The following is a 111523-nucleotide window of genomic DNA, read 5'->3' as shown; positions in this document are numbered from 1 at the left end:
TCGTAGTAGGCGTCGTCGGTGCGGCTGGCGACGTCCTCGAAGAACAGGTTCGGGCTCTTGCCGCCGAGTTCGAGGGTGACGGGGATGAGGTTCTGCGAGGCGTACTGCATGATCAGGCGGCCGGTCGTCGTCTCACCGGTGAAGGCGATCTTGCGGATGCGCTTGTGCGAGGCGAGTGGGGCGCCGGCTTCGATGCCGAACCCGTTGACGATGTTCACGACTCCCGCGGGCAGCAGGTCGCCGATGATCTCGAAGAGGAACAGGATGGATGCCGGAGTCTGCTCAGCCGGCTTCAACACGACGCAGTTGCCCGCCGCCAGCGCGGGCGCGAGCTTCCACGTGGCCATGAGAATGGGGAAGTTCCAGGGGATGATCTGGCCCACCACTCCGAGCGGCTCGTGGAAGTGGTACGCCACGGTGTCTTCATCGAGTTGGCTGAGGGTGCCCTCCTGGGCACGCAGTACGCCCGCGAAATAGCGGAAGTGATCGGCCGCGAGCGGGATGTCGGCGGCCAGGGTCTCACGGACCGGCTTGCCGTTCTCCCACGTCTCGGCGACGGCGATCTTCTCGAGGTTCTGCTCGATGCGGTCCGCGATCTTGTTGAGGATGACGGCACGCTCGGCGGGCGTGGTCTTACGCCACGACGCGAACGCTTGCCAGGCGACCTCGACGGCGCGGTCGATGTCCTCGACAGTGCCGCGGCCGACCTCGCAGAACGGCTTACCGGTGACGGGGGTGATGTTCTCGAAGTACTGCCCCTTGACGGGCTCGACGAACTCCCCGCCGATGTAGTGGCCGTACCGCGCGCGGTATTCCGCCACGGCTCCTCGCTGGCCGGGTGCGGCGTAGGCGCTCGAGACGCCCTCTTCGACGATGGTCATGCTGTCTCCTTCGACGGACATGGATGCGGCGTCCTCGCCGCAGTCGGCATGCCCGGCACGCTACGCCGCCCGACGTTGCATCGGGTTGCGCCCCGGCATCCCCTCGCCCCCTGTCACAACACGCCGCGCCGCCCCGCCGATGGCGACAGCGGAAGCCGGGTCAGGCGCCGAGCGCCTCGATGCGGGCGACGAGTCCTGCCCGGCGCGGGGAGCGAGCGGGGAGCATCGCCAGGCACAGGCGCAGCACCTCGGCATCCTCCGCGCCCTCGGCTGTGTCGGCGTAGGCGAGCAGGACGTCGACGCCGGCTTCGGCCAGGAGCGTCTCGCGGAGAGCGGCCCGCACGGAGGCCCGCAGTTCCTCGACTCCCGGCGCGACCGATTCGGGCAGCACCGCTCCGGGGTAGGCGGCGAGTGCGACGCGGTGCGCTCCCCGACCGAGCAGCGAGACGACGTGCTGCACATCGGTTTCGAGGTCGGCGGGCAGCCGGTACGGCCGCGACAGCGGCACGAGGTGCGGCGCGCGCTTCTCGAGGATCTTCCGCAGCCGCACCATCTCGGGCCGGAGCGTCTCGACAGCCGCCTCCCCGTAGACGAGCGCGGCGAGCGCCTCCGCCGACAGGCCTTCCCGGTGGGTCGCCAGCATGAGCAGGATCTCGGCGTGCCTCGCGCTGAGCTCGACGACGGATGCCGCGGCATCCCCCGACGTCTCGAGCAGGGCGCGGTCGCGTCCGAGCACGCGCAGAGCCGCGTGCGAGTGCGCCGGCCGACGGGCTGCTCGCCTCGGCGCCGCGGCACGCGAGCGCAGCCGACCGACGAGCAGCTCGCTCTCGACCGCGCGCGCCGTGGCATCGACGAGCAGCTGCGCCTGCGGGGTCACGGCCTCCGACCCGCCGGTCACGTCGATGACGCCGAGCAGCCGTCGGGTCTCGGGGTCGTGGACGGGCGCAGCGGTGCACGACCACGGCTGTACGAATCGGTTGAAGTGCTCGGCCTGCCGAATCTGCACGGCGCGATCGAGAGCGAGGGCGGTGCCGGGTGCTGAGGTGCCGACGGATGCCTCGGCCCAGTCCGCGCCCGCGACGAAGCCCATGTCGCCCGTCAGGGTGCGGATGCCGCGATCTCCCTCGACCCAGAGGAGGCGGCCCGAGGCATCCCCGACCGCGACGACCACCCCGGAGTCCTCGGCCGATCCAGGGAGCAACAGGGATCGCACCATCTCCATCACTGGGGCCAGCGGGTGCGCGCGACGGTAGGCCTCGAGCTCGTCGGCCGTCATGTCGAGTCGGGGAAGCCCTTCGGCGGCGGCGGACGAGGCCAGCGACCGACGCCACGACTCGCGCACGAGCGGGCGGACGTCCGCCAACCGGGGATCCCCGGCGTTGCCGGCGAGCAACTCCTCGTGCGCACGCTCGATGAGCAGGCGCGAGGTGGCGGGTGCGACCTCGGTCCGGACGGACCACGGCGACGTCATGAGGCTCCGATCAGCGTCGAAGGAGCGGTGCCGGTCAGTCTAGGTCGGCCTGCCGGAGAGCGACAGGGCTCAACGCCGGAGGAGGTTGCCCTCTGCCCACTCGCCGAGCTGGTTCAGGATCGGCACGAGACGGCACCCGGCCTCGGTGAGCGCGTACGTGACGGCGACCGGCGGCCCCGGTGCGACCTGACGCGCGATGAGGCCGGCGTCGGAGAGTTCGGTGAGCCGGTCGGAGAGGACGGCGTCGCTGATGCCCGAGACGGCACGGCGCACTCCTGAGAACGAGAGCTCCCCTTCGCCGAGAACGTCGAGGATCATGCCGTTCCAGCGTTTGCCGAGGACCGAGAACGCGTGCGAGACCGCGGCATCGCACTGTCGCGCGTCGTGATCATCGGCCATGCCTCCATCGTAGGCGTGCTAGCGTTCCCGAAGCCGCTATGTTTTCCATAGTCACTCTGATCGGAGAAGCACATGACCCTGTTCCGCCTCGATGCCAGCATCCTGCCCGCCACGTCCGCCAGCCGCGAGCTCGGCGACCTCGTCGAAGCGGAGTGGCTCGCCGCCCACCCGTCGTCGACCGTCGTCCGGCGCGACGTCGCCGCCGACCCGATCGTCGCGACCGCGTGGCGTGACTCGGTGACTTCCGGTTTCACGCCGGCCGACCAGCAGACCGACGGGCAGCGCGAGGCGATCGCGCTGCGCGCGCGTCTCGCCGACGAACTGATCGACGCCGATGCGCTGCTGTTCACCGTGCCGCTCTACAACTACGGCGTCTCGCAGCACGTGAAGACCTGGTTCGACCTCGCGTACACCGACCCGCGCATCGACCCGCAGGGAACGGCGCTCCGCGGGAAGCCGGCGACGCTGGTGACCGTCCTCGGAGGCAACTACGAGCCCGGCAGCCCGCGCGAGGGCTGGGACCACTCGACCGGGTGGCTCCGCCGGGTCTTCGAGGATGTCTGGGGTCTCGACCTCACCGTCGTCCACCGCCCGTTCACCCTGGTCGGGGTCAACCCGGCGCTGGACGCCTTCACGGACGCCGCTGCTGAGCTCAAGGCCGGGGCCGAGCAGGCCGCGATCGACGCCGGGCGCACCCTCGCGGCATCCCGCGCCGCCTGAGTCCCGCTTCGCCCGTCACGACGCGCCGCTCGGGGGTGCAGATCGTGACGGGCGAACCGCCTCTCTGCACCGGCGCTCCCTCATCATGGAGCCATGGCATCCGCGAAGAGCGTCACCGGCACCGTCGTCCACCGCCTGACCCGGTGGGGGACGGCATCCGTGATCATCGGGGGCGCGCTCGCGCTGTTCCCCCGCACCCGCGCGTTCGGCGTGCAGACGCTGATGTGGGGGGCGATCGACGCCGGCCTCGCGGCGTTCACCCGCCGGCAGCAGAACGTTCCGAAGAAGCGGATGCTGCGACGCATCCTCCTGGTGAACTCGGCGCTCGATGTCGGCTACGTCGCGACCGGGGGGCACCTCGCCGCGCGGACGCCCTCATTCGGCGGCCGCTTGAGTCCCGCGGATGCCCGCGGACACGGTCTCGCCATCGTCATCCAGGGCGCCGCGCTCTTCATCATCGACCTCACTGCGGCGCGACGCCTCTGACGTCGCATTTGCGCCGCTCGCCTCGGCTGTGTCAAGGTTGCTTTACAGTAAAGCGACCTTGACACCTGGGAGGGCACCATGACCGACACCGACGGAACCGCGCCGGAACTCGACCGCACCCGGTGGGGTCGCCTCCGCGGCGGCAGCCGTACCCCCGCGATGGCGATCGCGATCCCGGCCGGCCTCGTGCTGGCCGTGGTGGTCGGCGTCATCGCCGCCGCGATGTGGGATGCCCCCACTCCGCCCTTCGTGGTGGGAATCGGCTTCACGGTCGTCACCCTCCCGGCGCTCGTCGGTCTGGTGTGGGTGTTCCTCGTCGATCGAGACACCCTCCGCGGCGCGATCGACCGGCCCGAGGAATCCATCGAGGGCGCCTGGTACGACAAGGCCGCGCAGGGGGCGTTCTCGGACACGCTGCTGATCACGGGACTCGGCACGACCTTCTTCGCCATCACCAACATCCGCATCGACATGCTCATCGCCCTGATCGGCGTGCTCGTCGTCGCGATGGGCAGCTGCGGCATCCGCTATCTGATCGCGCGGCGTCGGGGCTGACCGTGCAGAACTCGCTGTGCGCACTCCGTCAGGATCGCGGCTGGTCGCAGCAACGGCTCGCCGATGAGCTCGGCGTCTCTCGCCAGACGATCATCTCGATCGAACGCGGTCGCTTCGACCCCAGCCTGCCGCTCGCGTTCCGCATCGCCCGCCTGTTCGAGACGACGATCGAGAGCGTGTTCGAGCCCGACGGGGAATGAGCGCTTCGGGGCAGATCAGCCGGCAGGTCAGGCGCGCGACGCCCACCATTCGCGGAGGCGCTGCTCGGCGGCATCCGGTCCGATGACACCCTCGTCGAGACGGATGTCGAGCAGGAACCGGTACGCCTCGCCGACCTCACGGCCGGGACGGATGCCGAGGACCTCCTGGATGCGGTTGCCGTCGAGCTCCGGGCGCATCGACTCGAGCTCCTCCTGCTCGGCGAGCTGCGCGATCCGCGCCTCGATGTCGTCGTACGCGCTGCGGAGCCGGCCGGCCTTGCGCTTGTTCCGCGTCGTCACGTCGGCGCGCGTGAGGATGTGCAGCCGCTCGAGCTGCTCGCCGGCGTCACGCACGTACCGGCGGACGGCGGAGTCGGTCCACGCGCCCTCGGCGTAGCCGAAGAAGCGGAGGTGCTGCTCGATGAGCTGACACACGGCATCCGTCGTCGCGCCGTCGAACTTGAGGGCCTGCAGGCGCTTGCGCGCCATCCGAGCGCCTTTGACGTCGTGGTGGTGGAAGCTCACGGCGCCACCGGGCTCGAGCTTGCGAGTCGCCGGCTTGCCGATGTCGTGCAGGAGCGCCGCGAGGCGGAGCGTGACGTCGGGCGCCTGGCCCGGGTGTCGCTGCTTCTCGAGCTCGATGGCCTGCGCGAGGACCGTGAGCGAGTGCTCGTACACGTCCTTGTGGTGGTGGTGCTCGTCGACTTCGAGCCGCAGAGCGGGGACCTCGGGCAGGAACAGCTCCATGAGACCGGTGTCGACCAGCAGACGGATGCCGCGGTCCGGCGCCTCCGTCGAGAGGAGCTTCACGAGCTCCCCCTGCACCCGCTCGGGACTCACGATCGACAGGCTCGGCGCGAGCCGGCTCATCGCCTCGAGGGTCGCGGGATGGACCTCCACGCGGAGCTGGCTCGCAAATCGGGCGGCGCGCAGCATCCGGAGCGGGTCGTCACCGAAGCTCACGTCGGGATCGGTGGGAGTGCGGAGGGTCATATCGACGAGGTCCTCGACACCGCCGGTCGGGTCGACGAGGGAGGGCCCCGGGATGCGGAGCGCCATCGCGTTCACCGTGAAATCGCGCCGGGCGAGGTCCTGCTCGAGGGTGTCGCCGAACTCGACGGTCGGCTTGCGGGTCGTGCCGTCGTAGCTGTCGGCGCGATAGGTCGTGATCTCGACCTGCTCACCCCGGACCTTGGCGCCGATCGTTCCGAAGGCGCGGCCGATGTCCCACGTCGCCGTCGAGAGCGGCTTCACGATCCGCAGGATGTCGTCGGGGCGCGCGTTCGTCGTGTAGTCGAGGTCGTTCACCGTGCGGCCGAGCAGCGCGTCGCGGACGGGGCCCCCGACGATCGCGAGTTCGAACCCGGCATCCGAGAAGGCGCGGGCGAGCGCGGCCGACACGGGGGCCTCCGCGAGCGCGCCCAGGCGCGCGAGACCCTCGGCCATGTTCAGCATGACAACGAGCCTACCGACGTGCGCCGGGGGCTTCGGCGGGGGCCCCGCACCCTATGCGGATGCAGTGGATGCCGCGCGATACCCCGCGCCCCGGCATCCGTCATCGGCGTGTCGCCGCCGATCCCTGGCCTCGGCGCACGCCCCCGAACGCCGGCCGGTCAGCCCAGGCGCAGGAACCCGGTGAACACGAGCTCACGGACGCGCGGGAGCAGGTCGGCGCGCAGCGGGACCGCGTCGACCTCGAGCAGGTCGGCGATCGCGTCGATGAGCACGCCGAGCGGCAGGTCGCCGTCGCACGCGCCGACGAGGGCCGCGAGCGCCGGGTCGACGTTCAGCACGCGACCGAAGCCGCCGCCCTGGTGCAGCTCGATGACCGAGGGCTCCTCGGCGCCCGGACGGTGGTGCCGGGCCTCGGTGACATCCGCGCTCACGACGGCGGTCACTTCGGCGAGCGCGTCGTCGTCGAGCAGCCCGAGCCGGTCCCAGGCGGCGAGCGCCGAGGCGAGGTGCGTGCCGAGGGTGCCGCCCACCGGCTGGGAGATCTTCTCGTAGCGGGCGAGGGGCGGCATCCCGATCGGAGTGCGGCGCAGCAGCAGGTACCCGAACCCGACGGCCGTCACCCCGCGGGCGTCGAAATCGGCGAGCCATGCGTCGATGAGCCGCGCGTAGTCGGGGCTCCCGGGGGTCGTGCCGCCGTCGCGGACCCACAGCTCCGCGTAGGCGAGCGGGTCGAGCCGCTCGCGTTCCACGATCCACGCGTCGAGAGGCTGAGCGGATGCCGCGACCCAGTCGCGCACGCGGTCGAGACCGTCACGGTCGTTCCGGTACTCCCAGTTCCCGAGCAGCTGCGCCGTGCCGCCGGGGGCCAGCACGTCGCCCACGCCCGACACGAAGGCCGCGACGAGGTCGTCGCCCGCGAATCCCGCGTCGCGGTACTCGTACTCGGGAACGCCGGCGACGCGCGGCGTGATGACGAACGGCGGGTTGGAGACGACACGGTCGAACTCCTCACCCGCGACGGGCTCGAAGAGGCTGCCATGGCGCACCTCGATCCCGTCGACGTCGTTGAGGGCGGCGTTCAGCACGGTCAGCTCCAGAGCACGCTCCGACACGTCCGTCGCGACGACGTGGGGGGCGCTCCGGCGCGCACGCAGGGCCTGGATGCCGCATCCCGTTCCCAGGTCCAGGACGCGCTGCGCCGGAGTGTCGAGCTGCAGACCCGCGAGGGTGAGCGAAGCGCCACCCACCCCGAGGACGTGACCGGTCGGGAGCGGGCCGCCCAGAGCCGCCTCGTCGAGGTCGCTCACGATCCACCAGTGGCCCGAGCCGGCGGCATCCGTGTAGTCCTGCGGCCGGACGAGGACGGTCGGGGTCGCGGTGTCGCCGTCGATGCGGGCGAGCCCCAGGGCGGCCAGGCCCGCCGCGCCCGCGGTCGGCAGCGCGGCGTCGAGGTCGGCGACCCCGGCGGCGTCGCCGAGGAACAGGGTGCGACTCAGGAGGGCGAGCGGATCGGTTCGCCCGCCGAGCGCGCGACGGGCGGGAGCGAGCAGGCCCCGACCGATCGCATCGTCCGCCAGCCCACCCCACGCGGCGCGCACGGCACCGGCGGTGTACCCCGCCGCGGCCAGGTCGGCGCGGAGCGCGGCAACGGTTGACGGGTCGGGATGCCGGGAGTCGCTCACCCCTCCATTCAACCGGCCCTCGCGCCCAATCAGGGGCTCCGCAGGGCGGTGACCCTAGAATCGCTCCCGATGGTGCGGTCATGGATCGCACAGGAATCGACCTCTTCATGACCTTCATCTCGCCTGTTCCGGGCCGACGTCCGCCGCGCCGATCCCGTTGGCTGTGTGCGGCGACGGCGGCGAGCGCTGTCCTCGCGCTGGCCTCCCCGGTGCCGGCCGCCTTCGCTGCGGTCGACGATCCGGCTGACGGTGAGGCGGCCACCGCCGTCCTCGCGCCGGCGAACGACGGGGTACTCTCGGCATCCGCCCCGCTGACGCTGACCCTGTCCGCTGACAACCCCACCGCCACCGCCCTCGCCGCGGGTGAGGCGACCTTCGAGTTCGGCACGCGCGCCCTGACGACGCGCGGCTCACTCGACTCCTGGCTCGACAGCGGCGCTGCGGCCGTCCCGTTCGATGCGGTCGGCGAGAGCGACGTCCCCGAAGTCGCAGGTCAGCAGTCGGCATCCGTCTCGGTCTCGGTCGCCCCCGACGACGCCGCGCTCGAAGACCTCGAGCCGGGGATCTACCCCGTACGCGTCGCGTACACGACGGGTGACGAGACCCTTCGTGCGCGGACGGTCGTCGTCGTGCCCCGGACGGGGGAACCCACGCAGCGCGTCGGTGTCATCGTTCCGATCACTGCCGGGCCTCAGACGACCGGGGCGCTGGGAGCAGATGTCCTCCGAGAGCTGACGGCCGACGGAGGTGCGCTCCGCGAACAGCTCGACGCGGTGAGTGGCACCGACGCGATCCTCGCGGTCGATCCGGCGATCGCCGCGTCGATCCGTGCCTTGGGCAAGAGCGCGCCGGCCGACGCCGTCGCGTGGCTCGACGAGCTCATGTCCCTTCCGAACGAGCGCTTCGCGCTGCAGTACGGCGACGCCGATCTCGCCGCGCAGGTCGGCGCGGGAGCGGCATCCCCCGGCCGGATGACCTCGTTCTCGGCCTACCTCGACGCCGCGAACTTCGAGGTGACGACGGATGCTGCCGGCGCGACCCCGGCCCCGAGCCCCACTCCGGGCCAGGTGGCGCTCCCGTCACTCGACGCGCTGTTCGACGTCGGCGCTGACCGCGATGCCGTGTACTGGCCCGCGACGGGCACCGCCGGTGCCGAGACCGCGACCGCACTCAGCGCCGTGACCGGCACGCAGGACACCCCGGTCACCCTGTTGCCGAGTTCCCTCGCCCGATCGGATGCCGCGGCCCACGCGACCGCGGGCGATGCCGACCTGCTCGTCTACAACGAGGACCTCTCCGGTCTCCTCGCCCAGGCCTCGACCACGGGCGACGCGACCGAACGCGCCAGCGCCCTCGCGGAGGCCACCGCGCGGGCCACCTTGATCGATCCGGCCGGCCCCCTCCTCGTCACCGTCGATCGGGCGAACGGGCGGTCCGAGGCGGAGCTCCGTGATGCGATCCGGGGGGCAACGGCGCTGCCTGGGTGGACCACCACCGGCCTCGACGGGCTGCTCGCCGCCGACCCCGCCTCGGTCCGGCCGGTGTCTGTGACGCCGGATGCCGACCGCGTCGCGGTGCTCAAAGAGTTCCGCGCGGCGCAGCCCGGCCTCTCCCGCATCGCCGGGGTTCTCGATGACCCGTCGCAGCTGGCCTCGTCCGAGCGCGCGACGGAACTGCAGCTGCTCGGCAACGGCTGGCTCGGCGACCCCGACGGATGGGATGCCGCGGTCCAGACACAGCGCGAACGCATCGCCACCTGGACCGACGGCGTCGCCCTCGTCCCGGGCGGGCCGATCACCCTCGCCGGCACGTCCGCGCCGCTTGTCTTCACGGTACGCAACGACCTCCCCTGGCCTGCACGCGTGGACCTCCTCGCCGCGCCGAACGACGCCCGCCTCGTGATCGAATCCACCACCGAGGTCGAGATCGGCGCCCAGCAGACGAGCCGCGTCGCCATCCCGGTCTCGGCTCTGGTCGGCAGCGGGGAATCCTCCGTCGACCTGAAGCTGCGGACCCCCGCCGGCGTCGAGATCGGCCCGACCGAGACCATCAACGTCTCGGTGCGTGCCGAGTGGGAGGCGGTCTCGATCATCATCCTCAGCGTCCTCGTGAGCGTTCTTCTCGTGTTCGGTGTCGTCCGCACAGTCCGGCGACGCCGACGGATGCCGGTGGACGCCTGATGGCCGGGCTCGACCGCGCCAGCGCCACCGTCGCCGTCGGCACCATGGCGTCCCGCATCACGGGGTTGATCCGCAACATCGTGCTGACGGTCGCGATCGGCACCGTCGGAGCGAGGGCCGCCGACTCGTTCGCCGTCGCGAACCAGCTTCCGAACTCGGTCTTCGCCCTCATCTCCTCGGGCCTCCTCGCCGGCGTGATCGTCCCTCAGATCGTCAAGGCGGTGAAGACCCACGACGATCGCGGCAGCGCATTCGTCTCCAAGCTCCTCACGCTCGGCGTCCTTGCGTTGCTCGTCGTCACGGCGGTGGCGGTCGTCGCGGCCCCGCTGCTTGTCGAGATCTACGCGGGGAAGTTCACCGAAGAGGCCAAGACCCTCACTCTCGCACTTGCGTACTGGTGCCTCCCGCAGCTGCTGTTCTACGGTCTTTATGCGCTCGTGGGCGAGGTCCTCAATGCGAATCGAATCTTCGGTCCGTTCGCCTGGTCGCCCATCGTGAACAACGTCATCTCGATCACAGGATTCGGTGTTTTCATCGCTCTGTTCGGGACGTACAAGGCAGCGACTGGCTGGACCGCCGGGATGATCGCACTGATGGGCGGCACCGCGACCCTGGGCATCGTCGTTCAAGCCGGCATCCTGTTCCTCTTCTGGCGGCGCGCAGGCCTGCACGTGCGACCCGATTTCCACTGGCGGGGCATCGGCCTCCGGCACATCGGTCGCCTGGCCGGCTGGACGTTCCTCATGGTCGTCGCGGGGCAGATCGCCGGCGCCGTCCAGGTCAACATCGTTGGCGCTGCCTCCGGCACCGACGCTGCGGGCGCGACCCTGCAGAACGCCTGGCTCCTGTTCATGCTGCCGTTCTCCGTGATCGTCCTATCGCTGGGAACGCCGTACTACACGCGGCTCAGCGAGCACGTGGCCGAAGGACGGACGGATGCCGTCACCGCCGACCTGTCTTCCCTCACCCGGACCGTCGGCATCTTCATGGTCGGCGTCCTCGCTGCGATGATCGTGGCGGCAGTGCCGTTGGCCCGCCTGTTCACCACCGATCCGAGTGAGGCAGTCGCCTTCGCGTGGGTGCTCGTCGCCTACCTCGTCGCCCTGCTGCCGCTGTCATTCCAGTTCGGCCTCCAGCGGACGTTCTACGCCCTCAAGGACACCCGCACCCCCTTCGTGTACACGCTCGTACAGGCGGCGATCGTGATCGCCACCGCGCTCACGGCATCCGCTCTCCTGGGCGCGGGGGTCCTCTCCAGAGAGTGGTTGGCCGTGGCGATCGCCCTCGGGCAGTCCGTCGCCAACATCGTGCAGTTCGCTCTCGCGATCACGCTCCTGCGCCGCAAGATCGGGCCTCTCGGGCTCAGCGGCGCGTTCCGCGGCATCCTTCGCTTCCTCCTCGCGGCCATCCCCGCCGCTGTCGCCGGATGGGGAGTCTTCGCCCTCTTCGGCGGCGTGGACGGGTGGGCGGTGTCCGAGCGCCTGCTCGGCTTCGCCGGCGCTGCACTCATCGGCGGTACCACACTCGTCGTCTACGCCGCGATCCTCGCCGTATTCCGGACTCCTGAGCTGACGATGGCCGGGCGGGCGCTTCGCCGCTTCCTCCCCGGTCGCTGAGACATCCGCCCCGCCCAGGCGGCGTGGAATGCCACACGGCTAGCATTGGTTGGACGTGTCGGGGCGAGGGTATTCGCCCCGGTTGAGAAGGGATTCATCGTGCGCAAGGTCATCATCATCGGCTCGGGCCCCGCGGGGTACACCGCGGCCATCTACGCTGCCCGCGCGAACCTGTCGCCCCTCGTGGTGGCGAGTTCGGTCGAGGCCGGCGGTGAGCTGATGAACACCACCGAGGTCGAGAACTTCCCCGGTTTCCCCGAGGGCGTCATGGGTCCCGACCTCATGGCCAAGATGCAGGAGCAGGCCGAGAAGTTCGGCGCGGAGGTCGTCTACGACGACGTCGTGTCGCTCGACGTCTCCGGCGACGTCAAGACCGTCACGCTCGGCCGCGGCGTGACCCACGAGGCCGAGGCCATCGTGTTCGCCACCGGTTCCGCTCCCCGCAAGATCGGCATCGAGGGTGAGACCCGCCTCTCCGGCCGTGGCGTCTCCTACTGCGCGACCTGCGACGGGTTCTTCTTCCGCGAGAAGGTCATCGCCGTCGTCGGTGGCGGCGACTCCGCCATGGAAGAGGCGACGTTCCTCACCAAGTTCGCCTCGAAGGTCTACGTGATCCATCGCCGCGACGAGCTCCGCGCCTCCAAGATCATGCAGGACCGCGCGCAGGCCAACGAGAAGATCGAATTCGTCTGGAACAGCGAGGTCATCGACGTGCTGGGTGAGGATGCCGTGACCGGCGTCCGTCTCCGCGACACCGTCGACGGCTCCGAGCGCGACCTGGCACTCGACGGCGTCTTCGTCGCGATCGGCTATGACCCCCGCACCCACCTGGTGCACAACGTGCTCGACATCACGGAGCACGGCACCGTCTGGGTCGACGGCCGCACCTCCAAGACGTCGGTCGAGGGCGTCTTCGCCGCAGGAGACGTCATCGACCCGACCTACCGCCAGGCGGTCACCGCCGCCGGCAGCGGCACGGTCGCGGCCCTCGACCTCGAGCACTACCTCGCCGCTCGTGGCGACGCGGGTGCTCCTGCGCAAGACGCCGCCGTCATCGACGATCGTCACGACGCCGAAGCTGACGCCGCCTGACCGCGGAACAATTCCGGCATCCGCCGCGTTTTCCCCTCACAGACACGATCGTGTCGACCACTAAGGAGACAGACATATGACCGCCAAGGCAACGAGCGAGAGCACCTGGCAGCAGGACGTCATCGACGCCGAAGGCCCCGTTCTGGTGGACTTCTGGGCCGAGTGGTGCGGACCCTGTCGCATGGTCGGCCCCATCCTCGACGAGATCCAGACCGAGAACCCCGAGAAGATCACGGTTCTGAAGCTCAACGTCGACGAGAACCCGCAGCTCGCCATGCAGTACCAGATCACCTCCATCCCCGCGATGAAGGTGTTCAACAAGGGTGAGGTCGAGAAGACGATCATCGGTGCGAAGCCGAAGTTCGCCCTCCAGCAGGACCTCGCCGACTACATCGGCTGAGACCCGTACTTCACGAAGGACCCGCGCGACCCCGGTCGCCGGGTCCTTCGTCGTTTCTTATGCTTCATCTGGGAAAAAAGCGGCGCCACCACCCTTTTGGTGTCTCGTCCCGACGAATCTGTTTCCACACGATCCGACCCGCCGCGGTTCGCTCGACGTGTTCCGAACCCGGCAGATCGTCGACGGTCATCGTCCCCTGGACGAGCTCGACCACCTCTCGCGGTAGACCCAGGGTGGCGGCCACGGCATCCACGAGTCCTTCGTGGTTGGGCCGATCCAAGAGCACGTCTACGGCGTTCAGGTCCGTGCCGAGCTCAGCGAGCGCGATCCGGCTCTGATCCTCGCCGCCCACGAGCGTGGTCGGCGTCAGCTGGCCGCGCGCCAGCATCCGCTGCACCCGACCCACCTCCCCCTCTTCTGCGAGCACCGCACGCCACCACGTCGGCCACGAAAGCGTGAGGTCCGGGATGCCGCGCATCACCGCCCTTTCACCCGACGCACCCAAAGCCGCCCGGCTGTACACCTCGACGGTGAGCGCGTCGTCGCGGAGGGTCACCGCGACGACCGGTCGCTGTGCGGGCGGCCAGTACTCCTGGACGTCGCCCCGAGCCTGCAGGAGAAGACAATCGCCCGCCGGGACCACACTGATCGACGCTTCCAGCTGAGCAGAGAGGTTCTGCCGGTGCCCGGGATCGATCGCGGTTGATCCTCCGATGACGTACACCCGCCGTGCCGCCGGCTGCGGCATCGGTCCTTCCGGTTCGGACTCTTCACGAGCGGATGCCGAGACGAAGAAGTCTGCGCTGTCGAGGGTGACGTCCGCATCCCATTCCGTGGCCAGCGACGCCAGAACGGGCTGAGGTGCGGTCGCGATGAGCGATCCATCGTCCCGCGCCAGAATCAGCTCGCCCGAGGCGTCGAGTGCGACGCGAACGATGGGCCGCCCGTTCGCCATCCCGACCATCGCCGGGACGTTGCGCCTCTTCATCGCGTCGGCGACAACCTCGCGAGTCGGACCGACAGACGAGCGGATGACAAGAGACGCGCCCTGAACCGATCGGTGCATGCCTTGACCGTAACCCCGTCCGGTGAACGCGGATGTTTCACGTGGAACGGTCAGGACGCGCGGACCGACACATCCCAGGTCCGGTGCGGCTCGCTGCCGAGAAGTCGCCAGACAGCCGCGCTCAGTGGGGGATAGTCGAGGGAGATCTGGCGCAGCACTCGATAGTTCCGCGCCTCGTTAGGCTGCTGACCGCCGTCAGCGGCGATGTTCTCCGCGCGCAACGTCAGGACCACGAGTTCGTCGACCGTCGGCAGGTCCTCCATGAATGCCCATGGGTCTTCGCCTTGGAGCACACGCTCCTCGACGATCACGGAGAGCTCATCCGATGCCTCAGCCCGCAGCACCTCAAGGCTGGCACGACGCGGAAGATGGGGGCGATCACTCACCCGACAAGCCTACGCGCGCACCCTGGGTTCAAGGTCGGAGCGACCGGGATTCACGACGCGCCGAACTCGGTCTCACCCAGCTCACCGAGGATCCGGTTGAGATCCTGAATTGTAGCGAAATCGATGCTGATCTGGCCTTTACGGGCGGTCAAAGCGATCTTGACCTTGGTGTTCAGGCGGTCCCCCAGACGCTCCGCGACGTCGTCGAGGTGTGCTCGGCGAGTGCCCGCCTTCGGCAGCGGACGTACCCGGTTGCCGATCGTCTTGGCCGCTGCCTCCGCCGCCCTCACGGACAGATCCTCGTTCACGATCTTGTCAGCGAGACGCTGCATGGTGTCGACATCTTCTACCGAGAGGATCGCTCTCGCGTGCCCGGCGCTGAGAACGCCGGCGGCCACGCGCTGCTGCACGGGCACCGGGAGCTTCAAGAGACGGATGGTGTTGCTGATCTGGGGACGCGAGCGGCCGATCCGAGTCGCGAGCTCCTCCTGCGTGATACCGAAGTCCTCGAGAAGCTGTTGATAGGCCGACGCCTCTTCGAGCGGGTTCAGCTGAGAGCGGTGGAGGTTCTCGAGCAGCGCGTCACGGAGGAGGTGTTCGTCCTCCGTCTCACGCAGGACGGCGGGTATCGCGGTAAGACCCGCTTCGCGCGCGGCGCGCGTGCGGCGCTCGCCCATGATGAGCTCGAACTCGCCCTCGTCGTTGCGACGCACGACGACGGGCTGCAGGACACCGAACTCGCGCACGCTGTGCACGAGTTCCGCCAGATCGTCCGCGTCGAAGTTCGAGCGCGGCTGGCGAGGGTTCGGGACGATCGAATTCGGATCGATCTCGATCAGTCGGGTCCCTGGAACAGCGACCAGATCATCCTGCGCCGAGGTGGACTCGGCCGCGGCAGCGGCATCCGCCGACTCCATGGCGTCCATGGACCCCTCAGCCAGGGATGCGCCGGGGAAGAAGACGTCGACAGGACGCGCCTCCGACGGGTCCTGCGTGGGGATGAGGGCACCGATGCCCCGGCCCAGTCCGGTTCGCTTAGCCATCAACGGGCTCCTTCGTGTGATTTCTGCTCGTGACCGCGTCGAACGATCTCCACCGCCGCTTCGCGGTAGGCGACCGCGCCCGCGGACTGCCCGTCGTAGGCGATGACCGTCTGCCCGAAGCTCGGCGCCTCGGAAACTCGAACCGAACGCGGGATGACCGTCGTCAACACGCGTTCAGGGAAGTGAGTTCGCACCTCATCGGCGACCTGCTGCGCCAATCGCGTGCGTCCGTCGTACATCGTCAGCAGGATCGTCGACAAGTGCAACGACGTGTTCAGGTGCTTCTGGATCATGGTGACACTGCCGAGAAGCTGGCTCAGTCCTTCCAGCGCGTAGTACTCGCACTGGATGGGGATGAGAACCTCTGTTGCGGCAGTGAAGGCGTTGATGGTGAGCAGTCCCAGCGAGGGTGGGCAGTCGATGAACACGAAATCGACGTGATTCTCGCTCAGGTATGTGTCCAGAGCGGTCCTGAGACGATGCTCACGGGCAACCTGCGACACCAACTCGATCTCCGCGCCGGCCAGATGGATCGTGGAGGGCGCACAGAGCAGGTTCTCCGACTCCGGGCTCGTCTGAATGACGTCCGCCAGCGGTTCCTCGTCGATCAAGACGTCGTAGATGCTCGCGACGTCCGCACTGTGCGGGATACCGAGTGCCGTAGACGCGTTTCCCTGGGGATCCAAGTCGATGACGAGGACGCGAGCGCCGATCGACGCGAGTCCTGCGGCGAGGTTGACCGTCGTGGTCGTCTTCCCCACACCGCCCTTCTGGTTCGACACCGTCACCACTCGCGTTGTGCCGTCGAATTCGACCTGCACCCCCGCCAGTGCTTTTCGACGCGACGTCAGATCGGCCAATTCGCGGGCGATCGGACTGTCGTCGAATGAGAAGGGTGCGGGAGAGGTTGTGTTCTCCGAATCCGGCACCTGTTACTCCTGTCGTGTCGAGGACCATCTCACTGTAGTCGAGGCATCCCCCAGCCCCGAGTCGTCGGCGTGTTTCACGTGAAACGGGCGCCGTCGGGCACGGCGTTTCACGTGAAACGCCGATCGACCGAACCTATACGGCGCTGCGTTTCACGTGAAACAGCGTCAGCGCTATCGAACGATCGCGCGAATCACGCGGGTTGGCTCGCCAATGACACCCTCGCCGACAGGTTCGACGCGAACCTTCGTCAATCGGAAGGTGCGGATGACCTTCTGGGCAGCCGTGATCTCGTTCGCGGCGTTCGCTCCCTTGAGAAGGACCAACTCACCGCCGTTGCGCACCAACGGCGCGGTGATCGGGATCAAGGTCCGGAACGCGCTGACGGCGCGAGCTGTCACGGCATCCAATACCGCTCCCTCGGCCCACTCCTCGCCGCGGGCACGCACGATCTCGACATTGTCGAGGCCGAGTTCGTCCGTCTGTTCCGTCAGCCACGCGACGCGACGTTCCATCGGCTCGATGAGCACCCACCGCACATCCGGCCGAGCAATGGCGAGCACCAGACCCGGCAGACCCGCACCCGATCCGATGTCGCCAACCCGGGACCCCGAGGTGAACAGAGGAGCCGCAACGGCGCTGTTCAGAACATGACGTGTCCAGATGCGGGGGAGCTCGAGTGGGCCGATGAGGCCCCGCTCCTCTCCCTGTGAGATCAGGGCGTCGGTGAAGCGACGGGCGAGATCGATCCGAGCGCCGAAGACGGATACCGCGGCAGCCGGTTCCGCCTCGGGTGTTTCACGTGAAACGTCAGCCACGTCGGAGAACCGTGTGGCGGTCCGCACCCTCACCGTACGACTCCGACACGAGGCCGTGCTCGGCCGCGATATCGTGGATGAGCTTGCGCTCGTAGCTGGACATCGGGGGGAGCGATGCCTGCGATGCGCCGTCGTCGAGGCGCTCGACTGCGCGCTCGACGAGCTTCTGCAGCTGGCCTCTTCGCGCGTCACGCGATCCACCGACGTCGAGGATCAGACGGGAGAAACGCCCCGTCTTGGTCTGAACCGCGATGCGCGTCAGCTCCTGCAGTGCCTGCACGGTATCCGGGTCGGCGAGCAGCGCAAGCGCAGCGGGCTGCTCATTCTCGACGGAGACGTACGCGCGGCCGGCGCGCACGTCGAGCGTGAGGTCGCCATCGATGTCGGCGATGTCGAGGATGCCCTCGACGAAATCCGCGGCGATGTCGCCTTCCTGCTCGAGCTCGTCGACCGTCGGCGTCGGGCGTGCGCTGGGGTTCTGTTCAGTCGTGGTCATGAGTGAATCCTTCGGTCCTCGTCAGGACGTTCCGTCCTGCTTGCCCTTCTGAGCCTGCTTCTTCGCGCGGTTCTTCCCCACGGGCTGCTGCCGTTTCGGGGCCTCAGCTTTGGCACGCTCGGCCTCTTCGAGCAGACGCTGCTGCTCGGCCTCGTACTTCGCCATCGGGATGACCTTGCCGCTGGAATCGAGCGCCTTGCCCTTCTTCGCCAGTCGCTCCTCGCGGGCCTTGGCCGCCTCGGAGCCGGGCGTGGGCAGATTCCGGATCACGATGAACTGCTGAACCATGGTCCAGATGTTCGACGTGAACCAGTACATGACGACGCCGAGCGGGAAGAAGACACCCGAGAAGATGAAGGCGAGCGGGAGGACGTAGAGCATGATGCGCTGCATCTGGTACGCCTGGCCGGTCTTGGCCTCGGGGGAGAGGTTCTTCGAGATGATCTGCAGCTGTGTGAAGAACTGCGACAGGATCATGAGGATCACGAGGATCACCAGGATCACGACTGTGGCGGTCTGATTCGTGTTGATCGCGTCGATCATGTTGACGTGCAGCGGTGCCACGCCGAAGAGTTCGGCGTTGTAGAACTCGCGAGTCAGGACCGGATTGAGCAGCCCGGTGCCGCCGACGCCCCATTCCGCGTGGCGTTTGACTTCACTGAGCGTGTAGAACATGCCGAGGAGGATCGGCATCTGCACGAGCAGGGGAAGACAGCTCGACAGCGGTGATGTGCCGTGCTTCTTGTACATCGCCATGGTCTCGCGGCTCATAGCCTCGCGAGAGAGCTGATCGCGCTTGCCGCGGTAGCGCTCCTGGATCTTGCGCATCTCGGGCGCCAGTTCCATCATCTTGCGCTGGCTCTTGATCTGCCGCACGAACAGCGGAATCAGGGCAGCGCGGACCACGATGACAAGTCCGACGATGGACAAAACCCAGGTCAGACCGGCATCCGGCTGCAGACCGATCGAAGTGAAGACCCAGTGCCAGAAGACCAGGATCGCCTCGACGACGAACTTGAACGGCCAGAGGATCGTGCTGAAGAAGTCCAGCCCTCCCGGACGAGGAGTCGTCGGGTTGGGGAGCGGCTCGAGAGTCGCGGCGGCGAAGAGATCCAACAAGGATCAGTCCTTTCTGCGGGGCACGACGAAGCCGTGCGAAGTCAGGTCGTGCCGGAAGTGCGTGTGTGCGGGGACATCGTCGATCCCGCCCGCTGCCCACGGGTGGCATCGAGCGAGACGGGCGGCCGCGAGGGCCGAACCCTTGATGACACCGTGCTGCTGCACTGCGCCGAGCGCATACGCCGAACACGAGGGATAGTACTTGCACACGTCGCCGTACACCTGGGAGATGGTGGCCCGATATCCGTGCAGGAGACCGATGGCGGCATTGCGGGGGAGAAGGGCGACCGCTGTCGGCAGTGACGCAGCATCCATCACGGCGTCTCCCCGTGTGTACGAGGGAAGCGGTGCGGAACTCATGCGGCGGCCTTCCGCTCGAGACAGCGGACGACTTCCGCACGCAGCGTCGCGAAATCAGCGGATGCCGCGGCCGGCAACGCGCGGATGACCACATCGGCCCCGGTGCGGACGTCCGGGAGGGCCTCGGCGCAGATGGCCTTCAGCCGGCGACGTACGGTGTTACGCACAACAGCGCCCCCCACTTGTTTGCTCACGATGAAGCCGAAGCGTGGGGGGCGCTGCTCAGACGTGCTGACCACATGGGTCACACTGTGCGCTGCGGCGCAACGAGAACCTCCGCGGACGACGGAACGGTAGTCCGCCCCGCGCGTGATTCGGTTCCCGCGCGCCAGCACCGTGTGGTGTCAGGCCGAGAGCTCGGTGCGCCCCTTGGCGCGGCGAGCCGAAAGGATGGCGCGGCCAGCGCGGGTGTGCATACGAGCACGGAAGCCGTGCTTCTTGGCGCGGCGGCGGTTGTTGGGCTGGAACGTGCGCTTGCTCATGAAGATCACTCCGGATGGGCGGGGTCACCCGAATGCTCGGACCGGGGACACAGGTACATGGGGGACTCGCACCGGAAGGCACAAGTCAACCGACCTAGGATACGTCGAGATCTCCGAGATCCCAAACTGAGACACCGACCGGCCATTATCCACCGGCCTCGGAACCGTGCTGGCGACGACACGCGGGCCGGTTCTACAGTGGGTTTTGCCTTGTGCAGCCCTGATGGCTAGCGTGATCCGGACACTTATCCACAGGTTGTGCACAGGCCCATACACACCCACGCCCGTACACACCATTGTCCACACCCCGGGAGGGTCATGTCCGAGCACGAACTTCCAGATGTCCCCGTCTGGAGCGCTGTGCTCGACGTGCTGGCCCAGGACGACCGGGTCACTCCGCAGCTGCACGGCTTCGTGAACCTGGCCGTCGCCCAGGGCGTGATGAGCGGGACCCTGTACCTCGACGTCCCGAACGACCTCACGGCAGGTCAGTTCAACAAGCGGCTCCGCGGTCCCATCATGGAAGCCCTCGCGCAGGTCGACGCCGAGCCCGCCGCGAGCACGTTCCGCGTCGTCGTCAACCCCGAACTCGGCGACGCCCACCTGACGGCGCCGGTCCCCGTGCAGTCCGCGCTGGCACCGACCTCGTCGGCGCCGACCCGACCGGGCGCCGACGACTACGCGGAGCAGGCGGCCCCGGCATCCCGCAACGACACCCGGCTGAACCCGAAGTACACGTTCGACAGCTTCGTCATCGGCCAGTCCAACCGGTTCGCGCACGCGGCAGCGGTGGCCGTCGCCGAAGCACCGGCCAAGGCCTACAACCCGCTCTTCATCTACGGCGACTCCGGCCTGGGCAAGACCCACCTTCTCCACGCCATCGGCGATTACGCGATCAACCTCTACACGGGCATCAAGGTCCGCTACGTCTCGAGTGAGGAGTTCACGAACGACTTCATCAACTCGATCGTGAACAACCGCGCGTCCGCCTTCCAAGCTCGGTACCGCGACGTCGACATCCTCCTCATCGACGACATTCAGTTCCTGCAGGGTCGCGCCGAGACGCAGGAAGCGTTCTTCCACACGTTCAACCAGCTGCACGACCACGACAAGCAGGTCGTGATCACGAGCGATGTGCCGCCTCGTCACCTGACCGGGTTCGAAGACCGGATGCGGAGCCGCTTCGAGTGGGGGCTCATCACCGACGTCCAGGCGCCCGACCTCGAGACGCGCATCGCGATCCTTCGGAAGAAGGCTCAGTCCGAGCGGCTGCAGGTTCCCGACGAGGTGCTGGAGTACATCGCCACGAAGGTGTCGAGCAATATCCGCGAACTCGAGGGCGCTCTCATCCGGGTGTCCGCCTTCGCGAGCCTGAACCGGTCGAATCTCGACATCTCGCTCGCGCAGACGGTCCTTCGCGACATCGTCGACCAGGACGACGCCAATGTGATCTCTCCGACGGACATCATCTCCGCCACAGCGCAGTATTTCCGGCTGACCGTCGACGACCTCTACGGATCCAGCCGCTCGCAGTCCGTCGCCACGGCACGACAGATCGCCATGTACCTCTGCCGTGAGCGCACGAGCCTGTCGCTGCCGAAGATCGGTCAACTCTTCGGCAATCGCGACCACACGACCGTCATGTACGCGTACAAGAAGATCAGCGAGCTCATGAAGGAACGTCGCTCGATCTATAACCAGGTCTCCGAGATCACGTCGCAATTGGGCCGTTCCGCACGCTGACGGCCGCACACGCCCGAGCCGTCGGGCGTACTTGACAGCCGTCCGGGCCCACCCTCACAATGCGGTTTCCCACAGTGTGGAAAGCCTGTGGATAACTGTGCGGCGATGGCCTCGAAATGTGAACGAATGACGACAACCTGTGGATGACGCTCTGAACCGCCGTTCCACGGGATCGACGTTGTCACGCGTGTTTCCGCAACCCGTGCACAAGTTACACGGATGTGGTTCCGGCTCCGCGACTGGGATCGGCCGACTTATCCACAGTTTCCACACCTGTTAACAAGAAGACAGAGAACTATCTAATGAGAAGCCGATCCGATCACACCCACGGGGTGCGGGCCGGCTCGAGCGATCGATCGGCTCTGCTTCCGGAGCCGCTCGTCGTGGGCACTAGCATGAGAGGGCCCATCTCGCCGTCAAGGGAGCATCAGTGAAGTTCCACGTCAACCGCGATGTATTCAGCGAAGCCGTGTCGTTCGTCGTGAAACTGCTCCCGCAGCGGAACCCGCAGCCGATCCTCGCCGGTGTCCTCATCGAAGCCGGGGACGAGGGTCTGTCCCTCGCCGCGTTCGACTACGAGGCATCCGCTCGTACGCGCATCGAAGCCACCGTCGACGAACCGGGCACGATCCTCGTCCACGGCCGGCTCCTCTCCGAGATCGCCAGCCGTCTGCCGAACGCACCGATCCAGATCACGCAGGACGCCGATGGCGAGATCGTGCTGACGTGCGGATCCGCGCGGTTCACCCTCGCTGCGATGCCGGTGGCCGAGTACCCGGCGATTCCTGAGGTCTCCGGCGATTCCGGCCTCGTTCCGGGCGACGACTTCTCGACGGCCATCGCACAGGTCGCCTTCGCGGCATCCCGCGATGACGTCACCCCCGTCCTCACCGGAGTTCAGCTCGAGGTCACCGGAAATGACCTGAGCCTCGTCGCCACCGACCGCTACCGCGTCGCGCTCCGTGAGATCAACTTCGACAGCGGCGCCGTCGCCCGCGAAGAATCCACCACTGCTCTGGTCCCCGCCCGCACCCTCACCGAGGTCGGCAAGACGTTCGCCCACTCCGGTGACATCCAGGTGTCGTTCTCGGGGTCGGGCGACCGCGAGATCATCGCGTTCACGGCGGGCAACAAGACGGTCACGTCGCTCCTGATCAAGGGGAACTTCCCCCCGGTCCGCCGCCTGTTCCCCGCGCAGACCGAGCACTACGCGGTGGTCAACACCGCCGAGCTCGCCGAAGCGGTCCGCCGCGTGTCGCTCGTGCTCGACCGGTCCGCCCCGCTGCGGTTCACCTTCTCGGACGAGGGCGTGTCGATGGATGCCGCCGGCACCGAGCAGGCTCGCGCCACCGAGTCGGTCGACGCGACGCTCGCCGGTGACGAGGTCACCCTCGGGCTCAACCCGCAGTACCTCCTCGAGGCGCTCGGAGCGGTGAAGAGCGAGTTCACGCGCGTGACGTTCACCTCGAGCGAGAACGCGAACAAGCTCAGCCCGGTTCTCATCACCCCGCAGACCTCGGGCACACCCGAGACCTTCAAGTACCTGCTGCAGCCGAACCTCCTGCTGCGCTGACCCCGGCGTCCGTCCACATCGAGGCGTGTCGGTGCCTCGAAGGAGGGTGATCTGGTGATCGTGGAGCATCTGAGTCTCGTCGACTTCCGCAACTATGCGGCGGCCGAGGTGAGTCTGGTCTCGGGACCGAACGTGTTCGTCGGGCGCAACGGCCAGGGGAAGACGAACCTCGCCGAGGCGATCGGCTACTTCGCGACTCTCGGCTCGCACCGTGTGTCGCAGGACGCTCCGATGGTCAGGTATGGAGCGGATGCCGCTTTCGTCCGCGCCCGCTTGGGCTACGGAGAGCGTCGCATCCAGCTCGAAGCGCAACTCAACCGCACCGGCTCGAATAAGGCCCGGGTCAACGGATCGCCCGTTCGCACGTCGGAACTCCCCCGCTACGCGCAGGTCGTGCTCTTCGCTCCCGAAGATCTGCAGATCGTCCGGGGCGACCCCTCCTCACGGCGACGATTCGCCGACCAGCTGCTCGTCCAGCGTGCGCCGCGGATGACAGGGGTGCTCGGCGACTACGACCGCGTGCTCAAGCAGCGGACCGCGCTCTTGAAGTCAGCGCGGGCCCGGGGCCTGAAAGCCGATCAGCTCACGACCCTCGACGTGTGGGACGACAAGCTCATCTCGCTCGGCACCGAGATCATCCTGGCGCGCCTCCGGTTGGCGGAGGATCTGGCTCAGCCCATGCGCGACGCATACGAGGCGATCGCCGGCGCGGATCACGACCCGCAGCTCGAGTGGCTGCTGACGGTCGACGGCGCCGATCCCGAAGACGATTCATCCGCCGTGGCCGAGACCGGTTCGTCCGTCGGAGCCGAGGCGATCTCGGCATCTTTTCGCGCCGGACTCACCGCCAAGCGCGCGCAGGAACTCGAGCGGGGCGTGACCCTCGTCGGTCCGCACCGCGATGATCTGCTGCTTCGGCTCCGTGGACTGCCGGTCAAGGGCTACGCATCGCACGGCGAATCGTGGTCGACCGCGCTGTCGCTCCGCCTGTCGTCGGCGCAGCTGCTCCGCGACCAGCTGCGCCTCGGCGACCCGATCGTCATCCTCGACGACGTGTTCGCCGAACTCGACGCCGAGCGCCGGGCTCGCCTGGCCGGCGTCGTCGCAGATTTCGAACAGGTCATCGTGACCGCTGCGGTCGAGGGCGATGTGCCCGAGGCACTGCGCGTGCGGACGGTGCGGGTCGAGGCGGGCGCGATCGTGACGGATGCCGATGTCTGACTCCGCCGGCATCCCCGAGACGGTCGCGACGTACATGCGACTGCGCGGACTCGAGCCTTCGGCCGCGAAGAAGCGCCGGAAGAAGCGCCGGAACGACGACGACGAGAACCAGCCGTTCACGGCTGGCCGCGATCCGAAGGGGATGGGCGACCTGCTCGCCGACCTCACCCGTCAGTCGGGGTGGGACGTCCAGCTGGCCAAAGAGGACCTCGTCCTCCAGTGGGCGCAGGTCGCCGGCGAGGAGACGGCGCGCCACGCGGATCCCGTCGCGCTCAGCGACGGCGTCCTGACGGTCCAGTGCGACTCGACCGCGTGGGCGAAGAATCTGCATCTGATGCGAGCGACGATCGTGACCGAGCTCATCCGACGCTTTCCCGAGGCGGGTGTCGAATCCGTCCGTTTTGTGGGACCGGACGTCCCCTCGTGGAAATGGGGCCCCAGAGCCGTTCCAGGGCGGGGCCCTCGCGATACCTACGGGTGAGGCACGTCCGGGACCCTCCGGGGAGCTTTCACGGGCTCACAGCGCCGTTCAGCCGCTATTGACGGCTCCTTTCCGATAGACTGGGAAGAAGGCCTGAACGATGGATGTGGAGCGCACGAAACCGATGACGTCAGAAACCCCCGACACCGTTCCCGAAGAACCCGAAACCCCCACCGAAGCCCGGATTCCCGCCGAATACGGCGCGTCTGAGATCCAGGTTCTCGAGGGTCTCGAAGCGGTTCGCAAGCGTCCCGGCATGTACATCGGCTCGACCGGTGAGCGCGGCCTCCACCACCTCGTCTACGAAATCGTCGACAATTCGGTCGATGAGGCCCTCGCGGGGTACTGCGACACGATCAATGTCACGATCCTCGCCGACGGCGGTCTCCGCGTCGTCGACAACGGTCGCGGCATCCCCGTCGACCCGCACTCGTCCGACCCGAGCAAGTCGACCGTCGAGGTCGTGCTCACGGTTCTCCATGCCGGCGGAAAGTTCGGCGGCGGCGGATACGCGGTCTCCGGCGGTCTCCATGGAGTCGGTTCGTCGGTCGTCAACGCGCTCTCGACGCGATTCGAGGTAGAGATCGCCCGCCAGGGCCACATCTGGCGCCAGACGTTCTCCGGCGGCGGTAAGCCCGAAGCACCGCTCGCCAAGGGCGAAGAGAGCGACAAGACGGGCACGACGATCACGTTCTGGCCGGACGGCACGATCTTCGAGGCCACCGACTTCGACTACAACACGCTCCGCACCCGCTTCCAGCAGACGGCGTTCCTCAACAAGGGTCTGCGCATCACCCTGACCGACGAGCGGGCCGAGGCCCTCGATGTGGTGGATCTGCCCGAGGGCGGCTCCGACACGGTGCAGCGTCACGACGACTTCCTCTATGAGCGCGGTCTCGTCGACTACGTCGAATACCTGAACAAGGTGCGCAAGGCCGAGGTCATCAACGAGGAGATCATCGAGATCGAATCCGAGGACACCGTCCGCCACATCTCCCTCGAGCTCGCGATGCAGTGGACCTCCGGGTACACGGAGAACGTCTTCACCTTCGCGAACACGATCAACACGCACGAGGGCGGTACCCACGAAGAGGGCTTCCGTGCGGCGATGACGATGTACATCAACCGCTACGCGAAGGAGAAGGGTCTTCTCAAGGAGAAGGACGAGAACCTCGCCGGTGAGGACATCCGCGAGGGTCTCACCGCCGTCATCTCCGTGAAGCTCGCCGAACCGCAGTTCGAGGGTCAGACCAAGACCAAGCTCGGCAACACCGAGGCCAAGGCGTTCGTGCAGAAGGTCGTCGGCGACCAGCTCATCGACTGGCTCGACCGTCACCCCGCACAGGCGAAGCTCATCATCACGAAGGCCATCGAGGCCGCGACGGCTCGCATGGCCGCCCGCAAGGCGCGCGAGACCGCACGTCGAAAGAGCGTCTTCGAGTCGGCATCCATGCCCGAGAAGCTCAAGGACTGCACGAGCAAGGACCCTTCGATCAGCGAGATCTTCCTCGTCGAGGGTGACTCCGCCGGCGGTTCGGCGGTGTCGGGTCGTGACCCGGAGCGCCAGGCGATCCTGTCGCTGCGCGGCAAGATCCTCAACGTCGAGAAGGCACGCCTCGACCGGGCGCTCGGCAACGCCGAGATCCAGGCGATGATCCAGGCCTTCGGCGCCGGCATCGGACCCGACTTCGACGTCTCGAAGGCTCGGTACCACAAGGTCGTCCTGATGGCCGATGCGGATGTCGACGGGCAGCACATCACGACGCTTCTGCTGACGCTGTTGTTCCGATACATGCGCGGACTCGTCGAAGCGGGGTTCGTCTACCTCGCGCAGCCGCCGCTCTACCGCCTCAAGTGGTCGAACGCGCCGCACGAGTACGTCTACAGCGACGCCGAGCGTGACGCGCTGATGCGCGATGGGCTGGCTGCGGGCCGCCGCATCCCGAAGGACAACGGCGTGCAGCGCTACAAGGGTCTCGGCGAGATGAACGCCAAGGAGCTGTGGGAGACGACGATGGACCCCGAGACGCGCACGCTGCGTCAGGTCACCATCGACGATGCCGCGGCGGCCGATGAGATCTTCTCCGTGCTCATGGGCGAGGACGTCGAGGCGCGACGCGGGTTCATCCAGCGCAACGCCAAGGACGTGCGGTTCCTGGACATCTGAGTCCACCCGCATCCCGCCCCAGCATTCCGACGACGAACGAAGACTGAGAGAACATGGCTGACGAAGAGCGTCCGGACCCGAACGCCGGCTACCAGCACGGCAACATCGACCAGGTCGACCTCCAGGTCGAGATGCAGCGGAGCTACCTCGACTACGCGATGAGCGTCATCGTGGGTCGCGCGCTCCCGCGGGTCGAAGACGGCCTGAAGCCCGTGCACCGTCGTGTCATCTACGGCATGTACGACGGCGGATACCGTCCCGACAAGAGCTACTCGAAGTGCGCCCGTGTCGTCGGCGAGGTCATGGGTCAGTACCACCCGCACGGCGACAGTGCGATCTACGACGCGCTCGTCCGCCTCGTGCAGCCGTGGTCGCTGCGCTACCCGCTCGCCGACGGCCAGGGCAACTTCGGCTCCCCCGGCAACATGGGCGCCGCAGCTCCCCGGTACACCGAGACCAAGATGGCGCAGCTCGCCCTCGAGATGGTCCGCGACATCGACGAGGACACCGTCGATTTCGAGGACAACTACGACGGTCGCACGCGCGAGCCCGTCGTCCTCCCCTCGCGGTTCCCGAACCTCCTCGTCAACGGCTCGGTGGGTATCGCGGTCGGTATGGCCACGAACATCCCGCCGCACAACCTCCGTGAGGTCGCGAACGGCGTGATGTGGGCTCTGGAGAATCCGGATGCCTCCCGTGAGGAGCTGCTCGAGGCACTTCTCGAGCGCATCCCCGGTCCCGACTTCCCCACCGGCGCGCAGATCCTCGGCACCAAGGGCATCCGCGAGGCGTACCGCACCGGTCGCGGCTCGATCACGATGCGCGCCGTCGTCAACGTCGAAGAGATCCAGAACCGCACCTGCCTGGTGATCACGGAGCTCCCCTACCAGGTGAACCCCGACAACGTCGCGGCGAAGATCACCGCACTCGTCCGCGAGGGCAAGCTCAACGGCATCGCCGACATCCGCGACGAGACGAGCGATCGCACCGGGCAGCGCCTGGTCATCGTCCTCAAGCGCGACGCCGTCGCGAAGGTCGTGCTGAACAACCTCTACAAGCACACCCAGCTGCAGGAGAACTTCGGCGCCAACATGCTGGCGATCGTCGACGGGGTGCCCCGCACACTCCCGATCGACGGATTCATCAGCTACTGGCTGACGCACCAGTTCGAGGTCATCGTCCGGCGCACGCAGTACCGTCTGCGCGAGGCCGAGAAGCGCATGCACATCCTGCGTGGATACCTGAAGGCGCTCGACGCGCTCGACGAGGTCATCGCGCTCATCCGCCGCTCGCCCACCGTCGACGAGGCCCGCGACGGCCTGAAGACGCTGCTCGAGATCGACGACGCCCAGGCCGACGCGATCCTCTCGATGCAGCTGCGTCGCCTCGCCGCCCTCGAGCGCCAGAAGATCGTCGAAGAGGCCACCGAGCTCGAACTCAAGATCGCCGACCTCAACGAGATCCTCGCGTCGCGTGATCGTCAGAGCACGATCATCGCCACCGAGCTGGGCGACATCGTCGCGAAGTTCGGCGACGAGCGTCGTACGCACATCCTGCACGGGTACGACGGCGACATGTCGATGGAAGACCTGATCCCCGAAGAGGAGATCGTCGTCACCGTCACTCGCAACGGATACGTCAAGCGCACCCGGAGCGACAACTACCGGTCGCAGCACCGCGGTGGCAAGGGCGTCAAGGGTGCGCAGTTGCGCGCCGACGATGTGGTCGAGCACTTCTTCGTCTCGACGACCCACCATTGGCTCCTGTTCTTCACGACCAAGGGCCGTGTGTACCGGGCGAAGGGGTACGAACTCCCCGAGGCCGGCCGCGACGCCAAGGGTCAGCACGTCGCGAACCTCTTGGCCCTGCAGCCGGGCGAGGACGTGGCGCAGATCCTCGATATCCGCGACTACACGACGGCCGAGTACCTGGTCCTCGCCACGCGTGACGGCAAGATCAAGAAGACCGCGCTCACCGAGTACGACACCAACCGCCAGGGCGGCATCATCGCGATCCGTCTGCGCGGTCAGGAGGAGGAGAACGGTGACGAGCTGGTCAGCGCGATGCTGGTCGACTCCACCGACGACCTCCTCCTCGTCTCCCGCCTCGGCATGTCGCTGCGCTTTACAGCGAACGACGACTCGCTGCGTCCGATGGGACGCTCGACCGAGGGAGTGAAGGGCATGTCGTTCCGCGACGGCGACAGCCTGCTGTCGGCATCCGTCGTCCGGGATGACAGCTTCGTCTTCGTGGTGACCGAGGGGGGCTTCGCGAAGCGGACCTCGGTCGACCAGTACCGTGTTCAGGGACGCGGTGGTCTGGGCATCAAGGTGGCCAAGTTGCACGACGATCGCGGCGAACTGGCGGGCGGTCTGATCGTCAACGCGGACGACGAGGTCCTGGTGGTCCTTGCCAGCGGCAAGGTGGTACGCTCGGCCGTTGCTGAGGTGCCCGCCAAGGGCCGCGACACGATGGGCGTGGTCTTCGCCCGGCCTGACGACGACGACCGGATCCTCGCCATCGCCCGTAACGGCGAACGGGGACTGGCTGAGAGTGCAGAGGCTGCGGAGGCCGCCGAGGCTCCCGAGACCACCGAAGAGAGTGACGCATGAGCTCCGTAGCCGACAAACTGGCCAAGAAGTCCTCGAGCCGGACGACCGCGAAGCAGGTCCGTCTCCGCCTGGTCTACCTCGACTTCTGGTCGGCCGTGAAGCTGTCGTTCCTCGCAGCGGTCGCCCTCGCGATCGTCACCGTCGTGTCGACGCTGCTGATCTACCTCGTGATCAGCTCGACGGGACTCATCGGACAGGTCGACCAGCTCCTGGGCGCCGTGAACGGGGAGAGCACCTTCACGCTCGCGTCGGTCATCAACCTCCCGCAGGTGATGGCGTTCGCCGCCGTGGTCGCGATCCTCAACCTCATCGTCGTGACCGTGCTGGGCGCCGTCATGGCTGGCATCTACAACCTCATGGTCAAGGTCACCGGCGGCCTGCTCGTCGGTTTCACCTCCAACTGAGTCGGATGCCGCGGCATCCGGTCACAAGACCGAGGTGCCGAGCAGCAATCCCAACGCCCAGGTGACGGCAAGGGCGAGTGCCCCACCGACCACGAGGCGCAGGACGGCGCGGCGTCGACCCGCGCCGCCGAGCCGGGCGGAGATCGTCCCGGTGAGCACGAGGGCGATGAGGACGGCGACGAAGGTCGTCGGCACGCGCCATTCGGCCGGCGGCAGGATGATCGCCAGGAACGGCAACAGCGCTCCGAGGGTGAACGAGATCGCAGATGACACCGCGGCCTGCCACGGGCTCGTCAGGTCGTCCTGGTCGATGCCGAGCTCTGCGGAGAGATGGGCGCCCAGCGCGTCGTGCGCGGTGAGCTCTTTCGCGACCGTGAGGGCGGTCTCCTCCGACAGCCCCTTCGCGCGGTAGAGCTCGGCGAGTTCGGCGAGCTCCTCTTCGGGCATCTCGGCGAGTTCGCGCTTCTCCTTCTCGATGAGGGCGCGCTCGGTGTCGCGCTGGCTGCTGACCGACACGTACTCGCCCAGCGCCATCGAGATCGCCCCACCGACGAGCGCGGCCGAGGATGCCGTGAGGATCGGGCCGAGGTCCGTCGTCGCTCCGGCGACACCCACCGCGACGGCGGCGACGGACACGATGCCGTCGTTCGCCCCGAGCACTCCCGCTCGTAGCCAATTCAGTCGCTGCCCGATGTTCGAGGCGTGCGGTTCGGTGTGGGTGGTCGCGCTCATGAGGCAAGTGAACCAGAACGAAAGGATGCCGCGGTTCTCCTCCCGTCTCGATTCGTCAAACGGCGCCATCGTCGGGTAAAGTCTTGGAGGTTGCAGGCGCAAGCCGGCAGCGACGGGGCTATAGCTCAGGCGGTTAGAGCGCTTCACTGATAATGAAGAGGTCCCAGGTTCAAGTCCTGGTAGCCCCACCGTCACCGCACCGGGGGCCTTAGCTCAGTTGGTAGAGCGCCTGCTTTGCAAGCAGGATGTCAGGAGTTCGAATCTCCTAGGCTCCACAGTCAGGAAGAACGCCGGATCCCAGAGGATCCGGCGTTCTCTTCGTCCACGAGGTCTCGGCGAGGGCTGCGGAGAGAGATTCAGCCTCTCGTGATCGTTTCGTTGCCCGATCTTGCGTGTTTCTTGCGGTTGGCTTGCGCTTTCGTTGTGCTGAGGGCGGAACGATATCTCTGTCGCCAACGGAGACGATCACCCGAAACTCGCCTCCCGCGATGAGCACCGGTTCCGCGAGGGCAGCGGAACCCTCTGGGGGCGTGCTCGCGACATTGGCCTGGGGCGCGCGGTTGGGGAACCCGCGTCCCAGGCAGTCTCCTCGCCCTCTCGCCGGGACGACCTCCCGCTAGGGTGAACCCGTGGATATCCGCGTCGCTGCGTATGCCGTCATCACCGACGGAGATCGCATTCTGCTCGCCCATTGGAACAGCCCCACCCGACCGGCGTGGACGATGCCCGGCGGCGGGCTCGACCCCGGAGAGGATCCGATGGATGCTGCGGTCCGGGAGGTCCTGGAAGAGACGGGGTTCCACGTGGAACTCGACGGCATCCTCGGCACGGACTCCCAGGTCATTGCTGCGAAGGACCGTATCCACGGTGTCGGACCGATCCAGGCACTCCGCATCATCTACCGGGCTCATGTCGTCGGCGGCGAACTCCGAAACGAAGAGGAGGGATCGACGGACGAGGCCGCGTGGTTCCGGATCGACGAGGTGGCGTCGTTGACGCGCGTGGGTCTCGTCGACACCTCGATGAGGATGGCGGGGCTCGCCACCGCGTGAGCTGACACCCTCACCCCGCCGCATCCTCGCGCGTGCGTCAGCGACGCTCCGGCATCGGCTGCGAGATGTCCGCCACGGTGGCGTCGTAGGAACGGATGAGAGCGTCGGCGTCGACGAACAGACTGAACCCGTGCGCGCCGGCACCCATGGCGATCCGCCGTCCGACGATCGACGCGTCGGCGTAGACAGGCCAATCGGTCGTGCTGCCGATCGGTGTGATCGTGCCCCGCTCGAATCCCGTCGCGGCGAGGGCGAGCTCCGGTTCGGGAAGTCGCAGCTTGTTGACCCCCACGACAGCGCGCAGTTTCGGCCACGAGATCGCCCGGTCCCCCGGGATCAGCGCGAAGAGGTAGGTGTCGTCGCTGCGCTTCACGACGAGAGTCTTGACGATGTCGGATGCCGCCAGCCCGAGCAGGGTCGCAGCCTCGTCGAGACTGGCCGCCGCCGGGCGGGCGACGAACTCCACCGGCAAAGACCGGGAGCGCGCCGCTTCCGCGACGCGCTCCGATGGTTCAGGCGTGGATTCAGGCATCCGGTGCGCGCAGCGGGTCGTCCGCCACCCACAGCTCATCGTCTGCCCGCAGCGTCTGCCACGCGGCATAGAGGACACCAGCGGTGGCGGCGACGCCGAAGATGATGGCGAGGACGCCGCCGGCGCCCAGCCCCTTCTTCTTCTGCGGAACCGACAGCTTCTTGGTCGCCTTCTTGCCGGCCTTGGCCGCGTTCTTGCGGAACGAGTCGGCATCGAACCCGCCGAGGCCCTTTCCGTGCGACAGGCGGTGCCGCTGGTCGTTCGCGACATCCCACACCGACATCGCGGTGCCGACGACGGCGCCTGCGGCGGGAACGACGGCGCCGTTCAGCACCTTGCGTCCCGTCTCGACGCCGCGGTCCACGTAGGGTGCGGCGTACTTCTCGTACGAGTGCTTCGCGGTCGGCACGATGTGGTCCTGGTTGTACTTGCCGAGCTGGCGACCCGCCTCGCGGGCGACGTCACCGGCCTGACCGACGAGGACCTGCTGTGACTCCCACAGGTTCGCGGCCTGCTTCTGCAGTTTGCGGAGTTCCTTCTTGGTCTTGCGGTTGAGGCTCACGGGGCCCTCCCTTTTCGGGGTTCATCCGGGGACGTAGTGGGTCCATACTGCCAGACGCATTCAGGCTGCGCGGGGGGTTGCAAGTGAGAGGATGATGAGTATGCCGATTCACTCCGCTGTCGCGACACTGCACACCAACCACGGCGACATCGTCGTCAACCTGTTCGGCGACCAGGCGCCCCGCACCGTCAAGAACTTCGTCGGTCTGGCCGACGGTTCCCAGGCCTGGACGCACCCCGCCACAGGCAAGCCGGGCGAGGGCCCCCTCTACACCGACGTCATCTTCCATCGCATCATCCCCGGCTTCATGATCCAGGGCGGCGACCCGCTCGGTCAGGGTGTCGGCGGACCGGGCTACAACTTCGACGACGAGATCAGCCCCGAGCTGACCTTCGGCACGCCCTACCTCCTCGCCATGGCGAACGCGGGCCTGCGCCGCAACGCGATCACCGGCAAGGCCGAGGGCACCAACGGCTCGCAGTTCTTCATCACCACCGACCCGACTCCGTGGCTCAACGGCAAGCACACCATCTTCGGTGAGGTCGCCGACGACGCTTCGCGCGCCGTGGTCGACGCCATCGCCGCGGTTCCCACCGGTGCCCAGGACCGTCCGGTCGAGCCCGTCGTGATCTCGTCGATCGACATCACCGAGGCCTGACCTCTTCGTGACCTCAGCCGACCCCCGCACCAACCCGGACAACTTCTGCTACCGGCATCCTGACCGTCAGAGCTTCGTGCTCTGCCAGCGGTGCCTGCGCACAATCTGCCCGGCCTGCCAGACCCCGCTCCCAGTGGGTGTCATCTGCCCGGAGTGCCTGGCAGAGCAGCAGAAGGGTGCGCGGTCGGCTGAGGTGAAGCGGATGCCGGGGCGGTTCGCACGGAAGCTCCGCAGCGACCGCCCTGTCGTCACCTACGCGATCGTCATCGTCACGATCGCGGTGTACCTGTTGCAACTCATCCCTGTCGTGGGCGGCACGATCACCAGCGCGCTTGCGTTCGCGCCCGCGTACGTCGTGCCCGGGTCGGGTGCTCCGTTTGAACCGTGGCGGATGCTGACCGTCGCCTTCGTGCACTCGACACCGCTGCCCTTCCACGTCGCCCTCAACATGCTGGCGCTGTGGGCGCTCGGGCGCAGTCTCGAGCCCTCGCTCGGCAAAGTGCGCTTCCTTGCCCTATATGTACTGAGCGCCATCGGCGGCTCCGCGCTGGTCGCGCTGATCGCCCCCGGAAGCGCCGTCGTCGGCGCATCGGGCGCGGTGTGGGGTCTGCTTACCTCGATGATCATCATCGGGCGCCACCTCGGCGTGAACATCCTGCCGATCGCGATCCTGCTCGGGATCAACCTGGTGTTCTCGTTCGTCGGCTCCGGAGTCTCGTGGCAGTCCCACATCGGCGGTGGCCTGGTCGGGCTCCTGGTGGGCTACATCTTCTCCAAGACACGCGCACAGAAACGCCAAGGCCTACAGGCGGCGCTCCTCGTAGCGGTCGGTGTCGGCATCATCGCCGTGACCGTCATCGTGCCGGGACTGCTGTACCTCTGAGTTATCCACAGATTCATCCCCAGCCTGGGGATGAATCACACCGGTGTAATTCCGTTCGGGGGGATGCCTCGGCTCAGCGCCAGCGCGTGGTCATCAAGAACCCGACGAAGGCGATGCCGAAACCGATCGCGAGGTTCCAGGGGCCGATGTCGGGAATCGGGAAAGCCTGGCCGCTCAGGTAGAACACGATGATCCAGACGAGTCCGATGAGCATCAGACCGATCATGATCGGCTTGAACCAGACCGGGTTCGGGGCGGCTTCGCCCTCGGGCTGAACCAGACGGTCCTCGTCGTTGTCTCCGCGTGCCATGCGGAGAAGTCTACCTGCCAGCCTCGATTCAGCCTTCGCTGGCTAAACTCCGATCGTGACCGACTCCTCGCGCACGGAGCAGCAGACTCGACGCTCGCGTCGACCCCGCCCTCGTCGCCGCGCCACCGTCCTCAGTGTGATGGGCGAGATCCTGCTGACCGTCGGGGTGGTGATGCTCCTCTACGTGTCCTGGCACACGTGGATCGGCGACGCCATCGTGCAGGGCGAGCAGCACGCCGCGGCTCAGGCGTTGGCCGATCAGTGGGCGAATGAGAACGACGACCAGCCCGAAGCATCCCCTCCGGCGACCCCGGCTCCGAACGACGAGCCCGTCATCCCCGTCTTGGGTGATCAGAAGCACGCGGCCGTCTTCGGAATCATGAAGGTGCCCCGCTTCGGCGCGGACTGGCAGTTCAAGATCGCCTCCGGCATCTCCCGCCCCGACATCCTCGATCGCGGCGAGATCGGGCACTACCCCGACACCAGCATGCCCGGCGCGGTCGGCAACACCGTGTATGCGGCGCACCGCTGGACGTCGGGCGCCCCCTTCGACCCCATCGACCGCCTGGTAATCGGCGACGCCATCGTCATCCAGACGAAGGCCGGCTGGTACACCTACCGCTTCCGTTCGCTCGAGTACGTGCAGGACACCCAGATCCAGGTGCTGCTTCCCGTACCCAACGAGGAGGGCGTCGCCGCGAACGGCCGCTACCTGACTCTGACGAGCTGCGCGCCGAAGCTGAACTCCCTGGAGCGCATCATCGCTTACGCCGTGTTCGACGAGTTCACCCCGACCGCCGATGGTCCGCCCGCGTCGTTGACCGGCGGGGTGGGCGCCTGATGTACGCAGCACTCTGGCGGGTGCTCCCGGGACCGTGGTGGGTCCGCGTCCTGATCCTCCTCGTCCTCGCGGCCGTCATCCTGTACCTCTTGTACTTCTACGCCTTCCCGTGGGTCTTCCAGACGGTATGGCCGAGTGAGGAGTCCACTATCGGCGGCGGCGGGTGACCGACGGCATCCGTGTCCTCGTCGTCGACAATCACGACAGCTTCGTCCACACCCTGATCGGCTACCTCGTCGAGCTCGGTGCGCAGGTCGACATGGTCGAATCGGATGCCGCTGACGCGCTCGACCGCATCGGTTCCGTCGACGCTGTGCTCGTCTCCCCGGGGCCAGGGACGCCGGAGGACGCCGGCGCGTCGATCGAGATCGTGCGGAGGTGCGCGGCATCGGCGACGCCCCTCCTCGGTGTGTGCCTCGGACACCAGGCGATCGCGGTGGCCTTCGGCGGGGTGGTGTCGCACGCCGCGGATCTCATGCACGGGCGGACGTCGCCCGTCCATCACGACGGTGAGGGTGTCTTCGCCGGGCTGCCGCGGCCGTTCACCGCCACGCGCTATCACTCGCTCGCGGTGTCGCGGGAGTCGATCCCGCCGGAGCTCGCGGTGACCGCGTGGACCGAGTCGGGAACCGTGATGGGACTCGCGCACCGGTCGCTGCCGATCGAGGGTGTGCAGTTCCACCCCGAGAGCGTCCTCACCGAGGGCGGCTATCTCCTGCTCGGCACCTGGCTGCAGGGCATCGGAATGACGGATGCCGCGACGCGAGGCGCGGAACTGTCACCCCACCGCTCGGTCGGCTGACTCCGGAGGATCAGCCGCTGCACGTGGTCAGAGTGATGTCGGAACCGACCGGCACCTCACCGATCGAAGACTGCACCTTCACCATGCGCGGATCCGTGGCGGGGCACGACGGGTCCTCCTCGACGACCGGGTTGAGGCCGTACTCGTCCGACTTCAGGATCTCGACCGCCTTGTCGACCGTGTAGTTCAGAGCGAAGTCCTCGACCGTGACGGTACCCGTCGCGACGACGAGGTCGATCGACGTGCCCTTCGGGAGTTCTTCCCCATCGGTCACCGGCGCACCGTTGACGGAGCCACTGATCACGACATCGGCGGCGAGCTTCGGGTCGTTCCGCCGTGTGACCGAACCGAGTGTCAGACCCGCCTGGTCGAGCGCGGTCGTCACCTCTGCCACGGTGAGGTTCGCGAGGGTTGGAACCGTCGCCTTCTCGACGCCCTTCGAGACGTAAACGGTCACCTGGTCGCCAGGCGCGACCGTGGTCCCCGCGGCGGGGTCGGTGCGGACGACGGCGCCCTCGGGAACGTCGGCGCTCGTCTCGTCGACCTCCTGAGCCTGCAGCTTGGACGTGCCGAGGACCTGTTCGGCGCGATCCCAGGTCATGGTGACGACGTCGGGGACGGTGAGCGCGTTGGGAGTGACCGAGCCTTCCTCCGGACGGATGGTGTTCACCCAGATGAAGACCGAGACCAGCAGGACCGCGAGCATGGCGATTCCCGCCCAGACCCAGGCGACCGGCGGACCGGCCTGGGTGCGGCGCATGGTGTCGTCGCTCGTGAGCTGGCGGAGCGATCGAGCGGTCTCGGCAGCAGCCTTGGGGTCGGGTCCGTACAGCTCATTGCTGAGCGACTCGACCCGGCGTTTGCTCGGGGCCTTCCGACCGGTCGTGGCGGCGAGGGCGTCGCGGAAGGCGACAGCCGTCTGCGGGCGCTGGAACGGGTCCTTCGCCAGGGCGCGCAGGACCAGGGCGTCGAGCGAACGCGGCGAGGTTTCGACGACCTCGGACGGCGGAACCGGCGCCTCGGACACGTGCTGGTAGGCGACGGCGATCGGGTTCTCGCCGCGGAACGGCGGCTGTCCGGTGAGGAGCTCGTACATCACGATGCCCGCCGAGTAGATGTCGGCGCGCGCGTCGACCGGGTCACCCTTGGCCATCTCGGGCGAGAAGTACGAGGCGGTACCGATGATCGCGGTGGTCTCGGCGACCGTCGACGACGAATCGGACACCGCGCGGGCGATGCCGAAGTCCATGACCTTCACCTGACCGGCATCCGTCACCATGACGTTGCCGGGCTTGATGTCGCGGTGCACGACACCGGCGCGGTGCGAGTACTCGAGAGCCTCGAGGATGCCGTCGGTGTACCGCAGCGCGTCTTCGAGCGGAACTGGGCCCTCGCCGATGATGTCCTTAAGCAGGCGCCCGGTGACGAGCTCCATGACGATGTACGGCTCGGGGTGCGGGTTGCCCGCGGCATCCGTCCGGGTCTCCTCGCCGGCGTCGTACACCCGGACGATCGCGGGGTGCGACATGCGCGACGCCGACTGCGCCTCGAGGCGGAATCGGGTGCGGAACGCACCGTCGGCGGCCAGATCGGCCTCGAGGATCTTGATCGCGACCGGGCGGTTGAGTGTCAGGTCCTGCCCGCGGTACACCGAAGCCATGCCGCCCCGGCCGATGAGGTCATCGACACGGTAGCGGCCCGATAGCACGCGTGACTGAACGGACACATTACTCCCCGGAGTGGAACCCGGACAGCCTAACCGACCGCGCTCGAAAGCCTGCTGAAAGCCCCTGCGATCAGCCCTGGGTGCCGTCGCCCCCGCCGTTGTCGGAGCCCCCGTCGTCGGTGCCGCCGTCAGCCGGAGGCGTCTCTTCCTGCGCCGGGGTGATGGATGCCGCAGCCTCGGCCGACTCTCCCGAGACGCGCTCGGTGTTGTCGCCGTTGCAGGTCACCGTGTAGGTCACCGACAGCGCCTGGCTCTCCTCGATGGGATCGACGAGGACATTCTGCGGGCGTTCGTTGATGCCGAAGCTCGCCGTGGTCTCGCCGTTTCCTTCAAAACGTCCACCGGACAAGGTCATCGTGTAACTGGTCGCCTGGGGCGCACCGGCGGGGCAGGTGTAGCTGTCCCACATGATCCGAACGGTCGAGCCCGCCGTCACGGTTCCGTCGGCGTTGCCACCCTGGATGGAGGGTGCTGCGGGCGTCGCCATGGGCGCGGTCTCGGTGTACACGGTGAGCGTGACCGGGCTGGTGAATTCGACGTTGCCGGTCGGATTCACCCGGTAGACCGTGCCGACCTGGTCGTCCGTCGGCGCAGCGTCCCCGTCGGAGCACACGACGTTCTCGAAGTCGTTGTCGTTCAGGATCTTCGTCGCCTCGTCGCAGGTCTTGCCCTCGAGCTTGAGCGAAGCGGGGTTGCCCCGGGTCTCGGCGGGAGGCGTACTCGGAGTCGGCGCGGCCGAGGAGGCCGGCGGCGCGCTCGAGCTGGGCGGCGGGCTGCTCGCGGTCGGCGGGGTCGTGTTGCCGGCGTCCTTCGGCAGGACCAGAGCGATCACGGCGCCGATGAGGACGATCGCGAGCAGCGCGATGAGCGCCACCAGCGGCCACGTCCACGGGCTCCGCTTCTTCTTGGCGGGCTGATCGCCCACCGCCTGCTCGGTCGACAGGGCAGCGGTACCGGTGCCGACACCGACGCCCGCTCCAGCCCCGGCCGCAGCGGCGGCACCGGAGGGGAGGAGCCGCGTCGTGGCATCCGACCCCGTGTTCGAGGTGAGCAGCTGCGTGAACGCGTCGGACGACGCGGCCCCGGCGATCGCCGGAACGATCGCAGCCGCCCCTGCCACGTCACCGCGGCGGAGGGCGCCGGCGGCGCGAGCCACGGCAGAGGTCGACGCGGGCCGGTCGTCGGGCTTCTTCGCGATCATGCTCATCACGAGGCGCTGCACCGGCTCCGACACGGTGTCGGGAAGCGGCGGAGGCGTGTCGTTGATCTGCGCCATCGCGATCGCTACCTGCGATTCGCCCGTGAAGGGGCGACGTCCTGCGAGCAGCTCGTACGCGACGATGCCGAGCGAGTAGATGTCGGTCGAGGGGGATGCCGCGTGTCCCGAGGCCTGCTCAGGCGAGAGGTACTGGACCGTTCCCATCACCTGGCCGGTCGCCGTCAGGGGCACCTGGTCGGCGATGCGGGCGATGCCGAAGTCGGTGATCTTCACGCGACCGTCGGGCGTGATCAGCAGGTTGCCGGGTTTGATGTCGCGGTGGACGAGACCGGCAGCGTGCGCCGCCTGCAGAGCAGACGCCGTCTGCGCCACGATGTCGAGCGTCTTGTCGGTCGACAGAGCGCCCTCGCGCTCGAGGACCGTCGACAGGGCTTCACCGGGAACGAGTTCCATGACGAGGAAGGCGGAGCCGTTCTCCTCGCCGTAATCGAAGACGCTGGCGATTCCCTCGTGGTTGACGAGTGCGGCGTGACGGGCCTCGGCGCGGAAGCGCTCGAGGAACCCGGGGTCGCCCATGTACTCGTCTTTGAGGATCTTGATCGCGACCGTACGGCCGATGACGTGGTCGGTGGCCTCCCAGACCTCGCCCATACCGCCGATGGCGATCCGCGAGTCCAGTTCGTACCGTCCGCCGAAGCTCACACCCTGCGTCGGTCTCATTCGCTCAGCACCGCCTCAATCACTTTCTTCGCGATCGGGGCCGCGATCCCGTTGCTCGTTCCGTTCTGGCCGAGCCCACCACCGTTCTCCACCATCACCGTGACGACCACCTTGGGGTCTTCAGCGGGCGCGAACCCGGTGAACCACAGCGTGTACGGGTCGCCCGGGTTGTGCTCCGCCGTTCCGGTCTTCCCGGCGACGTCGACGCCATCTATTCTCGCACCCGAGGCGGCGCCGTTTTTGACATTGCCCGTCATCATCTTGGTCATCGTCTCGGCGACCTCGGGGGTGACCGCGCGGCCGAACTCGGTGTCGGCCGGCTCGTCCTGCACCGTCAGATTCGGCGAGACGACCCGGTCCACCATGCGAGGGTTCATGACGACGCCGTCGTTCGCGATGCCCGCCGCGACCATCGCCATCTGCAGGGGCGTCGCGCGCACATCGGTCTGCCCGATGCCGCTCAGTGCGGTCTGGGGCGCGTCGAAGCCCTCGGGGTAGCTGGATGCGGTCACGTCGAGAGGGATCTCGAAGCCCGAGTTGAACCCGAACTTCTGCGCCTGCTCGCGGATCGCGTCGGTGCCGAGTTCGAGTGCGAGCTCGGCCATCGGGATGTTGCAGCTCAGTCGTAGCGCGGTCTCGAGCGTCGTCTTCTCGCCCGGTCCGCAGGTGCCGCGGTCGAAGTTGTGCAACACGTTGTCGGTACCGGGGAGTGTGAATGTCGCGGGGTTGTCGAAAGTCGACTCGGGCGTGTACTTGCCCGAGGACAGGGCTGCCGAGGCGACGACCAGCTTGAAGGTCGACCCCGGAGGTTCGGTCTCGCGTGTCGCCCGGTTGGTGAGGGGACGCAGCGGGTCGTCCTGCAGCTTCTGGTCGGCTTCCTTGACCGCCGAACTGTTGTGCGACGCGAGCAGATTCGTGTCGTAGCTCGGGCTCGTGGCCATTGCAAGGATGCGGCCGGTGTCGGGCTCCATAGCGACCACGGAGCCTTCGAGACCGTCGAGCGCGTCGTAGGCGACCTTCTGCAGCTTCGGATCGAGCGAGAGGAGGACGTTCGATCCGCGCGGCGGCTGGCCGCTGACGATCTGGTCGAGGCGCGTGAGGAACTGCTGGCTGCCGGTTCCGGCGAGAGCGGCGTTCATCGCGTACTCGAGTCCGGTCGAAGAGCGGAGCACGGGGTTGATGAACCCGGTCACGGGCGCCCACATCTCGGCATCCGGATACGTGCGGATCCAGCTGTAGACGTCGTCACTCGGCTCCGACGAGGCGATCGCCGTGCTGCCGGCGTAGACCGTGCCGCGCTGCACCTCGTACGAGTCGTACAGAGTGCGACGGTTTTCGGGATTCTCGTTCAGCTGACCGGCGAGTGCGACCTGGATCACGCTCGTCGCAGCGAACAGACTGAGGAACATCAGGAGCACGACGACGCTCAGTCGGCGGAGTTGCTTGGTCATCCGATCACCACCCGGGGCCTGGAGCGAACCGCGTCGGAGATCCGAAGCAGGATCGCGATGATGAGGAAGTTCGCGATGAGCGAGGACCCTCCTGCTGCGAGGAACGGCATCGTCAGACCGGTGAGCGGGATGACGCGGGTCACACCGCCGACCATGATGAACACCTGCAGAGCGAGCGTGAACGACAGGCCGGTTGCGAGGAGCTTGCCGAAGTCGTCCTGACCGGCGATGCCGATGCGGATGCCGCGGCTGACGAACACCATGTACAGCGCGAGGACCGCGAAGACACCGACGAGGCCGAGTTCCTCGCCGAGGCTGGGCAGGATGTAATCGTTCTGCGCGAGCGGGGTGAGGTCGGGTCGGCCGAGGCCCCACCCGGTGCCGATGAGTCCCCCATGGGCGAGACCGAAGATGCCGGAGACGAGCTGGTAGCTGCTGCCGTTCATGTACTCGGGGTTGAACGCGTCGAGCCAGTTGGCGAAGCGGGAGCCGACGTAGGGCAGGATCTGCGACGCGACGAGGGCACCCGCGGCGGCCAGGAGCACGCCGAGAATCGCCCAGCTCGCCTTGCCCGTCGCCACGTAGAGCATCGCGATGAACATGCCGAAGATGAGGATGCCGGTACCCAGGTCGCGCTGCAGCACGATGATGCCGAGTGAAACGCCCCAGATGATCAGGAGCGGACCGAGCTGGCGGGCCTTCGGCCAGGTGATCCCGAGGAATCGGGTGCCGACTGAACTGAGCGCTTCTCGGGTGCGGACGAGGTAGCCGGCGAAGAAGACGGCGAGGCAGATCTTCGCGAGCTCACCGGGCTGGAACGAGAACACGCCGCCGATCGACACCCACACGTCGGCGCCCGCCTTGATGCCGAGACCCGGCACGAAGGGCAGCAGGAGCAACAGGATGCCGCTGAGTCCGAAGACGTAGGTGTAGCGGAACAGCACACGGTAGTTGCGAAGGAAGATGACGATGAGGATCGCCCCCGTGATGGCGATCGCGGCCCAGACGAGCTGGCGGGAACCGAGCGATCCCCACCCGATGCGGTCCTTCGCGATGTCCAACCGGTAGATCATCGCGATGCCGAGGCCGGTGAGGAGGGTGGCGATCGGCAGGACGAACGGGTCGGCGTCCCGGGCGCAGATGCGGGTCACGATGTGGAGGGCGAGGGCGAGGCCGGCGAGCCCGCCGCAGTACGACAGGAACGTCGGGTCGATCTCGCCGCGCGTACCGAGCTGGACCAGCATGACCGCGACGGTCGTGACGACGGTGGCGAACAGAAGCAGTCCGAGCTCGCGGTTGCGCTGCGTGGCCGGCATCCGCAGTTTGCGAAGCGCCTTGATGACCGTGGTGTCGGTCTCTACCGAGGCTGTCATGGGGTCCCCTGGCGGAGGTTGTCGACGATCGCTTCCGCATCTGACAGCGATCGGGCGGAGATGGTCTGCTCGACCGCCTGCCGCTGGTAGGCGGGGAGGTCGGCGAGGAGGATGTTCGTGTCCTCGAAGGGCGTCGACAGCGAGATCGGGCCGATGTCCTGCTGGATGCCGCGGTAGATCACGACGCTGTCGTCGTCGGGACCGACGAAGTAGCGGGTCTGCGTCCACGCGTAGCCGGCGAACACACCCGCCGCGATGACCGCGACGATCGTGATGAAGCCGACGATCCACCACACACGGCGGCGACGCGCCCGCCGGCGGTCCTCTTCGATGAGTTCCTCGAGGTACTCGGCCGCAGGCTCGAAGTGGCTCGGCTCGTTCGCCGCCTGGCGTCCGGTCTGGAACCAGCCGGTGCGCGCCGGCCGTGCCACGGGGACCTCGATGCCCTTCGGTGTCGCGGCGGAGCCGACGATGGTCGCGGTTCCGCTGTACATCGGATGCCGGCCGCCCACGTCGACGAGCACGATCGTCACGTTGTCGGGGGCCCCGGCATCCAGCGCCAGCTTCAGCAGCATGTCGGCCGTGCGGCCGGGGGCGAGGTCCTGGCGGAGCACCTTGGCGCTCTGCGCATCGTCGACGACGCCGCAGAGACCGTCGGAGCAGATCAGCCAGCGGTCACCCGGCTGGGTCTGCATGATGAACGCGTCGACCTCGGGATCGGTGCCCATGTCGCCGAGCACGCGCATGAGGACGGAGCGACGCGGGTGATAGCGCGCCTCTTCGGGCGTGATGCGGCCTGAGTCGACGAGGCGCTGGACGAAGGTGTGATCGGTCGTGATCTGCGTGAAGACACCGTCGCGGAAGAGGTAGACCCGCGAGTCGCCGATGTGGGCGATGACGGCGTAGTCGTCGACCATGAGGACGGCGCTGACCGTCGTTCCCATGCCTGCCAGCTCCGGACGCTCGGCGACGGTGTCGACGAGGACGTGCGCGGCATCCACGATCGCTTCACGCAGTTCGCGCTCCGCCTCGGCGGGCGTCGGGAACGAATGGTCGAGCCCTTCGAGGTGGTGGACGGCGATGCTCGAGGCGATGTCACCGCCGGCGTGACCGCCCATGCCGTCCGCGACGACGAACAGGTTCGAGCCCGAGAAGCCCGAGTCCTGGTTGTTGGAGCGGACCTTCCCGGTATGGGAGATCGCGGCGCTCGAGCCTTCGAAGACCATCGGTGCGGGCCGTTACTTCCGCAGCTCGAACGTCGTGGCGCCGACCTTGATGGGCGCGCCGACGATCACGGGGACGGGGGAAGCGACGCGCTCGCCGTCGTGCCAGGTGCCGTTCGTCGAATCCAGGTCCTGGACCATCCACTGCTCGCCCCAGAGGACGAGACGGGCGTGGTGGCTCGAGGTGTAATCGTCACGGATGACGAGTCCCGATTCGCTCGAGCGCCCGATCGTCAGCGGCTCGTCGCCGAGGGGGAGCTCGAGCCCCGCCTTGGGACCGCTCGTGATCACGATGCGTGAGACGGTGTGGGTCGTCGCCTTCTGCGGACCGGTGGGGGCGGCGGGCCGGCTGATGATGGGCGAGACGATCGAGGTCTCGGCATTCGCCGACGCCGTGGCGATCGGACCGGGCGCTGCCGCCGCCGGCTCGGGCATCTTCCGCACCTTGACGCCGAACAGGTCGGCGCGCAGCGAATAGACAACTGCGAAGACGAAGAACCACAGCAGGATCAGGAACCCGATCTGCAGCAGCAGAAGAGTCAGTTCACTCATGCCTGGCCTCCCAGGTCGAACAAGCGGGTCGCGGGATCCTGCGGCCGCGGAGGGATGCGGGATGCCTGGGCGACGACACGGAACGTGATGCGCGTGCGGCCGATGGTGACGACGGAGTCGGGCTCGAGAGCCGCCTCCGAGACCTTCTGGCCGTTCAGCTGCGTGCCGTTGGTGGAGCCCAGATCGCGGACCATCGCGCGACGCCCGTCCCACAGGATCTCGACGTGCCGGCGGCTGGTGCCGGCGTCGGAGATCGTGATGTCGGCATCCGTTCCTCGTCCGATGATCGTGCGGCTGGAAGCGAGGGGGTGCTGGTGGCCGTCGATCTCGACGACGCCGTGCCACGACACGTCTTCGGTGCCGGCCGACTGCGAGTCGACCCGGACGGTACCCGTCGTCAGGGACTCGTCGGAGTTGATGGCGAGCGACACCGGGCCGGCGAAGCTGTACTGCTGCGCCTTGGCGTGACCCTCGACCAGCTGCACGAGCTCGTCGTGCAGAGTTCGGCCGAGAGCACCCATCCGCTCGTGGTCGGCCGGAGCCAGCCGGACGACAAGTGTGTTGGGCACGAGGATGCGGTCGCGCGAGACGACGGCTGCTTTCGTGTCGAGTTCGGATCGCAGTGCAGAGGCGATTTCGACAGGCTGCACACCGCTGCGGAAGGTTTTAGCGAACGCACCGTTCACGGCGCGCTCGATCCCCTTCTCGAAGCTGTCAAGTAGTCCCACGGGGCTCCTTAGGCAGTCTGGACCGGTGCTCACATGCTAGTTGTCGACCCTGGCAGGGTCTGGGGAACAAGGCTGCGGCCGTTTCTCCGGCAGGCTCGCGCCATGATATCCTCGGAAAGTTGATCCCGTGGCGACACGGGTTCGCGCGAGTGGCGGAATAGGCAGACGCGCTGGCTTCAGGTGCCAGTGCCCGAAAGGGCGTGGGGGTTCAACTCCCCCCTCGCGCACAGACAGTGCGAATCGAAGCCGGTCGGTGGTGAAAACCCCCGACCGGCTTCGTCGTTTGCGCGAGCGAGGGCGACATTTCGGGCACTGGTTCGCGACGTGCGGCTGGCTGTACCCTTGCACAGATCACCAGGAGGCGTCTCATGTCCGCGACCCATCGCCTCCGTCACGGCGCCGTTCGAGTCGGCGCTTGCGTGCTGCTCGTCGTTGCCCTTGTCATTCCGACATCCGCTGCCCAGGCCGCGGCTCCCACCGCGGCAACTCTCGCGGCCACTGCCCCCGCCCGGCCTCAAGCCATGTCTGTGGTCAGCGTCGTCGGCGGTACGTGGACATCGGCCGGCTCCACGGTGACACTTTCGTGGCCGAAGGTGGCCGGAGCATCGCGGTACGAGGTGTTCGCCTCGCGCGAGTGGGATGCGATCCCGACGATGACGACGCCCACCAAGACGGTGACGGCAGCGACTGCCACGGTGAGCGGCTTGGCTGCAGGCAAGGAGTACACGTTCCGCGTCGTACCCGTGAACAGCGCCGGACGCGGGGTCGGGTCTGCTCGCATCCGACAGATCACACTTGCGCAGGGCGAGCGGTGGTACACCTCCGCCCCCGCCGCCACTGGCCAGGTCACTGTCGTCGGCGCCTCGTGGACGCCGTCCGGTTCGACGATGAAGCTCGACTGGGCCGACGTCGCTCGCGCCAACTCCTACGACGTGTTCGTGTCCACCAGCTTCGATGGTGTCTTCACGATGACGACCCCCACGAAGCAGGTCAGTCGCTCGACGGCCGAGATCACAGGCCTCAAGCCCGGCGTGAAGTACACGATCCGTGTCGCCGCTCGGAACAACCTCGGCCGCGGTCAGAGCGCCAACCGCATCCCGCACACCACTCGTACACAGTCGGACATGAAATACCCCTGGTACACCTCCCGGCCGGAGGCGACCGGGCTCGTGACCTTCGTCGGAGCGTCCCTCGAGAAATCCGGCGCGACGCTGACCATCGACTGGGGCGACGTGAAACGCGCCACCGGGTACAACGTCTTCGCCGCCACGTCCTTCGACGCTGCCGGGAAGATGACCACGCCGACCATGACGGTCCGCTCCTCCAAAGCCACCCTCACGAAGCTCCGCAAGGGGCAGGACTATTTCGTCCGCGTCGTCCCGACCAACAACGTCGGTCCCGGTGTCGGGTCCGCCCGTGTCGCGCACCGGACGATCGCTGCGGAGACGAGCCCCGGCAAGGCGAAGGCGTACTCAGTGATGACGTGGAACGTCTGCTCGAACGCATGCTCCGGAATCGCGAAGCGGAAGCCGATCATCGACTCGCGCATCCGGGAGCTCGCTCCCGGCATCGTCGGACTTCAGGAGGCATCGAAGTACACGAAGGCGCCGGCCGGCTACTCTTTCGCCCTCAACGGGCAGAACGACATCCTGGTCCGAAACGGCACGTTCGCGAAGGTCCCTGTGAGAGCGAAGGTGCAAACCACGGGCACCAAGAAGTTCGCCAGCAGGTACGCCTCGTCGGGCAAGGGCGTCGCGTGGGCAGCCCTCCGGCACAGCTCAGGTCAGTACGTCGTCGTGTTCAACACGCACCTCGTGGTCGGCACCTCGAAGGCGTCGACGAAGCAGCGTCAGTATGAGGCGGACCAGCTCGCAACGTTCGTCAATCAGACGATGAACCAGCTCGGGAAGTCCAACCCTGCGCTTCGAGGCGCCTCGCCGGTGCTGCTCGGTGACTTCAATGTCAGCAAGGGCCGAGAGGGCGACGCGACGGCATCCGTCCTTCTCAAGCGGGGATGGGCGGACGCGTTCGACCAGGCGCGCAGCCTCACCGGTCAGCACTACAACTCCGCCAACCCCAAAATGAGCGCGAAGCCGGTCGTCTCGGTGACGTGGGGCGCTCACGTCGACAAAGTCATGGTGAAGCCGTCGCGGACCATCGTGACGTCGTGGGAGCAGGCCGGGAAGATGAAGAACGGCCGATTCGTCACGCCGCTCGGGTCGGACCACCATCCGATCCTCATCAAGGGCATCTTCCGCTGAGATCGCTTCCTTCGCGGTCACGCCTCGGTGTTGGCGGCCCAGGCGTCGATAAGGCTCACCCACACTTCGAGTTTCAGGTCTCCGAACCGGTCGTTCCAATCGCTCAACACCCGGTCGCAGAGGGTGTCGAATCGAGGTTGTAGGTCCCGATCGCTGGTCGCGAACGTCAGGACGACATCGGGCGCAACCGCAGCATCTACGGCCGATCGGTTGAAAGCGACCGTGGTGCATCGGGTCAACTCGAGAATGATGTCGCTGTCCGGGATCTGCAGGATCTCTTTCACGGCGAGGAACAGCAAGTCCATGGCGGCATCGCAGTCCTCGGTCATCCGCGACTGAGCGTGCTCGTTCTTGGGCAGGATCATGACGTAGGTCATGCGGGGATCCGCCTTCGGCTGGTGTCGTCATCTGGCGTTGACTGATGGGTATCGGTGTAGTGAAGCAGATTCACTATCCACTCGGCAACGGTTGTTCGTCCGTAACGACGACGGTGCACACCCTCGTAGTCTCGAGGAGTGAACACCTCGCGCGGCCGGATCTGGACCGGGGTCATCCGCGTGGGACCGTACGACCGTGATCACACGGTGGCGATCCGCGCCGCGATCAGTGTCGGGGTTCCGCTGCTCATCCTGTGGTCGATCGGCCGTCTTGACCTGAGCATCTACGCCAGCTTCGGCGCATTCGCCGCCCTGTACGGCCGCACGGATCCGATCGGCGACCGGATCAGGATGCAACTGGCCGCCGGGGCCGTGATGGTCGCCTCGATGCTCATCGGGACCGCAGTCTCGGTCGCCCACCTGCCGTCGGTGTGGGCCGTGGTCGTCGTGGCCGCTGTCGCCTCGGCGGTGACTCTGCTCGCCTACGCGGCGCAATGGCATCCACCGGGCGGGCTGTTCGCCGTGTTTGCGGCAGGCGCGACGGCATCCATTCCCGCGGACGCATCCCGTCTCGGCAGCGTGCTCGGCGTCGGACTGGCGGCCGTCGTGTTCTCCCTGATCGTCACCTTCGTCTACGAATCCGTGACGGCCCGAGCCCTCCCGCGTCTGTCCCGGTCGAAGAACCGCATTCCCGTGGGGGCGGTGGCCGCGGAGATGGCGATCACCGTCGCGGCGGCGACGATCCTGGCCGGCATCGCCGGTCTGCTCCTCCTCGACTCGCACTGGTACTGGGCGATGGTCGGCGCCGTCGCTGCCGTGAGCGGACCCCACGTGAAGGCGCGTGTCATCCGCGGCCTTCAGCGACTGGTCGGGACGGTCTTGGGCGTCCTGGTCGCGGCCGCTGTGCTGGCGCTGGGCGTCCCCCCGCTTGCCGTCATCCTCATCGCCGTGGCGCTGCAGGTGGGCGCCGAACTGTTCGTCGGCCGCAACTACGCGATCGCCATGATCTTCATCACACCGCTCGCCCTCCTGATGGTCCAGCTCGCGGCTCCGACCACCGTCGCGGTCCTTTTGACCGATCGGTTGTGGGAGACCCTCCTCGGGATCGTTGCGGGCACCGTCGTCGCCGTGGTTTCGGCGATCGTGCGGCGGGGTGGGCGCTCCCCCAGCAGCTAGCCGCTCCCGGCGCTCGCGCGCGTTTCGCTTGCAGAGCTACGGTCGGGAAACGTCGAAACCCTGGGCATCGTTCCGCTGCTGAGCTGCCGTGCGAGGTCGAGTCCCGCCGGATTCAGCCCCCGCGGTCCGCTCGCGGGAGCGAAGGATCGACCGGACTCGTGAGGGTCGCCGTGGCGTAGAACCACGTCGCCATCCCCTCGTCGAGAACCACGAACGCACCGCCCTTCGCGAGGGGGACCGGATCGTCCTCCGACATCTGCCACCGGAAGAAGACGGTGTTGTCGACGGCTTCCGGCTCGCCGCGCAGGGACACCCGCATTCGCGGTGTCATCGGCGCCACCAGCTCATTCACCCGGAGCTCGAATGCCTCTCGTCCGTGCACGAGCCGGTCGAAACTCATGTGACGGATGTCGGGGTGGATGAGGCGATGGATCGCGGCACGGCGGCGGGCGGCATCGCGCGCGTTGATGATCTCCGCGAGGTACGCATCGGCGAAGAGGCTCCCCATCTGCATGAGCACACACCATCGGCAGATCAGCCGTACGTCAAGATCTTCCGCGATGCGTTCTGCACCGATAGGGGCGCGGTGTCAAAGCCTGCCTCGATGCCGAGGTGCTGCCGGTACCAGGCCGCGCGAGCCTGAGGATCACGACTGCGGAAGAACACTCCGCCGATTCCGAGGACGGTCACGCGGCCGAGCCTCACCAGTCACCCGACGTGGCCGATGAGCCAGGTCACGCCGAACCGGTCGACCACCGTGCCGTCGTGGTCGCCCCATGGGCGCAGCTGGAGCGGGTCGACGACCTGACCCCCCTCGGCCAGCGCGGTGAACCAGCTATCGAGCTCGGCGGGCTCGGCGGTGCCGAGCAGTGAGAAGAGGATGCCGCGCAGCTCCAAAGACGGGTCGTCCGGCCCGGCATCCGCTGCGAACAGCTGCACGCGTCCCGTCAGCTCACCGTGGGCGATGCCGTCCGCGGGACCGTCCGTGCGTCCGAAGTCCGCAAGGGTGTGCAGCGTCAGATCACCTCCGAACACCCCGTGATAGAAGGTCAGCGCCTCTCGCGCCGAGCCGGGAAAGTGCAGGTACGGGGTGAGACCGGTCATCCGCCCACGGTAGACCCCGAAACCACCCCTGAACAGGGCGGATGCCGCCTCTCGCCCGTCAGCTCAGCGAGAGGAACAGCTTCTCGAGCTCCGCCATGCGCACGCGTCCCTCGTCGCCGTCGTCCTCGGCAAGGCACTCCTGCATGGCCGTCGCGATGACCGCGAACCCGGCCCTGTCTATCGCGCTCGACACGGCCGCCAACTGCGTGACGACCGCTCGGCAGTCGCCGCCGTCCTCGACAGCGGCGATCACCGCGGCGAGCTGACCATGCGCGCGCTTCAGGCGGTTCGCGACCCGGCGGGTGACATCCGCGTCGTGCACTGCGTCCGGCATCCCCGTCATCCCTTCTCTCGCAGGTCGGCGTCGACGCCGTCGGACCACGTGAGCCACCCGCCGTCGAGATTGCGGACGTCGTGACCGAGCTGCTGCAGGATGCGGCTGGCCGTGTGCCCGCGCTGACCCACCTTGCAGTGGACGATGAGCGGCGCATCCGGCAGTTCTCCGTGGCGCTCGCGCAGGTCGTCGAGCGGCAGGAGGATCGATCCGGGAATCGCGCCCGCCTCATGCTCGCCGTTCGTCCGCACGTCGACGACGACCGCGCCGGCCACCCGTGCAGCATCCACTTCGTGCCACTGGATGGTCCGGTCCGTTCCGGTCGCCAGGTTCTCGGCGACGTACCCCGCCATGTTGATCGCGTCCTTCGCCGAACCGTACTGAGGCGCATACGCCAGCTCGAGCTGGGAAAGAGCGGATGCCGTGAGCCCCGCCGCCATCGCGACGGCCAAGACGTCGAGCCGCTTGTCCACGCCGGCCCGCCCCACGAGCTGCGCACCGAGGAGGAGGTCGGTCTCCGGGTCGACCAGCAGCTTCATCGCCATCTGCTCGGCACCCGGGTAATACGTGGCATGCGAGAACGGATGCGTGTGCACGACGCGGTGGGCGTGTCCCGCCGCGACGAGGCGACGTTCGCTCCAACCGACGAGGCCCACCGTGACACCGAGCACTCCGACGATCGAGGTGCCCAAGGCGGGAGTCGCGGGGATGGTCGCGACTCCGGCGATGTCATCGGCCACCGCGCGTCCGTGGCGGTTCGCGAGCCCCGCCATCGTGACCAGAGTCGCTTGGCCGTCGAGGTGGTCGGTCTTCTCGACCGCGTCACCCGCGGCCCAGATCCCCGGCACGTCGGTGCGGTGCCGATCGTCGACCGCGATCCCGCCGGTCGGACCGAGACCGACGCCGGCCGCAGCTGCGATGCGGACGTCGGGACGCACCCCGCGCGCGTCGACGACGAGATCGGCGGCCACCTCCGTGCCGTCGGACAGCGTGACCCTTCCCGCATCGACCCGCTCGATCGTCGTACGTGCGCGGAAGTCGACCCCCGCATCCGTCAACGCTCGGTGCACCGGCGACGCCATCTCGGGATCGAGCGGGCTCAGCACCTGCGCTCCCCGCTGCACGAGGGTCATGTGTGCGCCTCGCGTCACGAGATTCTCGACGGCCTCAACCCCGATGAACCCGCCGCCCGCGACGACTGCACGCGGAGCGGTGGCCCCTGCGAGAACCTCAGTGATCGCGTCGACGTCTTCGACGCTCCGCAGACTGATGACGGGAACACCTTCACCCGGGATGCCGTCGGTGACCGTCGCCCCCATGGCCAGCACCAGGTCGTCGAATTCCTCGACCCGCTCCGCGCCCGAGGCCAGGTCGCGAACCGTGACGGTCTTGGCGGCTGAGTCGATCGCGACGACCTCGTGTTGTACGTGCACCTCGAGGGCGAAGCGCGCAGCGAGGGATGCCGGGGTCTGCAGCAGCAACGCAGATCGATCCTCGATCACGCCGCCGACGTAATAAGGGAGACCGCAGTTCGCGAAAGAGACGTAGCAACCTCGCTCGAAGACGACGATCTCGCGCTGTTCGTCGAGCCTGCGGAGGCGCGTGGCCGCGGACATCCCGGCAGCCACGCCGCCGATGATGATGGTGCGCACACATCCGAAGATACCCCCAGGGGTATCGCAACGTGTCTTCTGCTTGTCATATTGACTACCGGGACGGGGCCTGCGGGCAACGTTTGTGTCACCTTAGGTCACAGGGGGAGACAGCAGGCGCCATGACGGCTAGGTTGGGGAAGGACCGGCGCACGTGTCGTCGGCATCAACGAGGTAAGGCAGTTCATGAGCGTCAGCGGTACCGTCAAGTGGTTCAACTCGGAAAAGGGCTTCGGGTTCATCGCCCCCGATGAAGGCGGCGCCGACGTCTTCGCCCACTACTCAGCCATCGAATCTTCGGGCTACCGCTCGCTGGAAGAGAACCAGCGAGTCGAGTTCGACATCGCCCAGGGCCCCAAGGGCCTGCAGGCGGAGAACATTCGCCCCGTCTGAGGTTTCACACCTCAGCTGTGAGGAGCAGGCGGCGGAGCTCGACCATCGTGTCGACCGCCGCCTGCGCACCTTCACTCTCGTGGGGCCAACTAAAGCCCCACCGTACGAAAATGACGGGGACGCCGTTCGCGGCGGCCCCGTCTACGTCGTGGTGGCGGTCGCCGATGAGAATCGGACGGCTGATGTCCGCACCCGCCGCCTTCAGTCGGCGCAGCGCTTCCGCCACGATGTCGGCCTTCGTGGCCAGGGTCATCTCGTCGGGCGTCGCGCCGGCCATCGCCTGCATGTGCTCCGACAGCCCGAAATGTTCCATGAGCGCGACGACCTGAACTTCGGGCTTCGAGCTCGCCGTCGCCTGTGGGATTCCCGCTGCGGCAATATCCGCGATGAGTTCCCCGACGCCCGGGTAGAGCTCGACGTTCGCGGTGTACCCGTCGGCCTTGCCGAGAGCGCGGTAGTACGACACTGCCTCGGTCGCCTGTTCCGGCGTCATCCCGACGTTCTTCTGGAACGAGTCGTACATCGGCGGCCCGATCCAGTGAACCAGTTCGCCGCGCGTCGGCGCCGCGTAACCGAAGTGAGTCAGGCAGCGGTCGAGGCGGCTCAGAATGCCGACGGACGCGTCGACGATGGTGCCGTCCACGTCCCAGAGGATGCAGGACCAGGGGGAGCGTGTCGTCATGCGTCCAGCCTAGGGGGACGGATGCCGCGGGTAGGCTCGTCGCCGTGCGTCTCGTCATCGCCCGCTGCTCCGTCGACTACACCGGTCGCCTGAACACGCATCTGCCCCCCGCCACCCGCCTGATCATGGTCAAGGCGGACGGCACTGTCGCGTTCCATCGCGACATCCAGCACCAGCCGTTGAACTGGATGAGCCCGCCCTGCACCCTCACGGTGATCGAACCCGGTGAGGACGACATCGACGTGGTCGAGAAGTGGCGCGTCACGCACGCGAAGACCGGCGACGAGCTCACCATCCGCATCTACGAGGTGATGCACGACTCCTCGCACGAGCTCGGGGTCGACCCGGGCCTCGTCAAGGACGGGGTCGAGGCGGATCTGCAGCGACTGCTCGCCGAGCAGGTCGGGGTGATCGGCGAGAACCTCACGCTCGTCCGCCGTGAGTTCCCGACGGCGATCGGTCCGGTCGACCTGCTGCTGCGCAACCCCGAGGGCGGCACGATCGCCGTCGAGGTCAAGCGTCGCGGCGACATCGACGGCGTCGAGCAGCTCACCCGGTACCTCGAGCTCCTGGGCCGCGACCCGCATCTCGCCCCCGTCACGGGAGTCTTCGCTGCTCAGGAGATCAAGCCGCAGGCGAAGGTGCTCGCGACCGACCGCGGCATCCGTTGCGTGACCCTGGACTACGACGAGATGAAGGGCATCGAGTCGGGGGCGCCCCGCCTCTTCTGATTCGCGCCTCTCGCCCCCGGGTTCAGTGGCTGGTGCCGCGGGTGCCCGGCAGGGGCTTCGCGGCGCCGGAGGCGAAACCGGATGCCGCGACCAGCGCCGCGATGATGAACAGCGTCGGCAGCAGGCCGATGTGGGTGCTGATGAGGCCGAGGACCGGCGGTCCGCAGAGGAACGCGACGTAGCCGATCGTCGCCGCTGCGCTCACCCGCGCGGCCGCCCGCGCGGGATCGTCCGCCGCGGCCGACATCCCCAGGGGGAAGCCGAGTGAGGCGCCGATGCCCCACAGCGCCGCGCCCACGAAGACGAGCGGCAGGTTCGGCGCCAGGATGAACAGCAGGATGCCGACCACGGCCGTCGCGGCAAGGACCCGCAGCGTCGCGACCCGGCCGAAGCGGTCGACGAGCGGTCCGCCGAAGACGCGGACGACGGTCATCGCGATCGAGAACACCGTGAGCGCGGCTGCGCCGAGCGCGAATCCCCCCTCGTGGTCTTCGCTGACGCCGAGAGCCAGCCAGTCGTTGGCGCCGCCTTCGGCGAACGCCATACCGAGCATGACGATGCCGAGCACGTAGGTGCGGGGCTCTCGCCACGCGGACAGCGCCGTCGAGAGTCGGGCGCGCCAGCCGGTGGGCACATCATCCGGAGAGGTGAACTCCCGCCGCGGGACGTAGCGGTACGCGACGACGGCGAGCACCACGATCGCGATCGCGATGACCGCGGTGTGCGGGAAGACGGCGATCTTCGCGCCCGCCGCGAAGACGCCGATGCCGGCGCCGATGACGGTGCCCAGGCTGAAGAACGCGTGGAACAGCGGCAGGATCGTCTTCTTCACCTCGACCTCGATCGCCGCGCCGTCGACGTTCATCAGCACGTCGAGCGTGCCGTTCCCGAAGCCGAAGAGCGCCAGCCCGATCAGGACGAGGGGGAGGGAGGGGGTGACATCGGTGCCGATGCCGATGAAGAAGAGGCCCACGGACAAGACGACCATCATCAGCAGCATCCCGAGGCGCGTGCCCAGTCGGGCCGCGATGAGGGAGGCCACGGACAACCCGACGATCGATGCGGCGCCCATGCCGAGCAGCAGGAGGCCGATCGTGGCGTTGTCGATGTCGAGCGCGGCCTTGATCGAAGGCACGCGAGACGCCCACGTGGCGATGCTCAAACCGCTCGCGGTGAAGATCGCGAACACGGCGAGACGCCATGTCCACAGGCGGGAGGCGGTGAGCTCGAGGGTCATGACGGTCACTCTAGCGGGATCTCCGAATCGATTCGACAATCGAATCCGGGCGGCTACGATCGAGGCATGAGCAGCCGCCGAGCGACGATCTCCGACGTCGCGCGCCAAGCCGGAGTGTCGGCGTCGACGGCATCCGTCGTCTTCAGCGGCAAGGTCGCCGTCTCTGACGCCACCCGCGCGAAGGTCATGGCGGCGGCGGATGCCCTCGGCTACACGGGCCCGGATCCTCGCGCCGCCTCCCTTCGCACCGGACGCGCCGGCGTCGTCGCCGTACTGTTTCGCGAACGCCTCGGCACCGCGTTCCGCGACCCTGTGACGACCGCCATGATGGACGGCTTGAGCGATGCGATCGGTCCGATCGGAGCCGGCATCCTGCTCCTGAATGAAGACGGACCGGCCGAGACCGCACCCACTCTGACCACAGCCCCGCTCGACGCGGCGATCCTGTTGGGTTGCAACGAGATCCTGCAGTCGTCCATCGACATCCTCCGGCGACGCGGCATCCCGGTCGTCGTGATCGAGGGCGATGCCGGCCCCGACGTCCCGCGCGTTCTCCTCGACAACGTCGAAGCGCAACGGACCGCCGCCGAGCACCTCCGATCCCTCGGCCACGAGGACGTCGCGCTCGTGACGCTGACGAAGGATGCCGCTCGCCCGCGCGGCTTCATCGACGACCCCGCGCAGATCACCGTCGAGGTCACGCGCGATCGAGTGCGCGGCGCGCGAGAGGTCTTCCCCGACGCGCCCGCCTACGCCGTCGGAGCGAGCTCGATCGACGAGGGGCTCGCCGCCGGGCGCGTGTTGCTGTCGGGGCGCCGACCGACGGCGATCATCGCGCAGAGCGACCTGCTCGCCGCGGGGGTCATCCGCGCGGCCGAGGAGGCAGGGCTGCGCGTGCCCGAGGACCTCAGCGTGACCGGGTTCGACGGGATCACGGTCGACGGGCTCGCCCCTTACGCCCTCACGACGCTCGCGCAGGATGCGATCGCGAAGGGACGCGCGGCGGGCGAAGCGGTCGTCGCGATGCTGGAGGGGCGGGAACCGGCATCCCTCACCCTCACCTGCACATTCCGACGAGGGAACACGACGGCACCGGTATCGGTCTGACCTGGGAGGTGGCCGGGCGCCGCCTTTGTCTCAGCCGGTAGACTGAACATCTCGACCCCCGCGATTGCACAGAGGAGGCCAGGTTGCTGTTCCTCCTCGCGGCGTTCGCGCTCGTGCCTCTCCTGTTGCCGACGCTGGTCGCGCGCCTGGGCTCTCGAACCTTCCTGGTCGCAGCCCTCGTGCCGATCGCCGCGTTCGTGCACACAGCGCTCCAGGCTCCGCGCGTGCTGGCGGGGGATATCCCGTTCGAGACATACGTCTGGATCCCCGACCTCAAGGTTCAGCTGTCGATGCGGATGGACGTCCTGGGGTGGGTGATGGCGCTCATCGTCACGGGTGTCGGCGCGCTCGTCATGCTCTACTGCCGCTGGTACTTCGCCGGCAAGCGCGAGGGCCTCGCGACCTTCTCGGCCGTACTGCTCGCCTTCGCCGGAGCGATGTACGGTCTCGTTCTCACCGATGACATCGTCGTGCTCATCATGCTGTGGGAGGTCACGAGCGTCCTCTCGTACCTGCTCATCGGCTTCTATCACCGACGCGGTGCGAGCCGACGCGCAGCGCTGCAGGCTCTCCTCGTGACGACGCTCGGCGGCCTCGTCATGCTGATCGGCGTCGTCATGCTGGTCGTCCTCTACGGCACGACGAGCATCACCACCATGATCGAGACCGGCCCGGTCTTCCAGGGAGGCGAGGCCGTCGCGCTGAATGCCGCGATCGTCATGCTCCTCGTCGGTGCGCTCAGCAAGTCCGCCATCTTCCCCTTCCACTTCTGGCTGCCCGGCGCCATGGCCGCTCCCACCCCGGTGAGCGCGTACCTCCACGCCGCCGCCATGGTGAAGGCCGGCATCTACCTCATCGCGCGGTTCGCCCCCGCCTTCGCCGAAACGGACCCGTGGCGACCGATAGTCATCGGGCTCGGGATCTTCACGATGCTGCTCGGCGGCTACCAGGCCCTCCGGGAGTCCGACCTCAAGCGCATCCTCGCGTTCGGCACGGTCAGCCAGCTCGGCATGCTGACGGTCGTCCTCGGATACGGCGAACGCAACAGTGCGCTCGCGGGCCTCGCCCTTCTCGTCGGCCACGCCCTCTTCAAGTCCGCTCTCTTCCTCGTGGTCGGCGTCATCGACCGCCAGCTCAGCACGCGTGACATCAACGAGCTGTCGGGGGTGGGCCGGCAGGCTCCGACCCTCGCCACCTTCTCGATCATCGCGATCGCCTCGATGGCGGGCGTCGCCCCGACGGTCGGCTTCGTCGCCAAAGAGGCGGCCCTCACGTCGTTCCTCGAAGGCGGTGCTTCGCCGGCGGCGCTCATCCCGCTGATCGGCATCCTGCTCGGATCGGCTCTGACCGCGGCCTACGGCATCCGGTTCGTGTGGGGTGCGTACTGGACGAAGAAGGATGCCGCCGGAGTCCCCCGCGAGCGCACCGAATGGCCCGACCCGCCGATCGGCTTCCTCGTGGCCCCGGTCGTCCTCAGTGGGCTCACGATGGTCGCGGGTCTCACGGCGCCGTTCCTCGACTCGGGTCTCGCGGGCTACGCCGACGGCATCCCGCTCGACGAGGGCGGCAAGGCGTACCACTTGGCGCTCTGGCACGGGTGGGAGCCGGCACTGTTCCTCTCCCTCGGGTCGATCGCTCTGGGTGCCGCGCTGTTCTGGATCACCCAGCGCCGTCCCGTCGCGCAGCGAATGCTCCCGTTCACGGCGAACGACGTCTACAACCTGACCCTCCGCGGCATCGCCCGCCTCTCGGTCTGGACGACGTCGCTCACCCAGCGCGGTTCGCTGCCGTTCTACGTCGGGACGATCTTCGTCGTCTTCATCGCCGCTGAAGCCACCGCTCTGCTGGCCTCGACCGAGTGGCGGATCGCCGTCGACGCCTGGCAGAGTCCCGCGCAGCTGCTCGCGGCGCCCGTGATGATCCTCGCCGGCTTCGTCGCGATCCGCGCGCGCAAGCGTTACACGGGTGTCGTGCTCGTGTCGGTCACCGGGCTCGGCATGGTTCTGCTGTTCGCCACGAGCGGCGCCCCGGACCTCGCCCTCACGCAGATCCTCGTCGAGACCGTCACCCTCATCGCCTTCGCCCTCGTCCTCCGCCGCATCCCCGCACGCCTCGGCGACCACAATGCCTCCGTACTGCCGATCGTCCGGGCCGTCCTCGGCATCGGTGTCGGCGTCACGATGGCGGCCATCGCCCTCATCGCGACCGGTGCCCGCGTCGCCGACCCGGTCTCCGGTCCGTTCCCCGAGCTCGCCTACGAGATCGGTCACGGTATGAACGTCGTCAACGTGACCCTCGTCGACCTGCGCGGGTGGGACACGATGGGCGAGCTGTCGGTCCTCATCCTCGCGGCGACCGGCGTGGCATCCCTCGTGTTCGTGACGAACCGCTCCGACAGCCGCGTCCTGCCGTCGCTTCCGACCAGCACCGGCCGCAGCCGTCGCCCGCTCGTCGAGACGGCCGACGGTCCGCGGCCCCGCTCGACAGCGCCGGGATCCACGCGCCAGGCATGGCTCGTCGGGGGTTTGAAGGTCAAGCCCGAGAACCGTTCGCTGCTGCTCGAGGTCATCGTCCGCGTCCTCTTCCACTCGATCATCGTGGTGTCGGTCTACCTGCTGTTCTCCGGACACAACCTGCCCGGTGGCGGCTTCGCCGGCGGCCTCGTCGCCGGCATGGCCCTCGTCATGCGTTACGTCGCGGGCGGACGGTACGAGCTGGGTGCCGCTGCGCCGACGGATGCCGGTCGGCTTCTGGGCGCGGGCATGGTCCTCGCCCTCTCGTGCGCGATCGTTCCCCTCTTCTTCGGTGTCGACCCGCTGACCAGCACATTTTGGGAGGCGGACATCCCCGTCATCGGCCACGTCGAGTTCGTCACGTCGACGATCTTCGACGTCGGCGTGTACCTCGTCGTCATCGGGCTCGTCCTCGATGTGCTGCGCTCGCTCGGCGCCGAGGTCGACCGGCAGACGCAGGCGCTGCGGGATCGGGTGAGCGCATGACCGTCTCGCTCGTCCTCGTCATCATCATGGGTGCGCTCTTCGCGGCCGGCGTCTACGCGATGCTCGAACGCAGCCTCACTCGCGTCCTCATCGGGTTCCTCCTGCTCGGCAACGCGGCGAACCTCTTCCTGCTCGTCGTGATGGGCGCCCCCGGCATCGCGCCCTTCTCCGGCAGCGCTGAGGACGGCGAGCGTTTCAGCGACCCTCTGCCGCAGGCTCTCTCGCTCACGGCGATCGTCATCACCTTCGCGATCTCTTCGTTCCTCCTCGCGCTCATCTACCGCTCCTGGCAGCTCGGTCAGGCAGACACGGTCGCCGACGACGAGGCCGACCGCGAGGTCCGCGAGCGCGGCGCGCGCGACGAGGAGACGATGGACGACGAGATCACCGACGAGGATGACGACGCCACGACCGACTTCATCGGGACGGAGACCTCGCCCATCGTGATCCTCCACGCGCAGGACATCGCCGAACTGCGCGACGACGCGGGCCTCGACCGGCCGGGGGGTCAGCGATGAACGCGCTCGTCCCCCTTCTGGTGACCCTGCCTCTGCTGGGCGCGGGGATCGCCCTGATCTTCGGCCGCCGCCGTCGGGTGCAGGTCGGCGTCTCGATCGTGACGCTCACCGTTGCGGCCGCGATCGCCGCCGTGTTGCTCTACTACGTCGACCTCAGCGGAGCGCCGCTGGCGGTCTCGGTGGGCGGATGGCCGATCCCGTTCGGCATCGTCCTCTACGTCGACCGGCTCGCCGCCCTGCTCGTCCTCGTCTCGAGCATCGTGCTTCTCGCCGTCCTGCTGTTCTCGGTCGGGCAGGGTGCGGCCGACGGGGATGAGGAGACGCCGGTCTCGATCTTCCACCCGTCGTACCTGATCCTCGCCGCGGGCATCTTCAACGCGTTCATCGCCGGTGACCTCTTCAACCTGTACGTCGGGTTCGAGATCCTGCTGGTCGCCTCGTACGTCCTCATCACGTTGGGTTCGACGGAGTCCCGTATCCGCACCGGCGTCGTCTACATCGTCGTGTCGCTGGTGTCGTCGATCCTCTTCCTTGCGGCAATCGCGGCGATCTACGGCGCTCTCGGCACCGTCAACATGGCGCAGCTCGCCGACCGGATGGGGGAGCTCCCCGATGAGGTGCAGCTCGTCCTCCACCTCATGCTGCTGCTCGCCTTCAGCATCAAGGCCGCCGTTTTCCCGCTGTCGTTCTGGCTCCCGGACTCCTATCCGACCGCGCCGGCACCCGTGACGGCGGTGTTCGCGGGCCTGCTGACCAAGGTCGGCGTCTACGCGATGATCCGCACCGAGACGCAGATCTTCCGCGACAATGACGTCAACCAACTGCTCCTCATCGTCGCGCTGGCCACGATGGTGGTCGGGATCCTCGGCGCCGTCGCGCAGGCCGAGCTGAAACGCATCCTGTCGTTCACCCTCGTGAGCCACATCGGATACATGGTGTTCGGGCTCGCGATCGCGACCCCCGCATCTCTCGGCGCCACGATCTACTACATGGTCCACCACATCGTGGTGCAGACGACCCTGTTCCTCGCCGTCGGACTGGTCGAGCGCCGAGCGGGTTCGACGTCGATCCTCAAGGTGAAGGGTCTGATGAGGGCGGCGCCGCTGCTGGCGGTGCTGTACTTCATCCCCGCGATCAACCTCGGTGGCTTGCCGCCGTTCTCCGGGTTCATCGGCAAGTACGCCCTCTTCGATGCTGCTGCCGCCGTCGGCACGCCGATCATGTACGCGCTGATCGTCGCCGGAATCGTGACGTCTCTTCTCACCCTGTATGCACTCATGCGCGCGTGGAACCTCTCGTTCTGGCGAGAGGAGGAAGACCACGCCGAGGAGTCCGGTGTCGTCGACCGAATCTCGTATCTCGACGACGCTCCGGCGGCCGGCGTGCAGACCGAGCGTCGCGTCATCCCGCGCATCATGACCGCCTCGACGACCGGCATGGTTGCCGTCACGATCGCCCTCACCGTCTTCGCGGGACCGCTGTACCACCTGTGTGCGAGCATCGGCGCGGCGCTGCCCTACCCCGTGAGCCTCACCCAGCTGCAGGACGAGGTGAACGATGGGAACTGACACGCAGCGCAGCGCGCTGACCGGCATCTGGCGGCAGCTGCCGTTCTTCCTGTGGCTCATCGCGCTCTGGATGCTGCTGTGGGGACAGTTCACGGTGCTCTCCTTCCTCACGGGCACCGTCGTCGCAGTCTTCGTCACGAGTGTGTTCCGACTGCCGCCCGTCGAGCTCTCGGGGCGGTTGAACCCTTGGTGGCTGCTCGTCTTCCTCGTCCAGTTCCTCGGCGCCGTCATCAAGGGATCGCTCGTGGTGGCGTGGCAGGTCGTCTCGCCGCGCGGTCAGCCAGGCGTCTCGGTCGTCGCGGTGCCGTTGGTGACCGACGACGACCTGATCATGGCTCACGTCGGAGTGACGGCATCCCTCATTCCGGGGTCACTGGTCCTCGAGACCGACCGTGACCGTCGGATCCTGTACCTGCACGTCCTCGGCGCCTCGACGACGGCTGAGGTCGAGACGCAGCGGCAGATGGTGCAGCGCTGGGAGGCGCGCCTCGTCCGCGCCGTCGGCTCGAGCGCGCAGCTCGAGGCGGTCCGCAAGGCCCGCACCGGCGCGGTGGATGTCCGGACCACCGTGAAGGGGGAGCGATCGTGACCACTGTCCTCATCATCGTGATCAGCGCGGTCTTCGGCGTGTCGGCGCTGCTCACCGTCTGGCGGATCATCATCGGCCCGTCTATCCTCGACCGCGCGGTCGCCTCGGACGTCCTCCTGACTCTTCTCATCTGCGCCCTCGGCGCCGAGATGGCGATCAACCACCACACTCGCTCACTGCCGGTGCTGCTCATCGTGGCCGCAGTCGGGGTGTTCGGGTCGGTGTCGATTGCGCGCTTCGTCGCCCGTCGAGACGGGGGAGCCGAGCGATGACCGAGTTCCTCCACGTCGTGGCCCTCGTGCTGATCCTCGCCGGGTCGCTCCTCTGCCTGACCGCGGCGATCGGTCTGTTGCGTTTTCGCGACGTCCCGACCCGGCTGCACGCCGCGACCAAGCCGCAGGTGCTCGGTCTTCTGCTGATCGCGATCGCCGTCGGGCTCGAGCTGCAGTCGTGGGCCGTCGTGGCCTTCCTCGTCCCGGTGCTGCTCATCCAGTTCGCGACCGCGCCGCTGTCCGCGCACATGGTGGGGCGGCAGGCGTACCGCAACGGCACGATCGACCGCCGTCACCTGCACGTCGACGAGCTGGCCGATGCCAAGGAGACCCCGCCGGGAGCCGGCGGCTGACTCTCAGCCGATGAGGCTCGGCTGGAGGTCGCGCATCGTCCGGCGGAACGTCATGCGCGTCACGCCCACGATGGCGACCAGCAGTGCGCCGACCAACCACGTCGCGAGCACCGCGGCATCCGTCCACGCCCGGCCGGCGACACCGCCGTACATGACCTGCCGCATCGCGTCGACGACGTAGCCCATCGGCAGCACGTGGTGGAGCGCCGCGAGCGGTGCCGGCAGCGTCTGCCACGGGAAGGTGCCGCCCGCCGTGACGAGCTGGAGGACCATCAGCACGAGGCCGACGAACTGGCCCACGGAACCCAGCCACACGTTGAGCGCGAGGATGATCGCGGCGAACGTCGCCGAAGCCAGCAGCAGGATGCCGAGGGTCGGCAGCGGATGCGTGAACGAGAAGCCGAGCGTGATGGAGAGCACGCCGAACAGCGAGATCATCTGCACCGCGCCGAGGGCGGCGGGCGTGAGCCAGCCGGCGATCGCCACGCGGATGGGGGAGCGGAGCGCCGTGACGGCGCGGCGCGAGATCGGCTTGACGATGAGGAACAGCGCGTAGATGCCGATCCAGCCGGCGAGGGCGGCGAAGAACGGGGCGAGACCGGCGCCGTAGTTCTGGGCCTCGGTGACCGAGTCTGCCGTGATCCCGACGGGGTCCGCGAGCGTCGAGGCCTGCGCAGCACGTGTCTTCGCGCTGTCATCGGGCAGCTTCGCCGCTCCCTCGCGGAGGCCGTCGCGGAGCTTCGCGGCACCATCGTCGAGCTTGTGGATGCCGGAGGCCAGGGTGTGAGCGCCGTTGTCGAGCTTGTGAGCACCGGCGTCGGCGCTCTTCACGCCATCGGCGAGAGTGTGCGCGCCGGTCGCGGCGGTGGCCGCACCCGTCGCGAGCTTCGCGCTGCCGCTGGCGACCTGAGCGGCGCCGTCGTCGAGCTTGTCGATCTGCGCGACGGCCTGCTGCACTCGGGAGTCGAGCTTCTCGACGCGGGCGCCGATCGGGTCGATGACCTCGAGGACATCGGCGATCTGGGTCGCGTCGAGCCCCTGCTTCGTGAGGGCGGCGGTGAGGTCCTTGCGCAGGGTCGGGACGGCCGTCGAGACGCGGTCCGAAGCCGATCCCACACGGTCGGCGACGCTGCGGAGCTTCGCCGTTCCACCGGAGACCTGCTCGGCGCCGGAGGTCAGCGAGCGGAGCCCGCCCGCCAGGGTGTCGACGCCGGAGGCGAGCGAGTTCGCGCCCGTCGTGAGCTTCGTCGTTCCCGTCGCCAGGGTGGTTGCGCCGTCGGCGAGGGTGTCGGCGCCGTCGCCGGCGGAGCCGAGCCCATCGGTCAGAGTGCTGGCTCCGTCAGCAGCGTCGATCAGCTTGACGCGCACGGTGTTGAGCGCGTCGAGCATCGTCAGGCCGGCTTCACGCACGACCTTCTCCGTCACCGTCGTCCGGATGCGCTGGACCGCCTGGGTCCCGATGGTCGAGGCGAGGTAGTTGTTGGCGTCGTTCGTCGTCAGGTCGATCTCGGCCTGACGCGGGGTGGACGATGAGATCGAGGCGACCGCTGACGTGAAATCGCCGGGTAGAGTCACGGCGAAGTCGAATGCGCCGTCATCGAGGCCCGTGCGGGCACCGGCGGCATCCACCACATGCCAGTCGAAGCTGCCGTCGTCGAGGAGCGAGTCGGCGACCTCGTCGCCGAGGTTCCGGTCGGTCCCGTTCAGCGTCGCGCCCTTGTCCTGCACGACGAGGGCGACGGGCACCTCGGAGAGGTTGCCGTACGGGTCCTGGTTGGCCCACAGGTACAGCCCGCCGTAGAGGACGGGAACCAGGATGAGCGCGATCAGGGCGATGACCCGCATCCGGGTCGAGGTGAGGCGGCGCAGCTCCGCTGCGAACAGGGCGGGGATCTTCACGAGAGGATGCCTCCGGTCGGGGAAGGAGGGGTGCCGAGTGGCGCCGCGCTCGCAGGCCGCGCGCGGCGGACCGTGGCACTGCGCCGGATCCGGGGGCGACCGATACGGGCGCGAGGGGTCGGCGCGTGCCCGTCGAGGGCTGTCGAGGCGGCGGTGCCGGCGATGACCAGGACGGCGAAGCCGCGGGCCGCAAAGCCGTCGGCGATGCGTCGCCAGTGACGCGGGTCGCCACCGTGGCGGTCCGGCGAGACGAGGACGAGAGCTTCGATACCGCGGCGGAGGGCGGCGAGTTCGAGCAGCATGCGAATGCGGTCGTCGGCTTCGAGCTGGCCGAACGGGGTGCGGGCGAGCCGGCGCCAACCGTGCTCATCGAGCCAGCGGCGGGCGGAGAGCGGGTCGGCGCGACGCCCGGCGAACATGAGCTCCTCTTCGACGACGCCGACGACGGTCACGTCGGGGGCGGGGTCGTTGACGTCGGGAGCGTCGACCAGGGCTGCGACCTTCCGCAGTCGGCGGGAGCTGCGCGCGCCGTCGATCGTCACGGTGCCGGAGTCCGGACGCATGCGGCCCACGGCGATGAGGCCGAGGACCGAGGGGCGCTGCTCGGTCTCCGCCGTGGTGATTGTGACGCGACCGGACTCGATGACGAGGTCGGTCAGCGGGACGATGCCGCCGGCGCGGCCCTTCGAGACGGCGGTGAGTGCGATCTTCATGCGGCGGCCTCGTCCAGGATCTTGTCCGCTTCGCGCCAGCTGAGGCCGGCGACACCGAGGATCGCGCGGACCGCCACCGAGGCGGCTTCGGGGCGGCTGGTGTCGAGACGGGTGATGACGGTGCGAGCGGCCTCTTCGATGAGGCGCGCGACGGTGACGGCGGGCATGTCGGTGCGGATCGTGCCCTCCTCGCGCCCCCGTGTGACGAGCGCGAGGACCCGCTGACGGACGGGTGTGAGTACGGCGGCGGTTTCGGCGATGTGCGAATCGTCGAGCGCGACGGCCGCGGCGAACTGCACGCCCGCAGCGCCGTCCCACAGGGTCGAGGCGAGTCGAGCGAGCGCGACGGGTGCGGGACCGGCGTCCTCGACGCCGTCCGCGAGGGCGTTGAAGCGCTCCGCGCCGCCGAGGATCATGGCGCGCAGGAGCGCATCGCGGTCATCGAAGTGCCCGTACAGCGCGCGGCGGCTGAGGCCGGCGGCGCGCGCGATGGCGTCGATCGATGCGTGGGGGTCGCGGGCGATGGTGGCCGCTGCCGCCGCGAGGATGTCGACGCGGTTCGACGCGGCATCCTTTCGCGGACGACGCGGCGATGCGGTCGTGGTCACCTCACGATCATACGAAGTTGCACATCGGTGTGCAACTTAATTCAGCGAGCTCTCAGTCGGCGCCGAAGTCGAAGGATGCCGAGTCGCTCGACTCGTCGATGGCACCCGCCAGCTCGTCGACATCACCAGAGCCTCCCGTGATGGCCGCAGCGCCGCCCTGCTCGAGTTCGCCCACGAGCTCGGCCGTCGCGCCGCCGATCATGCCGAGCGACACGAAGTGCTCGAGGCGGGCGCGCGAGTCCGCGATGTCGAGGTTCCGCATCGTCAGCTGACCGATGCGGTCGGTGGGGCCGAAGGCGGCGTCGCCGACGCGCTCCATCGAGAGCTTCTCGGGGGAGTACGACAGGTTGCGGCTCTCGGTGTTCAGGATCGTGTAGTCCTCGCCGCGGCGCAGGCGCAACGTCACGGTGCCGCTGATGGCGGAGCCGACCCAGCGCTGGATCGACTCGCGCAGCATGAACGACTGCGGCTCGAGCCAGCGGCCCTCGTACATGAGGCGCCCGAGGCGCCGGCCCTGCTCGTGATACGTGGCGAGGGTGTCCTCGTTGAGGATGCCGTTGAGCAGGCGCTCGTAGGCGATGAACAACAGCGCCATACCGGGCGCTTCGTAGATGCCGCGTGACTTCGCCTCGATGATGCGGTTCTCGATCTGGTCGCTCATTCCGAGGCCGTGGCGCCCGCCGACCGCGTTCGCCTCCATGACGAGGGCCACGGCATCCGAGTACTCGACGCCGTTGATCGCGACGGGGCGTCCCGCCTCGAAGGTGACCGAGACGTCTTCGGTCTCGATCTCGACTGCGGGGTCCCAGAACCGGACGCCCATGATCGGCTCGACGATCTCGAGTGACACCTCGAGGTGCTCGAGGGTCTTCGCCTCGTGGGTCGCGCCCCAGATGTTCGCGTCGGTCGAGTACGCCTTTTCGACCGAGTCGCGGTACGGGAAGCCGTGCGCGACGAGCCACTCGCTCATCTCGGTGCGGCCGCCGAGCTCGGTGACGAAGTCGGCATCCAGCCACGGCTTGTAGATCCGCAGCGACGGGTTGGCGAGCAGGCCGTAACGGTAGAACCGCTCGATGTCGTTGCCCTTGTAGGTGGAGCCGTCGCCCCAGATGTCGACGCCGTCCTCCTTCATGGCCCGAACGAGCATCGTGCCGGTGACGGCGCGGCCGATCGGCGTCGTGTTGAAGTAGGTGCGTCCGCCCGAGCGGATGTGGAAGGCGCCGCACGAGAGGGCGACGAGGCCCTCCTCGACCATCATCGGCTTGCAGTCGATGAGGCGGGATCCCTCGGCGCCGTACTGCAGGGCGCGGCCGGGGATCGACGCGATGTCGTCCTCGTCGTACTGGCCGAGATCGCCGGTATAGGTGAACGGGACGGCGCCCTTATCGCGCATCCAGGCGACCGCGACGGAGGTGTCGAGACCCCCCGAGAAGGCGATGCCGACGCGCTCGCCGACGGGCAGGGACTGAAGGACCTTCGACATGCGCCCAATCCTATCGACCGGCCCACGCCGATCCCCGCCCGGTTACACCGTGCGGGAGATGTGAATGCTCACATCGCTGCGGCTGCCCGGCGAGCCGCGTGAGTTCCGATCGCCTCCGACGAGCCCGCGTTACGGAAATGTTATCGCTCACAACCTGGTGCTGAGAGAAATGTGAAGGCTAACATTCGAGCAACCGATCGCCATGGCGGCGACGGTCACCGGCCCTCGGCCGGACCCGAACGAGGAGGTTTAGGGATGAAGAAGAGCATTTTCGCGGCAGCCGCCATGCTGGGAGCGCTGGCCATGGTCGCGACAGGTTGTGCCGGCGGTGGCGCACCCGGCGCCGGTGGCAACGGCGGTGGCAGCGATCTGATCACGGTCGGTTTCGCGCAGACGGGCTCCGAGTCCGGATGGCGCGCAGCGAACACCGAGTCGATGAAGAAGGCCTTCTCTGAGGAGAACGGTTTCAAGCTGACCTTCAACGCCGCCGACAACAAGCAGGAGGCGCAGATCTCCGCGGTCCGCAACTTCATCAACCAGGGAGTGGACGCCATCGTCATCGCCCCCATCACGGTCGATGGCTGGGACGACGTCCTCAAGGAAGCAAAGGATGCCGGCATCCCCGTCATCCTCGAAGACCGCACGGTCTCGGCGAGCGACGACCTGTACGCCTCGTGGGTCGGCCTCGACTTCGAGCAGGAGGGTCGCACTGCCGGCGAGTGGGTCAAGGAGAACTTCGACGGTAAGGGCGCGAACCTCGTCGTCCTCGAGGGCACGACGGGTTCGTCGGCCGCCCTCGACCGCGCCACCGGCTTCGATGAGGCCATCAAGGGCACGGACGTGAAGGTGATGGACTCGCAGACGGGTGACTTCACCCGTGACGGTGGCAAGAAGGTCATGGAGGGCTACCTCCAGAAGTACGGCAAGGACATCAACGTCCTCTTCGCTCACAACGACGACATGGGCCTGGGCGCTCTCGATGCCATCAAGGCAGCGGGTCTGACCCCCGGCAAGGACATCCAGATCGTCACGATCGACGCGGTCAAGGACGGTATGACGGCTCTGGCCAACGGCGAGTTCAACTTCATCGTGGAGTGCAACCCGCTGCTCGGTGAGAAGGCTGCGGCCCTCGTCAAGGACGTCGTCGACGGCAAGACGGTCGAGAAGCGCACCATCGTCGAGGACCAGTCGTTCACGCAGGAGCAGGCCGCCGAGGTTCTGGACTCCCGTCCGTACTGATCGACAGACCCTCCCGATCCCTCTCCGCTGAGTGAGGGGTCACCGAACACCGCCGGGGACCGGACTCCGGTCCCCGGCGGTCATCACGGAAAGGCGCGCCTCATGGTCGATGTCGCAGCCACGCCGGAGTCCCCGGCCACCGCCCCGCAGCATGACGAGGTCGTGCGGATGCGGGACGTCACGATCCGCTTCCCCGGGGTCCTCGCCCTGGACCGGGTCGACCTCACGCTCCGCGCTGGTGAGGTCCACACCCTCATGGGTGAGAACGGAGCGGGCAAGTCCACGCTCATCAAAGCGCTGACGGGTGTCTACTCGATCGACGGCGGGACGATCGAGGTGGCTGGTGAGCAGCGGGTCTTCCGCTCGACGGCCGATGCCGAGGCATCCGGAATCTCCACCGTGTATCAAGAGGTCAACCTCTGCACGAACCTGTCGGTCGGCGAGAACGTCATGCTCGGCCGCGAGGTGCGGCGAGCCGGCTTCATCGACTGGCGGGCCACCCACCGGGAGGCGACGCGCTACCTTGCGGCCCTCGGCCTCGACATCGATCCGCGCTCTGCGCTGTCGTCTCACTCCATCGCGGTGCAGCAGCTCGTGGCGATCAGCCGCGCCACCGTCGCCGATGCCCGCGTGCTCGTCCTCGACGAGCCGACCTCGAGCCTCGACCGCAGCGAGGTCGAGCAGCTGTTCACCGTCGTCCGCGGACTCCGCGACCGCGGTGTCGCCATCCTCTTCGTCACCCACTTCCTCGACCAGGTATACGAGATCTCCGACCGGCTCACCGTTCTTCGCAACGGTCAGCTGGTGGGGGAGTACCTGCCGGCCGAGCTGCCCCGCGGCGAACTCATCGCGAAGATGATCGGTCGCCAGCTCGACGAGCTCGAGGCGCTCGCCCGGACGTCCGAGCGCGAGATCGACCGCACCGCGACACCGGTGCTCCGCATCGACGGCCTCGGCCGCAAGAACGTCATCGAACCCGTCGACATGGAGGTCTACGAGGGCGAGATCGTCGGTATCGCGGGCCTCCTGGGCTCGGGACGCAGCGAACTCGTGCGCCTCGTCTACGGCGCCGACCGCGCCGACACCGGCACGCACGCCGTGCGAGGGGATGCCGCCCGCATCACGAACCCGCGCCACGCGATCGACAAGCGCATCGCCTTCTCGAGCGAGGACCGCCGCGCCGAGGGGATCATCGCCGACCTCACCGTGGCGGAGAACATCGTCCTCGGCATCCAGGCCAAGCGCGGCGCGATGCGCCCGATCGGCCGCGCCGAGCGCGATGCGATCGTCTCGGAGTACATCACCGCCCTCGGAGTCCGTCCTGCGGACCCGAACGCGCTCGTGCGCAACCTCTCCGGCGGCAACCAGCAGAAGGTCCTGCTCGCGCGATGGCTCGCCACGGCGCCGCAGTTGATCATCCTCGATGAGCCCACGCGCGGCATCGACGTCGGTGCGAAGGCCGACATCCAGCGCAAGGTCGCCGAGCTGTCGGCGGAGGGCCTGTCGGTCGTCTTCATCTCCTCGGAGTTGGAGGAGGTCGTCCGCATCGCCCAGCGCATCGTGGTGCTCCGCGACCGTTCTAAGATCGGCGAACTGGACGCCACCGACGTGACGGTCGACGATCTGGTCGCCCTCATCGCGCAAGAGTCCGGCGAGACGACGTCGTCTCGCCTCAACCCGGAGACAGCGGCATGAACCCGACCCTGAAGCGCTTCCTGGCGCACCGCCTCGTCTGGCCGATCGCCGCACTCCTCGTGCTCGTGATCGTCAACACGATCGCGCGACCATCCTTCATCTCGATCACGGTGCAGAACGGCCAGCTGTACGGCCCGCTGATGGACATCCTTCGCAACAGTGCGCCGCTGATGCTCGTCGCCCTGGGCATGACGCTCGTGATCGCGACGCGCGGCATCGACCTCTCGGTGGGCGCCATCATGGCGGTCTCGGGCGCGGTCGCCCTGACCTACATCTCCGCGTCGCCCGCTCCGGAGGACCTGTCCACGGTGCTCATCGCGATCGCGCTCGCCGTCTTCGTCGCGCTGCTGCTGGGCATCTGGAACGGGTTCCTCGTCGCCGTCGTCGGGGTACAGCCGATCATCGCGACCCTCGTGCTCATGCTCGCCGGCCGCGGCGTCGCCCTCCTCATCACAGGCGGCTTCATCACGACCATCACGAGCGCTCCCTACCGCTTCATGGCGCAGGGATACCTCGTCGGCCTGCCATTCGCCTTCTACATGTCGGTCGTCGCGATCGTCATCGTCGCGGTCCTGCAGCGCCGGACGGCGCTGGGTGTGCTCACCGAGGCCGTCGGCATCAACCCCGAGGCCAGCCGCCTCGCCGGAGTGCGTTCGCGCGGCATCATCTGGGGTGCGTATGCGGCGAGCGGCCTGCTCGCCGGGTTCGCCGGCATCCTTTACTCGTCGAACATCATGGCTGCCGACGCCAACGCCTCCGGCCTCTACATCGAGCTCGATGCGATCCTCGCGGTCGTGCTCGGCGGCACGAGCCTCATGGGCGGCAAGTTCACGATCGCGGGCACCGTCGTCGGTGTCTTCACGATCCAGACCCTCAAGTCCACGATCACCTTCCTCGGGGTCCCGCCGGCGGTCAGCCCCCTGTTCCTCGCGATCGTCGTCGTCATCGTGGTGCTCGTGCAGTCGCCGCGCACCCGCTCGCTGTTCGCCAAGGCGGTTGAGGCCGTCCGAGGCGGCGGCCGTCGCACCGTGGAGGTCGCCTCGTGAGCGCTGTAACCGCAGATGTCAGCCGGACCGGCGGTTTCGCCGAAACCATCCAGCGCTTCCGCAGCCGGCACGCCTCGTGGGTGCCCGTCTTCGCGGCCGTCGTCATCCTGGTCGCGATGCTGATCGGGGCGCAGGCCTACTTCGGCAACTTCGTCACGCCGCGCGTGCTGTCGGCGCTTCTGCTCGACAACGCGTACCTGCTGATCCTCGCGGTCGGCATGACCTTCGTCATCCTCACCGGCGGCATCGACCTGTCGGTCGGCGCGGTCATGGCGTTCACCGGGATGCTGGGGGCCAGCATGCTGAGTCAGGGCACACCGGTCGCTATCGTCATCCCGGTCATGCTCGTCCTCGGTGCGCTGATGGGTCTGTTCGTCGGAGTCCTGGTGCAGTACTTCGGGGTGCAGCCGTTCATCGCGTCGCTCGCGGCGATGTTCGCGGCCCGCGGGCTCGCATTCATGGTGAGCCTGTCGTCGATCCGCGTCGAGGAGCCCGCGATCCTCTGGCTGCAGTCGACGCGCATGCAGGGCGGGCCGGGCAGCTTCTACCTGACGCCGACCGGCATCCTCGCCCTCGTCGTGGTGGTCGTCGGCATCCTGATCCTGCAGTTCACCCGATTCGGACGCACGATCTACGCGATCGGCGGCAACGAGCAGTCGGCGCGGCTCATGGGTCTGCCGGTGGTCCGCACCAAGCTGCTGGCCTACGTCATCAGCGGGGTGTGCGCGGGGCTCGCCGGTGTCGTCTTCACGGCGTATACCGGGGCGTCCTACCCGCTGAACGGCATCGGGACCGAGCTCGACACCATCGCCGCCGTGGTGATCGGCGGCACGCTGCTCACGGGCGGCAGCGGGTTCGTCCTCGGCTCGATGATCGGCGTGTTCGTTTACGGCACCATCAAGACGGCGATCTCGTTCCTCGGCGTCGACCAGTCCTGGACGCGCATCACGATCGGCACGCTGCTGCTCGTCTTCGTGGTCGTGCAGCGCCTGCTGGTCGCGCGGACGGCGCGAACGTCACGGTGAACCTCGGGGGAGGCTCACCGCGGGCATGATGGTCCGTATGGATGCGCGCGAAGCAGCGGTCGCGCCGGTCGTGGAAGTGACCGGCGCGACCGTTCGCTTCGGCGCCGAGACGGTGCTCGACGCCGTCGACTTCCGCCTGCTGCCGGGTGAGGTCCACTCGCTCATGGGCGAGAACGGCGCCGGCAAGTCCACGCTCATCAAGGCGATCACCGGTGCGCTGCGACCGGATGCCGGCGCGATCCGCGTCGGCGGCGAACCGGTGCACTTCGCCTCGCCGGCCGATGCGCTCGCCGCGGGGATCAGCGCGGTCTACCAGGAGATCGATCTCCTGCCGAACCTCTCGGTCGGCGAAAACGTCCTGCTCGGACGCGAGAGCCACCGCCTCGGCGGGATCGACTGGCGCGAGACGCACCGCCGAGCCGCCGTGATCCTCGACTCGCTCGGCCTCGACATCGATCCGCGCACGCGGCTGTCGGGGCATTCGCTCGCGGTGCAGCAGCTCGTCGCGATCGCCCGCGCGATCTCGGTCGACGCGCGCGTCGTCGTGCTCGACGAACCGACCTCCAGCCTCGACCTCGACGAGGTCGCCGAGCTGTTCCGCGTCATCCGCGAGCTGACGGCGCGCGGCGTCGCCGTGCTGTTCGTGTCGCACTTCCTCGATCAGGTCTACGAGATCTGCGACCGCATCACCGTCCTCCGCGGCGGCCGGCTCATCGGCGAGTACGTGCCGGCCGAGCTCCTGCGCATCGACCTCGTCGAGAAGATGCTCGGCCGTGGTGCCGACGAGATGGAGGTTCACCCGCGAGAGGATGCCGCGGCATCCGTTCCGGTCGCACTCGCCGGACGCGATCTCGCCTCGGGTAGGGGGCTCACCGAGGCGAACCTCGAGATCGGCGAGGGCGAGGTCGTCGGCCTTGCGGGGCTCCTCGGCTCGGGTCGGAGCGAGCTGGCGCGCGCGCTCACCGGCGTCGACCGACCGGATGCCGGGGTGCTCGAGATCGGCGGTGCGCCCGCGAATCTCCCGTCGCCGCGTCGCGCGATCGGCCAGGGCATCGTCTACTCGTCCGAGAACCGTCGCACCGAGGGCATCATCGGCGACCTCAGCGTGCAGGACAACATCACGCTGGCGCTTCAGGCGGACCGCGGCATCCTGCACCGACTCACGAACACGCGACGTCGCGAGTTGGCGATGAGCTGGATCGAGGCTCTCGACATCCGGCCCGCCGATCCGGACCGTCCCGCGGGCACCCTTTCGGGCGGCAACCAGCAGAAGGTCCTCCTCGCCCGCCTTCTCGCGCTCTCGCCGCGTGTGCTCGTCCTCGACGAACCGACCCGTGGCATCGATGTCGGGGCGAAGGTCGAGATCCAGCGGCTCGTCGCCGACCTCGCCGACAACGGTTTGTCGGTCCTTTTCATCTCGGCGGAACTCGAAGAGGTGCTGCGTGTCTCGAACCGCATCGCCGTGATGCGCGCCGGGCGACTCGTCGAGACGATCGCGGCGGACGCGCTCACCGTCGACTCGCTGCTCGCCCTGGTGGCGCGGCCGGAGGATGATTCGTGAGCGAGGAGCGCGGCGCGAAGTCCGCCAATATCTTCGACGTCGCCCGTCTCGCGGGTGTCTCCCACCAGACGGTGTCGCGAGTACTCAACGACCTTCCGAACGTCCGGCCCGCGACGCGCGCACGCGTGCAGCAGGCCATGGCGCAGCTGCGGTACAGCCCGTCGCCGGCCGCTCGTGCGCTCGTCACGAAGCGCACTCGGACGATCGGTCTCATCACGCCCGGGACGGCGGACTTCGGGCCCACGTCGATCGCGATGCACTTCAACGTCGCGGCCCGCGCGGAGCGATACTCCGTCGATTCGGTGACGGCGCCCGACACGGATGCGGCCAGCATCCGCTCGGTCGTCGAGGGCCTGCTCCGTCAGCGCGTCGATGCGATCGTGCTCGTCGTCACGGACCTCGGCGTCCTGGAAGCCGTCCGCGGCCTCGACCTGGGCGTGCCGATGGTCGCCGCGGCCGCGACTCAGCGCCGCAACCCCCAGCTCGTGTCGATCGACCAGTACCGGGGCGCCCGATCGGCGGTGCGCCATCTCGCGGAGTCGGGGCACCGCCGCATCCTCCACATCGCCGGTCCGCCGCGGAACCCGGATGCCATCGAGCGCATCCGCGGGTGGCGCGACGAGCTCGCGTCGCACCAGCTGGCGGTCGTGGAGCCCCATCACGGCGACTGGACCGCGGCGAGCGGTGCCGAGATCGGGCGGACGCTCGAGCTGGCACCGGGGGACGCCGTCTTCGCGGGCAACGACCACATGGCGATCGGCCTGCTCTCCGCGCTTCGCGCCCGCGGCCTGCAGGTGCCGAGCGACATCGCCGTCGTGGGGTTCGACGATGTGCCCGAAGCGGCCTATCTGTCGCCGCCGTTGACGACCGTGCGGCAGGACTTCCGCGCCCTCGGTGAGCTGATGATGCAGAAGGTGCTGCTCGCCGTCGAGGAGCCCGACGGACTCACGGAGGACACCCCCCTGCCGACTCACCTCATCGTGCGGGAATCGTCCCGGAGCTGAGTGCGAGGACGCGCCGACGACCGACCCACACGACGATCGAGGCGACGATCGCGAACGTGAGGGCGATTCCGATCACATAGGCGATCACGCCACCCCAGCCGTTGACTCCGTTCGGGTTGAGGAAGGGGTACGGGTACCAGAAGGCCACGCCCGTCGTCGGGTTGACTACGAGCGGCCCGCGCAGCAGCGTGTAGGCGATCCAGATGATCGGGACGGCGAGGATGACGAGAGCCGACCGCCGGGGCAAGGCGCGGCGCGTCGGGGCGACGAACAGATCGATCAGCAGGAACAGCGGAGCGACGACGTGGACGATCTCATTGGCCCAGGCGACGTGGTCGTCGGCGGTCGGATACCCGCGCAGCAGCAGGTTGTAGACGACGCCGGTGATGAAGAGGTACGTCGTGGCTGCGGCCAGGGCGACCGCGACCCCCGCGGGTTCGCGGGTCTCGTGAGAAGGCCGCATGAAGAACCAGATGACCGCGGCGAGGAGCGCGAGGGCTCCCGCCAGGTTCGACAGGATCGTGAAGAAGCTGAAGAAGTTGGCGATCGTGGTGGGGATGTCGCGGTCGTTCGCGATCGCCGTGCGGATGGTGGTGATGAACTGTCCCACGACCGCGGTCGTGATCACGGCGGCGGCGACGAGCCTGATGACCGACCACACCGTCGGCCACGTTCGGGTACGCATGACCGAACCCTAGCGCGCGGCGGGCGCGACGAGGGATGCCGCCTATCGGGCCGCGCGGACCCGGCCCGATAGGATGGGGTGTAACCGTCCGATAAACGGGGGAGAGCCCATGCCAGGCATCGTGATCGTCGGAGTTCAATGGGGAGACGAGGGCAAGGGCAAAGCCACCGACCTCCTGGGTGAGCGCACCGACTGGGTCGTCAAGTTCAACGGCGGTAACAACGCCGGCCACACCGTGGTGATCGGCGACGAGAAGTACGCCCTGCACCTGCTGCCCAGCGGCATCCTGTCGCCGGGTGTCAACGCCGTCATCGGCAACGGCGTCGTCGTCGACCTCGAGGTGCTCTTCGCCGAGCTCGGTGCTCTGCAGGCCCGTGGTCTCGACGTCTCACGGCTCAAGGTCAGCGCGAGCGCGCACATCATCACGCAGTACCACCGCACGCTCGACAAGGTGACCGAGCGGTTCCTCGGCAAGAAGATGATCGGCACGACCGGTCGCGGCATCGGCCCGACCTACGCCGACAAGATCAACCGCACCGGCATCCGCGTGCAGGACCTGTTCGACGAGAACATCCTGCGCCAGAAGGTCGAAGGCGCCCTCGATCAGAAGAACCACCTGTTGGTGAAGGTCTTCAACCGCCGCGCCATCACCGTCGACGAGGTCGTCGAGGACCTGCTGTCGTACGCCGAGCGACTGCGTCCGATGGTCGCGGACACCGGACTGATGCTCAGCAACGCGCTGGATGCCGGCGATGTCGTCGTTTTCGAGGGCGGCCAGGCCACGATGCTCGACATCGACCACGGCACGTACCCGTTCGTCACGTCGTCGTCCGCGACGGCGGGCGGCGCCTCGACCGGCTCGGGCGTCGGTCCGAACCGCCTCGACCGCATCGTCGGCATCGTGAAGGCCTACACGACGCGTGTCGGGTCGGGTCCGTTCCCGACGGAACTGTTCGACGAGAGCGGTGACTTCCTGCGGTCGCGCGGCTTCGAGTTCGGCACGACGACCGGCCGTCCGCGCCGCGTCGGCTGGTACGACGCCCCCATCACGCGGTACGCGACGCGCATCAACGGCATCACCGACCTCGTGCTCACGAAGCTCGACATCCTCACCGGTCTCAAGGAGATCCCCGTCTGCGTCGCCTACGACGTCGACGGCGACCGGTTCGACGAGGTGCCGGTCAACCAGACCGACTTCCATCACGCGACGCCGATCCTCGAGAACTTCCCGGGCTGGGACGAGGACATCTCGACCGCTCGCACGTTCGAGGACCTGCCTCAGACCGCGCAGGCCTACGTGCTCGCCCTCGAGAAGATGAGCGGCACGCGTATCTCGGTGATCGGTGTCGGCCCGGCGCGCGACGCGGTCATCGTCCGCCACGACCTGCTCGACTGATCCGTGCGGTTCCTGCTCGGCGGGTACTCCCCGGACATGGGCGGGTCGGCGACGGGCATCGGACTGCTGGATGCCGGTGGCCCCGACTCCCCGCTCGCGAGCGGTCCGCTCGGGGTCGGCCGTGACGTCGTCGCGGCGGAATCGCCGTCGTGGATCGCGCGGCATCCGACCCTCGACGTCGTCTACGCGGCGCTCGAAGGTCGGGGAAGCGTGCGTGCCTACCGGCGGACCGGCGAGACCGCGTTCGTTCCGCTCGGCGCGGAGGTCGCCGTCGGCGACGGCCCATGCAATGTGCTCGCCCTCGAGGATGCGCTGATCGTCTCGTGCCACGGCGACGGCGGCGTCGTCCACGTGGGTCTCGCGGCCGACGGCAGGCCCGGGGCCGCACGCCGGTGGGCGGCCGTCGTCGAGGGGGCACCGGCATCCGATCTCGCATCGGCTGCGCGGGCACTCCGGGCGATCGTCGGGGACGAGTACGCGGACTTCGTGCCGCACGCCGAAGCCGAAGAGGCGGATGCCGCCACCGAGGCCGCTCCCTCGACCCGCCCGTCGCGTGCGCATCAGGCGGCCTCACTCCCGGGCGGGCTCATCGTCACGACCGACGTCGGCCTCGACCTCCTCCGGTTCTGGCGTGGGGGGCGAGAGATCCAGCGGTTCGAGCTGCCGGCCGGAACCGGTCCGCGGCACGTGCGATCGCATCCGAGCGGACACCTCTACGTCGTGACCGAGTACTCCGGCGAGGTTTTCGCCCTGGCGCCCGACGTGTCGGGCGAGTGGCGGCTCGTCGGCGGCGCGCAGTTGGGCGCCTATCCGGGGGATGCCGGGGCTGAGCTCGCGATGTCGCGTGATGGCGTCTTCCTGTACGCCGGCCTTCGCGGCAGCGACACGATCGCGACCGTCAAGGTCCGCGGCGGCGGTGAGACGCTGAACCCGATCGCGCTCGCCGAATCGGGTACCGTCTGGCCCCGCCACCACGTCGTCGAGCGCGACACCGTCCTGGTCGCAGGGCAGCGCGCCGACGAGGTCGTGTCATTGGCGATCGACGAGCGGACGGGCGTTCCCGGTCGCGTGCGGCACCGGACAATAGCACCGTCGCCGACCGCGCTCCTAGCCTTCCCGGGCTGACCTCGGCGCCCGGTAACGTGGCCCGGCGGAGGGGGAACATGAGCGCGGGCGGACGGACGACGTCGAGACGATCCACGGGACCGAACATCGACGGCTTCACCGGCCTTGTGTGGATCATCGGCCTCGTGATCGCGGGAATCACCTGCGCCATCTACGCGGACGACGGCACGTTCGAAGTGGGCGCCGTCGGGCGCAGCGACGACTATTCGATCTCGCCGTGGACGAGCGATGATCCCGTCGTGGCCGAGGAGAGCGGCGGGGGCGTCTACGAGGGATCCGATGGCGCCGTCATCCGGCTCAGCGGCGTCGACGTCACCCAGCCCCTCGTGGTGAGCCCGGAGGGGGAGTCGTACATCAGCAGCGTGCGGGTGACCGGCCCCCAGGGACGCATCGTGACGCCCGGCGAGTACGAAGGCGATCCGCCGCGGTTCAGACCCTTGGCCGATGGTCGTGTGGCGATCTTCGTGGAGCAGCCCGATGTCGAATTGTGGGTCGATGGATCCCGCGACGAGAACTGGAGAGCGCGAGTGTCGTCCGGCGGCCTCAACCGCGCGAACGACGTGGTCACCGCCTTCTCCTCCGCAGACTTCCTCCACATCGGCGAGGCATCGACGGCGCGCGTGACCGTGCGCGGCAAGGGCAGCGTCGACATCCAGATCGTGACGCCTCAGGGCACGGACTCGGTTCTCTCGGGCGACGCCCCGATCGACCAGTCCGTCGCCTGGCGCGACGCACCGCTCGTTCTTTTCTCGGTCACGGCGTGGGACGACGCCGGGTGGCGGATCGAGTTCCCACCGTCTCCCACGCCGTCCGCGTCGCCCTCGCCGGAGGTGACACCGTGAGCACAGCGGATGCCCGGATCCGGCGCTTCTCGACGATCACCTGGCTGGGCGGGTCGGCCGTCGCCGTCGTGCTCGCCTTCGTCATCTTCCCGTTCGTCGGGATCAATCCCGCCACGGGCGAACTCCTGCTGCACAACCCGAACGACTACGAGTACCGCCCCTGGACCGACCCCGACGCGCAGGAGGTTCGGGTGGAGGGCGGCGAGGTCATCGGCACGGCGGCGAGCGGCTACCTCGACCTGTCGGCCGGAGACGATGTGTGGGTCGTCGGGCCACTGCGCGGGGGCGAGGAACGCTCGGTGGGCGTCTACCATCAGCGAGACACGAGATCGACCGAGGGCGACGCTCGGCCTGCCTACCTCGGCAGCATCAGTGGACGCTCGAGCGAGGTGCTCGTCGCGGGAGAGACCGACGGGCGCGTCTGGTTCGCCCCGCGACTGAACGGCTGGCGAGCGGACCTCACCCGCGAGACGCCGATCTCCATCGAGGACGGCGTCGCCACCGGCGAGGGCAGCGCGCTGCTGTCGTACACGGGTGATGCGCTGAGCGCACGATTCACCTTCGAGGGCGAGGGCTTCTTCATCGTCGACGCGCTCTTCCCCGGCGAGGTCGCTCGCCTCGTGCGCATCGTCGACAGTGTCGACGTCCGCCAATCCTGGCCGGCCAAGGGTCGGGTGATCTTCCGAGTCGAGGCGGACGAAGGCTCCGGCCCCTGGAAGATCACGCTCGACGAACCGGCAACCGGAACACCATGACCACCTCACGAAAGGGAACCGACGTGACCTTCGACGCCACGCTGGATGCGGCTTTCAAAGCTCGCCTGCCGCTGCTGTACCTCGAGACCGCCGAGGAGGTGCGCGCGGTCGCCGCGATCACGGATGCCGCTCACGCGCAGCGCAACCGTCGCGCGGTCTGGTCGTGGACGTCGGCGCTCGGCCTCATCGATCCCGACGGCAAGAGCATCTCGAACACGACGAACCCGGCGCGGGCCCTGCAGCACGCCGCCGGGGTCACCGACCCGAGCGTCTTCATCTTCTGCGACCTGCACGCCTACTTCGGCGGCGAGCACCGACCGGGGGACCCCGCAATCGTCCGCACGGTCCGGGAGACGGCGCTCGAGTTCCGCCACGGCGACGTGTCGCGGACGCTCGTCGTGACGGCGCCGGTGCGGGTGATCCCGCCCGAGCTCGACGAGTTGACGCACCTGTTCGACTTCCCCCTGCCGACCGCGGCGGAGATCCGCGACCTGCTCGACACGATGATCGAGAACAATGCGGGAGACATCCGCGTCGTCGCAGACGATGCCGACCGCGAATCGCTCGTGCAGGCGGCCCTCGGCCTCACGATGGCCGAGGCCGAGAACGCCTTCGCGCAGGCGATGGTGAACGACGGGAAGTTGACGGGCGACGACATCCGCGTCGTCCTGCACGAGAAGCGCCAGGTGGTGCGCAAGTCCGGCGTCCTCGAGTTCGTCACGGGCGACCTCGACCTCGACGACGTCGGCGGGCTCAATAACCTGAAGCGCTGGCTCGCGCGTCGCAACGGATCGTGGCTCCCGAGCGCGCACGAGTACGGCCTGCCGTCGCCGAAGGGCGTGCTCATCACGGGAGTCCCGGGCTGCGGAAAGTCGATGACGGCGAAGGCGACGGCGGCGTCGTGGGGGCTGCCGCTGCTCCGCCTCGACATCGGTCGGATCTTCTCCGGCCTCGTCGGCTCGAGTGAGCAGAACCTCCGGACCGCCATCGCGACCGCCGAGGCGGTGGCACCCTGCATCCTCTGGGTCGATGAGATCGAGAAGGGCTTCTCGAACACCACGGGCCAGGGCGACTCGGGGACGACGGCACGCGTGTTCGGGACGTTCCTCACCTGGATGCAGGAGAAGAAGCATCCCGTCTTCGTCGTCGCGACCGCGAACAACATCGACGCCCTGCCGCCCGAGTTCATGCGCAAGGGGCGCTTCGACGAGATCTTCTTCGTCGACCTGCCCACGACCGTCGAACGCGAGGTCATCTGGTCGCTGCAGCTCGCCGCCCACGCGACCCCGGCCAACGGACTCGACGCGATCGCGAACGACGTGGCGGCCGTCGCCGCGCTCGTCGCCGCGAGCGAGAACCACTCCGGCGCCGAGATCGAGCAGGCCGTCGTGGCCGCGCTGTACGAGGGATTCAGTGGTCGTCAGACCATCACGGCGGATGTCGTGAACCGCGTCGTCGCGACGATGATCCCCCTTGCGGTCACCCAGGCCGAAGAGGTCCAGCGCATCCGCGCGTGGGCGGCTCAGCGCGCCGTCGGCGCGACTGGCGCCGAAGACCTCGACGCACACGACGTCGCCGCTAACGGCACGGAGACCCACGGGGCGCTGTCGTCGCGTCGCGGCGGTCGTACCGTGGACTACTGATCGACCGGCACACAGGAACGGGAATCGACGATGAAGAAGCTCGTGGTGCAGTTGCGACCGGACGGATCGGTTGCCGCGGAGACGTTCGGGATGACGGGGGCCGAGTGCCTCGACTACATCGAGCAGCTCGAAGCGCTGCTCGACGCCGAGACGACCTCGTCGCAGTTCACCGAGGACTACACGCGCGTCGCGTCGGCGGCATCCGATTCGCTTCTGCAGGAGGACCGGGACCGGTGATCGTCACCGAGTCGCGCGGTGTCGGCGGGGAGGCGAGCCTCCTCGGCACGACGCCGCCTCCCCGCGCCGACGCGGCCCTGCGCTGGTCACGGTTCGTGCCGGCGACGGGCGCCGAGGGGCCCGGAGTCCGCGCGGCGATCTGGGTGCAGGGGTGCGCGGTCCGGTGCCCCGGGTGCTTCAACCCGCAGATGTGGGCCGCGCGCGGTGCGCACCTCGACGACCCCGCGGACCTCGCTTCGAGATGGATCGCCGACGCGCGCGCCGCCGGAGCAGAGGGCGTGACGCTGCTCGGCGGCGAGCCCTTCGACCAGGCGGCCGCGCTCGCCGTCGTCGCGGAAGCGTTCCGGGATGCGGGGCTCGGTGTCATGGCGTTCTCCGGCTACACCCTCGAACGGCTGCAGGTCTGGGCAGAGGAGCGCGCCGACATCGCCCGCCTCCTCGCCGCGACCGACCTGCTCTGCGACGGTCCGTACCTCGCCGACCTCCCCGACACGCGCCGACCCTGGATCGGGTCGCGCAATCAATCGATCCGTGCGCTCACCCCGCGGTACGCCGCCGAGGTCGACCGCATCGCCCGCGACGGCGGCCGCGACGCCCTCGAGGTGCGCATCAGCGCCGACGGAGTCGTCGCCGTCAACGGATGGGCGACGGATGCCGCCCTCGCAGAACTTCTGGACGATCTGGGTTTGCGCGCAGACCGCGCCGCATCCCTCACGAAGGGAACACCCCGATGAGCATTTCGCTGATCCTCGTCCCCGCGGCGCTCGCCGCCGCAGCCGCCCTCGGCGGGACCGGCGTCGTCGGGGCTCTGTCGCTGAACACGGGCGCGAAGACCGACCGCGGCAGCAGCGGGTCCGAGGCCGTTCCGGTCGCCGTGCAGACGCGGATGAAGAACCCCGACCTGCTCGCCGCAGCGCTCGCCGATCTGGGCGCGACACATGCCTCGCTCGACGAAGGCGTGCTGACGGCGACGCTCGACGGCCTCGAGGTGGTGATGTCGCGCACCGAGGAGGGCGTCTGGGGTGCGCACCTGTCGCGACTCGACGGGCACGAGGTGACCGAGGCCGAGGCGACTGCCGTGATGACGGAGCTGGATGCCGCCTACGCCCGTCACGTGCAGCGCGCCGTCGCCGACCGCATCCGCGCCCGCGCCGACCAGGCCGGGTTCGAGCTCGTGTCGGAGACCCGGGACGAGGACGACACGGTGACGATGGTGCTGAACGTGCGGGACCAGGCGTGAGTTCGTCCGCGCGTCTGGCCGCTCCGGGATGGGGCTGGCTGATCGGCGTCAGCTCATGGCTCGTCGCCGTCTTCATCGGTCCGGCGACCGCGTGGATCGGCTTCTTCATCGTCGGCGCGGTGTCGCGGCGTCGGGCGGCGTACATCGCGGGGGCCGCCAGCGGCATCCTCGGGATCACCGTCGCGACCGAGGTGTGGGGCGGCTTCAGCGACCTCGTCGGCGCCATCGTCCATCTCGGCGGCATCATCGTGGGTCTGGCACTCAACCCCGGGTGGCTGCGAACGCTGTGGGAGCGCCGCGTCGCGGCGGCGGACAAGCGCGGTTCGTCGCGCACCGCGTCGACGAGCCAGGCCGCGCGGGCGACGACGGCGGCACCGAAGCGTCGCCGTCGGGGGTCGCGCGCGAAGCCCGCGTCGCAGCCGGCTGCTGCGACGTCTGCAGCTGAGCCCGAGGCGCGCCGGATGGCGGAGACCGTCGGGGCGTCGTCATCCGATCTCTTACAGACCGCCGAGCCGGTCGAGCCGGTCGACGTGCAGACCGCGACCGCGGACGAGCTCGCCGACCTGCCGGGGCTCAATCGCACCAAGGCTCGTCGCGCCGTGAAGGTGCGCACCAAGAACGGCGGCTTCTTCTCGGTCGAGGACTTCGGAGAGGCGGCGGGACTGCAGCCTCACGAGATCGTCCGGCTGCGCTCGGCGGCGACCTGCTCGCCGCGCCCGCGAAGCCCGCGGAGCTTCGGCCGTCGCGTGGATCTCTGAGCGGGTCGCTGGAAGCCGGTATTTCCAACGTTGCAATCCCGCCGGACGAGGGACAGGATCAATGGCATGCCCGACTCCCCCCTCGAGCCCCTCGACCCGGCATCCCTCCCTCCCCGCGTCGACGTCAGCGACAATTCCGCCGCTCTCGCGGCGGTGCAGGCCGTCATCGACGCCGGTCCGTTCTCGTCGACGTGGGACTCCCTCCGCGAGTATGAGGTGCCCCTCTGGTACCGCGACGCGAAGTTCGGGATCTTCATCCACTGGGGAATCCCCTCGGTGCCTGCGCAGGGTGAGTGGTACTCGCGGACGATGTACCTCGAAGCCGATCGGGCGTTCGAGCACCACCGCGAGACCTACGGTCCGCACAACGAGTTCGGGTACAAGGACTTCATCCCGTCGTTCACGATGGACAGGTTCGACCCGGCCGAGTGGGCCGAGGTGTTCCGCCGCGCAGGCGCGCAGTTCATCGTGCCCGTCGCGGAGCATCACGACGGGTTCGCGATGTACGACACCGCCCGCTCGCGGTGGAGCGCGGCGCAGATGGGTCCCCGCAAGGACGTGTTCGGTGAACTGATGACGGCCGTCGACGGCGCGTGGATGGTGCGCGGGGCCTCGTCGCACCGAGCCGAGCACTGGTTCTTCATGAACGGCGGGATGCGGTTCGACTCCGACGTCCGCGATGCGCGCTTCTCGGACTTCTACGGTCCCGCCCAGCGTGAGGAGACGGCACCGAACGAGCTGTTCCTCGAGGACTGGCTGCTTCGGACGGTCGAGATCATCGACCAGTACCGACCGCAGGTGCTGTGGTTCGACTGGTGGCTCGAGCAGCCGGCGTTCGAGCCCTACATCCGAAAGCTCGCGGCGTACTACTACAACCGCGCGCACGAATGGGGTCGCGGCGTCGTCATCAACTACAAATGGACGGCGTTCGCCGAGGGGAGCGCGGTCTACGACATCGAGCGCGGGGCAATGCCCGGCATCCGTCCCGACGTCTGGCAGAACGACAGCTCGGTCGGCAAGACCTCGTGGGGCTGGATCGAGGATCACGACTACAAGAGCCTCGACGATCTGATCGGTGAACTCGTCGACGTCGTCGCAAAGAACGGCAACCTGCTGCTCAACATCGGGCCGACGGCAGACGGCACGATCGCCCCCGCCGAGCGCGAGCTGCTCGAGGGGATCGGCGACTGGCTTACGGTCAACGGTGAGGCGATCTTCGGGTCGCGACCGTGGCTCATCCCCGGCGAGGGGCCCACCGAGGTCGTCGCCGGCTCGATGATCGATGACGCGTTCGCGCCGTACACGTCAGAGGACGTCCGCTTCACGACCCGCCCCGACGTCACCGGCGACTACGTCTACGCGACGCTCCTGCGCTGGCCGGACGACGGCGTGGCCCGCATCCGTTCGTGGGGAACGGCGAGCGGACTGCTCGGTCGCCGCATCGCGGAGCTGACCGTGCTGGGACACGGCGCTGCCGAGTGGACACAGGATGCCGACGCCCTCCGCGTCACTTTGCCCGAGACGCCGCCGTCCGCCGTCGGCGTCGTCGTGAAGCTCTTTCTCGAGCCCGTGCACGAGCCGGCACGCAAGGACTTCCTGCACGGCTGAGACTCATCACGGACCGCGCTACGCTCATCGCCGGAGGAACCATGACCGACCCGAACGCCCAGCTGCAGATCCTGCGATCCAGCATCGACAACATCGACGCCGCCCTCGTCTTCATGCTCGCCGAACGCTTCCGCTGCACGAAGCAGGTCGGCGTCCTCAAGGCGGAGCACGGGATGCCGGCATCCGATCCGTCCCGTGAGGAGCAGCAGACCGCGCGACTGCGTCGGCTGGCCGAAGAGGCCGACCTCGACCCCGAGTTCGCCGAGAAGTGGTTCAACTTCGTCGTCGCCGAGGTCATCCGTCACCACACCGAGGCGGCCGGCGAACTCTGAGGTGAGTCGCGAGGTCCGCGCGTCAGCGGATGCAAGGGATCCTCGGCGACACGCCGGGGGCACGACGGATGCCGCGGCGCGCCGCGCGGCATCCCTTGCATAGCGTGACGGGCCGGGGCCTCAGACGTCGATCGGCCAGCCCGTGTAGGCCTCGGCGAGGTAGGTGCTGCCGGCGCGGGACTCGACGACCGAGCGCAGCTCGCCGACCTGGCGGCGACGGTCGAAGTCGGTGGCGTTCTCGTCGGCGTGCAGCATGCTCGTCATCCACCACGAGAAGTGCTGCGCCTTCCAGATGCGGCGGAGCACGGTCTCGGGGAACTGCTCGATGAGACGCTCGTCGTTCTCCAGAAGGAGCGCGCGGAGGGCCCGCTCGAGGACGATGACATCGGCGATCGCGAGGTTCATGCCCTTCGCGCCGGTGGGAGGCACGGTGTGCGCGGCGTCGCCAATCAGGGCGACCCGGTTCTTCCGCACCTCGTCGGCCACGAAGCTCCGGAAGCGCAGCACGTCGCGCTGGAAGATCGGACCCTCGGTCAGCGTCGTCCCGGGGACGCGCAGCTGAAGCGCGTCCCACAGCTGGGCCTCGCTGTACGACTGGGGATCGGTGTCGGGAGCGCACTGGAAATACATCCGCTGCACGGTCGCGCTTCGCTGGCTGATGAGCGCGAACCCATCCGGCGAGTTGCTGTAGATCAGTTCGTCGGCGCTCGGCGGCGCCTCGCACAGGATGCCGAACCAGGCGAACGGGTACTCGCGGAAGAAGCCCGAGTGGGTGCCCGACACGGCCTTGCGCACAACGCTCCGCGAGCCGTCCGCGCCCACCACGACGTCCGCGACGATCTCGAGGGGTTCGCCGTCGGCATCCTCGGCGATGATGCGGGGCTGATCGGATGCCTCGTCCTCGACGCGCAGCGCCGTCACCCCGAAGCGCAGATCCTGACCTTGTTCGAGGCGCACCGCGATGAGGTCCTTCAGCGCCTCGTGCTGCGGGTAGAGCCACACGCTCCGGCCGACGAGGTCGGCGAAGTCGATGCGGTGGCCCTCGCCGTCGAAGCGGAGCTCGATGCCGTCGTGCTGGTTGCCGACCGTTTTCACGCGGGTCGACGCGCCGGTCGCCTCGAAGGCGGCGACGGTGCCGTGCTCCAGGATGCCGGCGCGGATCGTGGTCTCGATCTGCTCGCGGGAGCGCTGGTCGATGACGACCGATTCGATGCCGGAGAGGTGCAGCAGGTGCGAGAGGAAGAGGCCGGCGGGGCCCGCTCCGACGATCGCGACGCGGGTGCGGACGGTGGTCATGTCGTCTCCTTCGACGGGCACGGCGGGGGGTGTGGGATCAGTGTGTTCCCGGTTCCGTGCGTCGACGGCAAGTTCCCATTGAATGGGACTACGGGACTCAGCCCCGCAGGTCCGCCTCGATGCGCGCCGCGGCATCCTGCAGGGCGCGGACCGCCGCCGCCGGGTCCGTCTCTCGCGGCAGCACGACCGACAGCGCGGCCGCGACGACACCGGCGTCCCGGATGCCGACAGCCACCCCGGTCGACACGGTTTCGATCGAGCCGGGCGCGATCACGACGCCGGTCCGCCGAATCTCGGCGAGCAGGCGGCGGAGGACCACGGCATCCGTCACCGTCTCGGGAGCCAGCGCGCGGAGCGGGCCCGCAAGCACCCGCTCGCGCACGGGCGCCGCGGCGTGGGCGAGCAGGAGCAGCCCCGACGACGACGCGTGCAGGGGGAGGCGGCCCGCGATGCGCGTGATGTTGGCGCCCGCGTCGGGGTGGGAGAGCCGCTCGATGAACAGGGCCTCATCGTTCTCGAGCACGGCGAGCTGCGTGTGCTGGCGGATCGTCGCCTGCACATCCTCCATGTGCGGGAGCGCCGCCTGACGCAGCCGCAGCGCGAACGAGCCGCGGAGGGCGAGTTCCCACAGGCGCATGCCGAGATGGATGCGGCGGTCCTCGTCGCGCTCCAGGAGTCCTGCCTCGACGAGCTCCTCGACGATCCGGTGCGCTGTCGACGGCGGCAACCCGGCACGGCGGCCGATCTCGGCGGCGGACTGCATCGACCGCTCCGCCGTGAAGGTCTCCAAGACCCGCACGATGCGGTCCGTGAGGGACTCGCCGGAGGGGGAGTTGGCCATAGGGACAGGATGGCACGCGTCCCGCGGCGGTACCCTCGGTCCATGCCCGAGCCCCTGCTGATCGCGTCGTGGCCCGAGGCGCCGCTGTCGGTGCAGGCCGCGGCCGATCTCCTCGCCGGCGTGGGCGTGCGGTGGTGGCTGTCGGGCGGAGCCGCGCTCGACCACTGGCTCGGCGCACCGATCCGGGGCCGCGCGAACACTGACGTCAGCATCCTCCCCGGAGACGTCGCCCGGCTGGTCGACGCGCTGCCCGAGGGCTACTCGGTGTGGGCTCCCGAGGGCGAGGACTCCGTGATCGCGCTCGCCGACGCGGTGCCGGATGCCGACCTGCAACCGCTCCGCATCCGGGACGACCGTGCGGGCACCTGGGTGCTGCAGGTGAACATCGAGGACGGCACCGAGAAGGTGTGGATGTATCGCCGCGACCCGCGGCTGCAGCTGCCCTGGGACCGCGCGGTCCTCGACGTCGGCGGCATCCCGACCGGCGCGCCCGAAGTGCAGCTGACGTGGAAAGCCCTCCGCCCCCGGCCCGAGGACGACGCCGACAAGGCCGCGGCGCTGCCCGCGCTGATCGACGATGCCCGCGCGTGGTTCGAGCGCGCCATCCTGACCGTCCACCCGCACTCGACGTGGTCGATCCACGTCCGCAGTCCGTTCGCGCCGGCGAAGGCGAGCTGGAACCGTCGCACGTCCTAACGGTCCCGGTACTCGCCTGCCGCGACCGCGGTGAAGACGAGCTCGCGGAACCAGCGCTGCGCGGGCGACAGGCCCGCTTCGGTGCGGGAGTAGATCGAGACGGGCGTGCTTGTTGCCGGCCACGGGAGTTCGGCGATGCGCAGTCGCGGGAACCAGCCGCAGAACACCTCGGCGACGTGACGTGGCAGCAGGACCACGAGGTCGGTCGTCTCGAGCACGGCGGGCACCGTCGCGTACTCCTCGACGGTCAGAGTCACCTGCGGGAGCAGACCGCGCTCGATCATCGCCTGCAGCGGGTACACGTGACCCCCGCGTGCGGACACCCGCACGAACCGGCGCCCGGTGAACATGTCGTCGGCCGTCGGCGGCAGCGGGTGGTCGTTCGAGGCGAGGGCGACGTACTCGACGCTGCGGATCGGCGTCCGCCACAGCCGCTGCGAGTCGACGAGCGACACGGTCACGGCCAGGTCGACGGTGCCGCGCAAGAGCCCTTCTTCGACCTGGTCGGCGTCGAGGCGCTCGACCTTGAGGTGCAGGCGCGGGGCCTCGCGCTCGAGCAGCGGCATGATCGGCGGCAGGAACGTCTGCTCACCGATCGAGGTCAGCGCGAGCGAGAGCTCGCCCTCGAACGACGAGGCGTCGAACGCCTCGGGGGCGGTCACCGTCGCGTCGATCTGAGCGAGCGCCTCGTGGATCGGACCGAACAGCTGCTGCGCCCGCGGGGTCGGCACCATGACGTGTCCGTGGCGGTGGAAGAGATCGTCGCTGAAGCGCTGGCGGAGCGATCGCAGGGTGTAGCTCACGGTCGGCTGGGTCACGTGCAGGCGTTCCGCCGCCGCGGTGAGGCTCCGCAGTTCGTAGAGCACCACGAACGTCCGCAACTGGTTCAGATCGGCGAACGGCATCCATAGATCCCATCTATCGGGAAGCGCTGTCGAATCTATTGGACCACGGACTACCGCCGATCTACAGTCAACGAAACGGCACCATCCGGCCGCGCTCCCCGACGACGAGGACTCCCGCGTTGATCATCGACATCCACGGCCACTACACGACCGCCCCCGCGCAGCTCGGTGCCTGGCGAGACCGCCAGATCGCGTTCACGGAGGGTGCGGGCGAGGCCCCGGATGTCGCCGACCTGCACATCAGCGATGACGAGATCCGCGAGACGATCGAGGCCAACCAGCTGTCGCTGATGGATGCCCGGGACATCGACCTCACCGTCTTCAGCCCGCGGGCGTCGTTCATGGCGCACCACATCGGCGATCTCGAGGTGAGCGCGACCTGGGCCCGGATCTGCAACGACCTGGTCGCCCGCGTCGCGCGGCTGTTCCCCGACCGGTTCCTGCCGGGCGCGATGCTGCCGCAGTCGCCGGGAGTCGACCCGAAGACGACCCTCGCCGAACTCGATCGAGCCGTCGACGAACTCGGCGTCGTGACGGTGAACATCAACCCCGACCCGTCGGGTGGGCTCTGGACCGCGCCCGCGCTGACCGACAAGAGCTGGTACCCGCTGTACGAGAAGCTCGTGGAATACGAGTTGCCCGCGATGATCCACGTCAGCACGTCGTGCAAGCCGGTCTTCCACACGACCGGCGACCACTACCTGAACGCCGACACGACCGCCTTCATGCAGCTGCTCAAGGGCGACCTGTTCCGCGACTTCCCCGACCTGAAGTTCGTGGTTCCGCACGGCGGCGGCGCGGTCCCGTACCACTGGGGGCGTTTCCGCGGACTCGCGATGGCGCTCGGCAAGCCCGAGATCGAGGAGCACCTGCTCGGCAACGTGTTCTTCGACACGTGCGTCTACCATCAGCCCGGGATCGACCTGCTGACCGCGGTCGTGCCGACCGACAACGTGCTCTTCGCCAGCGAGATGATCGGCGCCGTCCGCGACATCGATCCGCGCACGGGCCACTACTTCGACGACACCCGCCGGTACGTCGACGCCACCGACAACCTGTCCGCCGACGAGCGCACCGCGGTGTTCGAGGGGAACGCGCGTCGCGTGTACCCCCGACTCGAGCGTGCGCTCGCGTCCCGCGGGCTCTGAGACACCCGGGAGCACCCATGACCCAGCGACTCAACGATCTCGGGATCGTCCGCACGAACATCACCCGCCCGCATCCTGACGACGTGGCGAAGCTGTCGGAGTTCGGCGTCGCCACCGTCCACGAAGCCATGGGGCGGGTCGGACTCCTCCGCCCCTACGTCCGGCCCGCGTACTCCGGTGCCCGGATGTGCGGCCCCGCCGTCACCGTGCTGCTGCAGCCCGGGGACAACTGGATGATGCACGTCGCCGCCGAGCAGGTGCAGGAGGGCGACGTCCTTGTCGCCGGCTGCACGACCGAGAGCGAGGACGGCTTCTTCGGAGAGCTCCTCGCCACGTCGCTCGCCTCGCGCGGCTGCGCCGGTCTCGTGATCGACGGCGGCGTCCGCGACGTGGCCGACCTCGAGAAGATGGACTTCCCCGTCTTCTCCCGTGCGATCAACGCGAAGGGCACCGTGAAGGCGACCCTCGGCTCGGTCAACATCCCCGTCGTCGTCGCCAACGCCCTCGTCACCCCCGGCGATGTCGTCGTCGCCGACGTCGACGGCGTGGTCGTCGTGCCGCAGGCCATCGTCGGTGCAGTCGCCGGCGCGTGCGCCGCCCGCGAGGCGAACGAGGAGTCGAAGCGCCAGAAGTTCCGCGCCGGCGTCCTCGGCCTCGACCTGTACAAGATGCGCGAACCGCTCGCGGCGGCTGGCCTGACCTACGTGGAGGACGGACGATGACGCTCACCGACAGCGCTCCCCACGGCGCGACCAGCGGCGGCTTTGAGAAGACCGCCGGATGGCTCGACTGGTACGACGGTCCGAGCACGCCGACGTTCCGCCTCCCGGCCGGGGCGGTGGACGCGCACTGCCACGTGTTCGGCCCGGGCGCGGAGTTCCCGTACTCCCCGGCCCGCAAATACACGCCGTGCGACGCCTCCGCCGACCAGCTCTTCGCGCTTCGCGACCACCTCGGGTTCGAACGGAACGTCATCGTCCAGGCGACGTGCCACGGCGCCGACAACAGCGCGCTCGTCGATGCGCTCCGCCGCAGCGACGGCCGTGCGCGGGGAGTCGCGACGGTCCGCGCCGACATCACGGATGCCGAACTCGACGAGCTCCATGCGGCAGGCGTTCGCGGGGTGCGTTTCAACTTCGTGAAGCGACTCGTCGATCGCGTCCCCACCGACTCGCTCGAGGCGATCGTCGCGAAGATCGCCCCCCGCGGCTGGCACGTCGTCATCTACTTCGAGGCCGAGGACCTGCCCGGCCTGTACGACTTCTTCTCGGCGATCCCGACCGACGTCGTCATCGACCACATGGGGCGCCCCGATGTGACCAAGGCGGTGGACGGACCGGATTTCGCGCTGTTCCTCCGCTTCCTGCGCGAGAACCCGAATGCGTGGACCAAGGTGAGCTGCCCCGAGCGGCTCAGCACCAGTGGTCCCCGCGCCCTCGACGGCGAGCAGCACGCGTACGTCGACGTCGTGCCGTTCGCCCGTCGCGTCGTCGAGGAGTTCCCCGACCGCGTGCTGTGGGGCACCGATTGGCCACACCCCAACCTCAAGGACCACATGCCCGACGACGGGCTCCTGGTCGATTTCATCCCGCAGATCGCGACGACGGCCGAGCTGCAGCAGAAGCTGCTCGTCGACAACCCGCAACGGCTGTACTGGCCCGAAGGAGCATGACATGACGCTCGATAAGCCCTACAAGAACGTTCCGGGAACGACGATCTTCGACGCGGATCAGGCCCGCAAGGGGTACCACCTGAACCAGTTCTCGATGTCGCTGATGAAGCCCGAGAACCGCGAGCGGTACCTCGCCGACCGCGAGGCGTACCTCGACGAGTGGCCGCTCACCCCCGCTCAGCGCCAGGGTGTGCTCGACCTCGATCTGAACGCGTGCATCCGCGAGGGCGGGAACATCTACTTCCTCAGCAAGATCGGGGCGACCCACGGGCTGAGCTTCCAGCAGATGGCCGGGTCGATGACCGGGATGTCGGAGGCCGCGTACCGCGACATGATGATCGGCGGCGGGCGTCGCCCCGAGGGCAACCGGCTGAAGGACCTCGACGGATGGGCTCCGCCTGCGACGGAGAAGTCCGAGGTCATGCGCCCCGACGCTCCGGCGAAGTTCACGTCTGCGCTGTTCACGTCGCACGTGCCCGCGATCGGCGCGGCGATGGACCTCGGCAAGACCGAGGAGCCGTACTGGAAGAAGGTCTTCGACGGCTACGAGTGGACTCGCAGATGGGCGAAGGAGAACACGCCGGACGTCGTCATCCTCGTCTACAACGACCACGCCACGGCGTTCGACTCCAACATCATCCCGACGTTCGTCCTCGGCACGGGTGCGCACTACCCGGTCGCCGACGAGGGCTACGGACCCCGTCCGGTGCCCGACGTGAAGGGGTACCCGGAACTCGCCGCGCACATCGCCCAGTCGGTCATCCAGGACGACTTCGACCTGACCCTCGTCAACGAGATGGTCGTCGACCACGGCCTGACGGTGCCCCTCTCTCTCGTCTTCGGCGACGTCGACGAGTGGCCGTGCCGCGTCATCCCGCTCCCGGTCAACGTGGTCCAGTACCCCGTGCCATCGGGGCGGCGTTGCTACGAGCTCGGCCGGGCGATCCGCCGGGCGCTCGACAAATGGGATGGCCCGAAGCTGAACGTGCAGATCTGGGGTACCGGCGGCATGAGTCACCAGCTGCAGGGACCGCGCGCCGGCCTCATCAACGAGGAGTGGGACAACGCGTTCCTCGACCACCTCATCGCCGACCCGCTGGGCCTCACCGAGTGGCCGCACATGGAGTACGTCGATGAGGCCGGGTCCGAGGGCATCGAGCTCGTCGATTGGCTCATCGCCCGCGGTGCGATGGATGATCAGTTCGGTGGCGAGACCCCCGAGATGAACCACCGTTTCTATCACGTGCCCGCATCGAACACGGCTGTCGGACACTTGGTGATGACCAACCCCACCGCATCCCAGGAGGACCCTTCGTGACAGCCGGAAAAGTCCGCATCGCCGTCGTCGGCGCCGCCGGCGCGTTCGGGATGAAGCATCTCGACGGGCTCCGCAACATCGCCGAGGCCGAGGTGACCGTTGTCAGCGGTACCCGGCCGGAGTCCGTGCAGGCCGTCGCCGAGCAGTACGGCATCCCGAACGCAGTCGTCGGACTGGATGCCGTCCTGGCACGCGACGACGTCGACGCCGTGATCCTTGCGACCCCGACCCAGCAGCATGCCGCGCAGACACAGGCGGTCCTCGCCGCCCGAAAGCACGTGCAGGTCGAGATCCCCCTCGCCGATTCGCTCGCAGACGCCGAGGCGACGCTGGCCGCGGCGGAGGCATCCGGCCGCATCGCCATGGTCGGTCACACTCGCCGGTTCAACCCGTCGCATCAGCTCATCCACAACCGCATCGCGGCGGGCGAGTTCGCCGTACAACAGATGGACGTGCAGACGTACTTCTTCCGCCGTTCGAACACCAACGCCAAGGGTGAGGCGCGGTCGTGGACCGACCACCTGCTCTGGCACCACGCCGCGCACACGGTCGACCTGTTCGCCTACCAGGCGGGGCGCATCGTGCAGGCGAACGCGATCCAGGGTCCGATCCACCCCGAGCTCGGCATTGCGATGGACATGTCCATCCAGCTGAAGGCGGAGTCCGGAGCGATCTGCACGCTGTCGCTGTCGTTCAACAACAACGGACCGTTCGGATCATTCTTCCGTTACATCGGTGACAGCGAGACCTACATCGCGCGCTACGACGACCTGGTGAACGGCCGCGAGGAGCACATCGACGTCTCGGACGTCGCGGTCAGCACGAACGGCATCGAACTGCAGGACCGCGAGTTCGTCGCCGCGATCCTCGAGGGCCGGGAGCCGAACTCCTCCATCCGCCAGGTCATCGATTGCTACCGCGTGCTCGGTGCGCTCGAGGAGCAGCTCTCATGACGCTGCCCCGCATGGGCCTCGGCTGCATGCCGCTGAGCCACGCCTATGGCATCCCTCCCGCCGCCGATGCGGGTGTCTCGATGCTCCAGGAGGTCATCGACCGGGGCGTCACTTTCCTCGACACCGCCACGCTCTACGGCGCGGGCAGTAACGAGCAGATCGTCGGTCGGGCGCTCGCCGGCGGTCGTCGCGATCAGGTCGTGCTGGCGAGCAAGGGCGGTATGGCGATCGTCGACGGCGTGAAGGTCATCGACGGTCGTCCCGAGACCCTGCGCGCGCAGGTCGATGCGTCCCTCGGTCGTCTCGGCGTCGACCACATCGACATCTACTACCTGCACCGGTGGGACAAGCGCGTCCCCATCGGCGAGAGCGTCGCCGCGCTCGCCGAGCTGGTCGCGGTCGGCAAGATCGGCGGCGTCGGGCTGTCCGAGGTGTCGGTCGTGCGACTCCGTGAGGCGCACGCCGTCGCGCCGATCGCGGCGGTGCAGAACGAGTACTCGCTGTGGAGCCGCAACCCCGAACTCGGCATCCTCGAGGCCACGCGCGACCTCGGAGTTCCGCTCGTCGCGTTCTCGCCCGTCGCGCGCGGGTTCCTCTCCGACGGAGTCGCCTCGCCCGACGACCTCCCCGAGAAGGACATCCGACGCGGGATGCCGCGGTTCCAGCCGCCCCACTGGTCGACGAACGCGCAACTGCTGCCCGCCTGGCGCCAGCTCGCCGGCGAGGCCGGCTGCACCCCGGCGCAGCTCGCACTGGTGTGGCTGCTGTCCCGCGGCCCGCACGTCGTGCCGATCCCGGGCACGACGAGCGCCGCGCACGCGCTCGAGAACGAGGCCGCGACCGAGCTCACCGTCGCGCGCGAACTGCTCGACCGCGCGGGCGCGCTCATCGACACCGCGACGGTGTCGGGACCTCGCTACAACGAGACGAACGCCGCCGAGGTGGATGCCGAGTCTTTCGGCGACGCGGCATGAAAGCGATCTCGTCGATGGCGACGAAAGCGGTTCTGGGTGCGCTCGCCGAGGAGGCGGCCCGATCCGGTCATCCGCGGCTCGACATCGAGTCCATCGGGGGAGTGGATGCCGCGGAGCGAGTGCGCGCGGGTGAAGACGTCGACCTCGTGTTCCTCGCCGACAGCGCGTTGCGCCGCCTGGCCGAGGAGAGGCACGTGGAGCCCGAGACCGTGACCCCGCTCGTCCTGTCGCAGGTCGCGGTCGCCGTCCCCGGGGAGAGTGCCGCCGCCGCCGTTCCCGCCGGCCCGGCGTTTCCGGATGCAGAGAGCCTGCGCGCGGCCGTGACCGCCGCGACGCGCATCGGCTACTCGACCGGTCCCAGTGGAACCGCGTTCCTCGAGATGCTGACAGCGTGGGGCGTGATCGACGACGTCCGCGACCGTCTCGTGCAGGCGCGGCCCGGTCTGCCGGTGGCCCAGCTGCTCCGAGACCGGGAGGTCGATCTGGGGCTCCAGCAGCTGAGCGAACTCGCGGGGGCACCCGGCATCCGGATCCTCGGAACGTTGCCTCCGGACTGCGCGATCGACACGGTGTTCTCAGGCGCGGTCAGCCGGTCGTCACAGCACCCGGACGACGCGCTCGGCGTCCTGCAGTCGTTCGCGTCGGCCGCGTCACGCCCGACGATCGAACGGCTCCACTTCGCTCAGGCCGGCTGAACGCGCAGCCAGCGGAAGCCGTGGGCCGCAAGCTCGAGCCCCCCGGATAGGTCGGCCGTCGTGCCGTCTACCACGTCGGTCGCTGAGCCGCGGAACCCCGACAGGGTGACCGCATCGATCGTCACCGCGTCGTCGCCGACATTCGCCAGCACGAGCACCGAGCTCGCCGTGCCGGGGCGCTGGAATCCGACGACCGACGGATGCGGCGTGTGGAACGGCGTGAGCGGGATGTCGGCGAAGTCGGGCGTGCGCCGACGCGCTTCGATCAGCGCCGTCAACCGGGCGTGGATGCGGCCCGCGACCGTTGTGGTGTCGTGCCGCGCGGCGAACGCCTCGGCATCCGCTGCGGGTCGATGCACCCACCGGCTGTCGTCGGCGTGGGCGGGGTCGTCGCGGTACGTGTAGTCGTTCAGCTGACCGAGCTCGTCACCGAGGTAGAGCAGCGGGATGCCGCCGGTCGACAGCGCGAGCGCATGCGCCAGGATGACGCGGTCCTCACCGCCCGGGTCACCCGCTTCGACGCCGGCGAGGGACGCTGTGGTCCCCGCAATGCGTGCGTCTCCGGTCTTCGGGTTCTCTTGGAAGGGGACGCCGCGCGAGAACGTGCCGTCGAAGCGGCCGACGTAGAAGTCGTTGAGGAACCGGCGATGGGAGTATCCGTCGATGCCGAGGGTCGCGGCATCCTCATCGGCGAAGGTCCAGCCGATGTCGTCGTGGCTGCGGACGTAGTTCACCCAGGCGGTGCCGGCGGGCAGGGCGTGGCGCTCGTCGAGCGCCTTCTGCAGCAGGCGGCCGTCACGCGTCGCGAGAGCCTCCCAGCCGAGCGCCATCTGCAGCGGGTTGTAGGAGAGCTGGCACTCCTCGGGGGAGATGTAGGTGATGACCTCGTCGGGGTGGACGATCGCCTCGGACTTGAACAGCACCGACGGCGCGCCGAGCGTGAGCACCTGGTTGAACGCGCGCAGCAGGAGGTGCGCCTCGGGAAGTGACTCGCAGGCGGTGCCGAGGCGCTTCCAGATGAAGGCGACGGCGTCCATGCGGAGCACCTCGACGCCCTGGTTGGCTAGGAAGAGCATCTCGCCCGCCATGGCGGCGAACACCGCGGGGTTCGCATAGTTCAGGTCCCACTGGAAGTGGTAGAACGTCGCCCAGATCCACCGGCCGTCGGGCAGCTGCACGAACGAGCCCGGGTGGTCGTCGGGGAAGATCTCGCGGACGGTCTCCTCGTAGCGATCGGGCATCGTGCGGTCGGGGAAGATCAGGTAGAAGTCTTCGTAGCCCGGCTCGCCGGCGATCGCCTTCTGCGCCCACTCGTGCTCGTTGCTCGTGTGATTGAAGATGAAGTCCACGACGAGCGAGATGCCCGCCTCGCGCAGGTCCGCCGACAGAGCGGCGAGGTCTTCCATCGTGCCGAGGCGGTCGTCGACCGCGCGGTAGCTCGACACCGCGTACCCGCCGTCGTTGTTGCCCTCGGGCGCGGCGAACAGCGGCATCAGGTGCAGGTAGGTGAGGCCGAGCTCCTGGAAGTAGGGGATGCGATCCCGGATGCCGCGGAGCGACCCCGCGTACCGGTCGACGTAACAGACACCCCCGAGCATCTTCTCCGACAGGTACCAGCCGGGGTCGGCGCTGCGCTCCTCGTCGAGACGCTTCAGGTCGGCGGGTCGCTCGCGCCAGCTCGCCGCCGCGGCGGTGACGACCGCCGCGAACGCCTCCTGTCCGTCCTCGCGCTCGCCGTAGAGCTGGGTGAAGAGGTCGTGCAGCACGGGCAGCACCTCCGCCGCACGCGCGCGGAAGCCGGCATCCGTTCCGGCGAGCGCCGCCTCGGCGGCGGCGGTGGCGACGTCCAGGTCGACGGTCGAGTGCGTGGTCAGACGGGCCATGGTGCTCCCCAGCGTCGGGTCGGGTGGAGCAGATCGTATCGCGACAGTGCCGCTCCGCGGAGACGCGGAGCGGCACTGGGGCTCTGAGCGATCAGGCGCGCGGTGCGATCAGGCGATCGCGCGGCGGAGGATCCCGTACGAGACCGCGGCCAGCGCGGCGCTGGCGAGCACGAGCGCCGCCGTCAGTGCGATCGGGGTGAGCGCGCCGAACCAGGCGAACACCGAGCCCCAGGCCTGCATTTGACCGATGAGCCACATCGTGGCGATGAGCAGCAGGCCCAGCCCGATGAAGACGACCGTCAGCACCAGGTTGCCCCACCGCTTGTAGACGGTCGCGAAACAGAACCCGACGATGAAGAAGAGAAGGGCGAGGGCGAAGAAGAACAGCCCGGCGACAAGCGGGCCCTGCGACCAGATCCACGTGAGGCGGAACATGAAGGCGTTCATGCCCCACCCGCCGGTCGCCTCCTCGATGAGCCCGCCGATCACGAAGATCACGGCGAGGCCAGCCGAGGTCAGTGCCGCGGTGACGAGCGTGCCGAGGTAGAACTCCCGTCGGGTCACGCTCATCGCCTGCGAGAAGGGGAAGGTGAGCGTGAGCGCCTGGACGCCCACGGCGAGGAAGTACCAGAGGGGCGCCTGCGCGCCGCCCCCGAACATCGTCGCGCTTGCTCCGGCGCTCGAGATGAGGCCGAAGATCGCGAGACTGATCACGACGGTGCCGGCCAGCACGATCAACGGCACCCAGACGAACGTGGCGCGGTTGACGAGCTGCATGCGCACGACGTTGAGGGTGCGGTTCATCGGAGTGCTCCTTCGTCGGTGGTGGTGGTGGCGGCACGCTGCGTCTGCCGCACGATGAGCTGTTGCAGCGACACCGGGGTGGCGTCGAGGTGGGATGCCGCGAGTTCGGCACGGTCGGCCGCGCTCAGCGCGCCGAGCACGGTGGCGCTCGTGACGCGCCCGAGGCTCTCGCGGTGGATCACCTCGCGCCCGGTGACGAACGCCTCGACGGCGGTGCTCTCGCCGGTGACGGTGGCGGCGCGGTCGCGGATCGACTCGGTGTCCTCGTCCATGATGATCCGGCCGCCGTCGATGACGATGACCTTCTCGAGCAGGTTCGAGACCTCGTCGATGAGGTGGCTGGAGAGGATGATCGTGCGCGGGTGCTCGGCGTAGTCCTCGAGAAGGCGGTCGTAGAAGATCTGGCGGGCGACGGCATCCAGACCCAGGTACGGCTCGTCGAAGAAGGTGACCTCGGCGCGTGCGGCGATGCCGATGATGACGCCGACGGCGGAGAGCTGCCCGCGCGAGAGCTTCTTGATGCGGGTCTTCACCGGCAGGCGGAACTCGGCGATCAACCGGTCGGCGAGGGCTTGGTCCCACTGGGGGTAGAAGAGGCGCGCGATGCGGAACGCGTGCAGCGGCGTCGCATCGTCGGGGTACTTCTGGCTCTCGCGGACGAAGCACATGCGGCTGAGCACGGCGGCGTTCTCGTAGGGCGACTCCCCGAAGACGCGGATGTCGCCGGCGGTGGGGAAGTTCTGTGCCGTGAGGATCGACATGACGGTCGTCTTGCCGGCGCCGTTGCGGCCGAGGAGGCCGTAGATGGCGTCGCGTTCGATCGTGAACGAGATGTCGTCGACAGCGGTGGTGTCGCGGTAACGCTTGGTGAGGTTCTTCACCTCGATGACGGCGGTCATCGTGTCGTTCCCTTCGTGGTCGTGGTGGTGGCGCGCTCCGTCAGCAGACGGGCGAGGTCATCGGGGCCGAGGCCAAGCTTTCGGGCTTCGGCGATCAGGGGGTCGAGGTAGCGGTCGGCGAACGCCGAGCGCCGTTCGGTGAGCAGGAGCTCGCGGGCGCCGTCGGCGACGAACATGCCGATGCCGCGGCGTTTGACGAGCACGCCTTTGTCGGTGAGCATCGCGATTCCCTTCGCCGCGGTGGCCGGATTGATGCGGTGGAAAGCCGCCAGTTCGTTCGTCGAGGGCGCCTGTTCCTGTTCGGACAGGGTGCCGTCGATGATCGCGTCCTCGACGCTCTCTGCGATCTGCAGGAAGAGCGGGCGTCCTTCGTCGACCATTCCGACTCCGCGTTCTCGTTAGTGGGTTAGTTACATGAGTAGGTAACCACCGAACCTCGTTCGTGTCAACGACGATTTTTCGGATGCCCGCGCCGCCCGCGCGCGAAATACCGAGGGATGCGCGATGCGTCAAGGGGCTAGGTCGATTTGATCGGGGTCAACCACCTCGTTACCGTCGAAGGTGGGCCTCGTGCCCTCGACGACCAGTCCGCGGCCGTTCGACCCGGCGCCTCACGGTGCGGCGACGAGCAGACGTATGGTCGGCGGTCTGGGCGATGAACCCGATGTTCGTCGCCGGAGCAGCGCACTCGAGTGACACTTCGCTCGTGCGGATGCCGGTGATCGCCACCCGGGCGCTACCGATGCGGACGCGTGCGCGCCCGCCGAGGGAAGCACGTGACAACTGCCGCTGTCGAAGCGAAGAATTTGTTCAAGGTCTTCGGGCGAAATCCCGGCCAGGCGGTCAAACGCCTCGAGGCCGGGGAAACCCGAGACCAGGTTCGCGACTCCGGAACCGCTGCCGTCATCGACGCGAGCTTCCGCGTCGAACGGGGCGAGATCTTCGTGATCATGGGCCTGTCGGGCTCGGGGAAGTCCACCATCATCCGCATGCTGAACGGGCTGCACGACGCGACGGGTGGCGAGGTCCTCGTCCACGGCGAGCCGATCACCGGCATCCCCGCCGCCAAACTCCGCGGCATCCGTCGTGAGCGCATCGCCATGGTGTTCCAGCACTTCGCTCTGCTGCCGCACCGCACAGTCGCCGCGAACGTCGCCTACCCGCTCGAACTGCAGGGCGTCGGCAAGGCCGAGCGCCTCGCGAAGGCCGAGGAGATCCTCGGGCTCGTCGGGCTCGAGGGCTGGGGCGACAAGCTGCCTTCGGCTCTCTCGGGCGGCATGCAGCAGCGCGTCGGCATCGCCCGCGCGCTCGCCGCCGACACCGACATCCTCCTGATGGACGAGGCGTTCAGCGCTCTCGACCCGCTCATCCGCCGCGAGATGCAGGAGCAGCTGCTCGAGCTGCAGCAGAAGCTGCAGAAGACGATCATCTTCATCACGCACGACCTCAACGAGGCGATGTTCCTCGGCGACCGGATCGCGGTCATGCGCGACGGCCGCATCGTGCAGATCGGCACTCCCGAGGACATCCTCACCGACCCGGCGAACGACTACGTCGAGCAGTTCGTGCAGGACGTCGATCGCGCCCGCGTCCTCACGGCCGCGAACGTCATGGAGCGTCCCAGCTCGGTGGCGGTGACGGATGCCGCCGGTCCCCGCACCGCGCTTCGCACCATGCGCGACGCTCGGATGGCGGCCGTCTACGTGACCGACCGCAGCCGCAAGCTGCTCGGCATGATCAGCGACCGCGATGCGCTCAAGCTCGTCCGCCGCGGGTCGACCACGATCTCGACGCTGATCCGCCCGGTCCCGCAGGCCGTGGGTCGCGACGATGTGCTCATCGACCTGTTCGTCCCTGCCGCCGAGTCGCCGCTGCCGCTCGCCGTGACGGATGACGAGGGTCGACTCGTCGGCGTCATCCCGCGCATCACGTTGCTCACCGCGCTCGGGCCCGTGACGACCGAGACGACGGAGATCCCCGTCATCCTCGACCCCGTCCCGGGTGCCGAGATCGATGCGGCCCTCGCTACTGAGGGCCGGGCCGGCACCGACGAGCAGGCCGGTGGTGCGGGCGAAGGCCCCGCCGCCGAGAAAGAGGAGGTCCGCTGATGGATGGTTTCCGTATTCCCATCGGCGAGTGGGCCGAAGCGGGCGTCGCCTGGATCCGTGACACGCTCGGCTGGCTGCTCTCGGGCGTCTCAGCCGTCGTCGGGTGGTTCGTCGACACGCTCGCGAACGGTCTGCTGTCGCTTCCGATCGTCGCGGTCATCGTGATCTTCGCCGCGCTCGCCTGGCTGCTCCGCTCCTGGCGTTTCGCCATCGGGACCATCGTCGGCTTCGTCCTCATCCTGGGCGTCGGCCAGTGGGTCAACTCGATGCAGACCCTCGCCCTCGTCCTCGTGGCAGCACTGATCGCCGTCGTCATCGCGGTGCCGCTCGGCATCGCCGCGGCCCGCAACGACACGTTCAGCGCCATCCTGCGACCCGTGCTCGATCTCATGCAGAGCATGCCGGCGTTCGTGTACCTGATCCCCGCGATCGTGTTCTTCAGCATCGGTGTGGTCCCCGGTGTCGTCGCGACCGTCATCTTCGCGCTGCCCCCGGGCGTGCGTCTGACCGAGCTCGGCATCCGCGGCGTCGACAGCGAGACGGTCGAAGCCGGACACGCCTTCGGTGCGACCCCCGCGCAGATCCTCCGCGGTGTGCAGCTGCCCCTCGCGATGCCCAGCATCATGGCGGGCGTCAATCAGCTGATCATGCTGGCCCTGTCGATGGCGGTCATCGCCGGTATCGCCGGTGCGGACGGCCTCGGTAAGGAGATCGTCCAGGCGATGTCGACCGTCGACATCGCGAAGGGTGTCGAGGCCGGTCTGAGCGTCGTCATCCTCGCGGTCTACCTCGACCGCCTGACGGGCGCGCTCGGCGCCCTGAAGACGCAGCGCGGTTCGCTGCTCGGCGCCATCGCGCGCCGCCGCGGCCCGCAGGACGCGCGCTCGACAGCTGCTGCAGCCCCGGCGCCGGCCGAGCAGGACGCACCTGTGGCGGAGCGCACCCCCGCCCGCGTCTGACCCTGACCCGCACGATACGGAACCAGTAATCACATACGGAAGGCACACATGAACAAGCGACACCTGACCGGCATCCTCGCGATCGGAGCCGCGGCATCCCTCGCTCTCAGCGGCTGCGCGACCGGCAACGACGTCGCCGGCGGCGGCTCGAACGGGGGCGGCGAGGGCGACCTCGGCACGATCACGCTCGGCTACCTGCCCTCCTGGACCGACGGCCTCAGCACGGCGTACCTGCTCGAGGACCAGCTCGAGAAGATCGGCTACACCGTCGAGATGCAGGAGCTCACCGAGGCGGGACCGCTCTACGCCGGTCTCGCCCAAGGCGATGTCGACATCTACCCGTCGGCCTGGCCCGAGCTGACCCACAAGTCCTACATGGACCAGTACAAGGACCAGATCGAGGACCTCGGCGCATACTACGAGGGCGCCAAGCTCACGATCGCGGTGCCCGACTACGTCGACATCGACTCGATCGACGACCTGAAGGCGAACGCCGCCCGCTTCGGCGGGAAGATCTACGGCATCGAGCCCGGTGCGGGTCTGACGAAGCAGACGCAGGAGTCGATGATCCCCGCGTACGGCCTCGACGACAGCTTCCAGCTCGTCACCTCGTCGACCGCGGCGATGCTCACCGAGCTCGACAGCGCCGAGGCGGCGAAGCGCGACATCGTCGTGACCTCGTGGCGTCCGTTCTGGGCCAACGACAAATACAAGCTGAAGGACCTCGAGGACCCGAAGGGTGCCATGGGCAAGGCGGAGGCCCTGCACTTCCTCGGCTCGGAGGGGTTCGCGAAGGAGTACCCCGAGGCGGCCGAGCTCATCAAGGGCATCAAGCTCGACGACGAGCAGTACGCGAGCCTCGAGGACACCGTCGTCAACAAATACGGCGAGGGCAAGTACCCCGAGGCCGTCGACGAGTGGCTGAAGGAGAACCCCGACGCCTACGACACGATCGTCACCGACTGATCACACGGTGATCTGAGGGGATCCGGCTGCGGCCGGATCCCCTTCGTCGTTCATGCGGCGGGTGCGGGCGGTTCCGTCGAGGGACGTTCGGTCAGCGGCTGCGCGACCTTCTTCTCGAGCACCTCGACCGCGTCGTCGGAGAGGGCGATGAGCCCCTCGATCTCCTCTCGGACGCGCCGGTAGGCGAGCTGGCGTTCGGCGGGTGTCGCGGCGTCGTCGGTTGCGACGGCCAGCATGCGGGATGCCGTGGCGAGGCGCTTGCGCTCCGCGTCGGTCAACCCCGAGTCCCGGACGCGACGAGCCTCACGCTCGGCGAGGTCGAAGGCGACCTCGAAATCGGTGACGGCGCGGCGGTACGCGGTGATCTGCTCGGCCGTCGGCTTCGACCCTGCGGCGGGACGGGCACGGTCGGCGACCGTCTTGGCGCGGAGGAAGGCCGCGGTGAGCGGGTCGCGGCCGTTGCTCATCGAAGGGAAGGCGATGAGCTTGGCGACGTCGAGCTCGTAATCCAGCCAGCGGTGGGTGACCTCGTCATGGACAGCACGGAGATCGTCGGCCTGATCGGACAGCGACTGCGCGGGAGCCTCGACCTCGGCCGCGGCGGCCGACCCGATGCCCCGCTTCACCGACGCGCGGGCCGCGGTGAGCTCGGCTTTGGCCTTGATGATCTCCAGGCGGTGCTTGTGGCGGCGCTTCGAGGCGGCGGCGAACGACCCGCTCGCCGCAGAGGCGAGCCCGAAGAGCGGAAACACGAGCCACCAGTAATGACCCGCGAAGTCCCAGAAATCGTTCACTCGCTACACCTTACGGGCGGGGCCTGTCGCGGTCGCGACCGTCACGACGCGAGCGGTAGGCGTCGAGAGCGGATGCCGCACCTTCGGCCGCTCTCGTGATCCCGTCGACCGAACGGGCGATGGCTTCGGAGGCGACGATCGTCCAGCGCGACGTCGCCGAGTCGTCGGCGGGAGCGTCCTCGGGCCGGTGGCCGGCCAAGCGCCAGGCCTCCTGCTCCGCGGCGGCGAACGCGCGACCCGTGGCATCCACGGCCGCGCGGTAGATCGTGAACTGCTCGGGAGTCAGCTTGGCCGTGGCGGATGCCGGGCGGTGCTCGCGGGCGACGCCCTCGAGGCGCAGGAACTCGGCCGTGGCGGGGACGCGCACGTCGCTGAGCGCGGGGAACGCGAGGCGGCGGGCGGCATCCGTCTCGTACTCCATCCAACGCGCGGCGATCGCATCGTGTGCGGCCATCAGGCGAGCGAGCGGGAGGTGCTGCGGATCGGTGCCGCGTGCGGGGACGGCAGCGCGCTCGGCGCTGACGCGGGCACGGGCGACGCGGATGCTCGCGGTCGCGGCGGCCTTGGCTCGCTGCGCGGTCTCGAGAGCTCGCCGGGCGGTGCGGACCTCGTCGGGGCGGGCGCGGCCGACGGCGCGCTCGGCTTCGGCGCGCGTGACCTCGGCCTGTGCGACGCGTGCCGCAGCACGGGCGCCGATCGCGTCGGCCCGCGCCTGCTGCAGCTCGTGCTGTGCGGCCTTGAGGCCGAGGCGACGGGCACGGGTCGTGCGTCCGCGGCGGACGCCGACGAAGCCGGCCGCTCCGGCGCCGACCGCGGCGGGGGCGACCCACCAGAACTCCGCCAGAGCGGCTCCGATCCCCACGATCCAGAGCTGCATGTCGCCATGCTATCCGCGCACGGTGGTCGTGCTCCCCGGCGGTGCGCGATCTGGACGCCCGCCGTTCACCCGAGAGACGCTTCGACGTGGCACCTTCGCCGCATGGGGATCGAAGAACGAACCTGGGTCGACTCGCCGGTGTGGTCGATGGTGGCCGGCGCCGCGTGCCTGGTCGGCGCGTTGGCGGCGGTGTGGCTCGTCGCCGTCTACGGCGTCGAGACGATGATGTGGGATGCCACGCACGGCACGTGGGCGTACGTCGCGCGTCCGCTGGCCGAGGTCGTCACCGTCCTCGGCATCGCGCTGGCGGCGATCCTCGTCGCGCTCGGAGCGGCCGTGATGGTCCGGGCGCTCCGGCGAGGCTGGGACGGCGCGCTCGCCTGACCCGATGTCGAGCGTGGTCGCTACGCTCGAGGCCATGGGCGCATGGAGCGAAGAACCGTTCGGCAACGACACCGCCGCGGACTGGGCGTGGGAACTCGACGAGGCTGACTCGTGGGCGTTCGTCACCGATGTCCTCCAGAGCTACGCGGCGGGCGGCGAGGAAGACCAGGATGTCGACGCGATCGCCGTCGCGGCGGCCGCGGTGGTCGCGCACGGGGCCGGCTTGGCGCTGTCCGAGCAGGAGGACACCGAGTCGGTGGAGGGGTTCCTCGCGCGCGTCGGCGCACCGCCGGCATCCGTCGTCGCCCTGGCACGCGCCGCGCTCGACAAGGTCGGCGGGGACTCCGAGCTCGCCGAACTCTGGGCCGAGAGCGACGAGATCGACGAGTGGCGGGCGACCCTCACGCGGCTGCGCGACGCGCTCCCCGCCTGACCTCCGTCAGCGGACCCGCTGGGCGGCTGAGAAGCGCGTGATGACGCCGGGATGCCGCGCAGGCATCGCGAGCACCGAGTCCGGCGCGTGGTCGGCGAGACCGGGGAAACCGGCGTCTGCCAGCAGGCCGTCGTCGAGACGCTCGACCTCGGCGCGGACCAGCGGCCACGGCTCGTGTTCGTTCGCGGCCCAGATCGTGCGACCCAGGTGCCGCTCGTGGAAGCCCCAGCGCGCCGTGAGGAAGCGGCTCAGCGGATCGTCGACGACCTCGGTTCCAGGGACGACGCGGATGCGGGTGCGCACCCGGTCGCCGAAGCCGGGATGCCGGCGGGACGCGTAGTCGAGCGCGTCACCGTCCGTCCGAACCGCTGCCTTCGCCCACCGATACGGCAGGCCGAAGACGGCACGAGCGCCGAGGACCGGCAGCAGGTGCTCAGCCTCGAGGGTCTGGAAGACGACGCCGCGGCGGCCGTCGGCATCCTTCGCGTAGGTGCGGACGTTGATCTCGACGAACCGACCCACGAAGGGGACGGGGGGAAACGGCAGGAAGCGGAACTCGCTCAGCACGAACGGGATGAGGCCCACCCACGCCGACCCGTCGAACACGTCGGGCTCGGTTCCCGGCGGCAGGAGCGGTGCGACCTGCGCGGGGTCGACCCGCCAGTGCAGGAAGCACGCTCCGCTCCAGCGCTGCTGCAACACCGCACGACCCGAGAGGGCAGGAGCGGTGGCATCCATGTCGGGGGTCAGCCGAAGAGCAGCGTGAGGACGGTCGCGCCGCCGCCGACGAGCACCATCGCGATGATGACGGTCCACGCGACGACCTTCGTGCGGGCGCGCTTGCGACCGACGAACTCGGCGTATTCCGGATCGTCGCTCACGCGGTGACCTCGTCGACGATCGCGCCGAAGGCGGCGGGAAGAGTGGCCTTCGAAGTCCGACGCAGCTCGGGGACCGGAACGGTGAAGACGCCCTGCACCTCGAGCGAGGCGACCTCGCCCTCGGCGGCCGAGTCGGTCACGCCGATGCGGAGCACGGGGTAGCCGCGCCCCTCGCACAGGCCGCGGAACTTCACGTCCTCCTCGCGGGGCACCGACACGATGACGCGGCCGGTCGACTCGCTGAAGAGGGCGGTCGCGGCATCCACACCGTCACGCTCCATGATCTCGCGGAGCCACACGCGGGCGCCGACGCCGAAACGCATCGTCGCCTCGGCGAGGGCCTGACCGAGGCCGCCGGCCGACAGGTCGTGCGCGCTCGAGACGAGCATCTCGTCACGCGCCGCCTGCAGCAGGCCAGCGAGGGTCTTCTCACCGGCGAGGTCGACCTTCGGCGGGCGACCGCCGAGGTGGTCGTGCACGGTGTCGGCCCAGGCCGAGCCGTCGAGCTCGGTCGCGGTGGTACCGAGGAGGTAGATGTTCTCGCCGGCATCCTGCCAGCCGCTGGGGATGCGGCGCGAGACGTCATCCATGATGCCGAGGACGCCCACGACCGGCGTCGGGAAGATCGGCTGGTCGCCGGTCTGGTTGTAGAAGCTGACGTTTCCGCCGGTGACGGGCACGCCGAGTTCGAAGCAGGCGTCGGCGAGGCCGTCGACGGTCTGGCCGAACTGCCACATGACCTCGGGGTTCTCGGGGCTGCCGAAGTTGAGGCAGTCGGTGACGGCCGTCGGCTCGGCACCCGTGACGGCGACGTTGCGGTACGCCTCGGCGAGGGCGAGCTGCGCGCCCGCGTACGGGTCGAGCTGGCAGTAGCGGGCGTTGCAGTCGGTCGCGATCGCGAACCCGAGGCCCGACTCCTCGTCGACGCGGATCATGCCCGCGTCGTCGGGGAAGCTGAGGGCCGTGTTGCCCATGACGTAGTAGTCGTACTGGTTGGTGACCCAGGACGTGTCGGCGAGGTTCGGGCTGCCGAGCAGCTGCAGGAACTGGTCGCGGAGAACCTCGGGGTCGTCGCTGCGCTCGAGGGATGCGGCCGAGTTCTCGCGGAGGGCGTCGATCCAGGTCGGGTAGGCGACGGGGCGCTCGTAGACGGGGCCGTCGACCGCGACGGTCGAGGGGTCGACGTCGACGATCTGCTCGCCGTGCCAGAAGATCTGCAGGCGGCCGTCACCGGTGACCTCGCCGAGGACGCTCGTCTCGACATCCCACTTCTGAACGACCGCGAGGAACGCGTCGAGCTTCTCGGGAGCGACGATCGCCATCATGCGCTCCTGGCTCTCGCTCATGAGGATCTCTTCGGGCGTGAGCGACGGGTCGCGCAGCAGCACCTTCTCGAGGTCGACCTTCATGCCCGATCCGCCGTTGGCGGCCAGCTCGCTCGTCGCGCACGAGATTCCCGCGGCGCCGAGGTCCTGGATCGCTTCGACGAGTTCGCCCTGGTACAGCTCGAGGCAGCACTCGATGAGCACCTTCTCGGCGAACGGGTCGCCGACCTGCACGGCGGGACGCTTGGTGGGGCCGCCGTCGGCGAAGGTGTCGGATGCCAGGATCGACGCTCCGCCGATGCCGTCGCCGCCCGTGCGGGCGCCGAAGAGCACGACTTTGTTGCCGGCGCCGGTGGCGTTGGCGAGCTTGATGTCCTCGTGGCGGAGGACGCCGACCGCGAGGGCGTTGACGAGCGGGTTGCCCTGGTAGACCTTGTCGAAGACCGTCTCGCCGCCGATGTTCGGAAGGCCGAGGCAGTTCGCGTAGAAGCTGATGCCGCTGACGACGCCGTGCACGACGCGGGCGGTGTCGGGGTCGTCGATGTCGCCGAAGCGCAGCTGGTCCATGACGGCGACGGGACGCGCGCCCATCGAGATGATGTCGCGGACGATGCCGCCGACGCCGGTCGCGGCGCCCTGGAACGGCTCGATGTAGCTGGGGTGGTTGTGGGACTCGACCTTGAAGGTGACTGCCCAGCCCTCACCCACGTCGACGACGCCGGCGTTCTGCCCCATGCCGACCATGAGGCGCTCTTTCATCTCGTCCGAGACCTTGTCGCCGAAGCGGCGGAGGTAGATCTTCGAGGACTTGTAGGAGCAGTGCTCGCTCCACATGACGGAGTACATGGCCAGCTCGCCCGAGGTGGGGCGGCGGCCGAGGATCTCACGGATCTTGTCGTACTCGTCGGGCTTCAGGCCGAGGGCGCCGTACGGCTGTTCCCGCTCCGGCGTGGCGATGGCGTTCTCGACGGTGTCTGCGATCGAGGGGCTGACTGGGGTGCTCACGCGGCTGGGCTCCAAGACTCGGGATGCCGGGGGACGCCCCCATCCTATCGGCGGGCCACCGGCATCCCGTCGTGTCTGCGAGGGCACCGCTCCGATACGCTGACGCCATCAGCTCGACGAGCACTCCTGGGGGATTCATGTCGGCAGCTCACTCGCGGCGCTGCGCCGTTCTCGCGGCCGTCGTGGTCGCCGCGTCGATGACGCCGCTGCTGTCCGGATGCACTCAGGTGGTGGCCGTCGTCGCGGGCACGATCCTCGAGGTGCGGGGTGGGCCGTCTCGGCCGCAGCCCTCGCCCGGGGCTGAGGCCGAAGCCGACGACGTCGATAACGACATCGCCTTCGAGTACCTCCGGATCGGCGACTGCTTCGACGATCCGAACGAGTACGACGGGGGCGAGGGCGAGGGCGAGGGGGCGTGGACGATGCTCCTCATCCCCTGCGAGGAGCCGCACTGGTACGAGCTGTACGCCAAGGGAGACCTGGGCAGGTCTCACTTCCCCGAGGCGATGTCGCCGACTGCCGAGTTCCCGGGTGATGAGGCGGTGAGCGATGCCGCGGAAGAGATCTGTTACGACGCCTTCGCCGACTATGTCGGCGGATCGTATGAGGATTCAACCCTCGAGTACTGGTACTACCTGCCGACGGCGGAGTCTTGGGCGCACGGCGATCGCATGGCGAGATGCGTCATCGGCCTCGAGGAGGGGACCATCGCGGGCAGCGCCGCGGGTTCCGGCCGTTCTGTCTCGTGATGACTCCGATACGCTGACGCCGTCAGTTCGGCGCTTACTCCTGGGGGATTCATGTCGACACGTCGCCTGCGCTCGATTGCGCTCGGAGCCGTGGGGTTGGTTGTCGCCGCCCCCCTTTTGTCCGGCTGCTCAGAGGCCGTGCTCTACCAGCTGTCGGGCGCCGTCTATCGCGATGCGTCGGGGGAGATCACCGTCGGCGGAGAACTCGACGTGTTCGATCTCGTCGCGGGGGATTGCTTCGACGAGTCGGACGCCGTCAGTCCTCGGGCGACGGAGGATTCGGTGTTCGTCGTGCAGGCGATCCCGTGCGTCGACCCGCACACGTACGAGGTGTACCACGTGTTCGTGCTTCCGAACGGGGACTATCCCGGTGAGGACGAGGCCGCGGAGGCGGCCGACCAGGGCTGTCTTCCGGCCTTCGAGGACTTCGTCGGACAGCCCTGGGAGGACTCCACGCTCGAGTACTCCTTCTACACGCCGGCCGAAAGCGGATGGGACGGCATCGACAAGGATCGAATGGTGCAGTGCTTCATCGGTGACGAGGGCGTGATCGTGAAGGGCAGTGCCGCCGACGACGGACGTCAGTCCTCCTGAGTGCCTGCTCCGGCGTCGTCCGGGTCGGAGTCGATGACGCCGATGCCGACGGCGTGGTGGCTGGGCTCCTCGCCCTGCTTCGGCGGTGCCTTCGGCTCCTCGCCCGGCTCCTTCGCGACGCTGGGCTCTTCGAGTTCCTCCGTGTCAGGCATCTCTTCGGGGTCGTTGTGCTGGGTGCCTTCGTTGTCCGCCATGACGGCTCCTTCCGGTGGTTCTGCTCTGTGGGATCCACTCTGCGGGTGGGATGCCGGCCCGGCGACGGTCTTGACGGTGGCGGGGTCGGTGGGTAGGCCTACGCTGACCGGATGGATGCGGTCGATCGTCTGCGGGCACGGGAGCTCGAGCTGCGCGCCCAGTTGTCGCGACTCGACGCCGATGACGCGGCGTTGCGGGTCGATCGATCGGATGCGACCGCAGACGACGAACACGACCCCGAGGGGTCGACGCTGTCGGGCGAGTGGCAGCGTGTCGATGCGTTGAGGGCGTCGACGCGTGACGAGCTGGCTCAGGTGGCGACGGCGCTGGCGCGGGTGGATGCCGGCACCTATGGAGTGTGCGAACGGTGCGGTCGCGAGATCCCCGCAGCGCGCATGGAGGTCCGGCCGCAGGCGACGATGTGCGTCGCGTGCGCGTCGGTCGGTTGACGGGTTGCGCCGATCAGAACGGCGCGGGTTCCGATGTGGTCGGTGGTGCGGCAGGGGTGAAGGCGACGGCCGGT

117 protein-coding genes and 3 tRNA genes (1 of these 120 cut by a window edge) are annotated in these 111523 nt (G+C 68.5%); 68 read left to right on the top strand and 52 right to left on the bottom strand.

The genetic code is table 11. The annotated features are described in order from the left end of the window. From exaC to MO1_RS12210, 3 genes are all read right to left on the bottom strand, one after another. Window positions 1–881: the 5' portion of an acetaldehyde dehydrogenase ExaC gene (gene exaC / locus MO1_RS12220; protein WP_060916175.1), read on the bottom strand. It extends 670 nt beyond the left edge of the window; the window shows 881 of its 1551 coding nt (coding positions 1–881); it begins with the start codon at window positions 879–881; the stop codon falls past the left edge of the window. A 160-nt stretch (window positions 882–1041) separates the two neighbouring features. Next, window positions 1042–2352, bottom strand: a complete 1311-nt coding sequence (locus MO1_RS12215; RefSeq protein ID WP_036311276.1) for a helix-turn-helix domain-containing protein — start codon at window positions 2350–2352, stop codon at window positions 1042–1044. A 69-nt stretch (window positions 2353–2421) separates the two neighbouring features. Then, window positions 2422–2751: a winged helix-turn-helix transcriptional regulator gene (locus MO1_RS12210; protein WP_036311274.1), complete on the bottom strand. Its 330-nt coding sequence runs from the start codon at window positions 2749–2751 to the stop codon at window positions 2422–2424. A 72-nt stretch (window positions 2752–2823) separates the two neighbouring features. On the opposite strand from MO1_RS12210, the gene MO1_RS12205 reads away from it, so the two are divergent. The 4 genes from MO1_RS12205 to MO1_RS12190 all read left to right on the top strand — a co-directional run bounded on the left by MO1_RS12205 (window position 2824) and on the right by MO1_RS12190 (window position 4712). Then, window positions 2824–3471, top strand: coding sequence for an FMN-dependent NADH-azoreductase (locus MO1_RS12205; protein ID WP_036311271.1), 648 nt, complete (start codon window positions 2824–2826; stop codon window positions 3469–3471). Between the two features lie 93 nt (window positions 3472–3564). Then, on the top strand, window positions 3565–3957 hold the full coding sequence (locus tag MO1_RS12200) for a DUF6992 family protein (RefSeq protein WP_060916165.1): 393 nt from the start codon (window positions 3565–3567) through the stop codon (window positions 3955–3957). A 78-nt stretch (window positions 3958–4035) separates the two neighbouring features. Continuing rightward, a complete protein-coding gene (locus tag MO1_RS12195; RefSeq protein ID WP_060916164.1) occupies window positions 4036–4512 on the top strand; it encodes a hypothetical protein in 477 nt (158 codons plus the stop codon). Between the two features lie 2 nt (window positions 4513–4514). Beyond that, window positions 4515–4712 (top strand): helix-turn-helix transcriptional regulator, encoded by a 198-nt coding sequence (locus MO1_RS12190; protein ID WP_060916163.1) that lies wholly within the window; start codon window positions 4515–4517, stop codon window positions 4710–4712. A 27-nt stretch (window positions 4713–4739) separates the two neighbouring features. On the opposite strand, the gene MO1_RS12185 is transcribed toward MO1_RS12190, so the two are convergent. Together MO1_RS12185 and MO1_RS12180 are read right to left on the bottom strand one after the other, a co-directional pair. Then, a complete protein-coding gene (locus MO1_RS12185; RefSeq protein WP_036311262.1) occupies window positions 4740–6167 on the bottom strand; it encodes a CCA tRNA nucleotidyltransferase in 1428 nt (475 codons plus the stop codon). 158 nt (window positions 6168–6325) lie between these two features. After that, window positions 6326–7849, bottom strand: coding sequence for a DUF7059 domain-containing protein (locus tag MO1_RS12180; RefSeq protein WP_060916162.1), 1524 nt, complete (start codon window positions 7847–7849; stop codon window positions 6326–6328). 80 nt (window positions 7850–7929) lie between these two features. On the opposite strand from MO1_RS12180, the gene MO1_RS12175 reads away from it, so the two are divergent. From MO1_RS12175 to trxA, 4 genes are all read left to right on the top strand, one after another. Continuing rightward, a complete protein-coding gene (locus tag MO1_RS12175) occupies window positions 7930–10029 on the top strand; it encodes a DUF6049 family protein (protein WP_060916161.1) in 2100 nt (699 codons plus the stop codon). Continuing rightward, window positions 10029–11645, top strand: coding sequence for a murein biosynthesis integral membrane protein MurJ (murJ, locus tag MO1_RS12170; RefSeq protein WP_060916160.1), 1617 nt, complete (start codon window positions 10029–10031; stop codon window positions 11643–11645). Before MO1_RS12175 ends, murJ begins: the two co-directional genes overlap by 1 nt. Window positions 11646–11744: 99 nt before the next feature. Continuing rightward, complete coding sequence (trxB, locus tag MO1_RS12165) at window positions 11745–12737, top strand: thioredoxin-disulfide reductase (protein ID WP_060916159.1); 993 nt, start codon at window positions 11745–11747, stop codon at window positions 12735–12737. A 76-nt stretch (window positions 12738–12813) separates the two neighbouring features. Further along, the gene (gene trxA, locus MO1_RS12160; RefSeq protein ID WP_018187790.1) at window positions 12814–13137 is read left to right on the top strand and encodes a thioredoxin; all 324 of its coding nucleotides are present in this window, start codon (window positions 12814–12816) and stop codon (window positions 13135–13137) included. 64 nt (window positions 13138–13201) lie between these two features. Here the strand turns inward: trxA and MO1_RS12155 are convergent, their stop codons facing one another. From MO1_RS12155 to rpmH, 10 genes are all read right to left on the bottom strand, one after another. Next, window positions 13202–14203 (bottom strand): hypothetical protein, encoded by a 1002-nt coding sequence (locus MO1_RS12155; RefSeq protein WP_060916158.1) that lies wholly within the window; start codon window positions 14201–14203, stop codon window positions 13202–13204. Between the two features lie 50 nt (window positions 14204–14253). Next, on the bottom strand, window positions 14254–14589 hold the full coding sequence (locus MO1_RS12150; RefSeq protein ID WP_036311252.1) for a hypothetical protein: 336 nt from the start codon (window positions 14587–14589) through the stop codon (window positions 14254–14256). A 50-nt stretch (window positions 14590–14639) separates the two neighbouring features. Beyond that, complete coding sequence (locus MO1_RS12145; protein WP_036311250.1) at window positions 14640–15632, bottom strand: ParB/RepB/Spo0J family partition protein; 993 nt, start codon at window positions 15630–15632, stop codon at window positions 14640–14642. Further along, window positions 15632–16561 carry a ParA family protein gene (locus MO1_RS12140; protein ID WP_036311248.1) on the bottom strand — a complete coding sequence of 310 codons (930 nt, stop codon included), beginning with the start codon at window positions 16559–16561 and terminating at the stop codon, window positions 15632–15634. The genes MO1_RS12145 and MO1_RS12140 overlap by 1 nt, the downstream gene beginning before the upstream one ends. Before the next feature lie 171 nt (window positions 16562–16732). Then, window positions 16733–17377, bottom strand: coding sequence for a 16S rRNA (guanine(527)-N(7))-methyltransferase RsmG (gene rsmG / locus MO1_RS12135; protein WP_255209266.1), 645 nt, complete (start codon window positions 17375–17377; stop codon window positions 16733–16735). After that, window positions 17370–17873 carry a Jag family protein gene (locus MO1_RS12130; RefSeq protein ID WP_036311246.1) on the bottom strand — a complete coding sequence of 168 codons (504 nt, stop codon included), beginning with the start codon at window positions 17871–17873 and terminating at the stop codon, window positions 17370–17372. Before MO1_RS12130 ends, rsmG begins: the two co-directional genes overlap by 8 nt. 21 nt (window positions 17874–17894) lie before the next feature. Next, entirely contained in the window at window positions 17895–18989 is a 1095-nt protein-coding gene (gene yidC, locus MO1_RS12125) for a membrane protein insertase YidC (protein WP_036311244.1), read from the bottom strand. A gap of 6 nt (window positions 18990–18995) precedes the next feature. Then, window positions 18996–19307, bottom strand: coding sequence for a membrane protein insertion efficiency factor YidD (gene yidD / locus MO1_RS12120; RefSeq protein WP_036311241.1), 312 nt, complete (start codon window positions 19305–19307; stop codon window positions 18996–18998). Window positions 19308–19348: 41 nt separating this feature from the next. Beyond that, window positions 19349–19687 carry a ribonuclease P protein component gene (gene rnpA, locus MO1_RS12115; protein ID WP_076708857.1) on the bottom strand — a complete coding sequence of 113 codons (339 nt, stop codon included), beginning with the start codon at window positions 19685–19687 and terminating at the stop codon, window positions 19349–19351. A gap of 9 nt (window positions 19688–19696) precedes the next feature. Next, on the bottom strand, window positions 19697–19834 hold the full coding sequence (rpmH, locus tag MO1_RS12110) for a 50S ribosomal protein L34 (RefSeq protein ID WP_026302947.1): 138 nt from the start codon (window positions 19832–19834) through the stop codon (window positions 19697–19699). Between the two features lie 318 nt (window positions 19835–20152). Between rpmH and dnaA the strand changes: the two genes are divergently transcribed. The 7 genes from dnaA to MO1_RS12075 all read left to right on the top strand — a co-directional run bounded on the left by dnaA (window position 20153) and on the right by MO1_RS12075 (window position 30035). Continuing rightward, a complete protein-coding gene (dnaA, locus tag MO1_RS12105) occupies window positions 20153–21577 on the top strand; it encodes a chromosomal replication initiator protein DnaA (RefSeq protein ID WP_036311236.1) in 1425 nt (474 codons plus the stop codon). Between the two features lie 430 nt (window positions 21578–22007). Continuing rightward, window positions 22008–23150 (top strand): DNA polymerase III subunit beta, encoded by a 1143-nt coding sequence (dnaN, locus tag MO1_RS12100; RefSeq protein WP_060916156.1) that lies wholly within the window; start codon window positions 22008–22010, stop codon window positions 23148–23150. Window positions 23151–23204: 54 nt separating this feature from the next. Beyond that, window positions 23205–24371, top strand: coding sequence for a DNA replication/repair protein RecF (gene recF, locus MO1_RS12095; protein ID WP_060916155.1), 1167 nt, complete (start codon window positions 23205–23207; stop codon window positions 24369–24371). Beyond that, on the top strand, window positions 24358–24852 hold the full coding sequence (locus tag MO1_RS12090; RefSeq protein ID WP_036311228.1) for a DciA family protein: 495 nt from the start codon (window positions 24358–24360) through the stop codon (window positions 24850–24852). The genes recF and MO1_RS12090 overlap by 14 nt, the downstream gene beginning before the upstream one ends. A 124-nt stretch (window positions 24853–24976) precedes the next feature. Then, window positions 24977–27019, top strand: a complete 2043-nt coding sequence (gyrB, locus tag MO1_RS12085) for a DNA topoisomerase (ATP-hydrolyzing) subunit B (RefSeq protein ID WP_036311696.1) — start codon at window positions 24977–24979, stop codon at window positions 27017–27019. 53 nt (window positions 27020–27072) lie between these two features. Continuing rightward, window positions 27073–29631, top strand: a complete 2559-nt coding sequence (gene gyrA / locus MO1_RS12080) for a DNA gyrase subunit A (RefSeq protein ID WP_036311226.1) — start codon at window positions 27073–27075, stop codon at window positions 29629–29631. Continuing rightward, entirely contained in the window at window positions 29628–30035 is a 408-nt protein-coding gene (locus MO1_RS12075) for a DUF3566 domain-containing protein (protein ID WP_036311224.1), read from the top strand. The genes gyrA and MO1_RS12075 overlap by 4 nt, the downstream gene beginning before the upstream one ends. A 21-nt stretch (window positions 30036–30056) precedes the next feature. On the opposite strand, the gene MO1_RS12070 is transcribed toward MO1_RS12075, so the two are convergent. Beyond that, a complete protein-coding gene (locus tag MO1_RS12070; protein ID WP_060916154.1) occupies window positions 30057–30767 on the bottom strand; it encodes a VIT1/CCC1 transporter family protein in 711 nt (236 codons plus the stop codon). Between the two features lie 114 nt (window positions 30768–30881). Between MO1_RS12070 and MO1_RS12065 the strand changes: the two genes are divergently transcribed. The 3 genes from MO1_RS12065 to MO1_RS12055 all read left to right on the top strand — a co-directional run bounded on the left by MO1_RS12065 (window position 30882) and on the right by MO1_RS12055 (window position 31819). Continuing rightward, window positions 30882–30955, top strand: a tRNA-Ile gene (locus MO1_RS12065). A gap of 14 nt (window positions 30956–30969) precedes the next feature. After that, window positions 30970–31042, top strand: a tRNA-Ala gene (locus tag MO1_RS12060). Window positions 31043–31396: 354 nt separating this feature from the next. Further along, window positions 31397–31819, top strand: coding sequence for an NUDIX hydrolase (locus tag MO1_RS12055; RefSeq protein WP_060916153.1), 423 nt, complete (start codon window positions 31397–31399; stop codon window positions 31817–31819). 37 nt (window positions 31820–31856) lie between these two features. Here MO1_RS12055 and MO1_RS12050 read toward each other — a convergent pair whose 3' ends face one another. Together MO1_RS12050 and MO1_RS12045 are read right to left on the bottom strand one after the other, a co-directional pair. Continuing rightward, window positions 31857–32351 carry an aminoacyl-tRNA deacylase gene (locus MO1_RS12050; protein ID WP_174520585.1) on the bottom strand — a complete coding sequence of 165 codons (495 nt, stop codon included), beginning with the start codon at window positions 32349–32351 and terminating at the stop codon, window positions 31857–31859. Continuing rightward, window positions 32344–32913, bottom strand: a complete 570-nt coding sequence (locus tag MO1_RS12045) for a hypothetical protein (RefSeq protein ID WP_036311218.1) — start codon at window positions 32911–32913, stop codon at window positions 32344–32346. The genes MO1_RS12050 and MO1_RS12045 overlap by 8 nt, the downstream gene beginning before the upstream one ends. Before the next feature lie 100 nt (window positions 32914–33013). Between MO1_RS12045 and MO1_RS12040 the strand changes: the two genes are divergently transcribed. Then, window positions 33014–33571: a peptidylprolyl isomerase gene (locus MO1_RS12040; RefSeq protein WP_036311216.1), complete on the top strand. Its 558-nt coding sequence runs from the start codon at window positions 33014–33016 to the stop codon at window positions 33569–33571. A 7-nt stretch (window positions 33572–33578) separates the two neighbouring features. Continuing rightward, on the top strand, window positions 33579–34454 hold the full coding sequence (locus tag MO1_RS12035; RefSeq protein ID WP_060916152.1) for a rhomboid family intramembrane serine protease: 876 nt from the start codon (window positions 33579–33581) through the stop codon (window positions 34452–34454). A 73-nt stretch (window positions 34455–34527) separates the two neighbouring features. Here MO1_RS12035 and MO1_RS12030 read toward each other — a convergent pair whose 3' ends face one another. Further along, window positions 34528–34764 (bottom strand): cell division protein CrgA, encoded by a 237-nt coding sequence (locus MO1_RS12030; RefSeq protein ID WP_036311213.1) that lies wholly within the window; start codon window positions 34762–34764, stop codon window positions 34528–34530. 55 nt (window positions 34765–34819) lie between these two features. Between MO1_RS12030 and MO1_RS12025 the strand changes: the two genes are divergently transcribed. The 3 genes from MO1_RS12025 to MO1_RS12020 are packed head-to-tail and all read left to right on the top strand — an operon-like array spanning window position 34820 to window position 36407. Next, window positions 34820–35605 (top strand): class E sortase, encoded by a 786-nt coding sequence (locus tag MO1_RS12025; RefSeq protein ID WP_036311211.1) that lies wholly within the window; start codon window positions 34820–34822, stop codon window positions 35603–35605. Then, window positions 35605–35772, top strand: a complete 168-nt coding sequence (locus tag MO1_RS14790) for a DUF4175 domain-containing protein (RefSeq protein WP_136362141.1) — start codon at window positions 35605–35607, stop codon at window positions 35770–35772. The genes MO1_RS12025 and MO1_RS14790 overlap by 1 nt, the downstream gene beginning before the upstream one ends. Beyond that, window positions 35769–36407: an anthranilate synthase component II gene (locus MO1_RS12020; protein ID WP_036311209.1), complete on the top strand. Its 639-nt coding sequence runs from the start codon at window positions 35769–35771 to the stop codon at window positions 36405–36407. The genes MO1_RS14790 and MO1_RS12020 overlap by 4 nt, the downstream gene beginning before the upstream one ends. 10 nt (window positions 36408–36417) lie before the next feature. Here the strand turns inward: MO1_RS12020 and pknB are convergent, their stop codons facing one another. The 7 genes from pknB to MO1_RS11985 form a co-directional block, all read right to left on the bottom strand. Further along, window positions 36418–38115, bottom strand: a complete 1698-nt coding sequence (gene pknB / locus MO1_RS12015; RefSeq protein ID WP_174520584.1) for a Stk1 family PASTA domain-containing Ser/Thr kinase — start codon at window positions 38113–38115, stop codon at window positions 36418–36420. 88 nt (window positions 38116–38203) lie between these two features. Continuing rightward, window positions 38204–40072 (bottom strand): protein kinase domain-containing protein, encoded by a 1869-nt coding sequence (locus MO1_RS12010; protein ID WP_036311205.1) that lies wholly within the window; start codon window positions 40070–40072, stop codon window positions 38204–38206. Beyond that, entirely contained in the window at window positions 40069–41523 is a 1455-nt protein-coding gene (locus tag MO1_RS12005; RefSeq protein ID WP_036311202.1) for a peptidoglycan D,D-transpeptidase FtsI family protein, read from the bottom strand. The genes MO1_RS12010 and MO1_RS12005 overlap by 4 nt, the downstream gene beginning before the upstream one ends. After that, window positions 41520–42896, bottom strand: coding sequence for an FtsW/RodA/SpoVE family cell cycle protein (locus tag MO1_RS12000; protein WP_036311200.1), 1377 nt, complete (start codon window positions 42894–42896; stop codon window positions 41520–41522). The genes MO1_RS12005 and MO1_RS12000 overlap by 4 nt, the downstream gene beginning before the upstream one ends. Continuing rightward, window positions 42893–44122: a PP2C family protein-serine/threonine phosphatase gene (locus tag MO1_RS11995; protein WP_036311198.1), complete on the bottom strand. Its 1230-nt coding sequence runs from the start codon at window positions 44120–44122 to the stop codon at window positions 42893–42895. Before MO1_RS11995 ends, MO1_RS12000 begins: the two co-directional genes overlap by 4 nt. Before the next feature lie 12 nt (window positions 44123–44134). Further along, the gene (locus tag MO1_RS11990; RefSeq protein ID WP_060916150.1) at window positions 44135–44671 is read right to left on the bottom strand and encodes an FHA domain-containing protein FhaB/FipA; all 537 of its coding nucleotides are present in this window, start codon (window positions 44669–44671) and stop codon (window positions 44135–44137) included. Further along, window positions 44668–45399, bottom strand: a complete 732-nt coding sequence (locus tag MO1_RS11985) for an FHA domain-containing protein (protein WP_060916149.1) — start codon at window positions 45397–45399, stop codon at window positions 44668–44670. Before MO1_RS11985 ends, MO1_RS11990 begins: the two co-directional genes overlap by 4 nt. A 143-nt stretch (window positions 45400–45542) precedes the next feature. Between MO1_RS11985 and MO1_RS11980 the strand changes: the two genes are divergently transcribed. Together MO1_RS11980 and MO1_RS11970 are read left to right on the top strand one after the other, a co-directional pair. Beyond that, window positions 45543–45626, top strand: a tRNA-Leu gene (locus MO1_RS11980). A 294-nt stretch (window positions 45627–45920) separates the two neighbouring features. After that, complete coding sequence (locus tag MO1_RS11970) at window positions 45921–47660, top strand: fibronectin type III domain-containing protein (RefSeq protein ID WP_167542034.1); 1740 nt, start codon at window positions 45921–45923, stop codon at window positions 47658–47660. A 17-nt stretch (window positions 47661–47677) separates the two neighbouring features. On the opposite strand, the gene MO1_RS11965 is transcribed toward MO1_RS11970, so the two are convergent. Next, on the bottom strand, window positions 47678–48037 hold the full coding sequence (locus MO1_RS11965) for a hypothetical protein (protein ID WP_036311193.1): 360 nt from the start codon (window positions 48035–48037) through the stop codon (window positions 47678–47680). 138 nt (window positions 48038–48175) lie between these two features. On the opposite strand from MO1_RS11965, the gene MO1_RS11960 reads away from it, so the two are divergent. Continuing rightward, a complete protein-coding gene (locus MO1_RS11960) occupies window positions 48176–49213 on the top strand; it encodes an FUSC family protein (protein ID WP_060916146.1) in 1038 nt (345 codons plus the stop codon). A gap of 112 nt (window positions 49214–49325) precedes the next feature. On the opposite strand, the gene MO1_RS11955 is transcribed toward MO1_RS11960, so the two are convergent. The 5 genes from MO1_RS11955 to MO1_RS11940 are packed head-to-tail and all read right to left on the bottom strand — an operon-like array spanning window position 49326 to window position 52303. Next, complete coding sequence (locus MO1_RS11955) at window positions 49326–49727, bottom strand: hypothetical protein (RefSeq protein WP_157526429.1); 402 nt, start codon at window positions 49725–49727, stop codon at window positions 49326–49328. A 20-nt stretch (window positions 49728–49747) separates the two neighbouring features. Next, complete coding sequence (locus tag MO1_RS14525; protein ID WP_255209265.1) at window positions 49748–49903, bottom strand: hypothetical protein; 156 nt, start codon at window positions 49901–49903, stop codon at window positions 49748–49750. Between the two features lie 18 nt (window positions 49904–49921). Continuing rightward, window positions 49922–50317, bottom strand: coding sequence for a VOC family protein (locus tag MO1_RS11950; protein WP_036311184.1), 396 nt, complete (start codon window positions 50315–50317; stop codon window positions 49922–49924). Between the two features lie 58 nt (window positions 50318–50375). Beyond that, on the bottom strand, window positions 50376–50660 hold the full coding sequence (locus MO1_RS11945; RefSeq protein WP_060916144.1) for a metal-sensitive transcriptional regulator: 285 nt from the start codon (window positions 50658–50660) through the stop codon (window positions 50376–50378). Next, window positions 50657–52303 (bottom strand): FAD-dependent oxidoreductase, encoded by a 1647-nt coding sequence (locus tag MO1_RS11940; RefSeq protein WP_060916143.1) that lies wholly within the window; start codon window positions 52301–52303, stop codon window positions 50657–50659. Before MO1_RS11940 ends, MO1_RS11945 begins: the two co-directional genes overlap by 4 nt. 186 nt (window positions 52304–52489) lie before the next feature. Here MO1_RS11940 and MO1_RS11935 point away from each other — a divergent pair, with 186 nt between their 5' ends. Further along, window positions 52490–52696: a cold-shock protein gene (locus MO1_RS11935; protein ID WP_018187833.1), complete on the top strand. Its 207-nt coding sequence runs from the start codon at window positions 52490–52492 to the stop codon at window positions 52694–52696. Between the two features lie 4 nt (window positions 52697–52700). Here the strand turns inward: MO1_RS11935 and MO1_RS11930 are convergent, their stop codons facing one another. Then, complete coding sequence (locus tag MO1_RS11930; RefSeq protein WP_036311175.1) at window positions 52701–53378, bottom strand: HAD hydrolase-like protein; 678 nt, start codon at window positions 53376–53378, stop codon at window positions 52701–52703. 44 nt (window positions 53379–53422) lie between these two features. Here MO1_RS11930 and nucS point away from each other — a divergent pair, with 44 nt between their 5' ends. Continuing rightward, complete coding sequence (nucS, locus tag MO1_RS11925) at window positions 53423–54109, top strand: endonuclease NucS (protein WP_036311173.1); 687 nt, start codon at window positions 53423–53425, stop codon at window positions 54107–54109. Between the two features lie 22 nt (window positions 54110–54131). On the opposite strand, the gene MO1_RS11920 is transcribed toward nucS, so the two are convergent. Then, complete coding sequence (locus MO1_RS11920) at window positions 54132–55346, bottom strand: MFS transporter (RefSeq protein WP_036311686.1); 1215 nt, start codon at window positions 55344–55346, stop codon at window positions 54132–54134. A 66-nt stretch (window positions 55347–55412) separates the two neighbouring features. Here MO1_RS11920 and MO1_RS11915 point away from each other — a divergent pair, with 66 nt between their 5' ends. The 7 genes from MO1_RS11915 to mnhG all read left to right on the top strand — a co-directional run bounded on the left by MO1_RS11915 (window position 55413) and on the right by mnhG (window position 62752). After that, entirely contained in the window at window positions 55413–56453 is a 1041-nt protein-coding gene (locus MO1_RS11915) for a LacI family DNA-binding transcriptional regulator (RefSeq protein WP_036311171.1), read from the top strand. 83 nt (window positions 56454–56536) lie between these two features. After that, window positions 56537–59452 carry a Na+/H+ antiporter subunit A gene (locus tag MO1_RS11910; protein ID WP_036311167.1) on the top strand — a complete coding sequence of 972 codons (2916 nt, stop codon included), beginning with the start codon at window positions 56537–56539 and terminating at the stop codon, window positions 59450–59452. Next, on the top strand, window positions 59449–59970 hold the full coding sequence (locus MO1_RS11905) for a Na(+)/H(+) antiporter subunit C (RefSeq protein ID WP_036311165.1): 522 nt from the start codon (window positions 59449–59451) through the stop codon (window positions 59968–59970). The genes MO1_RS11910 and MO1_RS11905 overlap by 4 nt, the downstream gene beginning before the upstream one ends. Beyond that, the gene (locus MO1_RS11900; RefSeq protein ID WP_036311163.1) at window positions 59967–61538 is read left to right on the top strand and encodes a Na+/H+ antiporter subunit D; all 1572 of its coding nucleotides are present in this window, start codon (window positions 59967–59969) and stop codon (window positions 61536–61538) included. The genes MO1_RS11905 and MO1_RS11900 overlap by 4 nt, the downstream gene beginning before the upstream one ends. Next, window positions 61528–62127 (top strand): Na+/H+ antiporter subunit E, encoded by a 600-nt coding sequence (locus MO1_RS11895; RefSeq protein WP_036311161.1) that lies wholly within the window; start codon window positions 61528–61530, stop codon window positions 62125–62127. The genes MO1_RS11900 and MO1_RS11895 overlap by 11 nt, the downstream gene beginning before the upstream one ends. Beyond that, on the top strand, window positions 62124–62399 hold the full coding sequence (locus MO1_RS11890; RefSeq protein ID WP_036311159.1) for an MrpF/PhaF family protein: 276 nt from the start codon (window positions 62124–62126) through the stop codon (window positions 62397–62399). The genes MO1_RS11895 and MO1_RS11890 overlap by 4 nt, the downstream gene beginning before the upstream one ends. Next, window positions 62396–62752: a monovalent cation/H(+) antiporter subunit G gene (mnhG, locus tag MO1_RS11885; protein WP_036311157.1), complete on the top strand. Its 357-nt coding sequence runs from the start codon at window positions 62396–62398 to the stop codon at window positions 62750–62752. The genes MO1_RS11890 and mnhG overlap by 4 nt, the downstream gene beginning before the upstream one ends. Before the next feature lie 3 nt (window positions 62753–62755). On the opposite strand, the gene MO1_RS11880 is transcribed toward mnhG, so the two are convergent. Genes MO1_RS11880 through argG form a run of 4 tightly spaced genes read right to left on the bottom strand, consistent with a single transcriptional unit; the run spans window position 62756 to window position 67455 of the window. Beyond that, on the bottom strand, window positions 62756–64651 hold the full coding sequence (locus MO1_RS11880; protein WP_060916142.1) for a YhgE/Pip family protein: 1896 nt from the start codon (window positions 64649–64651) through the stop codon (window positions 62756–62758). Continuing rightward, entirely contained in the window at window positions 64648–65364 is a 717-nt protein-coding gene (locus tag MO1_RS14785; RefSeq protein WP_060916141.1) for a hypothetical protein, read from the bottom strand. Before MO1_RS14785 ends, MO1_RS11880 begins: the two co-directional genes overlap by 4 nt. Further along, window positions 65361–65972 (bottom strand): TetR/AcrR family transcriptional regulator, encoded by a 612-nt coding sequence (locus tag MO1_RS11870; protein WP_036311151.1) that lies wholly within the window; start codon window positions 65970–65972, stop codon window positions 65361–65363. The genes MO1_RS14785 and MO1_RS11870 overlap by 4 nt, the downstream gene beginning before the upstream one ends. Before the next feature lie 52 nt (window positions 65973–66024). Next, entirely contained in the window at window positions 66025–67455 is a 1431-nt protein-coding gene (gene argG / locus MO1_RS11865) for an argininosuccinate synthase (protein ID WP_060916140.1), read from the bottom strand. A gap of 255 nt (window positions 67456–67710) precedes the next feature. On the opposite strand from argG, the gene MO1_RS11860 reads away from it, so the two are divergent. The 6 genes from MO1_RS11860 to MO1_RS11835 all read left to right on the top strand — a co-directional run bounded on the left by MO1_RS11860 (window position 67711) and on the right by MO1_RS11835 (window position 75025). Continuing rightward, complete coding sequence (locus MO1_RS11860) at window positions 67711–68694, top strand: ABC transporter substrate-binding protein (protein ID WP_036311147.1); 984 nt, start codon at window positions 67711–67713, stop codon at window positions 68692–68694. A gap of 102 nt (window positions 68695–68796) precedes the next feature. After that, a complete protein-coding gene (locus MO1_RS11855; protein WP_060916139.1) occupies window positions 68797–70389 on the top strand; it encodes a sugar ABC transporter ATP-binding protein in 1593 nt (530 codons plus the stop codon). Next, window positions 70386–71435 carry an ABC transporter permease gene (locus MO1_RS11850; RefSeq protein ID WP_060916138.1) on the top strand — a complete coding sequence of 350 codons (1050 nt, stop codon included), beginning with the start codon at window positions 70386–70388 and terminating at the stop codon, window positions 71433–71435. The genes MO1_RS11855 and MO1_RS11850 overlap by 4 nt, the downstream gene beginning before the upstream one ends. Further along, window positions 71432–72460, top strand: a complete 1029-nt coding sequence (locus tag MO1_RS11845; protein ID WP_060916137.1) for an ABC transporter permease subunit — start codon at window positions 71432–71434, stop codon at window positions 72458–72460. The genes MO1_RS11850 and MO1_RS11845 overlap by 4 nt, the downstream gene beginning before the upstream one ends. Before the next feature lie 37 nt (window positions 72461–72497). After that, window positions 72498–74021, top strand: coding sequence for a sugar ABC transporter ATP-binding protein (locus tag MO1_RS11840; protein ID WP_060916136.1), 1524 nt, complete (start codon window positions 72498–72500; stop codon window positions 74019–74021). Continuing rightward, window positions 74018–75025 (top strand): LacI family DNA-binding transcriptional regulator, encoded by a 1008-nt coding sequence (locus MO1_RS11835; RefSeq protein ID WP_060916135.1) that lies wholly within the window; start codon window positions 74018–74020, stop codon window positions 75023–75025. The genes MO1_RS11840 and MO1_RS11835 overlap by 4 nt, the downstream gene beginning before the upstream one ends. Here MO1_RS11835 and MO1_RS11830 read toward each other — a convergent pair. Then, the gene (locus tag MO1_RS11830) at window positions 74997–75710 is read right to left on the bottom strand and encodes a Pr6Pr family membrane protein (protein WP_076708836.1); all 714 of its coding nucleotides are present in this window, start codon (window positions 75708–75710) and stop codon (window positions 74997–74999) included. The genes MO1_RS11835 and MO1_RS11830 overlap by 29 nt on opposite strands. A 109-nt stretch (window positions 75711–75819) precedes the next feature. On the opposite strand from MO1_RS11830, the gene MO1_RS11825 reads away from it, so the two are divergent. The 11 genes from MO1_RS11825 (at window position 75820) to MO1_RS11775 (ending at window position 85646) form a co-directional block, all read left to right on the top strand. Further along, window positions 75820–77106: an adenylosuccinate synthase gene (locus MO1_RS11825; protein WP_060916134.1), complete on the top strand. Its 1287-nt coding sequence runs from the start codon at window positions 75820–75822 to the stop codon at window positions 77104–77106. Between the two features lie 3 nt (window positions 77107–77109). After that, a complete protein-coding gene (locus tag MO1_RS11820; RefSeq protein ID WP_060916133.1) occupies window positions 77110–78231 on the top strand; it encodes a lactonase family protein in 1122 nt (373 codons plus the stop codon). 38 nt (window positions 78232–78269) lie between these two features. Beyond that, the gene (locus MO1_RS11815; protein ID WP_060916132.1) at window positions 78270–79073 is read left to right on the top strand and encodes a hypothetical protein; all 804 of its coding nucleotides are present in this window, start codon (window positions 78270–78272) and stop codon (window positions 79071–79073) included. Continuing rightward, window positions 79070–79828: a hypothetical protein gene (locus tag MO1_RS11810; RefSeq protein ID WP_060916173.1), complete on the top strand. Its 759-nt coding sequence runs from the start codon at window positions 79070–79072 to the stop codon at window positions 79826–79828. Before MO1_RS11815 ends, MO1_RS11810 begins: the two co-directional genes overlap by 4 nt. Then, window positions 79825–81471, top strand: coding sequence for a Ycf46 family AAA ATPase (locus MO1_RS11805; protein ID WP_236081043.1), 1647 nt, complete (start codon window positions 79825–79827; stop codon window positions 81469–81471). Before MO1_RS11810 ends, MO1_RS11805 begins: the two co-directional genes overlap by 4 nt. 30 nt (window positions 81472–81501) lie before the next feature. Then, window positions 81502–81708 carry a DUF2997 domain-containing protein gene (locus tag MO1_RS11800; RefSeq protein WP_036311125.1) on the top strand — a complete coding sequence of 69 codons (207 nt, stop codon included), beginning with the start codon at window positions 81502–81504 and terminating at the stop codon, window positions 81706–81708. Continuing rightward, window positions 81705–82442 carry a 4Fe-4S single cluster domain-containing protein gene (locus tag MO1_RS11795; RefSeq protein WP_036311123.1) on the top strand — a complete coding sequence of 246 codons (738 nt, stop codon included), beginning with the start codon at window positions 81705–81707 and terminating at the stop codon, window positions 82440–82442. The genes MO1_RS11800 and MO1_RS11795 overlap by 4 nt, the downstream gene beginning before the upstream one ends. Next, window positions 82439–82948, top strand: coding sequence for a hypothetical protein (locus MO1_RS11790; RefSeq protein WP_036311121.1), 510 nt, complete (start codon window positions 82439–82441; stop codon window positions 82946–82948). Before MO1_RS11795 ends, MO1_RS11790 begins: the two co-directional genes overlap by 4 nt. Further along, the gene (locus MO1_RS11785; RefSeq protein ID WP_060916131.1) at window positions 82945–83706 is read left to right on the top strand and encodes a ComEA family DNA-binding protein; all 762 of its coding nucleotides are present in this window, start codon (window positions 82945–82947) and stop codon (window positions 83704–83706) included. Before MO1_RS11790 ends, MO1_RS11785 begins: the two co-directional genes overlap by 4 nt. A gap of 66 nt (window positions 83707–83772) precedes the next feature. Further along, the gene (locus MO1_RS11780; RefSeq protein WP_060916130.1) at window positions 83773–85314 is read left to right on the top strand and encodes an alpha-L-fucosidase; all 1542 of its coding nucleotides are present in this window, start codon (window positions 83773–83775) and stop codon (window positions 85312–85314) included. A 41-nt stretch (window positions 85315–85355) separates the two neighbouring features. Continuing rightward, complete coding sequence (locus MO1_RS11775) at window positions 85356–85646, top strand: chorismate mutase (RefSeq protein ID WP_036311114.1); 291 nt, start codon at window positions 85356–85358, stop codon at window positions 85644–85646. Between the two features lie 120 nt (window positions 85647–85766). Here MO1_RS11775 and MO1_RS11770 read toward each other — a convergent pair whose 3' ends face one another. Together MO1_RS11770 and MO1_RS11765 are read right to left on the bottom strand one after the other, a co-directional pair. Continuing rightward, window positions 85767–86942 (bottom strand): 4-hydroxybenzoate 3-monooxygenase, encoded by a 1176-nt coding sequence (locus tag MO1_RS11770; protein WP_036311111.1) that lies wholly within the window; start codon window positions 86940–86942, stop codon window positions 85767–85769. A 97-nt stretch (window positions 86943–87039) separates the two neighbouring features. Next, a complete protein-coding gene (locus MO1_RS11765) occupies window positions 87040–87783 on the bottom strand; it encodes an IclR family transcriptional regulator (RefSeq protein ID WP_036311109.1) in 744 nt (247 codons plus the stop codon). Window positions 87784–87825: 42 nt separating this feature from the next. Between MO1_RS11765 and MO1_RS11760 the strand changes: the two genes are divergently transcribed. Then, window positions 87826–88479 (top strand): hypothetical protein, encoded by a 654-nt coding sequence (locus MO1_RS11760; RefSeq protein WP_060916129.1) that lies wholly within the window; start codon window positions 87826–87828, stop codon window positions 88477–88479. Here MO1_RS11760 and MO1_RS11755 read toward each other — a convergent pair. Further along, window positions 88476–89384, bottom strand: a complete 909-nt coding sequence (locus MO1_RS11755) for a LysR substrate-binding domain-containing protein (RefSeq protein WP_060916128.1) — start codon at window positions 89382–89384, stop codon at window positions 88476–88478. The genes MO1_RS11760 and MO1_RS11755 overlap by 4 nt on opposite strands. Before the next feature lie 119 nt (window positions 89385–89503). Between MO1_RS11755 and MO1_RS11750 the strand changes: the two genes are divergently transcribed. From MO1_RS11750 to MO1_RS11720, 7 genes are read left to right on the top strand one after another with little or no spacing between them, the layout of a single operon-like run. After that, window positions 89504–90532, top strand: coding sequence for an amidohydrolase family protein (locus MO1_RS11750; RefSeq protein WP_060916127.1), 1029 nt, complete (start codon window positions 89504–89506; stop codon window positions 90530–90532). Between the two features lie 17 nt (window positions 90533–90549). After that, window positions 90550–91254 (top strand): 4-carboxy-4-hydroxy-2-oxoadipate aldolase/oxaloacetate decarboxylase, encoded by a 705-nt coding sequence (gene ligK / locus MO1_RS11745; RefSeq protein ID WP_036311103.1) that lies wholly within the window; start codon window positions 90550–90552, stop codon window positions 91252–91254. Beyond that, window positions 91251–92204 (top strand): amidohydrolase family protein, encoded by a 954-nt coding sequence (locus MO1_RS11740; protein ID WP_060916126.1) that lies wholly within the window; start codon window positions 91251–91253, stop codon window positions 92202–92204. The genes ligK and MO1_RS11740 overlap by 4 nt, the downstream gene beginning before the upstream one ends. 1 nt (window position 92205) lies before the next feature. Next, the gene (locus MO1_RS11735) at window positions 92206–93522 is read left to right on the top strand and encodes a protocatechuate 4,5-dioxygenase subunit alpha/beta (protein WP_060916125.1); all 1317 of its coding nucleotides are present in this window, start codon (window positions 92206–92208) and stop codon (window positions 93520–93522) included. After that, window positions 93519–94475: a Gfo/Idh/MocA family oxidoreductase gene (locus MO1_RS11730; RefSeq protein ID WP_136362376.1), complete on the top strand. Its 957-nt coding sequence runs from the start codon at window positions 93519–93521 to the stop codon at window positions 94473–94475. The genes MO1_RS11735 and MO1_RS11730 overlap by 4 nt, the downstream gene beginning before the upstream one ends. Continuing rightward, on the top strand, window positions 94472–95449 hold the full coding sequence (locus MO1_RS11725) for an aldo/keto reductase (protein WP_060916124.1): 978 nt from the start codon (window positions 94472–94474) through the stop codon (window positions 95447–95449). The genes MO1_RS11730 and MO1_RS11725 overlap by 4 nt, the downstream gene beginning before the upstream one ends. Window positions 95450–95463: 14 nt before the next feature. Continuing rightward, a complete protein-coding gene (locus MO1_RS11720; RefSeq protein WP_255209264.1) occupies window positions 95464–96144 on the top strand; it encodes a substrate-binding domain-containing protein in 681 nt (226 codons plus the stop codon). On the opposite strand, the gene MO1_RS11715 is transcribed toward MO1_RS11720, so the two are convergent. The 4 genes from MO1_RS11715 to MO1_RS11700 form a co-directional block, all read right to left on the bottom strand. After that, on the bottom strand, window positions 96132–98027 hold the full coding sequence (locus tag MO1_RS11715; protein WP_060916122.1) for an amylosucrase: 1896 nt from the start codon (window positions 98025–98027) through the stop codon (window positions 96132–96134). The two genes, MO1_RS11720 and MO1_RS11715, sit on opposite strands and share 13 nt — an antisense overlap. A 108-nt stretch (window positions 98028–98135) precedes the next feature. Next, window positions 98136–98831, bottom strand: coding sequence for a hypothetical protein (locus tag MO1_RS11710; RefSeq protein ID WP_036311091.1), 696 nt, complete (start codon window positions 98829–98831; stop codon window positions 98136–98138). Continuing rightward, window positions 98828–99730, bottom strand: a complete 903-nt coding sequence (locus MO1_RS11705; RefSeq protein ID WP_060916121.1) for an ABC transporter ATP-binding protein — start codon at window positions 99728–99730, stop codon at window positions 98828–98830. Before MO1_RS11705 ends, MO1_RS11710 begins: the two co-directional genes overlap by 4 nt. After that, window positions 99727–100110, bottom strand: a complete 384-nt coding sequence (locus MO1_RS11700; protein WP_036311087.1) for a GntR family transcriptional regulator — start codon at window positions 100108–100110, stop codon at window positions 99727–99729. Before MO1_RS11700 ends, MO1_RS11705 begins: the two co-directional genes overlap by 4 nt. Before the next feature lie 396 nt (window positions 100111–100506). Between MO1_RS11700 and MO1_RS11695 the strand changes: the two genes are divergently transcribed. Genes MO1_RS11695 through MO1_RS11685 form a run of 3 tightly spaced genes read left to right on the top strand, consistent with a single transcriptional unit; the run spans window position 100507 to window position 103763 of the window. Beyond that, window positions 100507–101838 carry a quaternary amine ABC transporter ATP-binding protein gene (locus tag MO1_RS11695; RefSeq protein ID WP_060916120.1) on the top strand — a complete coding sequence of 444 codons (1332 nt, stop codon included), beginning with the start codon at window positions 100507–100509 and terminating at the stop codon, window positions 101836–101838. Beyond that, window positions 101838–102797, top strand: a complete 960-nt coding sequence (locus MO1_RS11690; RefSeq protein WP_036311082.1) for an ABC transporter permease — start codon at window positions 101838–101840, stop codon at window positions 102795–102797. Before MO1_RS11695 ends, MO1_RS11690 begins: the two co-directional genes overlap by 1 nt. A 48-nt stretch (window positions 102798–102845) precedes the next feature. Further along, entirely contained in the window at window positions 102846–103763 is a 918-nt protein-coding gene (locus MO1_RS11685; RefSeq protein WP_060916119.1) for a glycine betaine ABC transporter substrate-binding protein, read from the top strand. A gap of 50 nt (window positions 103764–103813) precedes the next feature. Here MO1_RS11685 and MO1_RS11680 read toward each other — a convergent pair whose 3' ends face one another. Both MO1_RS11680 and MO1_RS11675 read right to left on the bottom strand, forming a co-directional pair. Next, window positions 103814–104557, bottom strand: a complete 744-nt coding sequence (locus tag MO1_RS11680; RefSeq protein WP_036311077.1) for a hypothetical protein — start codon at window positions 104555–104557, stop codon at window positions 103814–103816. A 10-nt stretch (window positions 104558–104567) separates the two neighbouring features. Next, window positions 104568–105434, bottom strand: a complete 867-nt coding sequence (locus MO1_RS11675; protein WP_060916118.1) for a hypothetical protein — start codon at window positions 105432–105434, stop codon at window positions 104568–104570. A 102-nt stretch (window positions 105435–105536) separates the two neighbouring features. On the opposite strand from MO1_RS11675, the gene MO1_RS11670 reads away from it, so the two are divergent. After that, window positions 105537–105818, top strand: a complete 282-nt coding sequence (locus MO1_RS11670) for a hypothetical protein (RefSeq protein WP_036311071.1) — start codon at window positions 105537–105539, stop codon at window positions 105816–105818. A 4-nt stretch (window positions 105819–105822) separates the two neighbouring features. Continuing rightward, entirely contained in the window at window positions 105823–106251 is a 429-nt protein-coding gene (locus MO1_RS11665; protein ID WP_060916117.1) for a DUF4259 domain-containing protein, read from the top strand. Between the two features lie 6 nt (window positions 106252–106257). Here MO1_RS11665 and MO1_RS11660 read toward each other — a convergent pair whose 3' ends face one another. Genes MO1_RS11660 through purL form a run of 3 tightly spaced genes read right to left on the bottom strand, consistent with a single transcriptional unit; the run spans window position 106258 to window position 109462 of the window. Continuing rightward, window positions 106258–106989, bottom strand: a complete 732-nt coding sequence (locus tag MO1_RS11660; RefSeq protein ID WP_036311066.1) for a YqjF family protein — start codon at window positions 106987–106989, stop codon at window positions 106258–106260. 8 nt (window positions 106990–106997) lie between these two features. Then, a complete protein-coding gene (locus MO1_RS14920; protein ID WP_255209263.1) occupies window positions 106998–107132 on the bottom strand; it encodes a hypothetical protein in 135 nt (44 codons plus the stop codon). After that, a complete protein-coding gene (gene purL / locus MO1_RS11655; RefSeq protein ID WP_060916116.1) occupies window positions 107129–109462 on the bottom strand; it encodes a phosphoribosylformylglycinamidine synthase subunit PurL in 2334 nt (777 codons plus the stop codon). The genes MO1_RS14920 and purL overlap by 4 nt, the downstream gene beginning before the upstream one ends. 137 nt (window positions 109463–109599) lie before the next feature. Here purL and MO1_RS11650 point away from each other — a divergent pair, with 137 nt between their 5' ends. Together MO1_RS11650 and MO1_RS11645 are read left to right on the top strand one after the other, a co-directional pair. Next, on the top strand, window positions 109600–110211 hold the full coding sequence (locus tag MO1_RS11650) for a septum formation family protein (protein ID WP_060916115.1): 612 nt from the start codon (window positions 109600–109602) through the stop codon (window positions 110209–110211). A gap of 51 nt (window positions 110212–110262) precedes the next feature. Continuing rightward, entirely contained in the window at window positions 110263–110805 is a 543-nt protein-coding gene (locus tag MO1_RS11645; protein WP_235186089.1) for a septum formation family protein, read from the top strand. Here the strand turns inward: MO1_RS11645 and MO1_RS11640 are convergent. Then, complete coding sequence (locus MO1_RS11640; protein ID WP_060916114.1) at window positions 110793–110999, bottom strand: hypothetical protein; 207 nt, start codon at window positions 110997–110999, stop codon at window positions 110793–110795. The genes MO1_RS11645 and MO1_RS11640 overlap by 13 nt on opposite strands. 111 nt (window positions 111000–111110) lie before the next feature. Here MO1_RS11640 and MO1_RS11635 point away from each other — a divergent pair, with 111 nt between their 5' ends. After that, a complete protein-coding gene (locus MO1_RS11635) occupies window positions 111111–111449 on the top strand; it encodes a TraR/DksA family transcriptional regulator (RefSeq protein WP_036311059.1) in 339 nt (112 codons plus the stop codon). The last annotated feature ends 74 nt before the right edge of the window (window positions 111450–111523 follow it).

The sequence above is a fragment of the Microbacterium oleivorans NBRC 103075 genome, from assembly GCF_001552475.1.
Taxonomy (GTDB): domain Bacteria; phylum Actinomycetota; class Actinomycetes; order Actinomycetales; family Microbacteriaceae; genus Microbacterium; species Microbacterium oleivorans.
This window is presented reverse-complemented; position numbering and strand designations above follow the sequence as displayed.

What these genes read in the sequence shown, in the direction of transcription:
- MO1_RS11950 (WP_036311184.1), bottom strand. Translation starts at nt 50,317, where the DNA reads ATGACCGGTCTCACCCCGTACCTGCACTTTCCCGGCTCGGCGCGAGAG.
- MO1_RS12210 (WP_036311274.1), bottom strand. Translation starts at nt 2,751, where the DNA reads ATGGCCGATGATCACGACGCGCGACAGTGCGATGCCGCGGTCTCGCAC.
- MO1_RS11635 (WP_036311059.1), top strand. Translation starts at nt 111,111, where the DNA reads ATGGATGCGGTCGATCGTCTGCGGGCACGGGAGCTCGAGCTGCGCGCC.
- MO1_RS11860 (WP_036311147.1), top strand. Translation starts at nt 67,711, where the DNA reads ATGAAGAAGAGCATTTTCGCGGCAGCCGCCATGCTGGGAGCGCTGGCC.
- MO1_RS14790 (WP_136362141.1), top strand. Translation starts at nt 35,605, where the DNA reads ATGTACGCAGCACTCTGGCGGGTGCTCCCGGGACCGTGGTGGGTCCGC.
- MO1_RS11900 (WP_036311163.1), top strand. Translation starts at nt 59,967, where the DNA reads ATGAACGCGCTCGTCCCCCTTCTGGTGACCCTGCCTCTGCTGGGCGCG.
- yidD (WP_036311241.1), bottom strand. Translation starts at nt 19,307, where the DNA reads ATGGATGCTGCGTCACTGCCGACAGCGGTCGCCCTTCTCCCCCGCAAT.
- MO1_RS11780 (WP_060916130.1), top strand. Translation starts at nt 83,773, where the DNA reads ATGCCCGACTCCCCCCTCGAGCCCCTCGACCCGGCATCCCTCCCTCCC.
- MO1_RS11755 (WP_060916128.1), bottom strand. Translation starts at nt 89,384, where the DNA reads ATGCCGTTCGCCGATCTGAACCAGTTGCGGACGTTCGTGGTGCTCTAC.
- MO1_RS11970 (WP_167542034.1), top strand. Translation starts at nt 45,921, where the DNA reads ATGTCTGTGGTCAGCGTCGTCGGCGGTACGTGGACATCGGCCGGCTCC.
- MO1_RS12175 (WP_060916161.1), top strand. Translation starts at nt 7,930, where the DNA reads ATGGATCGCACAGGAATCGACCTCTTCATGACCTTCATCTCGCCTGTT.
- ligK (WP_036311103.1), top strand. Translation starts at nt 90,550, where the DNA reads ATGACCCAGCGACTCAACGATCTCGGGATCGTCCGCACGAACATCACC.
- MO1_RS11675 (WP_060916118.1), bottom strand. Translation starts at nt 105,434, where the DNA reads ATGCAGCTCTGGATCGTGGGGATCGGAGCCGCTCTGGCGGAGTTCTGG.
- MO1_RS11920 (WP_036311686.1), bottom strand. Translation starts at nt 55,346, where the DNA reads ATGACCCTCGAGCTCACCGCCTCCCGCCTGTGGACATGGCGTCTCGCC.
- MO1_RS11710 (WP_036311091.1), bottom strand. Translation starts at nt 98,831, where the DNA reads ATGAACCGCACCCTCAACGTCGTGCGCATGCAGCTCGTCAACCGCGCC.
- MO1_RS11645 (WP_235186089.1), top strand. Translation starts at nt 110,263, where the DNA reads ATGTCGACACGTCGCCTGCGCTCGATTGCGCTCGGAGCCGTGGGGTTG.
- gyrA (WP_036311226.1), top strand. Translation starts at nt 27,073, where the DNA reads ATGGCTGACGAAGAGCGTCCGGACCCGAACGCCGGCTACCAGCACGGC.
- MO1_RS14785 (WP_060916141.1), bottom strand. Translation starts at nt 65,364, where the DNA reads ATGAAGATCGCACTCACCGCCGTCTCGAAGGGCCGCGCCGGCGGCATC.
- MO1_RS12005 (WP_036311202.1), bottom strand. Translation starts at nt 41,523, where the DNA reads ATGACCAAGCAACTCCGCCGACTGAGCGTCGTCGTGCTCCTGATGTTC.
- argG (WP_060916140.1), bottom strand. Translation starts at nt 67,455, where the DNA reads ATGTCGAAGGTCCTTCAGTCCCTGCCCGTCGGCGAGCGCGTCGGCATC.
- MO1_RS11800 (WP_036311125.1), top strand. Translation starts at nt 81,502, where the DNA reads ATGAAGAAGCTCGTGGTGCAGTTGCGACCGGACGGATCGGTTGCCGCG.
- MO1_RS12205 (WP_036311271.1), top strand. Translation starts at nt 2,824, where the DNA reads ATGACCCTGTTCCGCCTCGATGCCAGCATCCTGCCCGCCACGTCCGCC.
- gyrB (WP_036311696.1), top strand. Translation starts at nt 24,977, where the DNA reads ATGACGTCAGAAACCCCCGACACCGTTCCCGAAGAACCCGAAACCCCC.
- MO1_RS12030 (WP_036311213.1), bottom strand. Translation starts at nt 34,764, where the DNA reads ATGGCACGCGGAGACAACGACGAGGACCGTCTGGTTCAGCCCGAGGGC.
- MO1_RS11830 (WP_076708836.1), bottom strand. Translation starts at nt 75,710, where the DNA reads ATGCGTACCCGAACGTGGCCGACGGTGTGGTCGGTCATCAGGCTCGTC.
- MO1_RS11700 (WP_036311087.1), bottom strand. Translation starts at nt 100,110, where the DNA reads ATGGTCGACGAAGGACGCCCGCTCTTCCTGCAGATCGCAGAGAGCGTC.
- MO1_RS11640 (WP_060916114.1), bottom strand. Translation starts at nt 110,999, where the DNA reads ATGGCGGACAACGAAGGCACCCAGCACAACGACCCCGAAGAGATGCCT.
- trxA (WP_018187790.1), top strand. Translation starts at nt 12,814, where the DNA reads ATGACCGCCAAGGCAACGAGCGAGAGCACCTGGCAGCAGGACGTCATC.
- MO1_RS11770 (WP_036311111.1), bottom strand. Translation starts at nt 86,942, where the DNA reads ATGACCACCGTCCGCACCCGCGTCGCGATCGTCGGAGCGGGCCCCGCC.
- MO1_RS11765 (WP_036311109.1), bottom strand. Translation starts at nt 87,783, where the DNA reads ATGGCCAACTCCCCCTCCGGCGAGTCCCTCACGGACCGCATCGTGCGG.
- MO1_RS11815 (WP_060916132.1), top strand. Translation starts at nt 78,270, where the DNA reads ATGAGCGCGGGCGGACGGACGACGTCGAGACGATCCACGGGACCGAAC.
- MO1_RS11850 (WP_060916138.1), top strand. Translation starts at nt 70,386, where the DNA reads ATGAACCCGACCCTGAAGCGCTTCCTGGCGCACCGCCTCGTCTGGCCG.
- MO1_RS11685 (WP_060916119.1), top strand. Translation starts at nt 102,846, where the DNA reads ATGAACAAGCGACACCTGACCGGCATCCTCGCGATCGGAGCCGCGGCA.
- MO1_RS11790 (WP_036311121.1), top strand. Translation starts at nt 82,439, where the DNA reads ATGAGCATTTCGCTGATCCTCGTCCCCGCGGCGCTCGCCGCCGCAGCC.
- MO1_RS11930 (WP_036311175.1), bottom strand. Translation starts at nt 53,378, where the DNA reads ATGACGACACGCTCCCCCTGGTCCTGCATCCTCTGGGACGTGGACGGC.
- MO1_RS11725 (WP_060916124.1), top strand. Translation starts at nt 94,472, where the DNA reads ATGACGCTGCCCCGCATGGGCCTCGGCTGCATGCCGCTGAGCCACGCC.
- MO1_RS12050 (WP_174520585.1), bottom strand. Translation starts at nt 32,351, where the DNA reads ATGCCTGAATCCACGCCTGAACCATCGGAGCGCGTCGCGGAAGCGGCG.
- MO1_RS11935 (WP_018187833.1), top strand. Translation starts at nt 52,490, where the DNA reads ATGAGCGTCAGCGGTACCGTCAAGTGGTTCAACTCGGAAAAGGGCTTC.
- MO1_RS12200 (WP_060916165.1), top strand. Translation starts at nt 3,565, where the DNA reads ATGGCATCCGCGAAGAGCGTCACCGGCACCGTCGTCCACCGCCTGACC.
- MO1_RS12090 (WP_036311228.1), top strand. Translation starts at nt 24,358, where the DNA reads ATGCCGATGTCTGACTCCGCCGGCATCCCCGAGACGGTCGCGACGTAC.
- MO1_RS12155 (WP_060916158.1), bottom strand. Translation starts at nt 14,203, where the DNA reads ATGCACCGATCGGTTCAGGGCGCGTCTCTTGTCATCCGCTCGTCTGTC.
- MO1_RS11805 (WP_236081043.1), top strand. Translation starts at nt 79,825, where the DNA reads ATGACCACCTCACGAAAGGGAACCGACGTGACCTTCGACGCCACGCTG.
- MO1_RS11715 (WP_060916122.1), bottom strand. Translation starts at nt 98,027, where the DNA reads ATGGCCCGTCTGACCACGCACTCGACCGTCGACCTGGACGTCGCCACC.
- MO1_RS11855 (WP_060916139.1), top strand. Translation starts at nt 68,797, where the DNA reads ATGGTCGATGTCGCAGCCACGCCGGAGTCCCCGGCCACCGCCCCGCAG.
- MO1_RS12130 (WP_036311246.1), bottom strand. Translation starts at nt 17,873, where the DNA reads ATGACCACGACTGAACAGAACCCCAGCGCACGCCCGACGCCGACGGTC.
- rpmH (WP_026302947.1), bottom strand. Translation starts at nt 19,834, where the DNA reads ATGAGCAAGCGCACGTTCCAGCCCAACAACCGCCGCCGCGCCAAGAAG.
- MO1_RS11670 (WP_036311071.1), top strand. Translation starts at nt 105,537, where the DNA reads ATGGGGATCGAAGAACGAACCTGGGTCGACTCGCCGGTGTGGTCGATG.
- MO1_RS11735 (WP_060916125.1), top strand. Translation starts at nt 92,206, where the DNA reads ATGACGCTCGATAAGCCCTACAAGAACGTTCCGGGAACGACGATCTTC.
- MO1_RS12185 (WP_036311262.1), bottom strand. Translation starts at nt 6,167, where the DNA reads ATGCTGAACATGGCCGAGGGTCTCGCGCGCCTGGGCGCGCTCGCGGAG.
- MO1_RS11905 (WP_036311165.1), top strand. Translation starts at nt 59,449, where the DNA reads ATGACCGTCTCGCTCGTCCTCGTCATCATCATGGGTGCGCTCTTCGCG.
- MO1_RS11840 (WP_060916136.1), top strand. Translation starts at nt 72,498, where the DNA reads ATGGATGCGCGCGAAGCAGCGGTCGCGCCGGTCGTGGAAGTGACCGGC.
- MO1_RS11990 (WP_060916150.1), bottom strand. Translation starts at nt 44,671, where the DNA reads ATGAGTGAACTGACTCTTCTGCTGCTGCAGATCGGGTTCCTGATCCTG.
- MO1_RS12075 (WP_036311224.1), top strand. Translation starts at nt 29,628, where the DNA reads ATGAGCTCCGTAGCCGACAAACTGGCCAAGAAGTCCTCGAGCCGGACG.
- MO1_RS12215 (WP_036311276.1), bottom strand. Translation starts at nt 2,352, where the DNA reads ATGACGTCGCCGTGGTCCGTCCGGACCGAGGTCGCACCCGCCACCTCG.
- MO1_RS11775 (WP_036311114.1), top strand. Translation starts at nt 85,356, where the DNA reads ATGACCGACCCGAACGCCCAGCTGCAGATCCTGCGATCCAGCATCGAC.
- MO1_RS12145 (WP_036311250.1), bottom strand. Translation starts at nt 15,632, where the DNA reads ATGGCTAAGCGAACCGGACTGGGCCGGGGCATCGGTGCCCTCATCCCC.
- MO1_RS11895 (WP_036311161.1), top strand. Translation starts at nt 61,528, where the DNA reads ATGGGAACTGACACGCAGCGCAGCGCGCTGACCGGCATCTGGCGGCAG.
- mnhG (WP_036311157.1), top strand. Translation starts at nt 62,396, where the DNA reads ATGACCGAGTTCCTCCACGTCGTGGCCCTCGTGCTGATCCTCGCCGGG.
- MO1_RS11955 (WP_157526429.1), bottom strand. Translation starts at nt 49,727, where the DNA reads ATGCAGATGGGGAGCCTCTTCGCCGATGCGTACCTCGCGGAGATCATC.
- MO1_RS11650 (WP_060916115.1), top strand. Translation starts at nt 109,600, where the DNA reads ATGTCGGCAGCTCACTCGCGGCGCTGCGCCGTTCTCGCGGCCGTCGTG.
- MO1_RS12010 (WP_036311205.1), bottom strand. Translation starts at nt 40,072, where the DNA reads ATGAGACCGACGCAGGGTGTGAGCTTCGGCGGACGGTACGAACTGGAC.
- MO1_RS11690 (WP_036311082.1), top strand. Translation starts at nt 101,838, where the DNA reads ATGGATGGTTTCCGTATTCCCATCGGCGAGTGGGCCGAAGCGGGCGTC.
- MO1_RS11995 (WP_036311198.1), bottom strand. Translation starts at nt 44,122, where the DNA reads ATGGTCTTCGAAGGCTCGAGCGCCGCGATCTCCCATACCGGGAAGGTC.
- MO1_RS11705 (WP_060916121.1), bottom strand. Translation starts at nt 99,730, where the DNA reads ATGACCGCCGTCATCGAGGTGAAGAACCTCACCAAGCGTTACCGCGAC.
- MO1_RS11915 (WP_036311171.1), top strand. Translation starts at nt 55,413, where the DNA reads ATGAGCAGCCGCCGAGCGACGATCTCCGACGTCGCGCGCCAAGCCGGA.
- MO1_RS11945 (WP_060916144.1), bottom strand. Translation starts at nt 50,660, where the DNA reads ATGACGGGGATGCCGGACGCAGTGCACGACGCGGATGTCACCCGCCGG.
- MO1_RS11660 (WP_036311066.1), bottom strand. Translation starts at nt 106,989, where the DNA reads ATGGATGCCACCGCTCCTGCCCTCTCGGGTCGTGCGGTGTTGCAGCAG.
- murJ (WP_060916160.1), top strand. Translation starts at nt 10,029, where the DNA reads ATGGCCGGGCTCGACCGCGCCAGCGCCACCGTCGCCGTCGGCACCATG.
- dnaA (WP_036311236.1), top strand. Translation starts at nt 20,153, where the DNA reads ATGTCCGAGCACGAACTTCCAGATGTCCCCGTCTGGAGCGCTGTGCTC.
- MO1_RS11740 (WP_060916126.1), top strand. Translation starts at nt 91,251, where the DNA reads ATGACGCTCACCGACAGCGCTCCCCACGGCGCGACCAGCGGCGGCTTT.
- MO1_RS11760 (WP_060916129.1), top strand. Translation starts at nt 87,826, where the DNA reads ATGCCCGAGCCCCTGCTGATCGCGTCGTGGCCCGAGGCGCCGCTGTCG.
- MO1_RS12040 (WP_036311216.1), top strand. Translation starts at nt 33,014, where the DNA reads ATGCCGATTCACTCCGCTGTCGCGACACTGCACACCAACCACGGCGAC.
- MO1_RS11825 (WP_060916134.1), top strand. Translation starts at nt 75,820, where the DNA reads ATGCCAGGCATCGTGATCGTCGGAGTTCAATGGGGAGACGAGGGCAAG.
- MO1_RS12000 (WP_036311200.1), bottom strand. Translation starts at nt 42,896, where the DNA reads ATGACAGCCTCGGTAGAGACCGACACCACGGTCATCAAGGCGCTTCGC.
- MO1_RS11665 (WP_060916117.1), top strand. Translation starts at nt 105,823, where the DNA reads ATGTCGAGCGTGGTCGCTACGCTCGAGGCCATGGGCGCATGGAGCGAA.
- MO1_RS12195 (WP_060916164.1), top strand. Translation starts at nt 4,036, where the DNA reads ATGACCGACACCGACGGAACCGCGCCGGAACTCGACCGCACCCGGTGG.
- MO1_RS11965 (WP_036311193.1), bottom strand. Translation starts at nt 48,037, where the DNA reads ATGACCTACGTCATGATCCTGCCCAAGAACGAGCACGCTCAGTCGCGG.
- MO1_RS11720 (WP_255209264.1), top strand. Translation starts at nt 95,464, where the DNA reads ATGGCGACGAAAGCGGTTCTGGGTGCGCTCGCCGAGGAGGCGGCCCGA.
- MO1_RS12070 (WP_060916154.1), bottom strand. Translation starts at nt 30,767, where the DNA reads ATGAGCGCGACCACCCACACCGAACCGCACGCCTCGAACATCGGGCAG.